Source organism: Shimia haliotis (genome assembly GCF_900114415.1).
Lineage (GTDB): Bacteria > Pseudomonadota > Alphaproteobacteria > Rhodobacterales > Rhodobacteraceae > Shimia > Shimia haliotis.
Map to the genome: position 1 here is coordinate 57,256 of NZ_FOSZ01000006.1, position 113,858 is coordinate 171,113.

General features: G+C 58.4%; 110 protein-coding genes and 1 tRNA gene (2 of these 111 only partly in view). 67 read left to right on the plus strand and 44 right to left on the minus strand.

What is annotated here, in order from left to right; all coding sequences use genetic code 11:
* Window positions 1-1,769 carry the 3' portion of a DNA translocase FtsK gene (locus tag BM069_RS14330; RefSeq protein WP_093324710.1) on the plus strand. Its footprint begins 1,177 nt before the window's first position, so only the last 1,769 of its 2,946 coding nucleotides appear in the window; the start codon falls outside the window, past its left edge; it ends in the stop codon at window positions 1,767-1,769.
* Window positions 1,770-1,856: 87 nt separating this feature from the next.
* Window positions 1,857-2,459: a LolA family protein gene (locus BM069_RS14335; protein ID WP_093324711.1), complete on the plus strand. Its 603-nt coding sequence runs from the start codon at window positions 1,857-1,859 to the stop codon at window positions 2,457-2,459.
* 18 nt (window positions 2,460-2,477) lie between these two features.
* On the opposite strand, the gene BM069_RS14340 is transcribed toward BM069_RS14335, so the two are convergent.
* Together BM069_RS14340 and BM069_RS14345 are read right to left on the minus strand one after the other, a co-directional pair.
* Window positions 2,478-3,065, minus strand: coding sequence for a transglycosylase SLT domain-containing protein (locus tag BM069_RS14340; protein ID WP_093324713.1), 588 nt, complete (start codon window positions 3,063-3,065; stop codon window positions 2,478-2,480).
* 81 nt (window positions 3,066-3,146) lie between these two features.
* Window positions 3,147-4,028 carry an AEC family transporter gene (locus BM069_RS14345; RefSeq protein ID WP_093324714.1) on the minus strand — a complete coding sequence of 294 codons (882 nt, stop codon included), beginning with the start codon at window positions 4,026-4,028 and terminating at the stop codon, window positions 3,147-3,149.
* A gap of 84 nt (window positions 4,029-4,112) precedes the next feature.
* Here BM069_RS14345 and hspQ point away from each other — a divergent pair, with 84 nt between their 5' ends.
* Window positions 4,113-4,439 carry a heat shock protein HspQ gene (gene hspQ / locus BM069_RS14350; RefSeq protein ID WP_093324716.1) on the plus strand — a complete coding sequence of 109 codons (327 nt, stop codon included), beginning with the start codon at window positions 4,113-4,115 and terminating at the stop codon, window positions 4,437-4,439.
* Between the two features lie 30 nt (window positions 4,440-4,469).
* On the opposite strand, the gene BM069_RS14355 is transcribed toward hspQ, so the two are convergent.
* The 4 genes from BM069_RS14355 to BM069_RS14370 all read right to left on the minus strand — a co-directional run bounded on the left by BM069_RS14355 (window position 4,470) and on the right by BM069_RS14370 (window position 7,347).
* Window positions 4,470-4,856 carry a rhodanese-like domain-containing protein gene (locus BM069_RS14355; RefSeq protein ID WP_093324717.1) on the minus strand — a complete coding sequence of 129 codons (387 nt, stop codon included), beginning with the start codon at window positions 4,854-4,856 and terminating at the stop codon, window positions 4,470-4,472.
* A gap of 1 nt (window position 4,857) precedes the next feature.
* The gene (locus BM069_RS14360; RefSeq protein ID WP_093324719.1) at window positions 4,858-6,435 is read right to left on the minus strand and encodes a gamma-glutamyltransferase family protein; all 1,578 of its coding nucleotides are present in this window, start codon (window positions 6,433-6,435) and stop codon (window positions 4,858-4,860) included.
* Between the two features lie 105 nt (window positions 6,436-6,540).
* Window positions 6,541-6,984 carry an ATP-binding protein gene (locus tag BM069_RS14365; protein ID WP_093324720.1) on the minus strand — a complete coding sequence of 148 codons (444 nt, stop codon included), beginning with the start codon at window positions 6,982-6,984 and terminating at the stop codon, window positions 6,541-6,543.
* Between the two features lie 33 nt (window positions 6,985-7,017).
* Window positions 7,018-7,347 carry an STAS domain-containing protein gene (locus BM069_RS14370; protein WP_093324722.1) on the minus strand — a complete coding sequence of 110 codons (330 nt, stop codon included), beginning with the start codon at window positions 7,345-7,347 and terminating at the stop codon, window positions 7,018-7,020.
* A gap of 181 nt (window positions 7,348-7,528) precedes the next feature.
* Here BM069_RS14370 and BM069_RS14375 point away from each other — a divergent pair, with 181 nt between their 5' ends.
* From BM069_RS14375 to rarD, 11 genes are all read left to right on the plus strand, one after another.
* Window positions 7,529-8,701, plus strand: a complete 1,173-nt coding sequence (locus tag BM069_RS14375) for an acetyl-CoA C-acyltransferase (RefSeq protein WP_093324723.1) — start codon at window positions 7,529-7,531, stop codon at window positions 8,699-8,701.
* A 60-nt stretch (window positions 8,702-8,761) separates the two neighbouring features.
* Window positions 8,762-9,805, plus strand: coding sequence for an alpha/beta hydrolase (locus BM069_RS14380; RefSeq protein WP_093324724.1), 1,044 nt, complete (start codon window positions 8,762-8,764; stop codon window positions 9,803-9,805).
* A 3-nt stretch (window positions 9,806-9,808) separates the two neighbouring features.
* Window positions 9,809-10,267 (plus strand): GAF domain-containing protein, encoded by a 459-nt coding sequence (locus BM069_RS14385; protein WP_093324967.1) that lies wholly within the window; start codon window positions 9,809-9,811, stop codon window positions 10,265-10,267.
* 166 nt (window positions 10,268-10,433) lie between these two features.
* A complete protein-coding gene (locus tag BM069_RS14390) occupies window positions 10,434-11,003 on the plus strand; it encodes a helix-turn-helix domain-containing protein (RefSeq protein ID WP_244503637.1) in 570 nt (189 codons plus the stop codon).
* A gap of 7 nt (window positions 11,004-11,010) precedes the next feature.
* Complete coding sequence (locus BM069_RS14395) at window positions 11,011-11,382, plus strand: GFA family protein (protein ID WP_244503631.1); 372 nt, start codon at window positions 11,011-11,013, stop codon at window positions 11,380-11,382.
* Window positions 11,382-11,573, plus strand: a complete 192-nt coding sequence (locus tag BM069_RS14400; RefSeq protein ID WP_093324726.1) for a hypothetical protein — start codon at window positions 11,382-11,384, stop codon at window positions 11,571-11,573. Before BM069_RS14395 ends, BM069_RS14400 begins: the two co-directional genes overlap by 1 nt.
* Window positions 11,574-11,584: 11 nt before the next feature.
* Window positions 11,585-14,035 carry a GcvT family protein gene (locus BM069_RS14405; protein ID WP_093324727.1) on the plus strand — a complete coding sequence of 817 codons (2,451 nt, stop codon included), beginning with the start codon at window positions 11,585-11,587 and terminating at the stop codon, window positions 14,033-14,035.
* Entirely contained in the window at window positions 14,032-14,934 is a 903-nt protein-coding gene (locus BM069_RS14410) for a homocysteine S-methyltransferase family protein (protein ID WP_093324729.1), read from the plus strand. Before BM069_RS14405 ends, BM069_RS14410 begins: the two co-directional genes overlap by 4 nt.
* 95 nt (window positions 14,935-15,029) lie before the next feature.
* The gene (locus BM069_RS14415) at window positions 15,030-17,480 is read left to right on the plus strand and encodes a GcvT family protein (protein ID WP_093324730.1); all 2,451 of its coding nucleotides are present in this window, start codon (window positions 15,030-15,032) and stop codon (window positions 17,478-17,480) included.
* A 92-nt stretch (window positions 17,481-17,572) separates the two neighbouring features.
* On the plus strand, window positions 17,573-18,496 hold the full coding sequence (locus tag BM069_RS14420) for a homocysteine S-methyltransferase family protein (RefSeq protein WP_093324731.1): 924 nt from the start codon (window positions 17,573-17,575) through the stop codon (window positions 18,494-18,496).
* A 104-nt stretch (window positions 18,497-18,600) separates the two neighbouring features.
* The gene (gene rarD, locus BM069_RS14425) at window positions 18,601-19,503 is read left to right on the plus strand and encodes an EamA family transporter RarD (protein WP_093324732.1); all 903 of its coding nucleotides are present in this window, start codon (window positions 18,601-18,603) and stop codon (window positions 19,501-19,503) included.
* Here rarD and BM069_RS14430 read toward each other — a convergent pair.
* Both BM069_RS14430 and BM069_RS14435 read right to left on the minus strand, forming a co-directional pair.
* On the minus strand, window positions 19,500-20,207 hold the full coding sequence (locus BM069_RS14430; protein ID WP_212611547.1) for an SGNH/GDSL hydrolase family protein: 708 nt from the start codon (window positions 20,205-20,207) through the stop codon (window positions 19,500-19,502). The two genes, rarD and BM069_RS14430, sit on opposite strands and share 4 nt — an antisense overlap.
* A gap of 4 nt (window positions 20,208-20,211) precedes the next feature.
* Window positions 20,212-20,622: a nuclear transport factor 2 family protein gene (locus tag BM069_RS14435; protein ID WP_093324733.1), complete on the minus strand. Its 411-nt coding sequence runs from the start codon at window positions 20,620-20,622 to the stop codon at window positions 20,212-20,214.
* Window positions 20,623-20,731: 109 nt separating this feature from the next.
* On the opposite strand from BM069_RS14435, the gene BM069_RS14440 reads away from it, so the two are divergent.
* On the plus strand, window positions 20,732-21,385 hold the full coding sequence (locus BM069_RS14440; protein WP_170846754.1) for an RluA family pseudouridine synthase: 654 nt from the start codon (window positions 20,732-20,734) through the stop codon (window positions 21,383-21,385).
* Window positions 21,386-21,457: 72 nt separating this feature from the next.
* On the plus strand, window positions 21,458-24,379 hold the full coding sequence (locus BM069_RS14445) for an error-prone DNA polymerase (RefSeq protein WP_093324734.1): 2,922 nt from the start codon (window positions 21,458-21,460) through the stop codon (window positions 24,377-24,379).
* 150 nt (window positions 24,380-24,529) lie between these two features.
* On the opposite strand, the gene BM069_RS14450 is transcribed toward BM069_RS14445, so the two are convergent.
* Entirely contained in the window at window positions 24,530-25,006 is a 477-nt protein-coding gene (locus BM069_RS14450) for a hypothetical protein (protein WP_093324735.1), read from the minus strand.
* Window positions 25,003-25,161 (minus strand): hemin uptake protein HemP, encoded by a 159-nt coding sequence (gene hemP / locus BM069_RS14455; RefSeq protein WP_093324737.1) that lies wholly within the window; start codon window positions 25,159-25,161, stop codon window positions 25,003-25,005. The genes BM069_RS14450 and hemP overlap by 4 nt, the downstream gene beginning before the upstream one ends.
* Window positions 25,162-25,373: 212 nt before the next feature.
* On the opposite strand from hemP, the gene BM069_RS14460 reads away from it, so the two are divergent.
* Window positions 25,374-25,688, plus strand: a complete 315-nt coding sequence (locus BM069_RS14460; RefSeq protein WP_093324738.1) for a hypothetical protein — start codon at window positions 25,374-25,376, stop codon at window positions 25,686-25,688.
* Window positions 25,689-25,838: 150 nt separating this feature from the next.
* Here the strand turns inward: BM069_RS14460 and BM069_RS14465 are convergent, their stop codons facing one another.
* Together BM069_RS14465 and BM069_RS14470 are read right to left on the minus strand one after the other, a co-directional pair.
* A complete protein-coding gene (locus tag BM069_RS14465; RefSeq protein ID WP_093324739.1) occupies window positions 25,839-27,155 on the minus strand; it encodes an ammonium transporter in 1,317 nt (438 codons plus the stop codon).
* Between the two features lie 25 nt (window positions 27,156-27,180).
* Window positions 27,181-27,519, minus strand: a complete 339-nt coding sequence (locus BM069_RS14470) for a P-II family nitrogen regulator (protein ID WP_058238401.1) — start codon at window positions 27,517-27,519, stop codon at window positions 27,181-27,183.
* A gap of 258 nt (window positions 27,520-27,777) precedes the next feature.
* On the opposite strand from BM069_RS14470, the gene BM069_RS14475 reads away from it, so the two are divergent.
* Entirely contained in the window at window positions 27,778-29,934 is a 2,157-nt protein-coding gene (locus tag BM069_RS14475) for a transglycosylase domain-containing protein (protein ID WP_093324741.1), read from the plus strand.
* A gap of 82 nt (window positions 29,935-30,016) precedes the next feature.
* Here the strand turns inward: BM069_RS14475 and BM069_RS14480 are convergent, their stop codons facing one another.
* Both BM069_RS14480 and BM069_RS14485 read right to left on the minus strand, forming a co-directional pair.
* Window positions 30,017-30,619 (minus strand): MlaC/ttg2D family ABC transporter substrate-binding protein, encoded by a 603-nt coding sequence (locus tag BM069_RS14480; RefSeq protein WP_093324742.1) that lies wholly within the window; start codon window positions 30,617-30,619, stop codon window positions 30,017-30,019.
* Complete coding sequence (locus BM069_RS14485) at window positions 30,606-31,289, minus strand: MlaA family lipoprotein (protein WP_244503632.1); 684 nt, start codon at window positions 31,287-31,289, stop codon at window positions 30,606-30,608. Before BM069_RS14485 ends, BM069_RS14480 begins: the two co-directional genes overlap by 14 nt.
* A 272-nt stretch (window positions 31,290-31,561) precedes the next feature.
* Here BM069_RS14485 and BM069_RS14490 point away from each other — a divergent pair, with 272 nt between their 5' ends.
* From BM069_RS14490 to BM069_RS14515, 6 genes are all read left to right on the plus strand, one after another.
* Window positions 31,562-33,295, plus strand: a complete 1,734-nt coding sequence (locus BM069_RS14490; protein WP_093324744.1) for a type I secretion system permease/ATPase — start codon at window positions 31,562-31,564, stop codon at window positions 33,293-33,295.
* Window positions 33,292-34,596 (plus strand): HlyD family type I secretion periplasmic adaptor subunit, encoded by a 1,305-nt coding sequence (locus BM069_RS14495; RefSeq protein ID WP_093324745.1) that lies wholly within the window; start codon window positions 33,292-33,294, stop codon window positions 34,594-34,596. Before BM069_RS14490 ends, BM069_RS14495 begins: the two co-directional genes overlap by 4 nt.
* A 114-nt stretch (window positions 34,597-34,710) precedes the next feature.
* Window positions 34,711-35,172, plus strand: coding sequence for a RidA family protein (locus BM069_RS14500; RefSeq protein ID WP_093324747.1), 462 nt, complete (start codon window positions 34,711-34,713; stop codon window positions 35,170-35,172).
* A gap of 10 nt (window positions 35,173-35,182) precedes the next feature.
* A complete protein-coding gene (locus tag BM069_RS14505) occupies window positions 35,183-35,953 on the plus strand; it encodes a glycerophosphodiester phosphodiesterase family protein (protein WP_093324748.1) in 771 nt (256 codons plus the stop codon).
* A gap of 64 nt (window positions 35,954-36,017) precedes the next feature.
* Window positions 36,018-37,205: a GNAT family N-acetyltransferase gene (locus tag BM069_RS14510; RefSeq protein ID WP_093324750.1), complete on the plus strand. Its 1,188-nt coding sequence runs from the start codon at window positions 36,018-36,020 to the stop codon at window positions 37,203-37,205.
* Window positions 37,202-37,504, plus strand: a complete 303-nt coding sequence (locus BM069_RS14515; RefSeq protein WP_093324752.1) for a 4a-hydroxytetrahydrobiopterin dehydratase — start codon at window positions 37,202-37,204, stop codon at window positions 37,502-37,504. The genes BM069_RS14510 and BM069_RS14515 overlap by 4 nt, the downstream gene beginning before the upstream one ends.
* Before the next feature lie 30 nt (window positions 37,505-37,534).
* Here the strand turns inward: BM069_RS14515 and BM069_RS14520 are convergent, their stop codons facing one another.
* Window positions 37,535-38,023, minus strand: a complete 489-nt coding sequence (locus BM069_RS14520; RefSeq protein WP_093324753.1) for a peroxiredoxin — start codon at window positions 38,021-38,023, stop codon at window positions 37,535-37,537.
* Between the two features lie 86 nt (window positions 38,024-38,109).
* On the opposite strand from BM069_RS14520, the gene BM069_RS14525 reads away from it, so the two are divergent.
* Window positions 38,110-39,318 (plus strand): NAD(P)/FAD-dependent oxidoreductase, encoded by a 1,209-nt coding sequence (locus BM069_RS14525; RefSeq protein ID WP_093324755.1) that lies wholly within the window; start codon window positions 38,110-38,112, stop codon window positions 39,316-39,318.
* A gap of 9 nt (window positions 39,319-39,327) precedes the next feature.
* Entirely contained in the window at window positions 39,328-39,891 is a 564-nt protein-coding gene (rsmD, locus tag BM069_RS14530; RefSeq protein WP_093324756.1) for a 16S rRNA (guanine(966)-N(2))-methyltransferase RsmD, read from the plus strand.
* A gap of 127 nt (window positions 39,892-40,018) precedes the next feature.
* Here the strand turns inward: rsmD and map are convergent, their stop codons facing one another.
* Both map and sfsA read right to left on the minus strand, forming a co-directional pair.
* Window positions 40,019-40,825: a type I methionyl aminopeptidase gene (map, locus tag BM069_RS14535; RefSeq protein WP_093324758.1), complete on the minus strand. Its 807-nt coding sequence runs from the start codon at window positions 40,823-40,825 to the stop codon at window positions 40,019-40,021.
* A 240-nt stretch (window positions 40,826-41,065) separates the two neighbouring features.
* Window positions 41,066-41,776, minus strand: coding sequence for a DNA/RNA nuclease SfsA (gene sfsA, locus BM069_RS14540; protein ID WP_093324759.1), 711 nt, complete (start codon window positions 41,774-41,776; stop codon window positions 41,066-41,068).
* 60 nt (window positions 41,777-41,836) lie between these two features.
* On the opposite strand from sfsA, the gene BM069_RS14545 reads away from it, so the two are divergent.
* Genes BM069_RS14545 through BM069_RS14560 form a run of 4 tightly spaced genes read left to right on the plus strand, consistent with a single transcriptional unit; the run spans window position 41,837 to window position 44,804 of the window.
* Window positions 41,837-42,556, plus strand: a complete 720-nt coding sequence (locus BM069_RS14545) for a competence/damage-inducible protein A (RefSeq protein ID WP_093324761.1) — start codon at window positions 41,837-41,839, stop codon at window positions 42,554-42,556.
* A complete protein-coding gene (locus BM069_RS14550) occupies window positions 42,553-43,281 on the plus strand; it encodes a GNAT family N-acetyltransferase (RefSeq protein WP_093324762.1) in 729 nt (242 codons plus the stop codon). The genes BM069_RS14545 and BM069_RS14550 overlap by 4 nt, the downstream gene beginning before the upstream one ends.
* A gap of 12 nt (window positions 43,282-43,293) precedes the next feature.
* Entirely contained in the window at window positions 43,294-43,866 is a 573-nt protein-coding gene (locus BM069_RS14555; protein WP_093324764.1) for a peroxidase-related enzyme, read from the plus strand.
* A complete protein-coding gene (locus BM069_RS14560) occupies window positions 43,866-44,804 on the plus strand; it encodes an OmpA family protein (protein ID WP_093324765.1) in 939 nt (312 codons plus the stop codon). The genes BM069_RS14555 and BM069_RS14560 overlap by 1 nt, the downstream gene beginning before the upstream one ends.
* A 105-nt stretch (window positions 44,805-44,909) precedes the next feature.
* Here the strand turns inward: BM069_RS14560 and BM069_RS14565 are convergent, their stop codons facing one another.
* The 5 genes from BM069_RS14565 to BM069_RS14585 all read right to left on the minus strand — a co-directional run bounded on the left by BM069_RS14565 (window position 44,910) and on the right by BM069_RS14585 (window position 51,260).
* Window positions 44,910-45,815, minus strand: a complete 906-nt coding sequence (locus BM069_RS14565) for a LysR family transcriptional regulator (RefSeq protein WP_093324975.1) — start codon at window positions 45,813-45,815, stop codon at window positions 44,910-44,912.
* Window positions 45,816-46,075: 260 nt separating this feature from the next.
* The gene (locus BM069_RS14570; protein ID WP_093324767.1) at window positions 46,076-47,458 is read right to left on the minus strand and encodes an APC family permease; all 1,383 of its coding nucleotides are present in this window, start codon (window positions 47,456-47,458) and stop codon (window positions 46,076-46,078) included.
* Between the two features lie 335 nt (window positions 47,459-47,793).
* Window positions 47,794-49,821, minus strand: coding sequence for an NADPH-dependent 2,4-dienoyl-CoA reductase (locus BM069_RS14575; protein WP_093324768.1), 2,028 nt, complete (start codon window positions 49,819-49,821; stop codon window positions 47,794-47,796).
* 267 nt (window positions 49,822-50,088) lie between these two features.
* Window positions 50,089-50,466: a hypothetical protein gene (locus BM069_RS14580; RefSeq protein WP_093324770.1), complete on the minus strand. Its 378-nt coding sequence runs from the start codon at window positions 50,464-50,466 to the stop codon at window positions 50,089-50,091.
* Between the two features lie 23 nt (window positions 50,467-50,489).
* Window positions 50,490-51,260, minus strand: coding sequence for a DUF6478 family protein (locus tag BM069_RS14585; RefSeq protein WP_170846755.1), 771 nt, complete (start codon window positions 51,258-51,260; stop codon window positions 50,490-50,492).
* 185 nt (window positions 51,261-51,445) lie between these two features.
* Between BM069_RS14585 and BM069_RS14590 the strand changes: the two genes are divergently transcribed.
* From BM069_RS14590 to BM069_RS14645, 12 genes are all read left to right on the plus strand, one after another.
* Window positions 51,446-52,327, plus strand: a complete 882-nt coding sequence (locus tag BM069_RS14590) for a CPBP family intramembrane glutamic endopeptidase (RefSeq protein WP_093324771.1) — start codon at window positions 51,446-51,448, stop codon at window positions 52,325-52,327.
* 60 nt (window positions 52,328-52,387) lie between these two features.
* Window positions 52,388-53,341, plus strand: coding sequence for an acetyl-CoA carboxylase, carboxyltransferase subunit beta (gene accD / locus BM069_RS14595; protein ID WP_093324773.1), 954 nt, complete (start codon window positions 52,388-52,390; stop codon window positions 53,339-53,341).
* Window positions 53,342-53,478: 137 nt separating this feature from the next.
* Window positions 53,479-54,753, plus strand: a complete 1,275-nt coding sequence (locus BM069_RS14600; protein WP_093324774.1) for a bifunctional folylpolyglutamate synthase/dihydrofolate synthase — start codon at window positions 53,479-53,481, stop codon at window positions 54,751-54,753.
* Window positions 54,754-55,060: 307 nt separating this feature from the next.
* Window positions 55,061-56,158 carry an NAD(P)/FAD-dependent oxidoreductase gene (locus BM069_RS14605; RefSeq protein WP_093324776.1) on the plus strand — a complete coding sequence of 366 codons (1,098 nt, stop codon included), beginning with the start codon at window positions 55,061-55,063 and terminating at the stop codon, window positions 56,156-56,158.
* Window positions 56,136-56,450, plus strand: a complete 315-nt coding sequence (locus BM069_RS14610) for a (2Fe-2S)-binding protein (protein WP_244503633.1) — start codon at window positions 56,136-56,138, stop codon at window positions 56,448-56,450. Before BM069_RS14605 ends, BM069_RS14610 begins: the two co-directional genes overlap by 23 nt.
* Entirely contained in the window at window positions 56,437-57,843 is a 1,407-nt protein-coding gene (locus BM069_RS14615) for an FAD/NAD(P)-dependent oxidoreductase (protein ID WP_093324777.1), read from the plus strand. The genes BM069_RS14610 and BM069_RS14615 overlap by 14 nt, the downstream gene beginning before the upstream one ends.
* The gene (locus tag BM069_RS14620) at window positions 57,833-58,471 is read left to right on the plus strand and encodes a trimeric intracellular cation channel family protein (protein WP_244503634.1); all 639 of its coding nucleotides are present in this window, start codon (window positions 57,833-57,835) and stop codon (window positions 58,469-58,471) included. The genes BM069_RS14615 and BM069_RS14620 overlap by 11 nt, the downstream gene beginning before the upstream one ends.
* Before the next feature lie 99 nt (window positions 58,472-58,570).
* Window positions 58,571-60,556 carry a CocE/NonD family hydrolase gene (locus BM069_RS14625; protein WP_093324779.1) on the plus strand — a complete coding sequence of 662 codons (1,986 nt, stop codon included), beginning with the start codon at window positions 58,571-58,573 and terminating at the stop codon, window positions 60,554-60,556.
* Window positions 60,557-60,846: 290 nt separating this feature from the next.
* On the plus strand, window positions 60,847-62,430 hold the full coding sequence (locus tag BM069_RS14630) for an ABC transporter substrate-binding protein (RefSeq protein WP_093324781.1): 1,584 nt from the start codon (window positions 60,847-60,849) through the stop codon (window positions 62,428-62,430).
* Between the two features lies 1 nt (window position 62,431).
* A complete protein-coding gene (locus tag BM069_RS14635; RefSeq protein ID WP_093324783.1) occupies window positions 62,432-63,388 on the plus strand; it encodes an ABC transporter permease in 957 nt (318 codons plus the stop codon).
* Between the two features lie 10 nt (window positions 63,389-63,398).
* A complete protein-coding gene (locus tag BM069_RS14640; protein ID WP_093324784.1) occupies window positions 63,399-64,214 on the plus strand; it encodes an ABC transporter permease in 816 nt (271 codons plus the stop codon).
* Window positions 64,211-65,848, plus strand: a complete 1,638-nt coding sequence (locus BM069_RS14645) for an ABC transporter ATP-binding protein (RefSeq protein ID WP_093324786.1) — start codon at window positions 64,211-64,213, stop codon at window positions 65,846-65,848. Before BM069_RS14640 ends, BM069_RS14645 begins: the two co-directional genes overlap by 4 nt.
* 54 nt (window positions 65,849-65,902) lie before the next feature.
* Here the strand turns inward: BM069_RS14645 and BM069_RS14650 are convergent, their stop codons facing one another.
* On the minus strand, window positions 65,903-66,670 hold the full coding sequence (locus BM069_RS14650) for an SDR family oxidoreductase (protein ID WP_093324788.1): 768 nt from the start codon (window positions 66,668-66,670) through the stop codon (window positions 65,903-65,905).
* 139 nt (window positions 66,671-66,809) lie between these two features.
* On the opposite strand from BM069_RS14650, the gene BM069_RS14655 reads away from it, so the two are divergent.
* The 7 genes from BM069_RS14655 to BM069_RS14685 all read left to right on the plus strand — a co-directional run bounded on the left by BM069_RS14655 (window position 66,810) and on the right by BM069_RS14685 (window position 70,119).
* Window positions 66,810-67,289, plus strand: coding sequence for a UPF0262 family protein (locus BM069_RS14655; protein WP_093324789.1), 480 nt, complete (start codon window positions 66,810-66,812; stop codon window positions 67,287-67,289).
* Between the two features lie 4 nt (window positions 67,290-67,293).
* The gene (locus BM069_RS14660; protein ID WP_425288684.1) at window positions 67,294-67,752 is read left to right on the plus strand and encodes an arsenate-mycothiol transferase ArsC; all 459 of its coding nucleotides are present in this window, start codon (window positions 67,294-67,296) and stop codon (window positions 67,750-67,752) included.
* Window positions 67,753-67,915: 163 nt separating this feature from the next.
* Window positions 67,916-68,134: a translation initiation factor IF-1 gene (gene infA, locus BM069_RS14665; RefSeq protein ID WP_007205486.1), complete on the plus strand. Its 219-nt coding sequence runs from the start codon at window positions 67,916-67,918 to the stop codon at window positions 68,132-68,134.
* A gap of 31 nt (window positions 68,135-68,165) precedes the next feature.
* Window positions 68,166-68,741 (plus strand): Maf family protein, encoded by a 576-nt coding sequence (locus BM069_RS14670; RefSeq protein ID WP_093324791.1) that lies wholly within the window; start codon window positions 68,166-68,168, stop codon window positions 68,739-68,741.
* A gap of 22 nt (window positions 68,742-68,763) precedes the next feature.
* Window positions 68,764-69,786 (plus strand): ribonuclease E/G, encoded by a 1,023-nt coding sequence (locus BM069_RS14675; RefSeq protein ID WP_093324793.1) that lies wholly within the window; start codon window positions 68,764-68,766, stop codon window positions 69,784-69,786.
* Window positions 69,783-69,965, plus strand: coding sequence for a DNA gyrase inhibitor YacG (locus tag BM069_RS14680; RefSeq protein ID WP_093324794.1), 183 nt, complete (start codon window positions 69,783-69,785; stop codon window positions 69,963-69,965). The genes BM069_RS14675 and BM069_RS14680 overlap by 4 nt, the downstream gene beginning before the upstream one ends.
* A 79-nt stretch (window positions 69,966-70,044) precedes the next feature.
* Window positions 70,045-70,119, plus strand: a tRNA-Phe gene (locus BM069_RS14685).
* Window positions 70,120-70,338: 219 nt separating this feature from the next.
* Here the strand turns inward: BM069_RS14685 and BM069_RS14690 are convergent.
* Complete coding sequence (locus BM069_RS14690) at window positions 70,339-71,574, minus strand: urate hydroxylase PuuD (RefSeq protein ID WP_093324796.1); 1,236 nt, start codon at window positions 71,572-71,574, stop codon at window positions 70,339-70,341.
* 101 nt (window positions 71,575-71,675) lie between these two features.
* On the opposite strand from BM069_RS14690, the gene BM069_RS14695 reads away from it, so the two are divergent.
* Window positions 71,676-72,593 (plus strand): LysR family transcriptional regulator, encoded by a 918-nt coding sequence (locus BM069_RS14695; RefSeq protein WP_093324797.1) that lies wholly within the window; start codon window positions 71,676-71,678, stop codon window positions 72,591-72,593.
* A 9-nt stretch (window positions 72,594-72,602) separates the two neighbouring features.
* Here BM069_RS14695 and uraH read toward each other — a convergent pair whose 3' ends face one another.
* On the minus strand, window positions 72,603-72,956 hold the full coding sequence (gene uraH, locus BM069_RS14700) for a hydroxyisourate hydrolase (RefSeq protein ID WP_093324799.1): 354 nt from the start codon (window positions 72,954-72,956) through the stop codon (window positions 72,603-72,605).
* Window positions 72,957-73,104: 148 nt separating this feature from the next.
* On the opposite strand from uraH, the gene puuE reads away from it, so the two are divergent.
* The 4 genes from puuE (at window position 73,105) to BM069_RS14720 (ending at window position 77,323) form a co-directional block, all read left to right on the plus strand.
* A complete protein-coding gene (gene puuE / locus BM069_RS14705; protein ID WP_093324800.1) occupies window positions 73,105-74,517 on the plus strand; it encodes an allantoinase PuuE in 1,413 nt (470 codons plus the stop codon).
* Window positions 74,514-75,002 carry an ureidoglycolate lyase gene (locus BM069_RS14710; protein WP_093324801.1) on the plus strand — a complete coding sequence of 163 codons (489 nt, stop codon included), beginning with the start codon at window positions 74,514-74,516 and terminating at the stop codon, window positions 75,000-75,002. The genes puuE and BM069_RS14710 overlap by 4 nt, the downstream gene beginning before the upstream one ends.
* Window positions 75,003-75,050: 48 nt before the next feature.
* The gene (locus tag BM069_RS14715) at window positions 75,051-76,475 is read left to right on the plus strand and encodes a uracil-xanthine permease family protein (protein WP_093324803.1); all 1,425 of its coding nucleotides are present in this window, start codon (window positions 75,051-75,053) and stop codon (window positions 76,473-76,475) included.
* 89 nt (window positions 76,476-76,564) lie between these two features.
* Window positions 76,565-77,323, plus strand: a complete 759-nt coding sequence (locus tag BM069_RS14720) for a sulfite exporter TauE/SafE family protein (protein WP_093324805.1) — start codon at window positions 76,565-76,567, stop codon at window positions 77,321-77,323.
* A 41-nt stretch (window positions 77,324-77,364) separates the two neighbouring features.
* Here the strand turns inward: BM069_RS14720 and guaD are convergent, their stop codons facing one another.
* From guaD to bhcA, 9 genes are all read right to left on the minus strand, one after another.
* Window positions 77,365-78,729: a guanine deaminase gene (gene guaD, locus BM069_RS14725; RefSeq protein ID WP_093324807.1), complete on the minus strand. Its 1,365-nt coding sequence runs from the start codon at window positions 78,727-78,729 to the stop codon at window positions 77,365-77,367.
* Window positions 78,730-78,823: 94 nt separating this feature from the next.
* On the minus strand, window positions 78,824-80,404 hold the full coding sequence (locus tag BM069_RS14730) for a xanthine/uracil/vitamin C permease (protein WP_093324982.1): 1,581 nt from the start codon (window positions 80,402-80,404) through the stop codon (window positions 78,824-78,826).
* Window positions 80,405-80,470: 66 nt separating this feature from the next.
* The gene (gene xdhC, locus BM069_RS14735) at window positions 80,471-81,322 is read right to left on the minus strand and encodes a xanthine dehydrogenase accessory protein XdhC (RefSeq protein WP_093324808.1); all 852 of its coding nucleotides are present in this window, start codon (window positions 81,320-81,322) and stop codon (window positions 80,471-80,473) included.
* An 11-nt stretch (window positions 81,323-81,333) separates the two neighbouring features.
* Entirely contained in the window at window positions 81,334-83,658 is a 2,325-nt protein-coding gene (gene xdhB / locus BM069_RS14740) for a xanthine dehydrogenase molybdopterin binding subunit (RefSeq protein ID WP_093324810.1), read from the minus strand.
* 11 nt (window positions 83,659-83,669) lie between these two features.
* Window positions 83,670-85,127 carry a xanthine dehydrogenase small subunit gene (xdhA, locus tag BM069_RS14745; RefSeq protein ID WP_093324812.1) on the minus strand — a complete coding sequence of 486 codons (1,458 nt, stop codon included), beginning with the start codon at window positions 85,125-85,127 and terminating at the stop codon, window positions 83,670-83,672.
* Window positions 85,128-85,592: 465 nt separating this feature from the next.
* Entirely contained in the window at window positions 85,593-86,558 is a 966-nt protein-coding gene (gene bhcD, locus BM069_RS14750) for an iminosuccinate reductase BhcD (RefSeq protein WP_093324813.1), read from the minus strand.
* A gap of 111 nt (window positions 86,559-86,669) precedes the next feature.
* On the minus strand, window positions 86,670-87,833 hold the full coding sequence (bhcC, locus tag BM069_RS14755) for a 3-hydroxy-D-aspartate aldolase BhcC (RefSeq protein ID WP_093324984.1): 1,164 nt from the start codon (window positions 87,831-87,833) through the stop codon (window positions 86,670-86,672).
* A gap of 53 nt (window positions 87,834-87,886) precedes the next feature.
* On the minus strand, window positions 87,887-88,843 hold the full coding sequence (bhcB, locus tag BM069_RS14760) for a beta-hydroxyaspartate dehydratase BhcB (protein ID WP_093324815.1): 957 nt from the start codon (window positions 88,841-88,843) through the stop codon (window positions 87,887-87,889).
* Between the two features lie 16 nt (window positions 88,844-88,859).
* The gene (gene bhcA / locus BM069_RS14765) at window positions 88,860-90,050 is read right to left on the minus strand and encodes an L-aspartate--glyoxylate aminotransferase BhcA (protein WP_093324817.1); all 1,191 of its coding nucleotides are present in this window, start codon (window positions 90,048-90,050) and stop codon (window positions 88,860-88,862) included.
* Between the two features lie 170 nt (window positions 90,051-90,220).
* Between bhcA and bhcR the strand changes: the two genes are divergently transcribed.
* The gene (gene bhcR / locus BM069_RS14770) at window positions 90,221-91,060 is read left to right on the plus strand and encodes an HTH-type transcriptional regulator BhcR (RefSeq protein WP_093324819.1); all 840 of its coding nucleotides are present in this window, start codon (window positions 90,221-90,223) and stop codon (window positions 91,058-91,060) included.
* Window positions 91,061-91,101: 41 nt separating this feature from the next.
* On the opposite strand, the gene BM069_RS14775 is transcribed toward bhcR, so the two are convergent.
* The 4 genes from BM069_RS14775 to BM069_RS14790 all read right to left on the minus strand — a co-directional run bounded on the left by BM069_RS14775 (window position 91,102) and on the right by BM069_RS14790 (window position 95,992).
* Window positions 91,102-92,091: a HupE/UreJ family protein gene (locus BM069_RS14775; RefSeq protein WP_093324820.1), complete on the minus strand. Its 990-nt coding sequence runs from the start codon at window positions 92,089-92,091 to the stop codon at window positions 91,102-91,104.
* The gene (locus BM069_RS14780) at window positions 92,088-92,918 is read right to left on the minus strand and encodes a peptidyl-prolyl cis-trans isomerase (RefSeq protein ID WP_093324822.1); all 831 of its coding nucleotides are present in this window, start codon (window positions 92,916-92,918) and stop codon (window positions 92,088-92,090) included. Before BM069_RS14780 ends, BM069_RS14775 begins: the two co-directional genes overlap by 4 nt.
* 157 nt (window positions 92,919-93,075) lie before the next feature.
* Window positions 93,076-94,998 (minus strand): DUF3604 domain-containing protein, encoded by a 1,923-nt coding sequence (locus BM069_RS14785; protein ID WP_093324823.1) that lies wholly within the window; start codon window positions 94,996-94,998, stop codon window positions 93,076-93,078.
* 310 nt (window positions 94,999-95,308) lie between these two features.
* Entirely contained in the window at window positions 95,309-95,992 is a 684-nt protein-coding gene (locus tag BM069_RS14790) for a GntR family transcriptional regulator (protein ID WP_093324825.1), read from the minus strand.
* A gap of 99 nt (window positions 95,993-96,091) precedes the next feature.
* On the opposite strand from BM069_RS14790, the gene BM069_RS14795 reads away from it, so the two are divergent.
* From BM069_RS14795 to BM069_RS14835, 9 genes are all read left to right on the plus strand, one after another.
* A complete protein-coding gene (locus tag BM069_RS14795) occupies window positions 96,092-96,694 on the plus strand; it encodes an amino acid synthesis family protein (protein WP_093324827.1) in 603 nt (200 codons plus the stop codon).
* The gene (locus BM069_RS14800) at window positions 96,666-97,478 is read left to right on the plus strand and encodes an alpha/beta fold hydrolase (RefSeq protein ID WP_093324828.1); all 813 of its coding nucleotides are present in this window, start codon (window positions 96,666-96,668) and stop codon (window positions 97,476-97,478) included. The genes BM069_RS14795 and BM069_RS14800 overlap by 29 nt, the downstream gene beginning before the upstream one ends.
* Entirely contained in the window at window positions 97,475-98,386 is a 912-nt protein-coding gene (locus BM069_RS20135; protein WP_093324829.1) for a flavin reductase family protein, read from the plus strand. The genes BM069_RS14800 and BM069_RS20135 overlap by 4 nt, the downstream gene beginning before the upstream one ends.
* 17 nt (window positions 98,387-98,403) lie before the next feature.
* Complete coding sequence (locus tag BM069_RS14810) at window positions 98,404-99,441, plus strand: LLM class flavin-dependent oxidoreductase (RefSeq protein WP_093324830.1); 1,038 nt, start codon at window positions 98,404-98,406, stop codon at window positions 99,439-99,441.
* Between the two features lie 10 nt (window positions 99,442-99,451).
* Window positions 99,452-100,918 carry an aldehyde dehydrogenase gene (locus BM069_RS14815; protein ID WP_093324832.1) on the plus strand — a complete coding sequence of 489 codons (1,467 nt, stop codon included), beginning with the start codon at window positions 99,452-99,454 and terminating at the stop codon, window positions 100,916-100,918.
* A 172-nt stretch (window positions 100,919-101,090) separates the two neighbouring features.
* Window positions 101,091-101,264, plus strand: a complete 174-nt coding sequence (locus BM069_RS14820; RefSeq protein WP_093324833.1) for a periplasmic nitrate reductase, NapE protein — start codon at window positions 101,091-101,093, stop codon at window positions 101,262-101,264.
* A 64-nt stretch (window positions 101,265-101,328) separates the two neighbouring features.
* Complete coding sequence (gene torC / locus BM069_RS14825; protein ID WP_093324835.1) at window positions 101,329-102,513, plus strand: pentaheme c-type cytochrome TorC; 1,185 nt, start codon at window positions 101,329-101,331, stop codon at window positions 102,511-102,513.
* A gap of 10 nt (window positions 102,514-102,523) precedes the next feature.
* Window positions 102,524-104,989: a trimethylamine-N-oxide reductase TorA gene (gene torA, locus BM069_RS14830; protein ID WP_093324836.1), complete on the plus strand. Its 2,466-nt coding sequence runs from the start codon at window positions 102,524-102,526 to the stop codon at window positions 104,987-104,989.
* Window positions 104,990-105,607, plus strand: coding sequence for a molecular chaperone TorD family protein (locus BM069_RS14835; RefSeq protein WP_093324838.1), 618 nt, complete (start codon window positions 104,990-104,992; stop codon window positions 105,605-105,607). It abuts the gene before it with no gap.
* 113 nt (window positions 105,608-105,720) lie between these two features.
* Here BM069_RS14835 and BM069_RS14840 read toward each other — a convergent pair whose 3' ends face one another.
* The 6 genes from BM069_RS14840 to BM069_RS14865 form a co-directional block, all read right to left on the minus strand.
* Complete coding sequence (locus tag BM069_RS14840) at window positions 105,721-106,719, minus strand: ABC transporter ATP-binding protein (RefSeq protein WP_093324839.1); 999 nt, start codon at window positions 106,717-106,719, stop codon at window positions 105,721-105,723.
* Window positions 106,716-107,750: a Gfo/Idh/MocA family protein gene (locus tag BM069_RS14845; RefSeq protein ID WP_093324842.1), complete on the minus strand. Its 1,035-nt coding sequence runs from the start codon at window positions 107,748-107,750 to the stop codon at window positions 106,716-106,718. Before BM069_RS14845 ends, BM069_RS14840 begins: the two co-directional genes overlap by 4 nt.
* Window positions 107,747-108,586 (minus strand): carbohydrate ABC transporter permease, encoded by an 840-nt coding sequence (locus tag BM069_RS14850; protein WP_093324843.1) that lies wholly within the window; start codon window positions 108,584-108,586, stop codon window positions 107,747-107,749. The genes BM069_RS14845 and BM069_RS14850 overlap by 4 nt, the downstream gene beginning before the upstream one ends.
* Before the next feature lie 10 nt (window positions 108,587-108,596).
* A complete protein-coding gene (locus BM069_RS14855; protein ID WP_093324845.1) occupies window positions 108,597-109,511 on the minus strand; it encodes a carbohydrate ABC transporter permease in 915 nt (304 codons plus the stop codon).
* Window positions 109,512-109,578: 67 nt separating this feature from the next.
* Complete coding sequence (locus BM069_RS14860; protein WP_093324846.1) at window positions 109,579-110,832, minus strand: ABC transporter substrate-binding protein; 1,254 nt, start codon at window positions 110,830-110,832, stop codon at window positions 109,579-109,581.
* A 28-nt stretch (window positions 110,833-110,860) separates the two neighbouring features.
* On the minus strand, window positions 110,861-111,748 hold the full coding sequence (locus BM069_RS14865; RefSeq protein ID WP_244503635.1) for an N-acetylmuramic acid 6-phosphate etherase: 888 nt from the start codon (window positions 111,746-111,748) through the stop codon (window positions 110,861-110,863).
* Window positions 111,749-111,897: 149 nt separating this feature from the next.
* Here BM069_RS14865 and BM069_RS14870 point away from each other — a divergent pair, with 149 nt between their 5' ends.
* The 3 genes in view from BM069_RS14870 to BM069_RS14880 are tightly spaced (at most 26 nt apart) and all read left to right on the plus strand, a layout consistent with a single transcriptional unit that may run on beyond the window.
* Window positions 111,898-112,785, plus strand: a complete 888-nt coding sequence (locus BM069_RS14870) for a glucosamine kinase nucleotide-binding domain-containing protein (RefSeq protein ID WP_093324985.1) — start codon at window positions 111,898-111,900, stop codon at window positions 112,783-112,785.
* A complete protein-coding gene (locus BM069_RS14875; protein WP_093324849.1) occupies window positions 112,772-113,527 on the plus strand; it encodes a GntR family transcriptional regulator in 756 nt (251 codons plus the stop codon). Before BM069_RS14870 ends, BM069_RS14875 begins: the two co-directional genes overlap by 14 nt.
* Window positions 113,528-113,553: 26 nt before the next feature.
* A protein-coding gene (locus BM069_RS14880) for an SIS domain-containing protein (RefSeq protein WP_093324851.1) crosses the window boundary here: on the plus strand, window positions 113,554-113,858 show its start. The gene runs 727 nt beyond the window's last position; the window shows 305 of its 1,032 coding nt (coding positions 1-305); it begins with the start codon at window positions 113,554-113,556; the stop codon falls past the right edge of the window.

The window sequence follows — 113,858 nt, forward strand, 5'->3', positions numbered from 1 at the left end:
TGCGCGCAGAACCGATTTTGTCGGCCAGCATGGCTGCTCCGACAGCAGTGGCACCGGTGCCGCCTGCGCCGGTCGCGGACGAGATTTTTGTTGAGGACGACCATTGGGAAGAACCGGTGGCCTATGAGCCGCAGGCGGTGCCGATCCCAGAGCCGAAGAAGGTTGTCCAGCCGCGCCAGAACAAACCGGTGCAGCCGTCAACACGGGCCAAGGCTGAAGCGCAGCCGTCGCTGGCGTTTGAAGAAAACCACATCGAGTACGAGCTTCCGCCGCTCAACCTCTTGGAAAATCCGATGACGATTTCGCGTCATCATCTTTCGGACGAAGCGTTGGAAGAAAACGCGCGGATGCTGGAAGTGGTGCTGGATGACTATGGCGTCAAAGGCGAGATTGTCTCTGTGCGCCCTGGTCCGGTTGTCACGATGTATGAGCTTGAGCCCGCTCCGGGTCTTAAGGCGAGCCGTGTGATTGGTCTGGCGGATGATATTGCGCGATCCATGAGTGCTTTGTCCGCGCGCGTGTCCACGGTGCCGGGGCGGTCTGTGATCGGGATCGAATTGCCCAATGAGAACCGCGAGAAAGTTGTACTGCGTGAAATCCTGAGCGCGCGTGATTTTGGCGACAGCAATATGAAGCTGCCGTTGGCGCTGGGCAAAGATATCGGCGGCGATCCGGTTGTTGCCAACCTTGCCAAGATGCCTCACCTGCTGATCGCCGGTACAACCGGCTCCGGTAAGTCGGTGGCGATCAACACGATGATCCTGTCGTTGCTATATCGCCTGACGCCGGAAGATTGCCGGTTGATCATGATCGATCCCAAGATGCTGGAACTGTCGGTCTATGATGGCATTCCGCACCTGCTGTCCCCTGTTGTGACGGACCCGAAAAAGGCGGTTGTCGCGCTGAAGTGGGTCGTGGGCGAGATGGAAGAGCGCTATCGCAAGATGTCCAAGATGGGCGTGCGCAACATCGACGGCTACAACAGCCGCGTTGCCGATGCGTTGGCGAAGGGCGAGACATTCTCGCGCACCGTGCAAACGGGCTTTGACGATGACACGGGCGAACCGGTGTTTGAGACCGAGGAAATGACCCCGGAGAAAATGCCCTATATCGTCGTGATTGTGGACGAGATGGCCGACCTGATGATGGTGGCTGGCAAAGAGATTGAGGCCTGTATTCAGCGTCTGGCACAGATGGCGCGGGCCTCGGGTATTCACCTGATTATGGCCACGCAGCGTCCGTCGGTGGATGTGATCACCGGCACCATCAAAGCGAACTTCCCGACGCGGATTTCGTTCCAAGTGACCAGCAAGATCGACAGCCGCACCATTCTTGGTGAGATGGGTGCTGAGCAACTGCTGGGCATGGGCGACATGCTTTATATGGCGGGCGGCGCAAAGATTACCCGTTGTCATGGTCCGTTCGTAAGCGATGAAGAGGTCGAAGAGATCGTGAACCACCTCAAGAGCTTTGGTCCGCCAAGCTATATCGGTGGTGTCGTTGAAGGGCCGGATGATGAAAAGGCCGGCAACATCGACGCGGTTCTGGGGTTGAACACCGGCGGCAACACCAATGGCGAAGATGCGCTTTATGATCAGGCGGTGGCGATTGTGATCAAGGATCGCAAATGTTCGACCTCCTATATCCAGCGCAAACTGGCGATCGGGTATAACAAGGCCGCCCGTTTGGTGGAGCAGATGGAAGACGAAGGATTGGTCAGCGCGGCCAACCATGTCGGAAAACGCGAGATTTTGGTGCCCGAGCAATAAAGCCCGCATAGGCAATGGGTTGCTGACACAGTATTGTGACCGCCGTCAGGGGCTGAAATCCTGGCGGCGGTCACTTAGTTTAAGGATATGAAAACGTTGAATAGCTTTGTCGCTCCCGCCGTTTTGGCCGCTTTGGTGGCTGTGCCTGCTCAGGCTGAGCAGATTTCGCTGAATGCCCTGTCGGAGTATCTCAACGGTATGTCGACAGTGCAGGCGGATTTTACCCAGATTTCTGACGATGGATCGGTGCAGACCGGCACGCTGTATATCAAGCGGCCCGGCAAAATGCGGTTCGAATACAACCCGCCGGAGAAGGCGCTTGTACTGACCTCCAACAATTCTGTGGCGATCTTTGACGGTCGGTCGAACCAGCCACCTGAGGTCTATCCTTTAAAACGCACGCCCTTGTCGATCATTCTGGCGAAGGATGTGAACCTTGGGCAGGCGAACATGGTGGTGGGTCATGACTTTGACGGCACCGCGACCATTGTCACGGCGCAAGATCCCGAAAACCCCGAGATCGGAAATATCCAATTGAAGTTTACGGCGGAACCGGTCGAGCTGCGGCAGTGGGTTATCAACGACAGCGCCGGTGGACAAACCACAGTTATCCTAGGCGACACAAAAGCCGACGTACCGCTTAGGAACCGGATTTTTGATATCGATCGGGAACGGCGCGGCGCGAACTAGAGTTCGCACCGCCTGCGATTACCAGACACGGGCACATTTGCGCAGTTGTTCACCGTAGCGGGCCGATCGCGCGTTTACGTCATCGGCGACGCGCAGCAGCCAAGATTTGTTCTTGTAGGTGCCGCGGGCGTAGCCGGTATGACCTTCGTGATAGTTCAGATACTGACCGCGGGCGTCTGAAAGGGCCACGCCGTTACGGTCGCGCGATTTGTTGAAATACCAGCCCATGAAATCGGACGCGTCGCGGATGTCGTCACGCTTGGCGCCGCGGTTGCGGGTCTCTTTGCGGTATTGGTCCCACGTGCCGTCCAGCGCCTGCGCATACCCGTAGGCCGAGGATTGGCGGCCCATTGGCAACACGCCCAGCACATATTTATGCGGTGTGCGGGCATTGGAGATGAATTTGCTCTCTTGGTAGAGAACAGCCATCTGCACGTTCACCGGTACACCCCATTTGCGCTGTGTTCTTTTGAACGCCTTGGCAAAGTGTTTCTTTTCCTTGAGAATCGAACATGCGTTCTCAAGGTTTCTTGGTGGCTTTTTGTCGCCGCCACCACAGGACGCCACAAAAAGGACGACCATCAACGCGATAAGGAACCTGCTCATCTGCCTCACGCTATGTTTGTTTGTTATTTTGCGATAGTTTACGCGATTTGGCGCGAGAGGTGAAATCACAATTAGGTCGGTTTAAAGAAGAAACCCGAGGATAAGCGGTAAACCGATCACACAGGTCAGGGTCGATACCATGACGTAGCCCGCGACTGCGTTGCTGTCGGCTTCGTATTTTTCTGCCAAAAGGTATGCGGTGACAGCCACGGGCGTGGCCAATTCCAAGACCAAAACACCAAAGATCGCGCCGGTCAGGCCAAATGCAGTGCCCACGGCCCACCCCACGGCGGTGCAGATTGCAAGTTTGACCACCGAGAGCCAAAGCGCCGTGGTGATCCGCCCTGGTGTGAGCCGAGCAACCGCAACGCCCAGAGTGATCAGCATAAGGGGAATCGCCATTTGCCCGATCAGATCAAGTGTGTTGGTCAGAAAACGTGGCGTTTCCCATCCCTGCCAGAGGAAAAGCGCCCCCAGAAGCGTCGCTGCAATCATCGGCTCCTTTAGGATTTTGCCACCAGACCCTTTGCCTGCGACCATCCAGATGCCAATGGTGAAGGACCAGATGGCGGAGACCGCGAGCATGACCACCGCCGCCTCAAGGCCGACCTGACCGAAGGCGAAAAAGCAAAGAGGAATGCCGAGATTGCCGGTGTTGCCAAAAATAAAGGGGGCCAGATAGGTGCGCATATCCAGTCCCGCGAGGCGCAAAATCACCCAGGCGGCGAGCCCAATGACAAAATATCCGAGGCTTCCTGCAACCGCGAGCGTGCCCAAAGTGGCCAGATCGGCCTCTGTTTTCATCAATGCGGTGAAGATCAGACAGGGTACCGCGAGCGTCATAGCCAAGCGCGTAACGAATTGAATTCTATATTCAAAACCCGCCTTCACCCAAGCGAATCCAACCCCGCCAACCAAGAAGACGGGGGCCACGATCTCAAGGACTGTTAAGATTGCGTTCACAGACTGTTTCCTCGCTGAAATGTGGCAAAAGTTGGACTTTTCCCTCTAGAAGGGTCTAACTTTAGGGGGTAGGGGCTTCAATACATGCTTAGAACACGCGCAAAATATTATCTCGGGCAAGTCGTCCGCCACCGCAAGCACCCCTTTCGGGGCGTTGTGTTTGATGTGGACCCCGAGTTTTCCAACACAGACGAATGGTATGAGAACATTCCGGAAGAGAGCCGGCCTGTAAAAGACCAGCCGTTTTACCACCTGCTGGCCGAGAATGATCAGAGCTACTATGTGGCTTATGTCTCCGAGCAGAACCTGATTGCGGACTATTCCGGTGAACCCGTCAGCCATCCCGACCTGCCAGAAATGTTTGGGCCGATGGAAGATGGCGTTTATCCGCTGCACTACAACATGAATTGATCGCCAATTGGTGAGGGATTTGAGGGCGCGTCAGTCGGATTCGATTGGCGCGCCTCGCTTTTTCCAACCTGAGAAGCCACCCTCCATCTCGGCCACGTTGGCGGCTCCCATGTCTTGCAGAGCTTTTGCCGAGAGTGCGCTGCGCCAAGCGCTTGCGCAAAAAAGAATCAGCGTTTTGTCGGTTGCCAGTGCGGGTTTGTGGTAAGGGCTTTCGGGGTCGAACCAGAATTCCAGCATGCCGCGCGGGGCGTGAAACGCGTCTTTGATCCGGCCTTCGCGCGCCAATTCGCGTGGATCGCGGATGTCGACCAAAAGCGCTTTGCCCTCGGCCACCATGGTTTCGGCCTCTTCCTGTAACAGGCTGGTGATTTGTTCTTTGGCTTGCGCCACGAGGGTATTTACCGGTGTGATTGCCATATCAGTATCCAATCGCCGCGCCGTCTTTGCGTGGGTCTGAGGCCCCGACGAGATACCCGTCGGGATGGATGCGGATCGCCTGTGCGCCTCCGAGTGGACCGACTGGGATTTCGACAGTGTGACCCAGATCGGCGAGTTCCTGACGCACCGCGTCCGAGTAGCCGCGTTCCACTTTGAGTACACCGTCTTCGGCGAAAGAGCGGGGCGCATCCAGAGCTTCCTGCGGGTCCAAACCGAAGTCTTCGATATTGGTGAGAACACGGGCGTGGCCGTTGGGTTGGTAGTGGCCGCCCATCACGCCAAAAGGCATTTCGATGCGACCGTTGCGGCGGGTCATGCCTGGGATGATGGTGTGCATCGGGCGCTTGTTGGGGCCAAGTTCGTTGGGGTGGCCGTCTTGCAGGGTGAAGCCGCCGCCGCGGTTCTGCATGAGGATGCCGAATTTCTCGGAGGCGATGCCAGAGCCAAAGGCGTGGAAGATCGAGTAGATCAGCGACACCGCCATGCGGTCTTTGTCGACCACGGTGATATAGACGGTGTCTTTGTGGACGGCCTCGGTGAGCTTGGCGGGATGGGCCATCGCTTTGGTCGGGTTGATCAGCGTCGCAAGTTTGGCAGCGGTGTCTTCGGACAGAAGGTGATCAAGCCGGCTTGTGGCGTTGGGGTCGGCGATGAAGCGGTCGCGCGCATCATAGGCCAGTTTGGCGGCTTCGGCTTCGATGTGAGCACGTTCGGCGCCAAAGGGATCCATGCCCGCAATGTCGAAGTGTTTGAGGATGTTGAGCAACAGGATCGCAATTGCCCCCTGACCGTTGGGCGGGTGCTCGATCAGTTCCACATCCTTGTACATACCGCTCACGGGGGACGTTTCGTTGCCAACACAGTTGGCGAAATCTTCCATCGTGTGAACACCGCCCAAAGCGTTGAGCGTGGCAACCATGTCTTCGGCGATTTCACCGGTGTAAAAGGCATCGCGGCCTTGTTTGGCGACGCGGCGCAGAACTTCGGCCTGACCCTGCGCTTTGAAAAGCTGGCCGGTGGCGTAAGCTTTGTCGCCGTTCATAAAATGCGTGCGGCCGTGCCCCTGCAGCGTGCGACCGTTGATATCCCAGTCAAACCCCGCGCGCGGCGCGACGGGCACGCCCGCGTCCGCGTAATGAATGGCAGGGGCCAAGCTGTCGGCGATGCCGAGCTTGCCGAATTTCTCCGACAGCTGGCAAAAACCGTCGATTGCACCGGGGATGGTGACGGCTTCCACGTCAAAGACTGGCACAGCGGTGTGCCCCATGTCGCGCAAGCGCGCGGCGGTGGTGGCGGCGGGCGCGCGGCCTGAGCCGTTGAAAGCGTGGACTTCATTGCTGTCTGGCGTCGAAACAAGTGCAAAGCAATCGCCGCCAATGCCAGTAGACTGCGGTTCGCAAATGCCGAGAAGGACAGCGCCTGCGATCGCGGCGTCCATTGCGGATCCGCCGGCCTTCAGAATGTCGAGCGCAGCCTGCGCCGCCAAAGGGTGTGATGTGGCGCACATGCCGTTGGAAGACATGACGGGCGAACGCCCGGGAAGTTGGAAGTCGCGCATGCAGCACCTTTGTATTGAAACGTGATGCGGCGAGATTGCGGTAGAATGAACGATTGTTCAAGTGGTGCGTCGCTCTGCGGAGCCGGTGACCCCGTCGGGCAATGATCAGGGTTTGTCGTCTGGCAGGGCAAAAGTCAGTACGTTCCAACCGTCCGCCGCGCGGTCGTAGTTGATGTCGCATGCGAGTGTGCGCACCATCATCCAGCCAAAGCCACCTTCGGGCAGGTCCATCAGTTCGGTTTCCACCTGTGGCGCATGGCCGGCTGGGATCTGGTCCTCGGGCATACGTGCTCCGTTGTCGCGCACCTTCAGGTGCCAACAGCATTTGTCATAGTTACCAGTCAGCGCGATCAAACCATCAGAACGACCCGCAAGGGCGTGTTCAACGACATTGTTGAGAACTTCGGCCAGAACAATTTCCAGCGTACCTGCGTTGCAGGCTTCCAACGGGCGTTCGGTCAGACGTGTGCGCAGTGTTTCCAGTGCGAGGCGCACCTCTTCGGGCGTGCCTTCAAGCTCGATATGGATGTCGGGATTTGTTGAGATCACGTCCCCGGTTTCCTTTGTCTGAGCTGATCGCCGTTACGACGCCAGCGCCACCTCCAAGGTTGGATGGATTGCGAAAACGGTATCCATACGGGTCAGCCGAAACACCTTGTCGACATTTTCGTTCAACCCCGAAAGATCCAGCCGGTGCTTGCTGCCAAGCTGTTTCATGGCGGCGACAATCGCGCCCAGCCCGCTGGAGTCAATAAAATCAACTTCGGATAAATCGAGGACAACCCGGCCGGTGGCCGACTCTGTTTCCTCCCGCATTCGGTCCTTGAATTGGATCGCGACGGACGCATCGATGCGTGCTTCGTGTACTGACACGATGAGCAGCGAGCCTTCCGTCTTGCTTGTTAGGTTCATAGGTTTCTCCCAGCAACAGGTGCCTGAAACCCAAAATACGCAATAAACCTTACCAAGTCGTGAGCGCGAACATGTTGCAGATGCAGCAAAGATACCGCAGGAACGTTGTAATATCCGTGCAAGGTTTGTGGTGCAGACAGTGCGCAATGAGGGGTAAATCACTGATTTATGGGAGAATTCGATGAAAAATGTGGTGATTGCAGGTGCAGCACGCACTCCGATGGGTGGATTTCAGGGCGCCTTTGACGGCGTTGAAGCGGCGGAGCTTGGCGGTGCGGCGATTCGCGCGGCTTTGGCGGATGCAAAAGCCGAGACCGTAGAAGAGGTGCTGATGGGCTGCGTTTTGCCCGCCGGTCAGGGCCAGGCTCCGGCGCGGCAGGCAGGGTTTAAGGGCGGTCTGGGTGAAGAAGTGCCCGCCACCACGCTGAACAAGATGTGCGGATCGGGAATGAAGGCCGCGATGATGGCGTTTGACGCTGTTGCACTGGGGGATCGGGACGTGATGATCGCGGGCGGCATGGAGAGCATGACAAACGCGCCCTATGTTTTGCCCAAGATGCGCGGCGGCGCGCGGATCGGTCATCAGGAAGTCAAGGACCATATGTTCCTTGATGGTCTGGAAGATGCCTATGACAAAGGCCGCCTGATGGGGGCCTTTGCCGAAGATTGCGCCGAGAGCTTTCAGTTTACCCGTGAAGCGCAGGATGAATATGCGCTGAAATCCCTGTCCAACGCTTTGGAGGCGCAGAAAACCGGTGCGTTTGACGGTGAGATTGCTCCTGTGACAATCGCCACCCGCAAAGGTGACGTGGTGGTTGGCAAAGACGAACAGCCCGGGAATGCACGACCCGAAAAGATCCCGCAGCTGAAACCGGCGTTTCGCAAAGACGGTACGGTGACACCGGCAAACGCGTCGTCGATCTCGGATGGCGCGGCGGCGTTGGTTGTGGCCTCGGAAGAGGCGGCCGCGGCGCAGGGATTGCAGGTGCGCGCGCGGATTTTGGGCCATGCGAGCCATGCGCAAGCACCGGGTTTGTTTACCACAGCGCCGGTGCCGGCGGCGCAGAAGCTGCTTGAGAAGATCGGTTGGACAAAAGACGACGTCGACCTCTGGGAGGTCAACGAGGCCTTTGCCGTGGTTCCGATGGCTTTCATGCATGAAATGGGGCTGAGCCGTGACATCGTGAATGTGAATGGCGGTGCCTGTGCGCTGGGCCATCCAATTGGTGCCTCCGGCGCGCGGATTATGGTGACTCTTTTGAATGCGCTGGAAAAGCGCAGGCTTAAACGCGGTGTGGCTGCAATTTGTATTGGCGGAGGCGAAGGCACTGCCATTGCGATTGAGCGCGTCTAACTGTTGAACGCGGCGCGCCTTCAGGGCAGCTTACTTGCGGGAAGCTGAGTGAGGTGCGTCGTGTCAAAGTTGAAAACCCTTTTCGGGCTGGTGAAGATTTTCCTGCCCGAACCTTTTGTGGAATGGCTGTACCGCGGCAAGCGCACTGTTGTCGCCGGACGCGTGATCGACGCCAAGGCACAGGCGGTTAGCGAAGCTATTGCGATGATGCGGGCCATCGACGACATGCCAACGGTGGCAGAAAGTCGTCAGCAGCTTTTGGACACCGCGCAAAAACTCGAAAAACCGGGCTCGGACAGTGTTGGTATGACTGACATCATGCTGCCCGGTGCAGATGGCGACCGGCGGGCGCGGGTGTATACGCCGGCCGGTGTGTCCACAAACGCAGTCGGCCCGACACTTTTGTACCTGCATGGCGGGGGTTGGGTGCAGGGCGCGATTGAAAGCCACGACGGGCTCTGTGCGCGATTGGCGGACTTGGCCGGCGTGCGCGTTGTTTCTTTCGACTATCGTCTAGCGCCGGAACACGTTTTTCCCGCGGCGGTGGACGATGTGTTTGCGTGTTACTTGGCCTTGGTGGAGGGGGACACCGAACTGGAGGTTGACCCCACGCAGCTTGTGGTCGGAGGCGATAGTGCCGGCGGGAACCTGACGGCAGTACTGATGCATGACCTTGCCAAGGCGTGTAAGCCGATGCCCAAAGCGCAGATGTTGATTTATCCGGCGGTGGACGCGCGGATGACGTCCCAATCCATGATGGACTTGAAGGATCAACCGCTGCTGCCTGCACCGCGGATCGCGTGGTATCTGGATTTGTACATTCCCAAAGCGCAGGACCGGTTGGATCCACGCATTTCTGCGATCTTTACCGACACCTATGCCAGCCAACCTGACGCGTTGATCGTCGCTGGCGGGCACGATCCCTTGTGGGATGATGCGCACCAATATGCCGAAAACCTGCGAGCTGCCGGCGTGCAGGTGGAACTTCTGGCCTTTCCGGGGCAGATCCATGCCTTCATGTCATTGACCAAGGTGATCCCGCAGGGCAATGAGGCGATACAAAAGACAGCCCAATGGCTGCGGGATGTGTTTGAAGGACGTTAGATGATGCGTGTGGACTATGCCGAATTGAAAAAGACCGTGTTGGCGTTGACCGAAGGGGAAACGGATGCGGTGGCCTTGATGGCGACGCTGGTTTGCGAGGTGCATCACGCGGACGACAGGTTTGACTGGACCGGCTTTTATCGCGTGGTTGGACCAGAGCTCTTGAAGATCGGCCCTTATCAGGGCGGGCATGGCTGTTTGGTGATCCCGTTTGCACGTGGTGTCTGTGGCGCGGCGGCGCGTACCGGAGAGGTGCAGCTTGTGGCGGACGTGGACGCGTTTGAAGGCCACATTGCTTGTGCGACATCGACCCGTTCTGAGCTGGTCCTGCCTGTGGTGAACGGGACCGGAGATTTGCTGGGCGTATTTGATTTGGACAGTGATCAGCCCGATGCCTTCACTCAGGATGACGCGGACGCTTTGGACGAATTGTTGACGATCGTTTTTGCGGAAGCGGCCTAGGGGGCTGCACCTCTGCGCAATAGGCGCATTTACCTCGGGATGTTTTGGGCCAGAGGAAACCTTGGCCAAAAATGTTCAGAGGTCGTGAAAAAGTTCTTGGAAATTTCACGAAGCTGACGCAACGTGAAATTTGAAGGAAGAATTTCACGAGGGAATCACGCACGTGTTGCACAAAGTGCCAAATGACACGGAAACGCTTGGGGCGGATGTACGTGCGTTGCGCAAGGCCCGCGGGCTCACTCTTGTGGAAATGGCTGAACAGTTGGGGCGGTCGGTTGGTTGGTTGTCGCAGGTGGAGCGCGACAAATCAGAGCCGACGATTTCCGATTTGCGGGCGATAGCCAAGGCTTTGGACGTGCCAATGTCGATGCTTTTCGGGCAGTCGTCAGCGCCAGCGCATGAGCAGGGATATGTCGTGCGTGCAGGCGCACGCCGGCCGATGGGCGGCTCGGAGGAGGGGCTTGTCGAAGAGTTGCTGTCCCCCGACCTGACCGATGATTTTGAAATGGTGCATTCCACTTTTGCGCCCCACTCCGCGATGCAGGACCCGGCGGAGCGCCCCACGCAGGAAGTCGGGTACGTGATGTCCGGACGGTTGGAGCTGCGCATTGGCGCGCAGTTGTTTTCCGTAGGGCCGGGCGACAGTTTCCGTATCCGAGGCGAGGAATACCACTGGTCCAACCCCTATGACGAAGCTTGCGTTGCGATCTGGGTGATCGCACCGCCGGTATATTGAGGAGGCTGTGATGAAGGGGTCATGCTTGTGTGGGGACATCACTTTTGAAACGGCGGCCAAGCCGGAAGGGGCATCGATGTGCCATTGCCGCCAGTGCCGCAAGATGGCCGGTGGTGTCTGGGCCTCGGCCTATGTCGCAGATCGCGATCTGACGATCACAGGGGCCGTGTCATGGTTTGAAGCCAGCGACACCGCCAAGCGCGGGATTTGCCCCAAGTGCGGCGCGTTCCTGTTTTGGAAGGCGCATGACGAGGACACAATCAGCTTTGCTCTTGGCGCGGTGGATGGGCCGACGGGGATCAAGATCGAGAAACATATTTTTGTAGCAGACAAAGGCGATTTCTATGAGATCGCCGATGGTTTGACCCAGAAGGACTGATGATGCTGGACACCTTTGCAAACATGGAAAGCGTCACGCACCGAACCTCCATGGCCGCGTCTTTGGTGGTGTCGATCATTGGCTTTTCGACCGACGTCGTGGCTGTGGTGATGAAACAAGTCACGGGCATTATTAACAAAATCGCTGCCGTTATCTTTGGCGAACTGGCAGTAAAATTCGTATTTGACTGAGGGAGATGGTCATGTCTGATTTTCCAACGAAGGCCCGCGTGGTCATCATCGGCGGCGGTGTTGTGGGCACCTCAAGCCTCTATCATCTGGCCAAGAAGGGCTGGACCGATTGTGTGCTGCTCGAAAAGAACGAGCTGACGGCGGGGTCGACGTGGCACGCGGCGGGCAATGTGCCGACGTTCTCCAACAGCTGGGCGATCATGAACATGCAGCGCTACTCCACCGAACTTTATGCGCGGTTGGGGGACGAGGTGGATTACCCGATGGGGTACCACCAGTCGGGCTCGATCCGTCTGGCGCACACCAAAGAGCGTAAGCAGGAATTTGAGCGCGCGATGTCGATGGCGCTCTATCAGGGCATCCCGATGGAGATGTGGACGCCCGAAGAAGCCAAAGAACGTTATCCGTTCCTTGAGACCCATGACCTTGAATGTGTTCTCTATGACCCGACCGATGGTGACATTGATCCGGCGCAGCTGACCCAAGCGTTGGCCAAAGGCGCGCGGGACATGGGCCAGAAAATCATCCGTTTCTGCCCGGCGACAGGCGTGACCCAAAAAGAAGACAAGACTTGGATCGTGCACACCGACAAGGGCGACATCGAATGTGACTATGTGGTCAACGCGGCCGGTTATTACGCGCAGCGCGTCGGTGAGTGGTTCAAGCCTTATGGCGGACGTTCGGTGCCGATGATGGTGATGAGCCACCAGTATCTGCTGACCGAAGAAATCCCAGAGGTTGAGGAATGGTCCAAGGCGCACGGTGGGGTGAAGCTGCCGCTGCTGCGCGACGTGGATATCTCTTACTACCTGCGTCAGGAAAAGCACGGTTACAACCTTGGCCCCTATGAGCCGAACTGTAAGGCGCATTGGGACACCGATGCCGACCCGATGCCTGATGATTTCTCCTTCCAGCTTTGGTCCGACGACCTCGACCGGATCGAAGACATTGTGACGGACGCGATGGAGCGTGTGCCGCTGATGGCGACCTCTGGCATCAGCCGTGTGATCAACGGCCCGATCCCTTATGCGCCCGATGGTCTTCCGCTGATTGGCCCGATGCCGGGTGTCGAGAATGCGTTCGAGAACTGCGTCTTTACCTTTGGCATTGCCCAAGGTGGTGGCGCGGGCAAGGTGCTTGCGGAATGGATCGTGGATGGCCACACCGAATGGGATATGTGGGCCGTCGATCCGCGCCGCTACACCGATTACACCGATCACGATTACTGCGTGAAGAAAGGCATGGAGGTGTACGGAAACGAATACGCCATGCATTTCCCGCATCACGAATGGCCCGCCGCCCGGGACAAAAAGCTCTCCCCCGTCCATGACCGGGTTGTCGCAGCTGGCGGAGTTATGGGGGCCTATAATGGCTGGGAGCGGGCGAATTGGTTTGCCAAAGACGGCGATGACACGTCGCTCGCTGCCACCCATACCTGGGGCAGAAGTGGCCCTTGGGAACAACGCGTGAAAGAAGAATGCGAGGCCGTGCGCGATCATTGTGGCGTGCTCGATCTGCCGGGGTTCTCCCGCTTCATGGTCCAAGGCCACGGCGCTGCGGAAACCCTGCGTGGGTTGGTGACGGGCGGTCTGCCCAAAGTGGGCCGGATGAACCTTGTATATATCTCGGACGATCGCGGTCGCATCCTGACCGAAATGTCCTGTATCCGCATGGGCGAGGATGCGTTCCTGATGATCACGGCGGCCACGGCGCAGTGGCATGACCGCGACATTCTGACGAAAGCGATGCCTGCAAGCGTGAGCGTCGAAGACGTGACCACCACGCGCGACACGCTGATTGTTACGGGGCCCAAGTCGCGCGAGATCCTGTCGGGTTTGACAGACGCGGATCTGGAAAGCGGCTGGTTGACCCACCAAAGCGCAACTGTGGGGGGGCAACCGGCGTATCTGATCCGAGTGTCCTTCGCTGGTGAACTCGGCTGGGAGGTGCATGCGCTCAATGAACACATGCCCGCGATCTATGACGCGATCCGCGAGGCCGGCGCGACGCCGTTTGGCATGTATGCGCTGAACTCGCTGCGCTTGGAAAAAGGCTACCGCGCGTGGAAGGGTGATCTGTCGACAGATTATTCCCTGCTCGAAGGCGGCCTAGGGCGCTTTGTCAAACTCGACAAGCCGCAGGATTTCCCTGGCAAAGCTGCGATCCAGAACGAGATGCAGCAAGGGGTGAAAAAGTCCTTTGTCACGTTGAAAGTTGAAGCCGGCGATGCGGACGCGCCTTACATGTCCTGCATCTGGAGCGGGGATCAGATCGTCGGCGAAACCACGTCTGGCGGCTGGGGTTATCGCGTGAATGCCTCGATTGCGCTGGGCATGGTGAAGGCGGAACTGGCGACACCGGGCACCGAGCTTGAGGTGGAAATCTACGGCGCGAAATACCGCGCCGTGGTGCAGGAAGATCAACCCATGTGGGATCCAGCCAACGAAAGGTTGCGTGCATGACATCGGTGATCCTCAAGGATGGCGGCACCGGACAGGAGCTTTTGGCGCGCTCTTCCATGCCGCCTCATCCCTTGTGGTCCTGCAAGGTGATGATGGAAGAGCCCGAAGTGGTGCAAGGCGTGCATGCGGACTACATCCGTGCCGGTGCGAGGCTGATCACGCTGAACACGTATTCGGTCACTCCGGAACGGCTGGCGCGCGAGGGCGAAGGCGGCAGGTTTGCGGAGATCCAGCGGCGGGCGATCGATTTGGTTCAAGCCGCACGTGATGAGGTGGGCGTCGAGGGCGTCCGCATCGCCGCCTGCCTGCCTCCGCTGCACGGGTCCTACAAACCCGACATGAGCAAAAGCCACGCTGATCTTTTACCGCTTTATAAAGAGATCGTGGCGGGGCAGGTCGAGGCAAGCGACGTGATCATCGCCGAGACGCTGTCCGGCATCGCCGAGGTCACGGCATCGGCACAAGCTGGTGTGGAAACCGGCCTGCCGACGTGGGTATTCATGACGCTGAGCGATGATGACAGCGGCACACTTCGCTCGGGCGAGGCACTTGGCGAAGCTTTGGCGGCACTTGAGGGCACGGGCATTGCCGGTGTCGGGCTCAATTGCTGCAAGCCTGAGGTGGTCAGCGCCAACCTGCCCAAAGTGCGGGCCGCAGGCCTTCCGACCGGCGCCTATGCCAATGGGTTCACCGGTATCGATGCCCTGGAGATTGGCGGCACGGTAGATGCCCTCCAAGCCCGCAAAGACCTGACACCGGCGGCTTATTCGGAGTTTGCCATGGGATGGGTCGAGCAAGGGCTGAGGCTGATTGGCGGCTGCTGCGAAGTCGGTCCCGCGCATATCGCGGCACTTTCAAAACAACTCACCGACGCCGGTTACGAGGTGACTGGCGCCTGACTTTTTCTGGCCGGAAATACCCCGGGGGTCCGGGTGCGGCGCCCCCGGCGGATCGCGTGGCGAAGCCACGTGAAAATAGACAAAGGACGTAGCTTATGGTTGATCTTCCAACGAAGGCCCGTGTGGTCATCATCGGCGGCGGTGTAGTGGGGTGCTCGGTCGCCTATCACCTTGCCAAACTGGGCTGGAAAGATGTTGTTCTGCTGGAACGCAAACAGCTGACCAGTGGCACCACATGGCACGCTGCGGGTCTGATTGCTCAATTGCGCGCAACCGCCAATATGACCAAGCTCGCCAAGTATTCCCAAGAGCTCTACGGCAATCTTGAGGCGGAAACCGGTGTGGCGACGGGCTTCAAACGTTGTGGCTCGATCACTGTGGCCCTCACCGAGGAGCGCCGTGAAGAGATCTATCGTCAGGCGGCCATGGCGCGGGCGTTCGGAGTTGAGGTCGAGGAGATTTCTCCTGCTGAGGTCAAAGCCCGCTATGAGCACCTCAACATCGAGGATGTGACCGCCGGGGTTTATCTGCCGCTGGATGGTCAGGGTGATCCGGCCAACATCGCTCTGGCGCTGGCCAAGGGCGCGCGACAGAACGGCGCTGTGGTCAAAGAGCGGGTGAAGGTCACCAATATCGCCAAGGATGGCCGTAAGGTGACGGGCGTTGATTGGGTCAGCGATGATGGGGCGGAACAGGGTCACATCGCCTGCGATATGATCGTGAACTGCGCGGGCATGTGGGGCCATGAGGTCGGTCGCATGGCGGGCGTGAACGTGCCGCTGCATGCCTGTGAGCACTTCTATATCGTGACCGAAGGCATCTCGGGCCTGACGCAAATGCCGGTGCTGCGGGTGCCGGACGAGTGCGCTTACTACAAGGAAGACGCTGGGAAAATCCTGCTTGGCGCTTTTGAACCCAACGCCAAACCATGGGCAATGAACGGCATTCCCGACAGTTTTGAATTTGACCAGCTGCCAGAGGATTTTGACCACTTTGAACCCATTCTAGAGGCGGCTGTGAACCGGATGCCGATGCTGGCGGAGGCGGGTATTCATACCTTCTTCAACGGCCCCGAAAGTTTCACGCCGGATGACGCCTACCACCTCGGCCTAGCGCCTGAGATGGACAACGTCTGGGTTGCGGCCGGTTTCAACTCGATCGGTATCCAGTCCGCGGGCGGTGCGGGTATGGCCTTGGCACAATGGATGGATGCGGGCGAAAAACCCTTTGATCTGGGTGACGTGGACATCAGCCGCATGCAGCCGTTCCAGGGCAACAAAACCTATCTGTTTGAGCGCTCCAAGGAAACGCTGGGCCTGCTGTATGCCGACCATTATCCCTATCGCCAGAAAGCCACCGCGCGTGGAGTGCGGCGCACGCCGTTCCATCACCAATTGTTGGAGCAGGGCGCGGTTATGGGCGAATTGGCGGGTTGGGAACGGGCCAACTGGTTTGCCAACGAAGGGCAAGAGCGGGAATACCAATACACGTGGAAGCGCCAGAACTGGTTTGAAAACTCCGCCGCTGAACATCGTGCCATCCGCGAGAATGTGGGCATGTATGACATGTCGTCCTTTGGCAAAATTCGCGTCGAGGGGCCGGATGCCGAGGCCTTTATGAACTACGTGGGGGGCGGCGACTATTCGGTGCCCAACGGCAAGATCGTCTACACCCAGTTCCTGAACCGCACAGGCGGAATCGAGGCGGATGTGACGGTCACGCGGATGACGGAAACGTCGTATCTGGTGGTGACACCTGCGGCGACGCGGTTGGCGGATCAGACGTGGATGGAACGCCAAAAAGGCAACTTTAACGTGGTGATCACCGATGTGACCGCGGGCGAAGGTGTGCTGGCGATCATGGGGCCGAATGCGCGGAAATTGCTGGAGAAAGTCTCGCCCGCCGATTTCACCAATGCGACCAACCCCTTTGGCTCCGCTCAGGAGATCGAGCTTGGCATGGGCCTCGCCCGCGCGCATCGCGTGACCTATGTGGGCGAACTCGGTTGGGAGATTTATGTCTCCTCCGACATGGCGGGCCATGCCTTTGAAACGCTGTGGGACGCCGGTCAGGATATGGGGCTGAAACTTTGCGGGATGCACATGATGGACAGCTGCCGGATCGAAAAGGGCTTCCGCCACTTTGGCCATGACATCACCTGCGAAGATCATGTGGTGGATGCCGGCCTTGGCTTTGCCGTGAAGACGGACAAGCCTGATTTCATTGGCCGTGAGGCGGTGATCGCGCGCAAGGAAAGCGGACCGCAGAACCGTCTGTTGCAGTTCAAGCTGACCGATCCGGAGCCCTTGTTGTTCCACAACGAACCGATCCTGCGGGATGGCGAATATGTCGGCTATCTCAGCTCGGGCAACTATGGTCACACTTTGGGTGGGGCGATGGGGCTTGGTTATGTGCCGTGCGCAGGTGAGAAGGCCGCAGAGGTGCTGGCGTCGACATACGAGATCGACGTGATGGGCACGCGGGTGAAGGCGGAGGTTTCGCTCAAGCCGATGTATGACCCCAAATCCGAACGGGTGAAGGTCTAAAAGCTTGCCCTGAAATCCACGCGGACTCGCTGCGGGTTTCAGGGAAGATTTTTGCACGCCCTAAAATGGCGCCGGTCTGTTAGGCTGGCGACATGGACCATTTTTTGCTGCCGCATGTAAGCGGCGAAGTGTTTCTTGCCTATACCGGATTTGAAACCGATCTTTTGTTCAACCATGGCGCAGAGCTGCCGGGATTTGCGTCCTATCCTTTGCTTAAAAGCGCGGACGGGCGGGCTTTGTTGCGGCAGAGCTATCAATCGTTGATGGATTTGGGTGCGCGCGCTGGCGTCGGCGTCATATTGGAAAGCACTACGTGGCTTGCCAATCGAGAGCGCGGGGCAGCGATTGGGTATTCTCCTGAAGCGTTGCGGTCTGCCAATATTGAGGCGATCGCCTTTATGCAGGCGCTTAGAGGCAGCGAGGCCAATGTGTTGCTAAGCGCAAATGTTGGTCCGCGGGCGGACGCTTATGCGCCGGATGAGCGGATGGAGATTGCGCAGGCTGCGCGCTACCACGCCGAGCAAATGGACGCGCTGTCACAGACCAAGGCAGATTTGGTTAGCGGCTATACGTTGTCTTATCCGGAGGAAGCGGCTGGCATAGCCTTGGCGGCCAAGAACGCCGGATTGCCGGTTGTGATTGCCTTTACTGTGGAAACCGACGGGCGGCTGCCGGTTGGGGTGACGCTGGAGACAGCCCTTGCAGCAGTGGATCAGGCGACAGAGGGCTATCCCGCCTACTACATGGTGAATTGCGCCCATCCCGAACATCTGCGTGGTGCTTTGGGTGGGCCGGTGTGTCGTGCGCGATTGCGTGGTGTTGTAGCGAATGCATCACGGTGCAGCCACGCCGAATTGGACAACGCCGAGGTATTGGACAGTGGAGACCCCGAGGAGTTTGGAGCCCAGATGGCGCAGATTGCCCGTGAGAATCCTCAGATCTCTGTGCTTGGCGGGTGTTGCGGCACCGACATGCGCCATCTTGGGCACATGCTTGCGGCCCTGAATGCAGGTTAGACATCCCGACCATCACAAATTGTGATGCCGCCCAGCACATCTTTGCGGCTTTTCATTGTGGGGCGGCCCCGCTACCAAAGTGTGTCGCATTGGAGGAGGCATCGATGTCGGCAGCATCTGACACACCGGAAGACAAAGACACGGCGCAGGGCTTTCTTTTTGCCTTGGCGGCTTATGTTTTTTGGGGCTTTCTCCCACTTTTCATGAAGATGGTGGCCCATATTTCACCGGTGGAAGTGGTGGCACATCGCGTGATCTGGTCCATCCCGATCGCAGGGGCGATTTTGCTGGTGATGCGCCGCACAGATGCGCTTGTGGCAGCTCTCAAAAGCCCGCGGACTTTGTTTATGGCCTGTGTCACGGCGACTTTGGTGTCGGTGAATTGGGGTGTGTATGTCTGGTCGATTGCCACGGACCACGCGCTTGATGCGGCGCTGGGGTATTACATCAACCCCTTGTTCAGCATCGCCTTGGCGGCGGTTTTGCTGGGTGAGAAACTTACACGACTTCAGTGGATTGCGGTTGGTCTGGCGGCTGCGGCTGTCGGTGTGCTTTGGTATGACGCCGGCACGCTGCCTTGGGCTGCCTTGACCCTGACCGTGTCTTGGGGGTTTTACGCATTTTTCAAGAAATCCCTGCCTGTTGGGCCGAACCAGGGCTTTCTGCTTGAGGTGTTGATCCTGAGCGTTCCGGCCACCGCATACCTTATTTGGCTGACGGCTCAGGGTCAGGGGCATTTCCTGAGTTCAGCTTATGACACGTGGTTGCTGTTGACCTGTGGTGTGGTCACGGCTGTGCCACTGATGCTCTATGCCAATGGCGCAAAACTGCTGCGACTCTCCACGATCGGCATCATGCAATACATTGCGCCGACCATGATTTTTCTGGTTGCCGTGATTATCTTCAAAGAACCGTTCGGGCAGGCCCGAATGATCGCTTTTCCGATGATCTGGGCGGCTTTGGTGGTCTATTCGATCCCGATGCTCAGAGAATTCCGGCGTCGTTAGAGGTTCGCGTAGATGTGCCCTGCGATGAGTTTTGCCCAAAGCGCGTAGGCGTCTTCTGACGGGTGATAGCCGTCAGAGGCCTGAAAGCGGGGCTCAAAGGGAATGTCGATTGGCAGATGGGTCAGGATCGGGTGCCTGGCCGCGAGATCGGCAAGGCCACGGTCCAGCCGTTTGGCCTGTTCTCCCAGTACCCATCGCAGAGGTTGGGGCAGTTCCGGATAGAGCCCCATAGGCGGCAATCCGGAGGCAACCATCAGGCGCGCGCCGTAGGTTGCGGACATCAGATCGGCCAGTTGTTTTTGCCGCGCGACCCATGTGCCCAGCGACGTCGCGCGGGTGACATCGTTCACGCCGAGTGCGGATACCACAACATCCACGGATTGCGGCATGAGGGTCTCGATGTGGTTGAGAGTTACCCACGTTGTGGCGCTGGTGGCGGCTTCAAGGCGCCAATGGACGCGATGTGTTTGCGACAGGTGATCGACCAATTGGCCGGAGAGCGCTTTGGCTTGGGTGGTCGCGCCAACGCCTGCGGCCGAACTGTCGCCGATGATCAGCAGTCGCATGGGTGGCCCGTCGCCCGCCGTGCCTGATCGGGCACCCGGAGGTTCAGGCAGCTGGTTGACCCGCCGCCGAACGCCAAGGCCCTGCGCCACCAGAAGTGGCACAAGGGGGATGCGGATGAGTTGGTCGAAAGCGGGCAAGACCCTAGCTCAGCGCGTCTTTGAACTTGAGAAACCGAGGGTCAGTCATGACGCGCTTGTTCATCGCTTCGCGCAGGGCACCGATGGTTTTGTAGGGGCGCATCACCACTTCGAAGTGTTGGATCTCGCCTGCATCGTTCAGGGTGATCAGGTCGACGCCCACACAATCAAAGTCTCCGACTTTGCACTGAAATTCCAGCGCCCAGTCGTTGCCGTCTCCCATGACGCGGCGATAGCGGAAGTCGGTGAACACCTGCCCCACGTGGCCAAGAACTGCGGCTGCGGCATCACGGCCGGTCCATGTGGCCCAATAGGTTGGCGGTTGGAAGGTCACATCTTCGGCCAGAAGGCCCTTGATGTCGTCCTCGTTGCCTTTGGCGACAACCTCTTGCATGCGTGTGATGGTCGGATGCATGTCTCTCTCCCTTGATGATCTAATCACTGTTCAGATTGCTGATGGCAGAGGCCATGGCAAGGCTGACGTTGGGTTGAGGCCGTGGCGTCAAAGGGCTATGGCAGGGCCTATGGTAGAGATCACACCCTATGACCCGCCGCAGGATCCGTTGGAGATTTTGCATGAGGACAGCGACATAATTGCGGTCAACAAGCCTTCTGGCCTGTTGTCGGTGCCTGGGCGCGGAGAGCATCTGGCGGATTGTCTGATCACGCGGGTGCAGGCGGCGTTTCCGCAGGCGTTGTTGGTGCATCGACTGGATCGGGATACGTCGGGTGTGATGGTCTTTGGACAAACCCCGCATGCGCAGCGCCATCTGTCGATGCAGTTTGAGCAACGCAAAACGCGCAAGACCTATGTGGCGCGTGTTTGGGGGCGGATGGAAGAGAAAACCGGAACTGTGGACTTGCCGTTGATTGTGGATTGGCCGAACCGGCCGTTGCAGATGGTCGATCACGAGAACGGCAAACCGGCGGTGACGGAGTATCGCGTGTTGAAAGCAACGGACGCCGAAAGCCGTGTGCGGCTTTTCCCCAAGACAGGGCGGAGCCATCAGTTGCGGGTGCATATGCTGGCGTTGGGGCATGTGATTTTGGGCGATCCTTTGTATGCCGAGGGTGCGGCGCGGGATTTTGACCGGCTGATGCTGCATTCCGAAGAGTTGCGGATCAATCACCCCGAGAGCGGTAAGGGCATGGGGTTTCGCGCGAAAGCGCCGTTCTGAGGTTTTGCTGTGACTTCGCATATCCTCATGACTCGCAATGAGAACAAAACGTGAATATAGTAGCGACTCACTATGGTTGCCGAGTTCTGCATCACCTCGAATTTCACATTTCTCACCGGAGCCTCGCATCCGGAGGAGTATATGCGGCGTGCGGCAATGGCCGGATTGGACGCGATTGCGATTGCTGATGTGAACAGCGTGGCGGGCATTGTCAGAGCTCATACCGAAGCGCGGGAAATTGCGCGTAAAGTGCGCGAACGGTCCCGTGTGGACGACGCAACGGGACTGATTGGTCCGCCATGCCCCGACCACATCCCCAAGCCACCAAGCGCGCCGATTTATGCCACGCCGCGTCTGATGCCTGCGGCGCGGCTGGAGTTCACCGATGCGCCGCCGCTCACGGCCATTCCCGAGAATCGGCAGGGATGGGCAAGTCTGTGTCGTATCCTGTCCAAAGGACGGCTGAGGGCGGAGAAAGGCAGTTGTCTCCTTACGTTGTCCGATCTCGTGGATTTTGCTGAGGGGCTGCAACTGATCCTGCATCCGGCGCAGCTGGGACTGGCGGGAGGCTGCGGCGCGAGCGGGTGGGAGCAGCATGTGCATCGGCTGACGCGCCGCTTTGCCGGCAAGATGCAGCTTGGTCTGACGCCTGCCTATGACGGCGAGGACGAGGCGCGGTTTGCGACCCGCAAGGCCGAGGCGGCGCGGATGAATATGCCGCTGGTGGCGACCTGCGCGCCGGTCATGCATCAGGGGCGGCGGCGGCGGTTGGCGGATGTTCTGAGCGCGGTGCGGCTGGGGTGTCGCGTGGATGCGCTGGGCAAGGGGGCGCAGGCCAATGGGGAGCGGCGAATGCGCTCTGCCAGCGAAATGACGCGGCTGTTTGAGGGGTACGAGGGCGCGCTCGCGCAGACCGAGCGGTTGCAGGAGATTTGCACCTTTTCGCTGGATGAATTGCGCTATGAATACCCCTCCGAGGTGGCACAGGGAGAAACCGCGGCGGAGCGGCTCAGGCGGTTGTCTTACGAGGGCCTGCGCTGGCGCTATCCGCATGGCGCACCGGAGAAAGTGCGCGCCATGCTGGAGCATGAGCTCGCGCTGATCACCAAGCTGAATTATGAGCCGTATTTCCTGACGGTGCGCGATGTGGTGGCCTTTGCCCGCAGTCGCGATATTCTCTGTCAGGGGCGGGGAAGTGCTGCGAATTCAGTGGTTTGTTATTGCCTTGGTGTGACCTCGGTCAGCCCTGAAATTGGCACGATGGTGTTTGAGCGCTTCGTGAGCGAGGCCCGTGATGAGCCGCCGGATATCGACGTCGACTTTGAGCACGAACGGCGCGAGGAGGTGATCCAGCACATCTATGAACGCTATGGCCGTCATCGGGCGGGGCTCTGTGCGACGGTGGTGCATTACCGTGGCAAGCGCGCGATCCGCGAAGTGGGCCGCGCGATGGGGCTGACGGAGGATACGATCAGCGCGCTCAGTTCGCAGCTTTGGGGGTTTTTCTCCACTGATGCGGTGCAGGATGAACGGATGCGGGAGATCGGGCTGGACCCGACCGATAGGAGGCTCGCGCAGACGATGGATCTGGTGCATGAAATCATCGGCTTTCCACGCCACCTGAGCCAGCATGTGGGTGGCTTCATCATGACCGAGGGGCGGCTGGATGAGTTGGTGCCGATCGAGAACGCTAGCATGGAGGACCGGACGGTCATTTGCTGGGACAAGGATGACATTGATTCACTGGGGATTTTGAAGGTCGATGTGCTGAGTCTCGGCATGTTGACCTGCATCCGCAAAGGCTTTGATTTGTTGGCGCGCCATCACGGGATGGACCTCGCGTTGGCGACGATTCCGCCTGAAGATCCAACAGTTTATGACATGCTGTGCAAGGCCGACAGCATTGGGGTGTTTCAGGTTGAAAGCCGTGCGCAGATGAACTTTCTGCCGCGCATGAAACCGCGCAATTTTTACGATCTGGTGATCGAGGTGGCGATCATACGACCTGGTCCCATTCAGGGGGATATGGTGCATCCCTATATCCGGCGTAGGAACGGCGAGGAGACTGTGACCTTTCCCTCGGATGAGTTGGGCGAGGTGTTGGGCAAGACGCTGGGCGTGCCTCTGTTTCAGGAACAGGCGATGCAGATCGCCATTATCGGGGCGGGGTTTAGCCCCGAGGAAGCGGACCGGTTGCGGCGCTCTTTGGCGACCTTCAAGAAGCACGGATCGGTGAGCGAATTTCACGACCGGTTCATGCGCGGGATGAAGAAAAACGGCTATGACGAAGAGTTCGCGGCGCGGTGTTTTTCCCAGATCGAGGGGTTCGGATCTTATGGGTTTCCCGAAAGTCATGCGGCGTCTTTTGCCTTGCTGGTCTATGCGTCGGCCTGGATCAAATGCCATCATCCCGGCATCTTTGCCTGTGCGTTGCTGAACAGCCAGCCGATGGGATTTTATGCGCCTGCCCAGATCGTTAGGGATGCGCGGGAGCATGGGGTTGAGGTGCGTGCGGTCGATATCAACGAGAGTTTCTGGGACAATGTGATGGAGCCGGACGGGCGCGGTGGGCTGGCGCTGCGGCTTGGGTTCCGGCAGGTGCGGCGACTGCGTGAAGAAGACGCGGCCTGGATCACGGCGGCGCGGGGAAACGGGTATCAGACGGTTGAGGATGTGTGGCGGCGGGCGGGCATCGGGCCGCATGTGTTGACGCGGTTGGCAGAGGCGGATGCCTTTGCGTCCTTGGGGCTAAAGCGGCGGGAGGCGTTGTGGGAGGCCAAGGCGATCCGGTCCGAAAAACCGCTGCCGTTGTTTGCGGGCGACATGGATGGTGAGGGCATTGTGGAGGCGGCGGCCATGTTGCCTGAGATGAGCATGGGGGAGCAGGTGGTGGAGGACTATGTGTCCATGCGGCTGACGCTTCGAAAGCACCCCGTGGCGCTGCTGAGGCACCTGTTGACGCCGGGGGAGCCGAATCAGGGGTTAACGGATTGAAATTTTGTGATTTTGTGGGGTCGGCATCACGTCGGTAAAACGTCGGTATTGCGTCGGTGCATTTTTGAGTTCGGACGTTTGTTACCCCTGCGGGCGTTGCTTTTGTCGGGGGGCGTGCCGCGCCCGCAGAGCAACGCGCGCAAAGGAAGACTAGTGGACCACCGCGCGCAGGGCGTGGGTTTGGGGCACATGGGCGGCCGCGCTGCGGACCATGGCGGACATGGCAAAGCTGAATTCTGTGACGAGACCGGCAAAGGCCTGTGCCATGTCGGGGCGCACAAGCAGAGCGGACAGAAGAGTGGCCTCTTCGTGCTCGTCGTTCATTGCATGGCTGATCAGAGCGGCAAACACAGCCTCGTCCGCGCCAAGGCAGTCGCAGGAGCAGGCGTGGCGGCAAAGAGGGCGGCGGCCGTATGTGCGGGCGCAGTCCAGCAGTTCTGAAAGGACTGCTTTGGCGTTGCGTCCTCGGGCCGGTCCCAGCGTCATGGCAAGATCGGCCGTCAATTGCGTGTCAGATCCCGCGTCGCGATTGCAGGCGCGCAGGCAGCGCACCGCCATGCGTTCAGCGGGGGCAAGGTCGGACAGCCAACCGACACGGCGGGCTCCGGGGTGCGGTCGGCGGCTCATTTTGTCAGGATCAATTTGCCGGCGCGGGTGATGCGCAGGGTATAGAGTTGATCGTTGAGCTGAATATGCGCCAATCCGTTGGATCCGGTCAGAATCTGGGCGTCATGCACAGGGGTGGCAGGAGTTTGGGCGGGGTTGGAAAATTGCATGGTCATGGAAGCCTCCTGAGGGTCACTTGTTGGCTTCCCGACAGGGCGGGTGGCTCGCTTCCGAGTAATCTGACAGAAATAGTCGGGATAATCAAGTTTGATAGTTGGAGTCAAAAATCGGTGATTTTCCGCCAGTTCTATGTGAGTTGACTAAAATTTTAGCGGATGGCCCCTACCTATGCGTCAGAGCAGATTCGAAACGGCAACGGAATGGGGCCATGGCACAAATGATGAACCCTGCAATTGAAAGGGCGCTGACGCAGGCGGCGCAGATGACAGATCACTCAACATCCGCGGGCGCAGGGCAGCCCTTGGCATTTTTGACGCGTCCCAGTGATGCGGTGATCGACCGGATTATGAATGAAACGCAGGCCAAGCCGCTGGCGCTTGGGCTGAAGCAGCAGCTGACTCAGGCGATGGCGCGATTGCGCGGGCTGATTGAGCCGGAAGAGCGCCGCGCGCAGATGCGTTTGGTCGCGGATTTGCAGACCCGATTGGGTTTGGAAATGAACGTGATGCAGAAATACGGGTGAGCCTCTGCAATTTCAGAGATCACGGGACGGCGACACCCTCGGGCAGGAACGCCCGGGGGTGTTGTCTTTTGCCGGAAGGCGGGCTTTGGCACAAAGAAAAACCCCGAGCGCTACAGCCCGGGGTTTCTTGTTTGAGTATGTCGCCAAGGCTTAGCCGTTGGTGAAATCCGGATAGGCTTCCATGCCGAGTTCGGACATGTCCAGACCGTTGATCTCGTCTTCTTCGCTGACGCGGATGCCCATGACAGCTTTGAGGATCAGCCAGAGGATCAGGGAAGCGACGAAGGTGAAGGCGCCGTAAGCCACGATGCCGGTCAGCTGTGCGCCGATGGTGGCTGAGCCGGAGAAGGCCACGGCGATCGTGCCCCAGATGCCAGCCACGAGGTGTACCGGAATGGCACCAACAACGTCGTCGATCTTGAGCTTGTCGAGCAGCGGCACGGTGAAGACCACGATGACACCACCGACACCACCAATCAGCAGCGAGCCGAAGAGCGAAGGTGCGAGAGGTTCAGCGGTGATGGACACGAGGCCAGCCAGAGCGCCGTTCAGGATCATGGTCAGGTCCGGCTTTTTGTAGAGAACCTGTGTGAGGATCAGAGCGGCAACAGCACCCGCGGCTGCGGCCATGTTGGTGTTGGCGAAGATGCGCGATACGTCGGTCACGTCACCCACGGTGCCCATTGCGAGCTGCGAGCCGCCGTTGAAGCCGAACCAGCCAAGCCACAGGATGAATGTCCCCAGAGTGGCGAGTGCGAGGTTGGAGCCGGGCATCGGGATGGTGCGGCCGTTTTTGTATTTGCCGATACGCGGGCCGAGCACGAGGGCACCGGCGAGCGCTGCCCAGCCACCTACGGAGTGTACAATGGTGGAGCCTGCGAAGTCGGAGAAGCCGCGTTCAGACAACCAGCCGCCGCCCCACTGCCAGGAGCCGGAGATCGGGTAGAGGATGCCGGTCAGGACAACCACAAAGGCGAGGAAGGGCCACAGTTTGATGCGTTCGGCCAAAGCACCCGACACGATGGACGCGGTTGCGGCTACAAACATCAGCTGGAAGAAGAAGTCGGAGCCGACAGAGGCGTAGTCAAGCGCTGCATCGGTGGCTGCGAGGCCCACAGGCTCCAGCACGGTCGGCACGAAGTTGAACGCGATGAAGCCGTTGAAATCACCCGGATACATCAGGTTGAAGCCCACCAGCCAATACATGATGGCCGCGATGGAGAAGAGCGCCATGTTCTTGGTCAGCTGCATGGTCACGTTCTTGGAACGTACGAGGCCTGCTTCGAGCATGGCAAAGCCAGCTGCCATCCAGAATACCAAGAAGCCGCCCATCAGGAACAGCAGGGTGGTCATGATGTAGGGGCCGATTTCGTTGAAGTCGGGCGCGGCCGCGGCTTCGTCAGCAAAGCCCAGGCTCGGCAGCGCGATCAGCGCGGCGGGCAAGGCATATTTCGTAAAGGTTTTCATCTGTGTATTCCTTCCTTGCGACGCCTTAGATGGCGTCTGCATCCGTTTCGCCGGTGCGCACGCGAATGGCTTGCTGCACGTCCAGCACAAAGATTTTGCCGTCGCCGATCTTGCCGGTCTGAGCGGTTTTCGTGATGGTCTCGACAACCTGGTCGGCCATGTTGGCAGCAACCACGAGTTCGAGTTTGACCTTTGGCACGAAGTTCACGGCGTATTCCGCGCCGCGGTAGATTTCTGTGTGGCCAGATTGAGAGCCGAAGCCTTTGATTTCAGTGACCATCATGCCGCGAACACCGATATCGGTCAGCGCCTCGCGGACCTCCTCCAGTTTGAACGGCTTGATCGTTGCAATAATCAGTTTCACCTTGTTCCCCTTTGTCGTGAGCAGGGGCGCCCCCTGCGACTTTGCAGGTGCAGAAAAACCCGTCGTGGTGCTGAAAACGAAGGCTTGAGTGGAATTTCGCGGGCTTTTTCGAGTCTGGGCGCCTAAAATTTCACCGGATGGGAGGGCTTGCTCAAAAAATAATCGGCATCAGGACGATTTTGGCGCGGGGTACGGCTCTACAATGGTCGGTCGATCGGCTAAGCTGGGCAAAAATACGGTGGCGAGCAGGGCTACAGAATGAGTGATTCAGGTCGTAAGAAACCGCCATTGGTGGCGGAAAAGCGGTATGGCAAGGGGCCAGCCAAGAAAGCTGCGCCGAAACGCAAGGCTGCCCCCAAGAAGACCGCACGCAAGCGCGCCGCGCCGAAACGGGCCGCCAAAAAGCGCAATCCTATTGTTGCATTCTTTCTGAACATCATTGGTTGGATCTGGCGTGTGATCTGGGCGTTCACGTGGCGGATCGGTTTGGTGGTCGGGATCGTGATCGGTTTGGCTGTCAGTTATTTCTATATGACATTGCCGGAGGTTGAGGATTTGCTCGACGGTCGGGCCCGCGGCTCTGTGACTTTGCTGGACCGCGACGATCAGGTTTTTGCGTGGCGCGGCGATCAGTTCGGCGGCGCGGTCACGGCGGAGACCATTTCGGAACATCTGAAGAATGCCGTGGTGGCGACCGAAGACAAACGGTTTTACCGGCACATCGGAGTGAGCCCACGCGGTGTGGCGAGCGCGATCCGGATCAACGTGCAAGAGGGGCGCAGCCCGCTGTCGGGTCATGGTGGATCGACGATCACCCAGCAAACCGCGAAACTGTTGTGTCTGGGCGTGCCGTTTGATGCGGATATTTGGGAAACCGAGGCCGCATATGTGCGCGATTGTCGCCAGAGTTCGCTTTGGCGAAAGATCAAAGAAGCCATCTATGCGATGGCGATGGAGACCAAATACACCAAAGATGAAATCCTGTCGGTCTATCTGAACCGCGCCTATATGGGTGGCGGTGCTTACGGGGCGGAAGCCGCTACGCAGCGCTATTTCGGCAAGCCGGCGGCCAATGCCAATCCGGCGGAAAGTGCCATGCTGGCGGGGCTTTTGACAAAGCCTTCGACATTGGCGCCGACAGCAAACCTGAAGCGGTCGCAGGATCGTGCGGCGACGGTGTTGCGGCTGATGAACGAGCAGCGGTATCTGACGGATGAGGAAACCGCCTATTGGCAGAACAATCCGGCGACGTTGTCGGATGCGGCGGCGGAAAGTGCCGGCGGGTATTTTGCCGATTGGGTGATGTCGACGGGGCCTGAGTTTTTCACGCGCAACACAACCGAGGATGTGATCCTGAAGACGACCTTTGACGGGCGGATTCAGCAGGCAGCCGAGGACGGGTTGGCTTGGGTGTTTGAGAATAAGGTGCGCGAGGGGTCCAAGGCGCAGGCGGCTGTGGTTGTGATGAGCGCGGACGGTGCGGTGCGGGCGATGGTTGGCGGACGGGAAACCAAAGTGTCCGGTGCGTTTAACCGCGCGGTGCAGGCCAAACGCCAAACCGGCAGTGCATTCAAACCCTTTGTCTATGCCACGGCGCTGGAGCGGGGTGGGCATTATGATGACCGTGTGTTGGATGAACCTTATTGCCAGACCATCCCCGGATCGGGCGAATGGTGCCCCAAGAACTATACCGGCAAATACTATGGCGAAGTGACCCTGGCCTTTGCGCTGCAGAATTCGCTCAACATTCCTGCGGTGAAGGTCAGCGAGAAAGCCGGGCGCGAAAATGTGCGCACGGTTGCCGAGATGTTCGGGATCGAAAGCGATCTGGCGGCGGGGCCTGCTTTGGCTTTGGGTGCATCCGAAAGCTCTCTGGTTGAAATGACGGGCGCCTACGCCGGCATTCTCAACGGTGGCTCTTCGGTGACGCCTTATGGATTGGTGGAACTGCGCCTTTTGGGGGATGACGAGCCGCTGATGGGCACAGGCGGCGGCATTGGCGAGCGGGTGATTTCAGACGCCGCGTCGCGCGAATTGGTTTGGATGATGGAAAAAGTCGTGAGCGAAGGCACCGGCGGGCGGGCGAAGATCGACGGCTGGCAGGTGGCGGGCAAAACCGGCACCACACAGGCCGCGCGAGATGCATGGTTCATCGGGTTCACCAATGAATATGTCGCGGGGGTCTGGATGGGCTATGACGACAACACGCCGTTGACGGGTGTCACTGGGGGCGGTTTGCCGGCGGAAATTTTCCGCGAGACCATGACGCGGGTGCATGAGGGGATCGAGCCGCGGCCTTTGCCCGCCTTTGTGCCCAAGCCCCAGCAACGCGCGCCACAGACACGCCAGCGACAGGGCCAGAACCTTGAGGGCGTAGTGAACGGGATCCTGCGGGATATCTTTGGCGGAAACTGAGCGGGCCGGGTGCCGCAAGATCAAAAAGCAAAAGGGCGCGTCCGGTCGGGCGCGCCGTTTGCATTTGTCTTGTGCGCGGTGACTAGCCTGCCTTTTTTAACTCCGCGATCAAAGCGTTGATGTCGCCTTTGTTTTTGTCGAGCATCGCGCCGATCTCGGCTTTTTCGGACAGTCGCAGGGAGATGCCCTCGATGATCATGTCAAAAAACTTGCTGCTGCCGGATTTGTCGGACACCAGAAAGTTGACTTCGAACGGGGCCTGACCACGCAAACGCGCGGTGCCTTTGACCTCGTGGAAGCTTTTGACTTTGCGCACACCGTTGACCTCGATCTGTCCGCCGACAAATTCGTTGAACCGTTTGCCGTATTTGCGGGCGATGTAGCCTTGAAATGCCTTGGTATAGGCGCGGGACTGGCTGCTGGTGAGGCGGCGGGCATCGGGGCCGAGCGCGGAGCGGGCGATGATGTTCACATCGGCATATTTGGAGAAGATCTTTTCGAAATCGCGGATCATTGAATTCAGCGGCTTGCCGGAAGCAATGACCTTGTTGATGTCGGCCACGGCGCGATCCACCAGCGATTTTGCCTGTGCATCGGTCAGAGCGAGCGCGGGCGTCGCAAGGACAGCCAGCGAGGCTGCGGCGGATGCAAGAAAGCCGCGGCGGGAAACCTTAGAAATCGTCATAGGGGTCGTCATAGGGATCAAAACCTTCTTCACCTTCACCGGGGACAGAATCAATTCCAAGTTGGAATCGGCGATTCTGCAAATAAAGAATCCGTGCCTGCGCGTAGCTGTCGGCGCTGTCATAAAGCAGGCTGTCGACTGTTTCCTGATAGTCGTAACGCGTGCCCATGGCATTCACCACATAGGCGGCGGGGCTGAGATAGCTGGTGGGTTCCTTCAGCACGACGAAGAACGGGTCAAAGAAAATATCGACCACAACACCCACCGTATCGCGTGAGGTGGATGGTCCGAGGAACGGCAGTTCGACATAGGGGCCTTCCTCAGCGCCCCAGACATGCAGGGTTTCGCCAAAGTCGGTGTCATGACGTTTCATGCCAAAGAGCGAGGCCACGTCCACAAAGCCGCCAAAACCAACAACAGTGTTGATCACAAAGCGCGCGGCGCTGTTTCCGGCGCCCGCCAGATTGCCCTGAAACGTGTTGTTGAGCACATCGTTGGGCAGAGATAGGTGGTCGCTAAAGTCGCCAACGCGGTCACGGATTTCCGGCGGCACCACATTGCCGTAGCCGGAAGAGGCCGGAGACAGCAGCGCGCGGTCTATGGCCTTGTTGAACTCGTGTGTGCCGCGGTTGTTTTGCTCGTGTGGGTCATAAATCAGCCCCCTTTGCACGCTATTTGCGCCGCCACAGGCCGACAAAAGCAACGCCGCGCAGAGAGCCGCTGGCCGAATTATCGTTGTAAAACTGAGCTTAACGCGCGATGACACCGTAGTATTTCTCAATTAGTAACTGATTGTGAGACATTTAGTAGAACGAATGGCTGACCTGAATGGCACGGAAAGAATCTGTTGTGCCTGTGGCCGAATGGAAACAGTAACGGCTCCTTGGGTAGAATTGCCACAGTTTTGTGGTCGCTGAAAGAGAGAAGACGCAGGATTAACACATGAGCGCCAGATCGCCGCATAACGGATTGGAAGAACTGCGTGCCGCACGGGCAGAAAGCCGGTCGCTTTATTGGGCCGTCGGGTTATTCAGTGTGTTTGTAAACCTGCTGATGCTGACGGGGCCTCTGTTTATGTTGCAGGTCTATGATCGCGTGCTGGGCAGTCAATCCGAAGAAACGTTGTTTGCGATGGCGCTTTTGGCGACGTTTTTGTTTGCCATGATGGGCATTCTGGATTTCGTGCGGGGCCGTGTGATGGCGCGGGTCGGGGCGCGGTTCCAATCGCGCATGGACCGGCGTGTGTTTGACGCGGCGATGCGGCGGTCGGCCTTGGGCAGCTCGCAAAATGCACAGACCGGATTGAACGACTTGGAATCGGTTCAGCGGCTGATGACCTCGCCGGTTCTGATGGGTTTTTTCGACATGCCGTGGACCCCGATTTTCCTTGTGGGGATTTCGCTTTTCCATCCGTGGCTGGGGCTTTTGGCGACTGTGGGTGGCGGTATTCTGATTGCCGCGACGGTGATCAACCAGCTGACGACGCGCAAAGTGTCCGCCGATATGGCGATTTCAGGTCACACGGCCAACCGGATGTCTTCGCAGATGCAGTCCGAGGCGGAGATGGTCGTGGCACTGGGCATGCGCAAGGCAGCCTTTGACCGCTGGGAGACAGCGCGCGACAAGTCGTTGCTGTCGACGCTGGCGGCGTCGGATCGTGGGGGCGGATTTACGTCTGTGACCAAGACATTCCGCCTGTTTTTGCAATCGGCCATGTTGGGTCTCGGGGCCTATCTCGCGCTGAAAGGCGAGGTCACACCGGGAGCGATGATCGCGGGCTCGATCCTGTTGGGCCGTGCCTTGGCTCCGGTGGAGCAGGCAGTGAACCAATGGCAGGTGGTGCAAGCCGCGCGGCGCGGGTGGACCAACCTTGCGCAGTTGCTGAGTGAGGTGCCACCAGAGCCGACGCGCACGAAATTGCCAGTGCCTGCGGCGCGGCTTGAGGTGCAGCAATTGACTGTTTTGCCGCCCGGAGAGACACAAGCGACTCTGCGAATGGTGAGTTTTGACCTCAAGCCAGGACAGGCGGTTGGCGTGATTGGCGCGTCCGGTGCGGGCAAATCGACCTTGGCGCGGGCCTTGACCGGTGTGTGGCGCGCGGCGGGCGGCAAGGTGCGCCTCGATGGTGCGGCGCTTGAGCAATACGACCCGACCGAGTTGGGCCAATACATCGGATATTTGCCTCAGAGGGTAGAACTGTTTGACGGCAGTATCGCAGAGAACATCGCACGTTTGGCGGCTGAACCGGACCCGGAAAAGGTGGTCGCGGCGGCCAAAAAGGCGGATGCGCATGAGATGATCCTGAAGTTGCCGGATGGGTATGACACGCAGGTTGCCGCGCATGGCGGGCGGCTGTCGGGCGGACAGATGCAGCGGATCGGTCTGGCGCGGGCGATGTATGGTGATCCTGTTTTTATGGTGCTGGATGAGCCGAATTCAAATTTGGACAACGAAGGCTCCAATGCGCTCAATAATGCGATCCGCTCGGCCAAGGCCGACGGGCGCAGTGTTCTGATTATGGCGCACCGCCCTGCGGCGATCAAAGAATGTGATCTTCTGCTGATGCTGGAAGATGGCCACAAGCGCGCCTTTGGGCCGCGGGATGAGGTGATGCGCGAAGTGTTGAAAAACTATCAGGACGTGCAAGGCAGCGCCGGTCCGGGAGGTGTGCAATGAGCCAACGGCATGAGTTTTCCGTCCGTGGGCCGTTGGTCTTTGGCGTTTTGGCGTTGACCGTTTTGCTTGGCGGGTTCGGGGTCTGGTCGGTGGCGACGGAGATTTCGGGCGCGATCATCGCATCTGGTCGGGTCGAAGTGGATCGCAACCGGCAGGTGGTTCAACACATCGACGGCGGAATTGTCACCGAGATCAACGTGGATGAGGGCGATCTGGTGGAGGCGGATCAGTTGTTGATTCGGCTCGACGATACGTTGCTGCGGTCGGATCTGTCGGTTGTTGAAGGCCAGCTTTGGGAAATGATGGCGCGGCGCGGACGCCTTGAGGCGGAGAGGGATGGCAGCGACGCGATTTCTTTTGAAGCGGATCTGCTGGAGGCGGAACAGGCCAGCAGCGATGTCGCCGGTGTGGTTAACGGTCAACGCAATCTTTTTGAGGCGCGGCGGGACACCTTGCGGCAAGCGACAGAGCAGTTGGACAAACAGGTGGTGCAAATCCGCAACCAGATGGACGGGTTGGGCGCACAGACCGAGGCGTTGAGCGTTCAGTTGGGACTTATCCAAAAGGAATTGGCGGACCAGCAGCAATTGTTTGACAAGGGGCTGGCGCAGGCGGCTCGGGTGCTGGCCTTGCAGCGAGAAGAAGCCGGTTTGGCGGGACAGGTCGGTGAGTTGACCGCGACCCGCGCACAAGCAGAGGTGCGGATCACGGAGATCGACATCGAGAAGCTCAAACTTGAGACCGCGCGCCGTGAGGAGGCGATTTCTACCCTGCGCGATCTGCGCTATCGCGAGTTGGAGTTGATCGAAAAACGCCGGAATATTCTGGCGCGACTGAACCGGTTGGACATCCGTTCCCCCGTTGCCGGAGTGGTCTACGGATTGCAGGTCTTTGCGCTTCAGTCGGTGATCCGGCCCGCAGATCCGGTATTGTTTGTCGTGCCGCAGGACCGTCCGTTGGTGGTGGCGGCGCAGGTGCCGACGATCCATGTGGATCAGGTGTTTCCGGGACAGGATGTGACGCTGCGGTTCTCGGCCTTTGACCAGCGCACGACGCCGGAACTACTCGGGCGGGTGACGCAGATTTCGGCAGATGCTTTTCAAGATGATGCGACGGGCGTGTCGTTCTATCGGGCGGAAATCGAGCTTGCTGAAGGCGAAGAGGAGAAGTTGCCGACAGAGGTGGCTTTGATACCGGGCATGCCGGTGGATGCTTATCTGAAAACGCAGGACCGGACGCCGTTGGCCTATCTTATCAAACCGCTTTCGGACTATTTCGTGAAGGCCTTCCGCGAGAGTTGATCGCTGGATTGCACCCTGCCAGTGCGTGGGGTGCGCGTCGTTTGATTTTTCGCACTTTCCAATTGAGGCCGGCGGCAGTAGCGTCGCGGCGACTATCAAATGGGAGCGAAACCAATGAGCGAACTTGAAACACGTCTTGCGGAGCTGGGTGTGAAACTGCCCGATGTTGCGGCGCCCGCGGCAAACTATGTGCCTTTTGTGCAGGTCGGTGACATCGTTTATATCTCTGGCCAGATTTCGCAGAATGCAGACGGTCTGATCCTTGGCAAGTTGGGTCAGGACATGGACACCGAAGCCGGTGCGGCGGCTGCACGGACCTGTGCGATCGGTCTTCTGGCCGCGGTCAAAGCGGCATGTGGCGGCGATCTGGATCGTCTGGTGCGCGTTGTTAAGCTGACCGGCTTTGTCAACTCGACCGGCGACTTCACCGAACAGCCCAAAGTGATCAACGGCGCGTCCGATTTCCTTGTCGAAGCGCTCGGCGATAAGGGCCGTCATTCGCGGTCTGCGGTTTCCGCCGGTGCGCTGCCGCTGGGTGTGGCCGTGGAGATCGAAGGTATCTTCCAGATCAAGTAAGGCCTGCGATATGAGCAAACTGGACCCCCGTTTTGTCAGCACGCCTTTGGCGCATCGGGCCTTGCACGATGTGACGGACGGGCGTCCGGAAAACAGCCGCGCGGCGATCCGCGCGGCGATCGACTATGGCTATGGCATCGAGATTGACCTGCAACTGTCGTCTGATGGCGTTGCCATGTGTTTTCACGACTATCAGTTGGAGCGGCTGGCCGATGCCAAAGGGGCGGTGCGGCAACGCACGGCAGCGGAGCTTGGCGAGATACCGCTTTTGGGCGGGGCGGAAGGCATTCCGACGTTTGCCGAGGTTTTGAAGCTGGTCGCAGGGCGCGTTCCTCTGCTCGTTGAGATCAAAGATCAGGACGGGATCATGGGCCCCAATGTCGGCCCGTTGGAAGAGGCCGCCGCGCGGGATGTGGCCGGATACGACGGCCCGTTGGCATTCATGTCGTTCAACCCGCACAGCGTGGCCAAGATGGCCGAATTTGCACCGGATGTGCCAAGAGGTATCGTGACGGACGGATATTCCGAAGACGACTGGCTGCTTTTGAAGCCCGAAGTGCGGGACCATTTGCGCGAGGTGCCGGATTATGACCGCGTCGGGGCCAGCTTTATCAGCCATCAGGCCAGTGATTTGGGCCGTGATCGTGTGGCTGCTCTGAAAGCAGGTGGCGCGCATGTGTTTTGCTGGACCATCAGGTCGCCCGAGCAGGAAGCCGAGGCCCGCAGGGTTGCCGAAAACGTGACCTTTGAGGGCTACCTCGCGGCAAAGTCAGCTACATGATCCATCCGCGTGCTTGAAGCGGGCGTATGACTTGCCAGATAGTAACAGGGCAGGGAGGGCGCTGATGGACGGCGGACAGATCGAAATCGAATTACATACGTCGTTGGCGTCGATCCCGCTCGAGATGTGGGACGCCTGCGCGTGCCCTGAGGCGGCAAACGGTGGCCGCCCAAATGATCCGTTCACCACGCACCGGTTTCTCAGCGCGCTTGAAGAGAGCGGATCGGTGGGGCCGGGAACAGGATGGCAGCCGCGGTATCTGACGGCCAAGTCCGAGGGGCATTTGATCGCGGTGGCGCCGCTATATGCCAAGTCGCATTCACAGGGCGAATATGTGTTCGACCACAACTGGGCCCATGCCTATGAGACCGCTGGCGGGCGGTATTACCCGAAATTGCAGGTCGCGGTGCCGTTTTCGCCGGTTACTGGCCGGCGGTTTCTGACGCGGCCAGGGTTTGAGGCAGCAGGACAGGCGGCGCTTGTGCAGGGCATGGTGCAGGTGGCGGCGGACAATGAATTGTCGGGTGCGCATATTACCTTTTGCAGCGCGTCGGAGGCCGAAGCGGGGCGCGAAATGGGGTTGCTGCACCGCACGGGGCAGCAGTTTCATTGGGTGAATGACGCGTATGCGGATTTTGGCGGTTTTTTAGACGCGTTGAGTTCACGCAAGCGCAAGAACATCCGCAAAGAACGGGCACAGGCGCAGGGGTTCGGAGGCGAGATTGTTGCCGTCACTGGCGAAGACATTCAGCCCGCCCATTGGGACGCGATGTGGCGGTTCTATCAGGACACGGGTGCCCGCAAATGGGGCTCGCCTTACCTGACGCGCGGGTTCTTTGATATTGCGCATGACGCCCTGAGGGACGACATTCTCATGGTGTTCGCGGTGCGGGCCGGCGTGCCGATTGCCGGTGCGATGAACATGATCGGGCGAGACACGCTTTATGGTCGGTACTGGGGCTGTGTCGAACATCACGCCTGTTTGCATTTCGAACTGTGCTATTATCAGGCGATAGATTTTGCGATTGCCAATGGATTGGGGACGGTAGAGGCAGGCGCGCAGGGTGAACATAAGCTCGCGCGGGGGTATCTGCCGGTCGAGACCCATTCGCTGCACTGGATCAGGGATGCGGGATTTCGCGAGGCGGTTGCGAATTATCTGGAGGCGGAGCGGGCAGCGGTGAGCGAAGAGATTGAAGTGCTGACCGGTTGGGGTCCGTTTCGCAATGAACCACAGGAGGATCACGAATGACGGAAGTGTTGAGTGCTGCCGCGCGGGATGCGGTTCTGGGGCCGTTGTTTGAGAGCGGCTGGGAAATGGTCGACGGGCGCGACGCGATCCACAAGACGTTTCAGTTTGGCAATTTTGTTGAGGCGTTTGGCTGGATGACGCAGGCGGCGTTATGGGCGGAGAAGTGGAACCACCATCCGGAATGGAGCAATGTCTACAAGACCGTCGAAGTGGTTCTAAGCACGCATGATGTTGGCGGGGTGTCCTCGCTGGATGCCAAGCTGGCGCGCAAGATGGATGTGCTGGCCGGTCAGGGGTAGGTGCGCGGTAGGCCCGCGCACCTGAATGATTCAGATTTGCGCCAAAAGCGTTTCACCGGCGGAAATTTCGCAGGTTCCTGGCGCCTCTTCTTCGTTCAGAACTTTGAGGACACCATCTTCGACGAGCGCGGAGTAGCGGCGGGAGCGGTTCACGAAGCCAATTGCCGGTGCATTGAATTCAAGCCCCATGGCCACAGTCAGATCACCAACCGGATCTGCCAGCATGGTGACGCCAGCCTCGGATGCGCCGTGGGCTTTGTCCCATGCGTCCATTACAAAGGGGTCGTTGACCGACAAGCAGATGATTTCGTCCACGCCCTTGGCTTTGAAGTCGCCCACGGTACGCATGAAGCTGGGCAGGTGGGCGGTCGAGCAAGTTCCGGTGAAGGCACCAGGTAGGCCGAAGATCACCACTTTGCGCCCCTTGGTCAGGTGCTCCAGTGCGACCGGCTCAGGTCCGGATTCGCCAATTGTCATGAGGCTGCCCGCAGGCAGATTTTCACCGATTGAAATCGTCATGGTTGTCTGTCTCTCTCATTGCGTTTCCCTGAGACCGCGATATAGGCTCCCCTTCGGTTGGCGCAAATCAATTCGAGGAGAGTGACGTGACGCATGTTGTTGTGATCGGGGCCGGACAGGCCGGATCGTCTTGTGTTGCCAAGCTGCGCAACGGGGGCTTTGAGGGTGACATCACGTTGATCGGGGCCGAGCCAGTGCCGCCGTATCAGCGCCCGCCCCTGTCCAAGAAATACCTGCTCGGCGAGATGGAATTGGAGCGCTTGTTCCTACGGCCTGAGAGTTTTTACGCGGACCAGAATATAGCCCTGCGCATGGGCACCGAAGTGACCGGCATTGATGCGGGCGCAAAGACAGTCGCGATCGGCGACGAGCGTCTGAGCTATGACCATCTGGTTCTGACCACAGGGTCGGTGCCGCACCGGCTGCCTGCTGCGATTGGTGGCGATCTGGATGGCGTCTATCTGGTGCGCGATCTGGCGGACGCCGATGCGATGGCGCCGGAGTTTGCCGAAGGCAAAAGCGTGTTGATCGTGGGGGGCGGCTATATCGGGCTTGAGGCGGCGGCGGTTGCGGCCTCCAAGGGACTGAAGGTCACGCTGGTCGAGATGGCGGACCGGATTTTGCAACGTGTTGCGGCGCCGGAGACCAGCGATTACTTCCGTGATCTGCATGGCGGGCATGGCGTTGAGATTGTCGAAGGCGTTGGGCTGGACCATCTGACTGGAGAGGGCCGTGTGTCGGGTGCCGTTTTGACCGACGGACGCGCCTTGGACGTGGATTTTGTCATCGTCGGGGTTGGTATTGCACCGGCAACGGCGTTGGCGGAGATGGCAGGTGTGACGCTTGAGAACGGCATCGCCACGGATGCGCAGGGCCGCACCTCGGATGCCGCGATCTGGGCGGCGGGTGATTGCGCGTCTTTCCCGTATCAGGGTGAGCGCATCCGTCTGGAAAGCGTGCCCAATGCGATTGATCAGGCCGAAGTGGTGGCTGAGAACATTATGGGGGCGGGCAAAGATTATGTTGCCAAGCCATGGTTCTGGTCGGATCAGTATGATGTGAAGTTGCAGATTGCCGGTCTGAACACCGGATATGACAGTGTTGTGCGCCGTGATGGCGATGGTGGTTCGGTGTCGTTCTGGTATTACCGCGGCGAAAGGTTGCTGGCGGTGGATGCGATGAATGCACCGCGCGATTATATGATCGGCAAGCGGCTGATTGAGGGGGGCAAATCCCCGGCGCCAAGCGCTATTGCCGACCCTGAGACCGACATGAAAGCGCTGATGCGCATGTAAGGAGCCGCGATGCGGATCATTGCCGGAGAGTTTCGCGGCATTGCCTTGGCCAGCGTGGGCAAGGGCGACGCGGGGGCGCATTTGCGGCCCACCACGGACCGCGTGCGCGAGAGTTTGTTCAACGTTTTGCAGGGCGGCAAGTTTGGCGATCCGATAGACGGCGCGCGGGCGCTTGATCTGTTTGCAGGCACCGGCGCTTTGGGGCTTGAGGCCCTGTCGCGCGGGGCCGAGCAGGTGTGTTTTGTCGATGACGGACGCAAATCAGGCCAGCTGATCCGCGAGAACATCCGCATCACGCGCACCAAGGATCGCACGCGGGTTGTGGCGGCGGATGCGACGCGTTTGCCCGCCAATGGCGAGGCGCCGTTTGACCTGATTTTTCTGGACCCTCCCTATGGCAAGGCGCTGGGCGAAAAGGCCTTGGCGGCGGCTGTCAAAGGCGGTTGGGTTGCGGACAATGCGTTGATTGTCTGGGAGGAAAGCGGCCCGCAGCAGGCTCCGATCGGGTTCGATCTGTTGGATCAGCGGCGCTATGGCGACACGCATGTGACCTTTCTGGAGCCGTCTGAGTGAGGCGGATTTGATCATTTTGGACTGTGAAAGCGTGCTGGTGGGCAGCAGGCCAGCCCCGCCGAGATTGGCTCGGAGCCGCGGTTTTTTACATGAAACAGGTGGCTGCAGCGCTTGGGTTGACGCCGGTTCAGCCGTAGGTCGGGTGGAATTTTCCGCTGGGTGAAAGCGTGAAGATTTCGAACCCGTCCGCCGTCACACCGATGGAGTGCTCAAATTGCGCCGACAGGGACTTGTCCCGCGTCACGGCTGTCCAGTCGTCTGCGAGCACTTTGGTTTCCGGACGGCCCAGATTGATCATCGGCTCGATGGTGAAGAACATGCCTTCCTCCAGCACGGCACCGGTGCCCGGACGGCCGTAGTGCAGCACGTTGGGCGGACTGTGAAAGACCTGACCGAGACCGTGACCGCAGAAGTCGCGCACCACGGACATGCGGTGACCTTCGGCATAGGTTTGGATCGCGTGTCCGATGTCGCCAAAGGTGTTGCCTGGTTTTACGGCTTCGATGCCCTTCATCAGGCTGTCGTGCGTCACCTGAATGAGACGCTCGGCCTTGCGGTTCAGCTTGCCTGCCACATACATGCGGCTGCTGTCGCCAAACCAGCCATCGACAATGACGGTCACGTCGATGTTGAGAATGTCGCCATCCTTGAGTTTCTTGTCACCCGGAATGCCATGACACACCACATGGTTTACGGAGATGCAGCTGGCGTGTTCATAGCCGCGATAGCCGATGGTCGCGGATTTGGCGCCGGCGTTGTCGACCATCTCTTCAATCAGACGATCGATTTCGCCAGTGGTCTGGCCGGGGAACACGTGCTCGGCGATGTCATCCAGAATACGCGCGGTGAGCGCACCGGCGGCGTACATGCCGGCGCTGTCTGATGGGTCGTGGATGCGGATGCCGTCCTTGGTTTGGCGGGCCTTGCCGATCATGTGTTCTGCTCCGAGAAAACCTGTGTTGGGGGGCTATTTAAGCGCTTGCGACGCAAAGAACCAGAGGGGAGCGTGTTTTGGGGGCTTTGCCCCCGCCGCGAGCGGGCTCGCGCCTCCCCCAAGGTGTTTTTGGCAATAGGAAGAGGCGGGGCGCTTTGAGGCTCAAACCGGCAGGTTTGAGCGTAGCCCAACGCATTTTGGCGCAGCTTGCTGTGACATCAATGGGGCGGGAGCGCGTGATTAGGGCTTGCGCGTGAACGGCAGGGGATCGCCGACGGTGATCGCTTCGGGCGTGATGTTGCAGCCAATCGCCATGACCTCGACCCCTGCAGCAATGGCCGCATCAAAGGCGGCGGCGTAGGTGGGGTCGATGTCGTCGGCGAGCGTGACCCGTTCGGCGTCGGTGCGCTGCACGAGGTAGAGCATTATGGCGCGGTGGCCCTCGGCGACCATGTTTTGCAGCTCTGTCAGGTGTTTGGTCCCGCGCGCTGTGACGCTGTCGGGGAATTCGGCGAGGCCCTCTTGGCGGGACAGAGTCACGGATTTGACCTCGACGTAGAGGTCCGGTTTGCCCTCGGCTGTGAGCAGGAAGTCGATGCGGCTGTTTTCGCCGTATTTCACTTCGGGGCGGACCATCGGGTAGTCGGCGAGTGCCGCGACTTTGTGTGCGAGCAGTGCCGACTTCAGGGCGCGGTTGGGCACGGATGTGTCGACGCCGGTAAAGTGGCCGTTTTCGTGATCTACCAGGCGCCAGCCGAATTTCAGCTTTTTCTTGGGGTCATCATTGGGCTCCAGCCAGATTTTCATGCCCGGTTCCTTAAGCCCCAGCATCGAGCCCGGATTGGCGCAATGGGCGGTGATCTCGGTGCCATCCTCAAGGCGGGCATCCGCAAGGAAGCGTTTGTAGCGGCGGATCAGCACGGCGGGCACGAGGGGGGTGGAAAATCGCATGGCCTCAGACGTATAGATGAGCTGACCCTCTGGCAAGCGATGGAAACGGGAGTGAGCGCGATGGCAAATCCGACGGCGGCGATGTTGGTGATTGGCGATGAAATCCTGTCGGGGCGCACGCGGGATGCCAATATGCATTTTCTTGCGGGCGAGTTGACCAAACAGGGCATCACACTGGCCGAAGTACGGATTGTGGCGGATGAGGCGCCCCAGATTGTGGCGGCCTTGCGGGCGCTGAGCGGTGCCTATGATACGGTGTTTACCTCTGGCGGGATTGGCCCGACCCATGACGACATCACAGCGGATTGTGTGGCCGAAGCGTTTGGTCAGAGCATTGATGTGCGTGCGGATGCGGCGGCGCTTTTGCAGGCGCACTATGACGCCAGTGGGCAGGAGTTCAATGCCGCGCGCCAGCGCATGGCGCGTATTCCCGAGCACGCCACGTTGATCGACAATCCGGTGTCGGTGGCGCCGGGGTTTACGGTGGAAAACGTGCATGTGATGGCGGGGGTGCCGTCGGTGTTTCAGGCCATGGTGGCGAGCGTTTTGCCGACGTTGACTGGCGGGGCACCTTTGTTGAGCCAGAGTTTGCGCATTGATCGTGGCGAAGGCGACATTGCGGGACCTCTGGCAGAATTGGCGGCAGAGTTTGATGACCTGTCGATCGGGTCGTATCCGTTTCAGAAAAACGGGGCCTATGGGGCCAATATCGTCATTCGCGGCACCGATGGTGCTCGGGTGGACGCGGCGATCACCAAACTTGCGGGGATATTTGCATGAGCCTGCCGGACATTCAGACGCTTTATGAAGTCTGTGAGGCCACATGGCCGCCCGCCGAGATTAGTGCAGTTGGTCCTGTCACCATTCGCAACGGGCAGGGCGGCGGCAAACGGGTGAGTGCGGCGACGGTGGATGGTGCTTTTGCTGAGGCGGATCTGGAAACGGCGGAAGCGGCAATGCTGGCCTTGGGTCAATCGCGGTTGTTCATGATCAAAGAGGGTGATGACGTTCTTGATGCCGCGCTTGCGGCGCGGGGTTATGAGGTGGTGGATCCGGTGAATGTCTATGCTGCGAATGCGGCGGACATTGCGACCGAACGTCCGCCGCGCACGGCGGCGATCCCCGGCTGGGAGCCGCTCAGGATCATGGAAGAAATCTGGGCCAAAGGTGGCATCGGTTCTGCGCGGATTGATGTCATGAAGCGGGCGCAAGGTGCGAAAACGGGTTTTGTGTCGCGGTGGAATGATCAACCTGCGGGCACGTCGTTTATGGCGATGCACAATGGCATCGGCATGGTTCATGCGGTGGAAATCCTGCCGCATCAGCGCCGTCAGGGAGTCGGTCGCTTTCTGATGCGGCGCGCAGCCTTTTGGGTTCTGGAGCAGGGCGGGCATACTTTGTCTGTCATCTGTACGCAGGATAATGCAGGCGCGAACGGGCTCTACGCTTCCCTCGGCATGACGGTTGTGGGACAGTATCACTATAGACAAAAGAACACCGATTGAGGGGGAGAATTCATGTCAGCAGATCGCAAGCCAACCGCATTGGACATTCCGATGGCGGACCCGCTGCCGCCGGAAACGCAGCGCTATTTCGAGATTTGTCAGGAAAAGCTGGGCATGGTGCCCAACGTTCTGCAGGCCTATGCGATCCATGTTGAAAAGTTGAATGCCTTCACGGCTCTCTACAATGATCTGATGCTGGGCGAGAGCGGACTGAGCAAGCTTGAGCGCGAGATGATCGCCGTGGCGGTGAGTTCAATCAACAAGTGTTTTTATTGCCTTGTCGCCCATGGTGCAGCGGTGCGGCAGCTGTCGGGTGATCCGATGCTGGGTGAGATGATGGTGATGAACTGGCGGGTGGCCGATCTGGATGCGCGCCAGACAGCGATGCTGATGTTTTCCGAGAAGATGACCATGGCGAGCTACACGATTGTGGAAGCTGACCGGCAGGGCCTGCGTGATGTCGGATTCAGCGAACGCGACATCTGGGACATCGCCAATGTGGCAGGGTTTTATAACATGTCCAACCGCGTGGCTTCGGCCACGGACATGCGCCCGAACGATGAATATCACGCGCTGGCACGGTGATGCGCGCCGCCGTCATAGGTCTTGCGCTTTGCGCTGGCTTGCCTGTGGCGGCATTTGAACCGGAATTGCCGGATGGCGCTCAAATGCTGGCCAATGAGGCGAAGGAACAGCGTGTGTATGCGTTGCCGACCGGTGCCTTTGAGGCAGGCGGATTGCCGGTCGATCGGGTAACGGGGGAAGTGCGACGGCGCAGTTGGCGGATTGCCAGCGGGTTTGACAGCACGGCCAGCGTGGCATCCAAGCTGGCGGCGCAATTGTCAGAGCAAGACTTTGACATCGTGTTTTCCTGCGATGCCGAAGCCTGTGGCGGGTTTGATTTCCGGTTTGAGACCGAGGTTCTGCTGCCGCCGGATATGTTTGTTGATCTGTCCGATTTTGTGTTTCTGTCGGCGATGAAGCCAACAGATGTGGGGTTGGAGGCTGTGGGGGTTCTGGTCAGCCGCACGGCGGAAGCCGGCATGGTGCAGGTGATTGATGTTGGCCCCTCTGAGGCCGTGATCCGGCAGCGACCGCAGTTGCGGCCCGCATCAGAGGCTGGCGCCGAAAGTGTACCGGTAGCGCCCGCCGATCTGACAGCTTTTGAGCAGGCCGGTTACCAGACCCTCAGGGATTTGGAGTTTGAAACCGGATCCTCCCGTCTTGGCGCAGGGCCATTTGCGTCGTTGCAGGCCTTGGCGGCGTTTTTGAAGGCTGACGGAGCGCGACGTGTGGCGCTGGTCGGGCACACGGATGCCGTTGGCGGATTGGACGTCAACACTGACCTGTCGCGCAAAAGAGCCGCTGCCGTGATGCTGCGTCTAATCGAGGCGCATGGTGTGGACGCGGGGCAGCTTGATGCACACGGCGTGGGATTTCTCGCGCCTGTGGCGTCGAACCTGACAGAGGCAGGACGGGCCGCAAATCGGCGTGTTGAAGCGGTGCTTTTGAACACCCAATAATTGCGCACTGTAAGCTCAAAGTGCATGTTTTTCACAAAAAAAGACCCGGGTCATGCAGAACCCGGGTCGCAGGATGCTCTCTTTACGAAAGCCAGGGAAAAGGTGTTACCAGGCGCTTGGGCCTTTTTCAGCAAACGCGTGCACGAGGAAGTCGATAAAGGCGCGCACTTTGGGCTGGGTGAAGCGGCCGGGTGGATAGACCGCATAGATGCCTTGGGTTTCCATCGGCAGATCGGGGATCGCGTCCTCGACCAGACCTTGCTCCAGCGCATCGGCATAAAGGAAGCTCGGCAGGTAGGCGATGCCGAGACCGGCCACAGCTGCGTTCAACAGGGATTGCCCGTCATTTACCGAAAGCCAGCCGGCGGTGCGGACCTGACGTTTTTCACCGGAAGGTGCAGTCAGTTTCCAGACAGCGCCGTTGGACTGGCTGGAATAGTGCAGGAGTTTGTGGTCGTTCAGATCGTCGATCTTCTCGGGGCGGCCATATTTCTCGAAATAGGCGGGCGACGCGATCATGCGTTTGGTGGTGTCAGTCAACTTGCGGGCGCGCAGGGTGCTGTCTTCCAGCTCTCCAATGCGGATCGCCATGTCGAACCCTTCGGAAATCAGTTCTACGTAGCGGTTGTTGAGCACCATGTTGACGGTGATTTCGGGGAATTCGCTGAGGAATTCGCCCAGAACCGGCGACAGGTGGTTCACACCGAAGTCTGTCGCGACCGAAATGCGCAGCAGCCCGGAAGGTGCAGACTGCATAGAGGTGACAAGGGCGTCGGCCTCTCCTGCGTCATTGAGCACGCGGCGGGCGCGGTCGTAGTAGGCCAGACCGATCTCGGTCGGGCTTACACGGCGTGTTGTGCGATTCAAAAGGCGTGCTCCAAGGCGTGCCTCGAGGCTTGAGACGTGTTTGGATACGGCCGATTTCGAGATGCCCATCTTCTTGGCTGCATCCGTAAATCCGCCCTGATCCACCACGGTGGCAAAAGCTTCCATTTCCGTCAGGCGATCCATCTGCTCGTCCTCTTGTTCATCCTTGGACACAATGAATGGCGGTGAAATCAGGCAGGATGAGGGCAAAGGGCAGACAATATCTGGATTTTGTTAGGGATCGTTTGCAGCAAGGAAACAGAGAAACAGTCGCGTGCGGCGCGGAAACGGTGTGGGGAGCGCTCAACGCCATAGTGAAAAACGGGAAAGAGCCCCCCTGTTGCGGGGCTCTTCCCAGGAGTGTTGCCAGCCTGTCCAATGGCAGACTGCCATTTGGCGGTGCCTTATGCAGCAGCGACGGATTTGTGGTCGGCGGCCTCACGGTGTTCGCTTTTGGCCTTGGCGATGAGGAACTCTCCACCGATCATTGCAATCAGAAGACCGGTGCCGACGGTGTAGAAGTATTCCATGTCCATCGGGAAGCCAGGTACCCAGAAGAAGAACACCAGACCACACAGAAGGATAAGGGTAGGTACTACCGAACAAAAGATCGCAACTGGCGTGCCACCTGGAATGGTGTAGCCGCGCACAGTCTCTTTGTCGGACAGACGCAGTTTCAGGAAAGCTGGGAACATCATGACATAAGATGCCAGCAGACCGATCGCGCCAAGCGAGAAGACGTTCCAGAAGAGGTCTTCGTTGCCGGTGACACCTACCATCACCAGATAGGCGACCATGGTGGCTGTTCCCATCCAGGCGTTGGCCCAGGAAGCGGTGGTTGGCATGCCTGTCTTTTGGGAAACGCCCTCAAACATTTTTGGCATAAGGCCCTGTTTGGCGGAGTAGACAACAGTCTGGTTCACGCCCATCGCCCAGGTCACAACGTTGGAAACCAGTGTATAGAGCACCATAATGCCGACCACGTAGACAAGGATCTGCGCGCCTCCGGATGTGCCAAACACCAGTTCGAACGCGTCGATCACACCCGAGCTGTCGGAGATTTCGGCCAGCGGAATGACCGCAAGGATGCCGAGGGACGCCAGCAGGTAAAAGAAAGTGATCAGAATACCGCCAAGCACAGTGGCCTTGGGGATGTCGCGTTCGGGGTCTTTGAATGTCGAAGCCGCACCGGCGATGATTTCAAAGCCCATCACGTTGAAGATGATAACGGGTAGGTAAGTGCCGCCGTCGGCAAAGGAAGGCAAGGTGTCCCAGATGGTAAAGGGGTTTGCGAAGCCGTTGGTGAAGCCAACGTAAAGACCACCCACACCAAGAATGAGCATGATCGCGGATTTGAAGATCGCGCCGAGGGAGGCGATCCACGTCAAGCGTTCGACATCAAAGGTGGCGATATAGGATGTCAGCCAAGTCATCGCGGTGGCGAAGATTGCGATCGCGAAAGAGCTGAGTTCAATGCCGATCAACTGTGCTGAGATGATCGCGAACATATAATAGACAGCCGGAACCCAGAGGGAATAGTTCACCCAGTAGAGCCAGGAGGTACGGGCTGCGGCGTCGCGACCGAATGCGCGGTGCACCCAATCTACGATGGCGCCCTCGTCTTTGTAAGTTGTCCCAAGTTCGGCTGTGACCAATCCATAGGGTAAGAAGAACACGAAGAAGAACAAAAGCCACCATCCGATGGCTGAAGGGCCAATCATGGCGGATGCTGCGACCGTATCGATCACAAGGATCGAGCTTACGGCGACCAGCAAAATGCCAGTCATGCTTACTGATTTTTTCTCTGACACAGGAGAATCCTTTCCGACTCTGCGAATAGGCGCGAGGGTAAGGTGGTGCAACAGAGGCTCAAATGTTGCTACCCGCCAAAGGTTTGCGGTTTGCGACCAAAGGAAAAAGTCGTCTAAAGTACGAGAGTCATGGCCGGCATTTTTTGATTTCAATCAATGACTAAGCGGCGGATTTGTGGCTTGCAGGGAGGCTCGTTTGGGTGCCGGATGTCGTTTGGCCAAACGATTGTTACAGGCAGGCGGAATTAGCAACGCCCGCCACTCTGGTCGGAGACCGAACCGGAGTGGCGGGCGCTAAATTGTCGGGTGTCTTAGAGGGCTGCGGCGAGGCGGGTGCCTTGGTTGATCGCGCGTTTGGCGTCGAGCTCTGCGGCCACATCAGCGCCGCCGATCACATGACAGGTCACGCCTTCCGACTCCAACGCGTCAGCCAGCGAGCGATCGCTGATCTGTCCGGCGCAGATCACCACGTTGTCCACATCCAGCACACGCGGGTTTTCACGGGCTTCGCCAAAGGAGATGTGCAGACCGTCGTCGTCGATCTTTTCGTAGTTCACACCGCCAAGCATCTCGACGTTCTTCATCTTGAGAGCTGCGCGGTGAATCCAGCCGGTGGTTTTGCCCAGACCTTTGCCAAGGGCTTTGGCCTTGCGCTGCATCAGGACGACCTCGCGCGCTGCGGCATGGGGTTGCGGGCCTTCGGGTGCCAGACCGCCGCGGTGCGTTTCGGGGTCGGTGACGCCCCACTCGACCATCCACGCGGGCAGGTTTTCGGTCAGGCTTTCGCCTTCGTGTACGAGGAACTCGGAGACATCAAAACCGATGCCACCTGCGCCGATGACCGCGACTTTCTTGCCGACAGGTTTCTTGTCGCGCAGCACGTCGAGGTAGGACAGCACCTCGGGGCGGTCCTGACCGGGAATGCCCGGATCACGCGGTACGATGCCGGTGGCGATGATGACTTCGTCATAGCCGGCAAGGTTGTTCGCGGTGGCCTCGGTGTTGAGTTTCACCTCGATGCCAAGGTCGGCGATCATCACCTCGTACCAATCCACGAGGCCCCAGAATTCTTCCTTGCCGGGGATCTGTTTGGCCACGTTGAGCTGGCCGCCAAGTTTGTCGGCGCGGTCGATAAGCGTGACCTTGTGGCCGCGCTGGGCGGCGGTCATCGCGGCGGACAGGCCCGCGGGGCCAGCACCGATGACGGCGATGGATTTGATGTCGTCTGCGGCCAGAATAGGCAGATCTGTTTCATGACAGGCGCGCGGGTTCACAAGGCACGACGTCAGCTTGCCGCCGAATGTGTGATCAAGGCAGGCTTGGTTACAGCCAATACATGGTGCGATCTGGTTGCCCTTGCCCTCAGCCGCTTTGTTCACAAAGTCGGCGTCGGCAAGGAAGGGGCGCGCCATGGAGATCATGTCGGCGCAGCCTTCGGCCAAAACCTCTTCTGCCACTTCGGGCGTGTTGATGCGGTTGGAGGTGATCACCGGAATGCCAACTTTGCCCATCAGTTTTTTCGTGACCCATGCAAAGGCACGGCGCGGCACGGAGGTGGCGATGGTCGGCACGCGGGCCTCGTGCCAGCCGATGCCGGTGTTGATGATGGTCGCGCCAGCTTTCTCGATTTCCTGTGCGAGCTGCACCACTTCTTCGTGGGTGGAGCCGTTGGGCACGAGATCGATCATCGACAGCCGATAGATGATGATAAAGTCCTCGCCCACAGCCTCGCGACAGCGGCGCACGACTTCGATCGGCAGGCGGATGCGGTTTTCGTAAGAGCCGCCCCAGCGATCGGTGCGTTTGTTGGTGTGGGTGACGATGAACTGGTTGAGGAAGTAGCCTTCCGAGCCCATGATCTCGACACCGTCATAACCAGCTTCGCGGGCGCGCACGGTGGCTGTGATAAAGTCCTGAATTTGTTTCTCGATGCCCTCTTCGTCCAGCTCTTTGGGTGGGAAGGGAGAGATCGGGGATTTGATCGCAGAGGCTGACACACATTCGGGGCCATAGGCATAGCGGCCTGCGTGCAGGATTTGCATGGCGATCTTGCCGCCACCCTCGTGGACGCGGTCGGTGATGATTTTGTGGTTGGCGATGTCCTGATCGTTGAACAGGCCCGCCGCGCCGGGGAAGACGCCGCCTTCTTTGGAGGGGGCCATGCCGCCGGTGACAATCAGGCCAACGCCGCCGCGGGCGCGCTCGCCGTAGAATTCTGCCACACGGTTCCAGTCTTTGGTTTCTTCAAGGCCGGTGTGCATCGAGCCCATCAGAACGCGGTTCTTCAGCGTGGTAAAACCAAGGTCGAGCGGGGCCAGCATATGCGGGTATTGGGTCATGGATGTCTCCTCAGAATCCTGTGCCGCGCCAGACAGCGGGCAGAGATTTTGCCGTTTACCAAAACGTAAAGCAGGTCGCCTGTCACCTGCAACGCCGCGTCATGAGACCCAGCGTCACGACGGGAAACCGCCGCATATTCCGAATCGCGGCTAACCTGCTGGTTCTCAGCCGGAAACCGCTGTCGGCGTTACGTCGGTATCGTGTCGGTATTGCGTCGGTGCCAAAATTGCGCCCACCCGTGGTTAAGGTTGCGCGCGTTGCTCGCCCTACATGGTTTCGACGCAATGGCGGCGGAAGGCGCGTTTGAGCATGTCCAGCTCGGCACGCAAAAGGTCAATCTCGGCGCGCAGGTCGTCGGCCAGCGCTTCGCCTGCGATGAAGGTGATCTTGTCCAGACGGTCGCCGGTGGTGGCGTTTTCGATCAGGATCGTGTGGGTGCCGTCCGACAGCGCTTCGGTTGGCAGCGGAATGTGCAGCGCCCATGTGCCATCGTCGGTGGCGGCTTTCAGCGAGACACCGGTGACGGGCCGTTCGAGATAGGTCACTTCGACCGAGGGTTCGGGGCCAGCGCCGTCTTCATAGCTTAGAACGCCTTCCCATGTGCCTTCAAACAGCCGCGTCTTGGTCAGGATCAGTTGGGTCATAATTGCGGACTCCTTGGTCTGTCTCAGAATTCCGCGCGGGGGCGGCGGCTGAAGGTCAGATCCCGCAGGATCACCTGATTCATTTCGGGGCCTTCAAAAATCAGGTCGATCCACATTTTCTCGACCCGCTTTTCGTTCAGGTTGGAATAGGCCAAGTCAAATTCGACGCGGATGTCTTCGGCCTGAAGTGGCAGTTCGCGCACGATCTGTTCGGTGTTGGGGCCGTGCCGGATGTTGAGGCGGGCAAAGATTTCCAGCGGCTTTTCCATTTCGACAATCGTGTCCATGCGGATCACGTGATTGCGGCGCAGGCCATCGACCGCTTCGGGGGGCATATCGACGACGAGCGACAGGAAGGAGCCGTCAAAGCGGAAAACGTCCATGCGCAGGCCAAAGGGGGCGAGGTCTTTTTCGGAGGTGTTGCGAAGCTGGCGCAGGGTGAGTTCTGAGATGCGGCAGTCGTGAAACAGCGTGACCTCGTCGCCCAGCGTTTCTTTGTTTTCAACAGCGGCGCGGCCTTTGACGGGGATAGGTTCGCGCCAGACGGCCGGCCGCCATGACCAGTCCGTGCCATGCGGCTTTGGAAAGCTGTTTGAGCCGATGATCGGCAGAGCAAGGCGGCTTTCGGCGACGGAAATCAGCGTGTCCAGATGCATCCGCAGGCCGCGGGCGCGACGGCGTTGACGCCGCAGGAGGGGCAGGTCGGTCTGCGCTGCTTTGCGCGCGTTACGCGCCCAGTAGCGGGACTGGCCCCATTGCAAGATACGTTCGATGAAACCGCCTGTGCGCGCCATGCTGTTGCGTGTGTCCCCAATTGTTTCCGGTGGCGAAACAATGCGCCCTCCGTTTTTTACTGTGTACCCAAATGGTTGGCCTGAGACAAACCTGCATTGTGCTTAAACCGCTTAAAGACGAGAAAAAATTCGCAGGATGTGGCTTGGCTGTATGCAGGGCGGGCATGATCGCCTAGGGATAAAGCATGAATTCCTATGCTGCCTATGAGGCTCTTGTGGCCCCTGCCCGGGCCCGTCGAGGGCTGTTGCGACTGAGTGCCGGACTGGTGCTTGTTGCCATTCTTTATATGGCGTTTTTGATGGTCTGGACGGTGCTGGCCGCCAGTGTTTTGCCTGTTGAAGGCGACATCGTGACGATCCTTCAGGGCGAAACCCTGTGGAACATGGTCGTGGTCATGAGCGGCTTTGGCACCATGATATTGGCGCTGTATATGGTTTTGAACGTGCTGCACAAACGCGATCTGGCCAGTTTGATCGGCCCGCGCCGCGTGGCATGGGCACAGGGTTGGCGCGTGGGCAAATTGTGCCTCGTGCTGATGGTGGTGATCTTTCTGATCCCGTTTCCCGGGGATGGAGAATTGACGCAAGCGATGCCGGTGTCGCGCTGGATCGCCATTTTGCCGCTGTCTCTTGTTTTGTTGGCCATTCAATGTGGCGCGGAAGAATTGGTGTTCCGTGGCTATTTTCAAAGCCAGTTGGCCGCCGAGAGCCGGTCACCTTTGGTCTGGATGCTGGTGCCAAGCCTTCTGTTTGGCTGGCTGCATTATGCGCCCGAACTTTATGGCGAAGCGGCGGTCTGGATTGCCGTTTGGGCCGTGGTTTTTGGCCTGTTAATGGCCGATATCACAGCGCGGGCAGGCACCTTGGGGCCGGCCATCGTCATTCACATGATCAACAACTTCATGTCTCTTAGTATCGCTGGCTTTGCGGACGACCTTGGCGGGATGGCTCTATTTCACCTGCCATTTGCGCCAAATGACACCGAAGTGATGATGGCGTTGATACCTTTGGAGTTCCTGAGCATGGTGTGTGTGTGGCTGACAGCCCGGATTGCTTTGCGACGCTGATTGCATTTCGGCGCAGGGCGTCCTATTTCATGCCGCAACGTTATCAGAGGGCCTGATTGCATGAACTGGATCACCAACTACGTCCGTCCGCGGATCAACTCGATTTTCTCGCGCCGCGAGACGCCGGACAATCTTTGGACCAAATGTGACGATTGCGGCACGATGCTGTTTCATCGTGAGCTGTCGGGCAACCAGAACGTCTGTACGCAATGTGGCCACCACATGCACATCACGCCACGCGCACGATTTGAGGCGCTGTTTGACGGTGGCGTCTTTGTCGAAGTCGACGTACCTGCGCCTGTGACAGATCCGCTGCAATTCAAAGACCAGAAGAAATATCCCGAGCGCATGAAAGCCGCACAGAAGAAAACCGGCGAATCCGAAGCGATGCTGGTGGCCGAAGGCGACATAAGCCGTACGCCAATCGTGGCGGCGGCGCAGGATTTCTCGTTCATGGGCGGCTCTATGGGCATGTATGTGGGCAACGCGATCATCGCGGCGGCCGAGCGTGCTGTTGAGCTGAAGCGTCCGTTGATCCTGTTCTCTGCTGCTGGTGGTGCGCGGATGCAGGAAGGCATTCTGTCTCTGATGCAGATGCCGCGCACGACTGTGGCTGTGCAGATGCTCAAGGAAGCGGGTCTGCCGTATATCGTTGTGCTGACCCACCCGACGACCGGTGGTGTGACCGCGTCTTATGCGATGCTGGGCGATGTGCATATTTCCGAGCCCAACGCGTTGATTTGTTTTGCTGGCCCTCGGGTGATTGAGCAGACCATCCGCGAGAAGCTGCCTGAGGGGTTCCAGCGCGCGGAGTATCTGCTGGATCACGGCATGCTGGATCGAGTGATCGAACGTCCGAAGATGAAGGACGAGTTGGTCACGATCACGCGGATGCTGATGGGGTTGCCGCCTGCGGTGATGGGTGATCTGCCTGCTCCGTCGCCGGAAGAGCTGGCGGCTGAGGCGGATGCTCCGGAGGCGGAAGCTGCGGACAAGGCTGAAGAAAAGAAATAAGGGCGGCGCCTGACTTTGGATGGGCGTTTTCGGACCTTTCTTTTCTCTCGGCTTGTGCTCAAAGGCACTCAACGAAGATTTTCTTAGACGCGCACATGCGCTGCCCGTGCCGCGCATGCGTGAAAGGGAGAGGGTAAATGACCCAGTCCAATTCCGACGCCATTCTCGCGCGCATGTTGGCGCTGCATCCCAAGATCATTGATCTGACGCTGGATCGTATGTGGCGGTTGCTTGGTGCCTTGGGCCATCCGGAGCGGGACTTGCCGCCGGTGATCCACTTGGCGGGCACCAATGGCAAAGGCAGCACGCAGGCGATGATCCGCGCGGGACTGGAAGGCGCTGGCAAATCGGTGCATGCCTACACCAGCCCGCATCTGGCGCGGTTTCATGAGCGTATCCGGCTGGCAGGCAACCTGATCGACGAGGCGCATCTGACCGAGGTGCTGGACGAGTGTTGGGAAGCCAACAACCGCGAGAACATCACCTATTTTGAGATCACCACCTGCGCGGCGCTGCTGGCGTTTGCCCGCACCAAAGCGGATTTCACGTTGCTGGAGGTTGGCCTTGGCGGGCGGCTGGATGCGACCAATGTGATTGACGCGCCCAAGCTCACGGTGATCACGCCGATCAGCAAGGACCACGAGCAGTTTCTGGGCGACACAGTCGCCAAGATTGCCGCGGAAAAGGCGGGCATCATTAAGCGCGGCGTGCCGGTGATTGTCGGGCCGCAACCGGACGAGGCGATGGATGTGATCGAAGCCACAGCAGCGCGTTTGGGCGCGCCGTTGATTGCTTATGGTCAGCACTGGCATGTGTACGAAGAACGTGGGCGACTGGTGTTTCAGGATGAGACTGGACTGGTTGATTTGCCGTTGCCAGCGTTGCCTGGTGCGCACCAGATCCAGAATGCGGGGGCGGCGATTGCGGCGCTCAGGCATCTGGGCTGTGATGAGGCCGCCTGTGAGGCGGCGGTGCGGGATGTGTTTTGGCCGGCGCGGATGCAGCGGTTGAAGACGGGGCCGCTGGTTGACGCTGCGCCGGAGGCCGAGCTGTGGCTGGATGGCGGGCATAATGCGGCGGCAGGGCAAGCCTTGGGTGCGCATTTGGCGACCTTGCCGGAACGGCCAACGCATCTGATTTGCGGCATGCTGAACACCAAAGACGTGGGTGGCTATATGGCACCCTTGGCGGCGCGGGCGGCAAGTTTGCATGCGGTGTCGATCCCGGGTGAGGCGGCGACGCTGAGTGCGGCTGAAACAGCAGAGGCGGCGCGGGAGGCCGGAATGCGGGCCTTTGAGGCCGAGAGTGTGGAAGCCGCGCTTGCGGCGGTTGTCGCGACAGACCCAAACGCGCGGGTGCTGATTTGCGGGTCGCTTTATCTTGCGGGGCATATTTTGCGATCCAACGGCTGAAATCGGCGGTGCGATTCGAAATTCCCTGACAGTTTGATTCGTTTTAGCGAATCACCCCGTTGACTGATTCGAATCACCACAGCTATAGTCCCTGCAACGCCGGTCATTCCAAATCACCACAACACATACGGAAGACCGCAGACTTATCGGGACAGGCAGGCAGGCAAAAAACGGGGGGCATTTGGCCCCCCTAACAATTTTGGCCGTGGTTCGATGAGATCTCTTGCGACTTAAAAGCTGTGGTCTTGGCCTGACTCAATCACTCCTCTAGGCTTTGGTGCAGAGGTCATTTGCGCAGGAGCGCCGCATGGACGCGGAGTTTGCCATTGTCGGAGGCGGAATAGTCGGTTTGTCCGTGGCCTTGGGGCTTTTGGATGCCGGACGCAGCGTGGTTGTCCTTGATGGAGGCGCCGCCGATCCGAAGGCAAGTCGCGGGAATTTCGGCCTCGTTTGGTTGCAAGGCAAAGGGGTGGCGCAGCCGCGGTATGCCCGATGGAGCAAAGAGAGCGCGGATTTGTGGCCTGCTTTTGCGGCCATGTTGCAGGATGTGAGCGGCATTGATGTCGGTTTGCGCCAGACCGGCGGGCTGGATCTGCATTTTGATGAAGAAACCCTCGCGCAGGCTGTGGCCGAAAACGAGTGCCTCAAGGCGGAGTTGGGGTCGGATTACCCTTATGAGGTGCTGCGCCCTGACACGCTTCGGGTAGAGGAACCTGAAATCGGGCCACGGGTTGTTGGCGCGATTTTGCATCACGGCGATGGGGATGTGGATCCTTTGGCGTTGCTGGCGGCACTTTCTGCGGCGGTGCGTGCGCGTGGTGGGCGTGTTGTCACGGGTGCGAAGGTTGATGCCATTCATCCTAAGGCCGAGGGGTTTCACCTACACGGGGATGGTGTGGATTTGCGCGCTGAAAAGCTGGTGCTGGCGGCAGGGCTGGGCTCTGCGGTTTTGGGACCGAAATTGGGATTTGTTGCGCCGTTGAAACCGGAACGCGGCCAGCTTTTGATCACCGAAAAGCTGCCGCCTATGATCCGGCGCCCCTCTCTTATTGCGCGGCAGGACCGCGCGGGAGGAATCCAGATCGGGGCGACAAATGAGGACGTGGGCATGGACCGACGGGTGACGCTGGATGGCATGGCGCGTTTGGCGGCGGATGCGGTGGCGGCTTATCCTGTGTTGGAGCACGCGCAATTGTTGCGCGCTTGGGGTGCCTTGCGGGTTATGGCACCGGACGGATTGCCGATCTATCAGGAAAGCCCCACCCATCGCGGGGCGTTTTTGGTGAGCTGTCACAGCGGCGTGACGCTGGCGGCGGCGCATGCGATGCGCCTGCCTGCTTGGATTTTGCAGCGCGCGGATGCGCCGGAACTGGAGGTGTTCGGTGAAACCCGGTTTGCGGTTTAAATCGGTGGTGCCAGAAGGACCACGGGTTGCCGTTACCTTTGACGGTGAGGCGCTGATGTTGCCGGAAGGGGCCAATCTGGCGACCGCCTTGATGGCGGCGGGCATCGGGAGTTTCCGGCAGACACCCTTTCAAGGCGTGGCGCGTGCGCCGTTTTGCATGATGGGCGTCTGTTTTGATTGCCTGTTGGAAATTGATGGCGTGGCGCAGCAATCCTGCTTGATCGAGGTGCGCGCGGGCATGGACATCCGTCCAGCGCGACAACAGCGGGAGGGGCCATATGAATCGCTTTGATCTTGCGGTTGTTGGTGCTGGCCCTGCGGGGATGGCTGCCGCGCGCGAAGCTGCGGAAGCGGGGCTGTGCGTTGCCCTTGTGGATGAGCAACCCCGTGTCGGGGGGCAGATTTACCGCAATGTGGAGCGCGTAGAGGCGCCGTTGGCAGCGGTTTTGGGCAAGGAGTTCATGTCTGGTGCTGGTCTGGCCAAGGACGTGCAGCACGCAGGCATCACCCATTTGGCGGGTTTCTCGGTTCTGGCCTTTGAGAAAGGAAAACTGGCGCTGGGCGCAGCATCCGGTGCGATGCGCATTGAGGCGCGGGAGGTGCTTTTGGCGACGGGGGCCATCGAGCGCCCAATGCCAATGCCGGGCTGGACGTTGCCGGGTGTGATGGGGGCAGGGGCCGCGCAGGTGATGCTGAAGCAGTCCGGACTTGCGGTTGAGAACGCGGTGTTGGTCGGGTCCGGTCCGTTGTTGCATCTGGTGGCGGTGCAGTTGACGCGCGCGGGTGCGCCGCCCCGTGCGATAGTGGAGACACGGCGGCGCGGGGATGCGCGGCGGGCTGTGATGAAATGGCGACTGGCCTTGCGCGCTATGCCCTATATCAAGCGCAGCCTTGCGAATTTGACCGAGCTGCGCAACGCGGGTGTGCGCCGGTACATGGGCAGTCGTGATGTGGCGCTTTTGGGTGAGCGACGGGTTGAGTCGGTGGTTTTTGCGAGTGGCGGTCGGCGGCGTGAAGTGCCCTGCGACGTGGCCCTACTACATCACGGGGTGATCCCGCATGTGCAGGCCAGCCGCGCGGCGGGCGTGTCGCATATCTGGAGCGAAAGCCAGATGGCCTATGTGCCCGAGTGCGACATCTGGGGCAGAACGGACGCGCCGCATGTTTGGGTTGCGGGTGACGGAGCTTGGATTGGCGGTGCGCGTGTGGCCGAGTTGTCGGGCCGCATCGCCGCCCTAGGGATTGCCCATGACCTCGGATATGTGCGCAGCGTGGAACGTGACCGGCGGATGGCGGCGTGGTTTGAGGAACGGGAGTTCGAGCTGAGCCTGCGGCCTCTGATTGATCGGGCGTTTCCACCTTATGAGGCGGCTTTGACGCCGGAGGACTCAGTTGCCGTATGCCGGTGTGAAGAAGTCACGGCGGGGCAGGTGCGCGCCGCGGTGGCAGCGGGGGCGACAAATGTAGGCGATGCCAAGGTTATGACGCGCGTCGGCATGGGCCGGTGTCAGGGGCGGATGTGTTTTCCTTCGGTCGCGCGGATTGTTGCAGAGGCGCGGGATGTGCCGGTGGTGGATGCGGGTCAGTTGAGCGCCCGCCCGCCGATCAAGCCTGTGACGCTTGGCGCGCTGGCGCAGATGCACTACGGGGCGGGCGCGAAAGAAGGTGACGCGCATGATGATTGATCAACTCCTGTCGGTGATGTTCGGCCTGACAGTGGTGGCGACGGCTGTGATGGCAGCGTCGGCGGCCATTCAGGGCGCGCGTTTGAACCTCGACCTGTTCGGCGCGACGGTGATTGCCGTGACCACCGCTGTGGGCGGCGGCACAGTGCGCGATATGCTTTTGGGCCGGATGCCGGTCTTTTGGATCACGGATTTGACCTATCTTTACACCGCCGTGCCGGTGGCGATTGTGATGTTTTTTGTGGCGACCAAGCTGCCTGCGGGCAACGGCAAACGGTTGCGGTTGTTGATGCAGTTGGATGCGGTTGGGCTGGCCCTGTTCACATTGGTCGGGGTGCGCGTGGCGCAGCAGATGGACACCCATGCGGCGATTGCTGTGGTGATTGGTGTGATCACCGGAACAGTGGGCGGCATGATCCGCGACGTTCTGTGCAACGTCACGCCCTCGGTTTTGAAAGAGGACCTATACGCCACGATTTCGCTGTTGGGCGGTGCGCTCTACCTGATTCTGGAGCGTCAGTTTGGCGAAGTCTGGGCGATTGGCGTTTGTTTTCCGGCGATGCTGATTGTGCGGTTGATCGTGATTGCGCGTATGGACATGAAAGCCGAAAGCGCGCTGGACAGCTGAGCGCGCACGCATCGAAAACGGTCTGAAGTCGCAATTCTCCTTTAAAATTCCGCCGCCCGCAGCAAAGGTGGCAGGAAGAGCCGATGGGAGGGCGATTTCATGCAGCATGTCACTAGGTTTCCGTTCGAGGTTGAAGAGCTGCCTCACGTGTTGATCCCGATGCGGGACGGGGTGCAGTTGTCGGCGCGTATCTGGCGGCCTAAGGGGGCAGGGCCGGTGCCTGCTATTCTGGAGTACCTCCCCTATCGCAAGCGCGACACCACGGCGGAGCGCGATGCGCTGACGCATCCTTATATGGCGGGGCATGGATATGCCTGCGTGCGGGTGGATATTCGCGGCACTGGCGACAGCGAGGGGCTGTTTGACGATGAATATTCCGAACAGGAGCTTGCGGATGGGGTGGCGGTGATCAACTGGCTCGCCGCTCAGGAGTGGTGTTCGGGCAGCGTTGGGATGGTCGGCATCAGTTGGGGTGGGTTCAACGGATTGCAGATCGCAGCCTTGCAGCCGGAGGCCTTGAAGGCGGTGGTGTCGATTTGTTCCACAGTGGACCGGTATGCCGATGACATTCATTTCAAAGGCGGCGTCATGTTGGGGGAAAATCCCGCGTGGGCAGCGACTGTGCTGGGCTGGTTTGCCCTGCCCCCTGATCCTGAAATCATGGGCGAAGGCTGGAAAGACCATTGGCAAAAGCGGTTGGAAGAAACCCCGTTTCTGGCCGGCCGTTGGGCGGAGAGACAGCTTCGCGACGGGTACTGGAAACATGGCTCGGTCTGTGAGGATTACAGCGCGATCAAGGCGGCGGTGCTGACTGTGGGTGGTTGGCATGACGGTTATCGCAACACGATGGCGCATCTGGTGGAGAATCTGGATGCGCCGGTCAAAGGGCTTATCGGGCCGTGGAATCACAAGTACCCGCATTTCGGAATGCCCGGGCCGCAGATTGATTTTCTTGGTGAAATGCTACGGTGGTGGGATCGTTGGCTGAAAGACATCGACAACGGTGCCGACGATCTGCCGGACATGCGGGCGTGGGTGATGGATGGCGTGCCGCCGCAAGTGAGTTACGAACACCGCCCCGGGCGTTGGGTCGCACTGTCGGATTGGAAGGCGCGGCCAGCGCCACAGATGTGGCACTTCAACGGAGCAGGTTTGGCAAAGGAGGCCGGCGCGGTTGAACGTGAAGCACACACCCATCTGGCGTGCGGGCAGGGGGCTGGCGAGTATTTCCCCTTCGGGTTTGGTCCGGGCGAGTTGCCGGACGACCAGCGTGTCGATGATGCGCTGAGCCTGTGTTTTGACAGCGCACCGATGGCGGCGGGATGTGACATTCTCGGCGCTCCGACGCTTCGGATGCGGCTGGCGAGTGATCAACCGCGCGCGCAGGTGGCGGTTCGGCTGTGCGATGTTGCGCCCGATGGAAGCAGCGCATTGATTTGTCACGGGTTTTTGAACCTACGCCACCGCGCTGGGCACGAAGCCGCCGTGGATATGCCGGTGGGCGAGATGGTTGATGTCGAGGTGGTGTTGGACCAGTGCGGGTATCGGGTGCCGGCCGGGCATCGGCTACGGGTTGCGGTTTCGACCAGTTATTGGCCGTTTGTCTGGCCGGAGCCAAAACCGGTGACGTTGAGCGTGACACAGGGGGCTTTGGCATTGCCGGTGCTGCCGGAGGGCATGGGAGAAGGCTGGGTCTTTGACGCGCCGAAAGCCGCGCCAAAGCGTGAAACGCTTCTGTTGAGCGAAGGTCACGAGGCCAAGCGGTTGGTCCGCGATGCCACAGATCGCAGTCTGACGCTGGAGATTGGCAGTGATACAGGTGTCGAGGAAGATGTGACCACAGGGCTGCGCCATCAGGTGATCCATCAGGAGGAATTCGCGATCCGGGAGGACGATGCGGCCTCGGCGCGGGCGCGGTTTGAGTGGGAACGCACAATGGCGCGCGGGGACTGGTCTGTGACTGTGCGAGGCGTTGTGGAGATGCGCGGCCTTGCGGAGTGTTTTGACGTCTCAGCGAGTTTGCAGGTTGACGACGGCGGCGAGGGATTCTCGAAAGATTGGCAGCAGAAGGTGCCGCGACTCTAGGTACTTAGGTTAGAAATGCTGTCGTATTTTCGGGGCGTGGTCCCGCAGATTCCCGTCAAACGGGCAAAACGCAAATTTACGCGGTGTTAGGGTCGCCAAAGACGAAAAGCGACACTACTGTCGGAATTGGAGCATGATGCGCCGGTTTTAGGGGAACAGGCGGGAGGCGAGGAACACGGCTGTTTGAACGTGGCGAAAAACTTGACGGATCATTTAAGTTTTTTCTTGCCTTGGAGCGCTTGCGAGCCGCAGCATGCTCAAAAAACAAGAATTCAATAGGGAGTATAACTATGAACGATCAACTGAAGTATCTTACGCGCCGCGCCGCGTCGGGCCTGATGACCCGCCGCGAGTTTGTCGGTCGCGCGGGTGCGCTGGGTGTGTCCGCAGTGGCGGCAACCACGATGCTGTCCTCTGCTGTCAAAGCAGCTGGTCCGGTCAAAGGCGGTACACTGCGGATGGGTCTGCAGGGTGGCTCGACCACCGATAGCCTCGATCCGGCGCTGTCCACGAACCAAGTGTCGCTGATGCTGATCCGCCTTTGGGGCGAGCCGCTGGTTGAATTGACCGACGACGGTGGCCTTCAGGGCAAAGTGGCTGAAAGCTTTGAAGCTTCGGCGGATGCGAAAACCTGGACCTTCACCGTGCGTCAGGGCCTCACCTTCTCCAACGGTCAGGAAGTGACCGCGGCGGATGTGGCTGAAACTCTGGACCGTCACTCGGGTGAAGACACCAAATCCGGTGCGCTGGGTCTGCTGCGCGACATCGCGAATGTACGCACCGACGGTCGCAACGTGATCATCGAACTGAACAACGCCAACGCTGACCTGCCGTATCTGATGGCGGACTATCACCTGGTTATCCAGCCTGGTGGCGGTAAAAGCGCGCCAGACGCAGCGATCGGCACCGGTCCTTATGTCCTTAAGGATGTGGATATGGGTGTGCGCATTGTTGCAGAGAAAAACCCGAACTATTGGGGTGATCTTGGCAACGCTGAAACCATCGAACTAGTTGTTATCAACGACAACACTGCTCGTGTTGCTGCGCTGCAGTCCGGTCAGGTTGACCTGATCGACCGCGTTCCGCCGCGTACCGCCGGTCTGGTAAGCCGCGCACCGGGCGTGACTGTCGCCTCGACCGCAGGTCCGGGCCACTATGTGTTCATCGCACATGTCAACACAGCTCCGTTTGACAATCAGGACCTGATGCTGGCGCTGAAGTACGGTATGAACCGTCAGGAACTGGTCGACAAAGTTCTGTTTGGCTACGGCTCTGTAGGCAACGACAGCCCGATCAACGCGTCTTATCCGCTCTATACCGAGTTTGAGCAGCGCGAGTATGATCCCGACAAAGCGGCGCATCACTTCAAAAAGTCCGGCCATGACGGCCCGGTTCTGCTGCGCACATCGGACAACTCTTTCCCGGGTGCTCCGGATGCTGCGGCACTGTTCCAGCAGTCTCTGGCCGGCGCGGGTATTGAGCTTGAAATCAAGCGCGAGCCCAATGATGGCTATTGGTCCGAAGTGTGGAACAACAAGCCGTTCTGCACCAGCTACTGGGGCGGTCGTCCGACTCAGGACCAGATGTTCACCACGGCTTATCTGTCCTCCGCGGACTGGAACGACACCCGTTTCAACAACGAACAGTTTGACCAGCTGCTGATTGCGGCACGGGCTGAACTGGACACCGGCAAGCGCACCCAGATGTATGCCGACATGGGCACGATTCTGCGGGACGAAGGCGGTCTGATCTGCCCGATGTTCAACGACTTTGTTGACGCCTATACCGACAAACTGGGCGGTTGGGTCGAGAACGTGAACGGGTTCGCTCTGATGAACAGCTACGCTCCGCTGCGCATGTGGGTTAACGCCTGATATGCCCCTTCTTGTAAGACTACTGGTCCAGCGCATTGCGCTGGGCCTGCTTCTCCTCTTCCTCGTCTCGATTCTGATCTTTGCCGGCACGATCATTTTGCCGGGTGACGTGGCGCAATCCATCCTTGGACAGTCGGCGACTCCTGAAGCACTTGCCAATTTGCGGCGAGAGCTCGGGCTGAATGATCCGCCTGTGACCCGCTATTTCCATTGGCTTGGCGGTGTTCTGCAAGGTGATCTTGGAACCGCGCTCACATCGGGACAGGACATTGCGACAGCCATTGGCAAACGCCTTGGCAACACGCTTTTCCTTGCATTCTGGGCGGCTTTGATCTCCGTGCCTCTTGCGATTTTGCTTGGCCTGATTGCCGTGCGCTATCGTGAACGTTGGCCCGACAAAGTGATTTCTGCGGTCACACTGGCATCCATCTCGGTGCCGGAATTCCTGATTGCCTATGTGGCGATCTTCTTTTTCTCGGTGCGTTTGCGCTGGGCTCCGTCGGTCACGACGATCAACGACTCCATGACCCTTGGAGAGAAACTGCACACGATCTCTATTCCTGTGGCCGTTCTGACGGTTGTGGTTCTGGCGCATATGATGCGCATGACCCGCGCGGCCATTCTGAACGTGATGCAGTCGGCCTATATCGAAACCGCAGAGCTGAAGGGCATGCGGATGTTCAATATCATCTGGAAGCACGCCTTCCCGAACTCGGTCGCGCCAATTGTGAACGTTGTGATGCTGAACATGGCCTATCTGGTTGTGGGTGTTGTGGTGATCGAGGTGGTCTTTACCTATCCGGGTATGGGGCAATACCTCGTGGATCACGTTTCCAAACGCGATATTCCGGTGGTGCAGGCCTGTGGTCTGATCTTTGCCGCGGTTTACATCGGTCTGAACATGATCGCGGACATTGTGTCCATCATCAGCAACCCGCGTTTGCGGCATCCGAAATAGGGGACACGTTATGAGAATACCCATAGCTGCCCTGATCGGGCTTATCTTCACCTTCGCTTACTTCTTTGTGGCGATATTTGCGCCTTGGATTGCACCATACGGCATGGCCGAAGTGGTCAGCCGTGATGTCTGGCTGCCGCCGTCTTCCGAGTTCTTGCTGGGCACTGACAACCTTGGTCGTGATCTTTTGAGCCGGATGATCTATGGCGGGCGTACAACGATCTTTATCGCCACCGCGGCGACGATCCTCAGCTTCACCACAGGTTCTGTTCTCGGCTTTCTGGCCGCCGTTCTTGGTGGTTGGGCAGATCAGGCGATGAGCCGGTTTGTTGACCTGATCATGTCGATCCCGTCGCTGATCTTTGCTCTGGTGGTTCTGTCTGTAACCCCAGTGACCATTCCGATCCTGATCCTTGTCATGGGCTTTCTGGACAGCACGCGGGTTTTCCGTCTGGCACGTGCCGTGGCGGTGGACATCAACGTGATGGACTATGTTGAAGCCGCAAAACTGCGCGGTGAGGGGCGTGCGTGGATCATCTTCCGTGAAATCCTGCCGAACGCCCTGTCGCCTCTGGTGGCGGAAATGGGCCTGCGCTTTATCTTCATGGTGCTGTTTGTTTCGACACTGTCGTTCCTTGGCCTTGGCGTGCAACCGCCAGAAGCTGACTGGGGTGGCATCGTGAAAGAAAACGCGGACGGCATCGTCTATGGTATCGGCGCCGCGCTTTATCCGGCGGTGGCCATTGCGACGCTCGCGATCTCCGTAAACCTCGTGGCGGATTGGGTTCTCAACCGCACCACATCGCTGAAAGGGGGCCGCGGATGAGCGACAAGCTTCTCAAAGTCAAAGACCTCAAGATCGGCGCGACGGTGTATCCTCCTGGCGAAAAGCCGCATGACATCGAAATCGTGCATGGCGTGAGCTTTGAGGTGGAAAAGGGCAAAGTGCTGGGCCTTATCGGTGAATCCGGTGCAGGTAAGTCGACGATTGGCCTATCGGCGATGGCATACGGCCGTGGCGGTGTAAAAATCACCGGCGGTGAGGTTTGGGTCAACGGGCGTGATATCCTGAAATCCAATCTGGGCGACATCCGTGCGTTGCGTGGTGGTGAAGTCACCTATGTTAGCCAATCTGCGGCGGCGTCTTTCAACCCTGCCAAGCAGATTATGGATCAGGTGACGGAAGCCTCCATCCTGCAAGGCAAGTTTTCCAAGAAAGAGGCAGAGGCGCGCGCGGTGGAGTTGTTCCGCAAGCTTGGCCTGCCCGATCCGGAAAACATCGGCAACCGCTATCCGCATCAGGTGTCTGGCGGTCAGTTGCAGCGCTGTATGACGGCGCTGGCGCTGTGTCCCGAGCCCGATCTGGTGGTGTTTGACGAGCCGACCACGGCCCTTGATGTGACAACTCAGATTGATGTTCTGATGGCGATCAAAGAAGCGATCCGCGACACCGGTGTTGCGGCGCTTTATATCACCCATGACCTCGCTGTGGTGGCGCAGGTGAGCGACGATATTCTCGTGCTCAAGATGGGCGATATGGTCGAATACGGTTCTGTGGATCAGATCATCAACAACCCGCAGGAAGAGTATACGCAGGCGCTTGTGTCTGTCCGGTCGATCAACCACGAGGAAAAAGAACCGACATCGGAGCCTGTGTTGCGCGTGCAGAATGTCACCGCGCGCTACAAAGGCACGAACTTTGATGTTTTGAAAAACATCAACGTCGAGTTGCATCCCGGTCAGACGTTGGCTGTTGTTGGCGAAAGTGGCTCGGGCAAGTCGACGCTTGCGCGGGTGATCACAGGCTTGTTGCCGCCAAGTCAGGGGCGCATCCATTTTGCGGGGCGTGATCTGTCTGCGGATCTGGCCGGGCGTTCCAGTGAAGATCTGCGGGAATTGCAGATGATCTATCAGATGGCCGACACGGCGATGAATCCGCGTCAGACCGTGGGAACCATCATCGGACGGCCGCTGGAGCTGTATTTCGGTCTGAAGGGCGAGGAGAAGCGCAAGCGGATCATCGAGCTTTTGGATGAAATCGAGATGGGGGTCGAGTTTATTGATCGCTATCCGGCAGAATTGTCTGGCGGCCAAAAGCAGCGTGTGTGCATCGCGCGGGCGCTGGCGGCGAAGCCGAAGTTGATCATTTGTGACGAGGTGACGTCGGCGCTGGATCCTCTGGTGGCGGATGGCATTCTTAAGCTGCTTCTGGAGCTTCAGAAGATTGAAGATGTGGCCTTTTTGTTCATCACTCACGATCTGGCGACGGTGAAGGCGATCGCAGATAGCATCGCAGTCATGTTCCAAGGTGAGGTTGTGCGCTATGGCGGCAAGACGGACGTTCTGAGTCCGCCGTTTGACGACTACACCGACCTGCTGTTGAGCTCTGTGCCGGAGATGAAACTCGGCTGGCTGGAAGAGGTTATTGCCAATCGCAAGATGGAGAGCGCGGGCAACTAGGCCTGTGCGCTAGGAGATTTGAGGAGGCCGGCCCTGTGGGGTCGGCCTTTTTCGTTAGTAGTGGCTGGTGTAGCCGCCATCTACAGCCCAAACCTGACCAGTGACATAGCTGGCGGCGGGGGCGGCGAGAAAGAGGATGGCGGGGGCGAGTTCGCGGGGGTCTCCCCAACGACCCAGCGCGGAGGATGCCTGAAGTCTCTCGGCAATGGCGGGATCTTGGGCAGCGGCGGCATTCGGAGCGGTTTTGAAAAAGCCGGGCGCAACGGCGTTCACGTTGATGCCTTGCGGGGCAAGCTCGGCGGCCAGCGCCTTGGTCATACCGTTGATCGCCGCTTTGGCCGCGGTATAGGCCGCGTCGCCGGGTTGGGCGATCAGACCGGCAATTGAGGAGATATTGACGATCCGGCCATAGCCTTTGGCGGCCATTTGTGCGGCGGCCTGCTGACATAGCCGGAAGGGCGAAACAAGGTCCACATCCATCAGGCGTTGCAGGTCTGCGCGCGTGAACTCCTGCGCCATGCGGCGGTCGCGCATGCCGACGTTGTTCACAAGGATAGACAGCCCACCGGCCTCCGCCAAAGCCGAGAAGGCTGCGGTTGTTGCGGTGTCGTCGGCCACGTCAAACGGCAATGCGGAGGCCGAACGGCCGTGGGCGCGGATGTCCTGTGCCACCTCTTCGCAGCGTTCGCTGTTCCGTCCGTTGATCCAGACATGAGCGCCGGCCTGAGCCAGCAACTCGGCGGCGGCGCGGCCAAGGCCGTCAGAGCTTCCGGTGATCAGGGCGTTCTGGCCAGTGAGGTCGAAGATGGGCAAATCGGGCATGGGTGTCTCTGGGTTATGGCTTTGTTGAGATTGCGCCACGGGGCGGCAGTGTCAACCGGCATAGTCGTGTGACGGGATTGCGACAGCGGTGGCTCTGAGGTACCAATGCTGCATTGCAATATCTTCCAGCGAGACAGCCATGTCCTATATCGCCCGCATCGACATCGATGACAGCAACCTGCCGCCTCCGACGCCTGAGATTGATCAGGAGCGTAAGGTGGCGGTGTTTGATCTGCTGGAGGAGAACTCTTTTGACCTGCCGCGACGGGAGGGCCGTGAGGTTCCCGATGGGCCCTATGCGCTTGATTTGTCTATCCGCGATAAACGGTTGGTGTTTGATGTTGCGGTCAACGAGGGTGACAAGGCAGCAGAGTTTCATCTGAGCCTGTCCCCGTTCCGGCAAGTGGTCAAAGACTATTGGGCGATTTGCGAGAGCTACTTTGATGCGGTGAAAAACCTGCCGCCAAGTCAAATCGAGACCATCGATATGGCGCGGCGTGGTATCCACAACGAAGGCGCGCGGGTGTTGCAGGAACGGCTTGAAGGCAAGGCTGAAATTGACACCGACACGGCGCGGCGGTTGTTTACGCTGATTTGCGTATTGCATTTCGGGGGCTGAGCGTTTGGCGGAGGAGACCCCCATTCAGACGTTGCCGCAATCGATCCTGTTCTGTTGTGATCAGAATTCCGTGCGCTCTCCGATGGCGGAGGGCATCATGAAGAAGCTTTATGGCACGGATGTCTATGTACAGTCGGCGGGCATTCATTCCGATCTCGAGATCGACGGTTTTGCGATTGCGGTCTGTGAAGAGATCGGTGTCGAGTTGTCCCGTCACCAGTCGCGCAGCTTTGACGAGATGGAAAAGCGGGGTGATCAGCTGTCGTCTTTTGATTTGGTTGTCGCCTTGACGCCCGCCAGCAAGGCAGAGGCGGAGCGGCTGACGCAGTATTATCACATGGAGCTTGAGTTTTGGCCCATTGCCGATCCGACAGGGGCTGGTGACGGGCGCGAGGCACGGCTTGAGGCCTATCGTGCCTCGCGGGATGATATCGTGACCCAACTTAAGTCTCGCTGGGGCTAGCGAGGAAATTCTTCTGTGAAGAATTGCGTACTCTTCGGCAGAACCTTGCGTGACGGGCATGTCACAATTGCGCCTAGGTGCTGAGAATCCCCTTGTATATGGGGCGGTTTGGTCCCATTTAGGGGCAGCCCGCGCCAAGCGGGTGCAATGTATAGGAGAAAACATGGCCAAGGAAGAACTGCTCGAATTTCCCGGCGTCGTGAAGGAACTCCTGCCCAATGCGACATTTCGGGTCGAGCTGGAAAACGGCCATGAAATCATCGCACACACGGCAGGCAAGATGCGTAAGAACCGCATCCGTGTTCTGGCTGGCGACAAAGTGCAGGTGGAAATGACCCCCTATGATCTGACCAAAGGTCGGATCAACTACCGCTTCAAGTAAGCGCTCCGCGCGGGCGAAAGCGAGGCTTAGGATGAAATTGATCCTCGGCTCCGGCAGCCCGCGCCGCCGGGAATTGCTGGCGCAATTGGGTGTAGTGGCGGATGATATCCGCCCGCCCGACATCAACGAAGACCCCCACAAAGGTGAACTGCCCCGGCCCTATTGCCGGCGCATCGCTTACGAGAAAGCGCTGGCTGTTAAGGCTGCGCCGGATGACATTGTGCTGTGTGCCGATACCACAGTGGCATTGGGGCGCCGCATCATGGGTAAGCCACGCGATGCCGGTGAAGCTGCTGAGTTCCTGATGGCTCTTTCGGGGCGTCGCCACCGCGTTGTGACCGCCGTTGCTGTGCGGCGTGGCGATCAGATGTGGCAAAAGGACGTGGAAAGCTCCGTCAAGATGAAGCGGCTTTCCAACGTCGAACTCAACGCTTATCTGGCCACAGGCGACTGGGACGGCAAAGCGGGTGGTTACGCCATTCAAGGCCCCGCAGGTGCTTTCATCCCATGGATTTCCGGCTCGTTTACCGCCATTGTGGGCCTGCCCGTGGCAGAGACCGCCAACCTGCTGCAAGCGGCAGGCTACCCGCTTTATTCCGCGGACTGACAACGCAAAGAAAGGGACGCCGATGGAAGGACGTCAGATCATTCTCGACCATATCAATGGGCGCGAGGCCGCTGCCTTGATGGTGGATGGACAGCTTGATGACCTGTTGATTGACGGCGATGCGCCGCGTCCCGGTACGATCTATCGCGCTGTGGCAGATCGGCCCGTCAAAGGGCAGGGGGGCATGTTCCTCAAGACCCCTGATGGCAACGTGTTCCTGCGGCAGGTAAAAGGGCTGGCGCCTGGCGATGTGATGCTGGTGCAGGTCACGGGCTATGCCGAACCTGGCAAGGCAATTCCGGTCACGCAGAAGGTGCTGTTCAAAAGCCGCTATGTGATCGTCACACCGGATGCTCCGGGCATCAACGTCAGCCGCTCGATCCGCGAAGACGACGAACGCGACCGCATTCTGGAGATCGCGCATGACGTGGGCGGTGAAGCCGGTATGGGACTGATCCTGCGCTCTGCCTGTGAAGGAGAGAGCCGCGAGGATATCGCCGAGGACATCGCAAATATGCTTGATCTGGCGGATCAGGTTTTGGCGGATGCGGAGGGACCTGCAGAGAAGTTGATTGATGGTGACGGGCCGCATGTGGCGGCGTGGCGCGATTGGTCCGAGCCTGCGGATGTTGTCACCGAAGCGGGCAGTTTTGACACACACGGAGTGCTCGACGCGCTGGAAGATGTGCAGGGCATTCGTGTGCGGCTTGAGGGCGGTGCCAGCCTGTTTGTCGAGCCGACGCGGGCCTTGGTGGCGGTGGATGTGAACACCGGTGGCGATACCTCGCCTGCGGCGGGCACGAAGGCGAATTTTGCTGCCGCAAGGGCGCTGCCGCGCGCGCTGCGTTTGCGCGGGCTTGGCGGGCAGGTGGTGCTTGATCTGGCGCCGATGTCAAAGAAAGACCGTCGTGGTTTTGAAGGGGCGCTGCGGGCGGCATTCAAACGTGACACGATCGATACGACTCTGGTGGGGTGGACCCCGCTTGGACACTATGAATTGCAACGCAAAAAGGCCCGTCCGTCCCTTCAGGAGGTGCTGAAGTGAGCTGCCCGATCTGCAAGAAAGACACGGTTCAAAGCTATCGCCCGTTCTGTTCCAAACGCTGTGCGGACATCGATCTGGGCAAGTGGTTTGGTGGAGGTTACGCAGTGCCGTCACAGGATCCCGAGGAAGCAATCGAGGCGCTGGAAGAGATGGAAAAGCAGGCATCTCGTCTGCACTGAATATTTTTCGAGAATCCCTCTGGACAGCCCCCCTTGGCTGACATAGAAGGCCTGCACCCAAGGCGTTCAGCCTTCCCGTGCCCGGGTAGCTCAGGGGTAGAGCAGTGGATTGAAAATCCTCGTGTCGGTGGTTCGATTCCGCCCCCGGGCACCATTTTTCCAAAAGCTAGATGTCCAAATATCGGACCCGCGGCTAATGCGGTCCTTATGAGATGTCACCGTTTGAGAAAAGATGCCAACGTGCCAAAAAAGACCCGCCTGAGAGGCGGGCTAGGTGGTTTGGGGACTGTGAGTTCAAAAGCCGCCATTCACGTCGTGAAGGCTTAGTTGTGGAACGAAGCCGATGAGATGTGGGCCTTCGTTTGAGTGGAAATCAATTCTGGTTCCGGACTTCCCTGACCCAAGCGACAATCAGATCGCGTGACTCGCGGTCCATGTCGATGGCGTTTGGGGGCGGCATCGCATGGGACAGGCCGGCCTGCAGATAGATTTGGTCGGCATGGCGGGCAACGTCTGCCTCTGTTTCCAGCACAATACCTTTCGGCGGCCAGTGCATACCTTCCCACGACGGCTCGCGTGCATGACACATCGAGCAATTGCCCGTCACGGCATAATACGCATCTTCGAACCCCTCCGCAGAGGCATATTTTTCCTCATACGGAGTCATCTGGCGGGCTTCGGATTCTTCATAGGTCTCGCCGGTTCTTGCAGTGGACAACCATGCGATCACGATCATCAGCAATGCTGTGGCAAGCCACGTCCAGTTGGGGCCTTTGCCGGTCTTGTGCATGGTGTTGAAGTAGTGGCGGATCGTTACGCCGGTCAGGAAAATAAGGCTGGCGATGATCCACGAGTATTCGGTGGCGAAGGCCAGCGGATAGTGGTTGGACAGCATAAGGAACACGACCGGCAACGTCAGGTAGTTGTTGTGAGTTGAGCGAACCTTGGCGATCTTGCCGTACTTGGCGTCCGGCGTGCGGCCGGCCTTCAGGTCCGCGACCACAATGCGCTGGTTAGGCATGATCTGAAAGAAAACATTGGCGGTCATGATGGTCGCGGTGAACGCGCCAAGGTGCAGCAGGGCGGCACGGCCTGTGAAAATCTGGTTGTAGCCCCACGACATGAACACAAGAATTGCGAACAACAAAAGCATCAGGACGGTGGGCTGTTCGCTCAGCTTGGATTTGCACATGGCGTCATACGCCAGCCAGCCAATGGTGAGGGAGCCACCGCTGATCAAAATGCCCTGCCAAAGCGCGAGATCTGCCTTGGTGGGATCAAGCAGGAAGAGTTCCCCGCCCACCCAGTAGACGATCATCAGCAGCGCGGCGCCGGAAAGCCATGTCGAGTAGCTTTGCCATTTGTGCCACGTGAGGTGCTCGGGCATTTCAGCCGGTGCCACGAGGTATTTGACGGTGTGATAGAAGCCACCGCCGTGGACTTCCCATTCTTCGCCAAAGGCGCCGTCGGGCAGGTGGTCAGCCGGTTTCAGCATCAGATCGAGTGCGATGAAATAAAATGATGCCCCGATCCAGGCCATCGCGGTTATGACGTGGAGCCATCGCACGGAGAATGCGATCCAGTCCCACAAAATTGCCATATCGTACATGGCTGTCCTCCCCAAAAGTCGAATTTAGAAACACTCTATTCGACACTGGTTTCTTCTGGTATTGCAGTCAAACACCAAGCAGTATCAAAAAAAACGAAACAATGTCATACATTGATAATATCAGAACTTTTGTGCGTGTGTATGAACTCGGGAGCATGTCTGCGGCTGGGCGGGATCTGCGTGTGTCGCCGGCGGTGACGTCTTCGCGAATTTCGCAGCTTGAGGAGCATTTGGGTGTCAGGCTGTTTCAGCGCACCACCCGCAGTCTAACCCCAACAGAGCAAGGACGGTCGTTTTATCGGGGCGCAACGGAGATACTCGAGGCGATCGAGCGCGCGGAAGGGCAGATTATCAACAGCACTGAAAACCTGAGAGGCTCGCTTTATGTGGCGGCCCCGCTAGGGGTTGGCCGAAGGCTGATTGCCCCGCTGGTGCCTGAATTCTTGAAAGAATATCCCGAAGTCAACGTGCGTCTGCGCCTGACGGACCGGAATGTTGATCTGACCACCGAAGGGCTCGACCTTTCGTTTTTTCTGGGGCAGCCGGCCGATAGCACCCTTCGCATTCGCAAAATTGCGGATGTGGAAAGAGTCCTGTGTGCGGCCCCCAGTTATATCGAAGCCAAAGGCATGCCGCAGACCGGAGAAGATCTGGTGTCAGGTGGGCATGAGTGCCTGAACCTGAGGTTTCCGGGAGCGACAGAATTCCAGTGGCTCTTGTCCACCAAAGAAGGTGACAAGCGGTTCCGTGTGTCAGGACGATATGAGTCCGACGATGGCGATGTGTTGACTGACTGGGCGTTGGCCGGACACGGCATTGCGATGAAGCCGATCTTTGAAGTCGCAGATCACCTGAGTTCAGGTGCGTTGTGTCCGGTGGCGGTCGAGACCCCGCCCAAGCCCATCCAAATGGCGTGCTTGTTCACCCATCGGCGCATGCAGGATCCCAAAACGCGCCTGTTCATGGAGTTTATGATTGAGAGGGTCGGAAAAACAATCCGCGCGCCTCTCAAACCATAGGCGTCTTTTTTAACTGCCGCGATATGTCCCGTATCCGAAGGGGGACAGCAGCAATGGTACGTGATAGTGCGACTCGTCAGACATGCCGAACCGGATTGGCACGATGTCGAGAAAACGCGGATCTTCTTTGGGCACGCCACAGGCATCAAGATATGCGCCCGCGTGGAACAGAAGTTCATATTCACCTGTTGCGAACTCGCTGGCTGGCAGGATTTGCTCATCCGTGCGTCCGTCGCTGTTGGTGGTGAGCGTCTTGAGTTTGGTGCGGGTGTCCCCGTTCAGCCGATACAGTTCAATCTTAAGCCCCTCGGCAGGGCAGCCGCGTGCTGTGTCCAAGACGTGAGTGGTGAGATAGCCAGACATCTATTTGCCTCCTAGTTATTTCCGATTGTTCTAGTCCGGTTGCCCGATCCGGAGCAAAGCCAGAGTCACAGAAGGCTCTTGTTAGCAATTTTTGAAAATAAAAGTGCATTATTTGGTTTATTAAGGGTCAAAACCAGAGGAACGAACATTGCAACGCTATCCACGAGATCTTTCCGGCTATGGGGCGAACCCGCCTAAGGCAAACTGGCCCGGCGGCGCCAAAATCGCCGTTCAGATTGTTTTGAACTATGAAGAAGGTGGAGAGAACAATATCTTGCATGGCGATGCTGCCTCGGAAGCGTTTTTGTCCGAAATCACGGGTGCGCAGCCTTGGCAGGGCCAGCGGCACTGGAACATGGAGTCCATCTATGAATACGGCGCGCGCGCCGGTTTCTGGCGTGTTCACCAACTCCTGAAAGACACGCCGATTACGGTTTACGGGGTGGCGACAGCATTGGCGCGGGCGCCGCAACAAGTTGCGGCGATGAAATCTGCGGGTTGGGAAATTGCCAGCCACGGTTTCAAGTGGATCGAGCACAAAGACATGTCGGTGGAAGAGGAGCGCGACCATACGCGCGAAGCCATCCGCCTGCATACAGAAGTCACCGGCACACCGCCGCGGGGCTGGTACACAGGTCGCTGCTCAATGAACACAATTGATCTGGCCGCGGAGGAAGGTGAGCTTGCCTATATCGCGGACAGCTATGCGGATGATCTTCCGTATTGGGTCAAAGCGGGCGGCAAGGATCAGTTGATTGTGCCTTATACGATGGATTGCAACGACATGCGGTTTGCCATTCAGGCGGGTTACACCAATGGCGACCAATTCGAGAGTTACCTGAAAGACAGCTTTGACATGTTGTATGCCGAAGGCGAGGCAGGAGCGCCCAAAATGCTGTCGATCGGGTTGCACTGTCGCCTGATCGGGCGGCCCGGACGCGCCGCCGCTTTGCTGCGCGTTTTGAACTATTACCGCGAACACGAAGGCGTTTGGTTCGCAACACGCGAACAGATCGCCGACCATTGGATGAAAGAGAACCCGCCAATGCACATCAACCGCCCCTCCGAAATGGACAAACAGACGTTTGTCTCTGAATTTGGTGGTATTTTCGAGCACAGCCCGTGGATTGCCGAGGGCGCGTTTGATCTGGAACTGGGACCGACCCACGACAACGCCTTGGGCGTTCATAGCGCGTTGGCGCGCGTGTTCCGCTCCTCCAGCGAAGAGCAGCGCCTTGGCGTTTTGGTGGCACACCCCGACCTTGCCGGCAAGTTGGCCGAGGCGAAACGTTTGACGGCAGAATCCACAGCAGAGCAGGCCTCTGTGGGGCTGGATGCGCTGACCGATGAAGAACGGGCGATGTTCACTGAGTTGAACACAGCCTATGTCGCCAAGTTTGGTTTTCCTTTCATCATTGCTGTGCGTGACAACACCAAGGCCACGATCACAGAGGCGTTCAAGCGCCGGATCAACAATGATCGCGACGCGGAGTTTGCAGAAGCCTGCCGTCAGGTTGAGCGCATCGCGGAGCTGCGCCTTCTGGAGAAATTTGATCAATGAGCCAACGGATTGTCACCCGTCCGCTTACGGCTGAGGCATTTGCGCCCTTCGGTGATGTGATCGACGTGTCCGGTGAGCCGGACAAGATGATCAATCAAGGCATGTGCGGCCGCCATCATGACAAAGCCATATTGGATTTTTCCGACGGCAAAGCAGGCATCAGCGTGTTTAACGCCCAAGCCCGAGAACTGCCGATGCGGCTGGATATGGTCGAACGCCATCCGGATGGAAGTCAGGCGTTTTTACCGTTGAGCAGAGAGCCTTTTCTGGTGGTGGTTGCGCCTGACGAAAATGGCCGACCAGGCACCCCTTTGGCCTTTGTGACCGCGCCTGGGCAGGGTGTGAACTATCATAGGAATGTCTGGCACGCGGTCTGCGCGCCACTGTCGGAACAGGGACAGTTTGCGGTTGTTGACCGGATTGGCGACGGCCCGAACCTCGAGGAGTATTGGTTCGAAGAGGACATCACGATTCAAGAACAATAAAGAGTCGGTAAAGAAGCCGGCGAACGCATCCATAGGGAGGGAAACACCATGGCTGATGCATCAATCGGAACCCCGGAACAGCTCAGGGATCCAAATTACACACCGCCGATAGCCAAGGCGATACCATTGGGGCTGCAGCACGTTCTTGCGATGTTTGTGTCCAATGTTACTCCGGCGATTATCATTTGCGGCGCCGCGGGATTTGGGTTTGGGTCCAACAGCCCCGATTTTCCGCAGATGATCTATATGATCCAGATGTCGATGTTCTTTGCTGGCATCGCGACTTTGCTGCAAACCATCGGTGTGGGGCCGGTGGGCGCGCGTTTGCCGATCGTGCAGGGCACGTCGTTTGCATTCATTCCGATCATGATCCCGCTGGTTGCAGGCAAAGGGGTTGATGCGATTGCTGTTCTGATGGGCGGTATCGTCGTTGGCGGCTTGTTCCACACAATTCTCGGACTGTTCATTGGCAAGATCCGGTTCGCGCTTCCGCCCTTGGTCACAGGACTTGTGGTCACGATGATCGGTCTCGCATTGGTGAAGGTCGGCATTCAGTACGCGGCCGGCGGTGTTCCTGCTATCGGCAAGCCCGAGTATGGGTCGCTGATGAACTGGACCATGGCGTTGATCGTGATTTTCGTCACGCTCGGGCTGAAGTTTTACGCCCGCGGAATGCTTTCGGTATCCGCCGTTCTGATCGGTTTGATTGTTGGCTATATCTTTGCGTTTGCAATGGGCGAAGTGAACCTTGGCAACGTTGGCCGTGCGGCGTCGTTTGCCCTGCCAAACCCGTTCCACTTTGGTATCGAGTTTTCGGTGGCTGCCATCATCGGCTTCTGCCTGATGTCTTTCGTGTCGGCGGTTGAAACCGTAGGCGACGTTTCGGGGATCACCAAAGGTGGTGCCGGTCGCGAAGCCACCGACAAGGAAATTAAGGGCGCAACCTTTGCTGACGGTGTTGGCACTGCGATTTCTGGCCTGTTTGGCGCTTTGCCGAACACTTCGTTCAGCCAAAACGTGGGCCTGATTGCGATGACAGGCGTTATGAGCCGTACGGTTGTGACCATCGGCGCGATCTTCTTGATCCTTGCCGGCTTGGTGCCGAAAATTGGCGCAATTATCTCGTCCATTCCGATCGAAGTTCTGGGCGGCGGCGTGATTGTCATGTTCGGCATGGTGGCCTCGGCGGGCATCTCGATGTTGTCGGATGTGCACTGGAACCGTCGCAACATGGTGATCTTTGCGATTTCCCTGTCGCTGGGTCTGGGCCTGCAACTTGAGCCAGGTGCATTGCAGCACTTGCCGGGCACACTTAAAGTGCTGGCCACTTCGGGCATCTTGCCCGCAGCGCTGATTGCCATCGTGCTCAACCTGATCCTGCCGGAAGAACTGTCCGATGAGGCCACTGAGGAGGTTTCCGGTGGTCTCGCCGGTCATGGCGAAGGCTCGCTTCCCAAGGACGACCACGTCTAAGGAAACGTCACATTGACACCTGCCTCGTGCAGGCGTGAAAACAGCGGCGGCGTGAACATCACGCCGCCGTTCCCAATTGAGAGACTGACATGACAGCAATTGAAGTGTTCGTTCTGGCCATCGCCGGTTTCGGCGCAGGGGTCGTGAACACCATCGCGGGAGGCGGAACCTTTTTGACGTTCCCGGCCCTTGTTTGGGCAGGTGTTCCGCCGGTTGCCGCAAACGCAACAAGCGCGGTTTCGGTGTTTCCCGGCTATCTTGGCGGGGCTGTCGGTTTCCTGTCGGAGCTCAAGACGTTGTCGCGCGCGCAGATGATCCGGCTGACGATCATCACTCTTGCCGGAGGGCTAGCGGGCTCATTGCTTTTGCTGGTGTCCTCGAATGAAGCGTTTTCGCTTGTTGTTCCGTTTTTGCTGTTTTTTGCCACCACGGCTTTCTTGTTGGGACCGAAATTGCGGAACTGGGCTGCTGGCAGGACGCGCTTACTTAGGCCGGAAGGGGCTGTGGGCCTGTTTCTGGTGAGTGTCTATGGCGGCTATTTCAATGGGGGGCTCGGGATCGTTTTGCTCGCGCTTTTTGCCATGTGGGGTTGGCGTGATTTGCATCTTATGAATGGCGTAAAGAACGGGTTGTCCTTTGCTTTGTCCGCCATTTCGGTCGCCACCTTTGCGGTGGCCGGATTGGTTGTGTGGCCGATGGCCGTCCTAATGATGGTTTTTGCCGTGTTGGGCGGGTACAGCGGTGCCTGGGTGGCCAAGGCAGTTCCGGCCTCGGTTGTCAAAGCCATGGTCGTGGTCATCGGCTACGGCATGAGCGCGATTTTCTTTGTGCGGCTTTTCGGCGGCTGACCTCATGCTGTGACGCAAAGATCAGCCGCTTTGTGTACGCTTTATGCGGTTTCGGAAACGAGGCGGCGTGTGGCACCTTCGGCAAGCGCAGTTTTACCGCTGGTGTGTTTCATCGCCTTGCCTGCAACATAGGTTTCTGCGATCGCACGGTCATCTCCGAGCATTTGCAGCACAAACAACTCTTCGGACAGTGTTTCGGCGCACTGCATGCGCAGGTCCATTGCGGGGGTCGCCCGTGAATTCAGAACCACGATGTCCGCGTCTGTCCCAACCTCAAGCGTGCCAATCCTGTCCGCCAGTCCAAGCACTTCGGCATTGCCGCGGGTGATCCAGTGGAAGGCTTGCAGGGGGTGCAGCTTCTGGTTTTGCAGCTGGAGAACCTTGTAACCCTCGTTCAGCGTCTGAAGCATTGAGTAACTGGTGCCCGCCCCGATGTCGGTGGCGATGGCGTTTTGGATGTTTTTTGACCTGAGGCCCGCATCGTCAAACAGGCCGCTGCCAAGGAAAAGGTTTGAGGTGGGGCAAAATACGGGTTTGGCCTGTGTTTCCGCCAGCACTTCGATTTCGCGCGGTTGCAGATGGATTGAGTGACCCAGAAGCGTTTTTGGCGTGAGAAGCCCGTAGGATTCATAAACCCCGAGATAGTCGGGCGCTTGGGGGTAAAGTTCTGCGGTAAAGGCAATCTCGTCGTGGTTTTCGGAGAGGTGCGTTTGCACAAAACACTCGGGGTGCTCGGCGACCAGCGCGCCGGCCATCTCCATCTGCTCCGGTGTCGAGGTGATCGCAAAGCGGGGCGTAATGGCATAGTGTGCGCGCCCCTTGCCGTGCCATTTATCTATCAGTGCTTTGCTGTTGTCATAACCGGAGACCGGCGTGTCCGTCAGGGCGTCGGGGGCATTTCTATCCATCATGACTTTGCCGCCGATCATGCACATGTTCCGGCGCGCGGCTTCGGAGAAATAGGCGTCCACTGAGGCCGTATGGACCGAACAGAAGGAAACCGCTGTGGTCGTGCCATGAGACAGAAGCAGGTCATAAAAGTGGCCCGCCATCGCCTCGCAATGCACGGGGGATTCAAAGCGGGTTTCTTCGGGAAAGGTGTAGTTGTTCAACCAGTCCAGAAGCTGGGATCCCCATGAGGCAATGACCTGAACCTGCGGGAAATGCACATGGGTGTCGATAAAACCGGCCATGAGCAAGTTGGGTCGATGGTCAGTGACGGCGGCGTCAGTGGCTTTGGCGGCCACATCGCAGTAAGCACCCACCGCTTTGATTTTGCCATCCTTCATCAAGATCGCGCCGTCCTCGATATACCGGTAGGCGGCGGTGTCGGCTTCGCCTTCGGGGCGGGAGTGGAAATCAAGTACGCGCCCGCGCAAAAGCGTGTATTTCTCTGTCGGTGTCATGGTGGCATCCGGTTCTGAACGTAAGAGGGATTGGCGCGGGCCGCCGAAGGGAAACATTGAGGCGGCCCGCGTTGGTGGTTTGAAAGGCGGAGTACTATTCGGCGGGTGCCGGTGCCTCTTCCACCACCGCGTTTTCGTTCACCAACTCATCCTCTTTGTGAAACAGAGGGTAGATGTAGAGGAACGCAGCAGAGATCAGGTAGCCGGCAGTGACACCGGACAATTCGGGCCAGTGCAGGCTTGCGCCATGAATGATGCCGAGCGCGGACATGACCGCTGCGGCCAGAGCAAAGCCGCCCGCGTTGCGGAAGCGTCCGTCGATCACGCTGGCAACAATTGCGCCCCAGATCAGGCCTGTGAGAATGGCCCCCTGTGACAGCGCCAGATGTCCTTTGAAATGCGCACCTTGTTGCAGCAAAGCAGCGGTCAGAGCCTCGTCGCCGAGTTGAGGAAGACCGGCAACACCCACGGCGCCCAGAGCGCCCATGAGCGCCCCCCATTTGATCATCAGGAACGCAGACACATGCGGCATCATGGCAAATGTCACCGCGGCCATGTGATCGGTTTTGACGGAATGCGCGGTGTTGGTGATCAGGCTGAGAGCCACAAATACCAGCACAGGCGCGGCGGCGGCCACAGGGATCAGGTTGTTGAGGAAGGCAAGCAGGCCAAAGAACGCAGCGACCGGAATAACAACCCCGACGCCAATGATGTAGCCGGCGTGCGCACCCATGCGTTTGTAGGCAGGGTGGCCGATATAGGCGGTGGTCGGAAACGGCGAACCAAACAATGCGCCCACCATGGTGCCCAGACCGTCGGTGATCTGACAGGTTGCAACGGGATAGTGATCGCCAGCCGCTTCGGCGCTTTCCACGTTGTTCATGGTTTCAATGAAGTTGTAGATTTGGACCGGTACCAGAACGAGGAACAACTCGGGGTTGGCAAACAGGTGTTGGATGCCAGCAAAGAGATCCCCAAAGTAGGGAAGCGGCGGGTAGAAACCGACACCTTCGGCGCTGAATTTGGCTTCGCCCATGCCCAATGCAACCACTGTCCCGATGATCAGGGCCAGCAGTCCTGCCGGAATGTTGTAAGGCAGACGGAACCGACCGACGAGCCCCCATAGGATGATGATCATCGACGCAAAGCCGATAAACGGGTTTTCAAACACGGTCGCGAGTGGCACCGTTCCGATGAATACGAGCGCGATGCCGCAGAGCGTGCCGAGCATCCCAGCCCGCGGTGTGACCCGCTTGAGCCAAGGGCCGATCACGGCGCCAAATGCAGCGACAATGCCACCCATAAAGCCGGCACCGATCCCGACTTGCCACGCCAGAATTGGATCGTTGGTTGACCAGTAGATTGGGCCGATGACGCCAAAGAGGTAGACGAACATGACGGGTGTCGAAATGCCGTAGGGCAGGGCGGTCACGTCGCGACCATGTTGCGCAGCGGCGCGTTTGGCGAGGCCGACATAGACCGCGATGCCTGCCAAAATTGCGACGGCGGCGCCAGGTACGATCCGCCCGTAGACGATGTCGGCGGGCATGTTGAAAACGAACTGACAGATGCCTGCCAGAACCATCAGGTTGATCAGGTTGTCAGTGAACAGCGCCCAGAATGCGCTGAAGTCGCTGCGGTGAAACAGCTTGTAGGTATAGCTACCATCCCTCATTGGGACCTCCATTTTTTTGACCGGACGGTCGCGGTTTCTCCTCGAACCGCGGTCGACCGGCGTTTCTCACTGTGCCGCGATATGCGAAACAGCGCCCCGAAGTTGGGGAATTGCGGCAGTTTCAGAGGTCAGTGCAGTGATCACTTCGGCCGCGACCAGCGCGGCGATCACTGCGGGCCGTTTGTCACGGCTGCCGCCTGCCCCGATGGGACAGATTAGGGGTGCAATGGACAGGCCATCGCAAAACTCGTTGCTCCAGGAGCGAAATTTGGCACGTTTGGTTTTGGACCCGATGAGGCCGACATAGGCAGCATCACCGCGTTGCAAGGCAGCGGAAGTCAGCAAGAAATCCAGACCATGATCATGCGTGAGTACGATAAAGGCGCTGCCTTCGGGTGCGTTCATGATGTCGATTTCCGGTATCACGCTCAGGCGTTTTTCGACCGCAGCCTGCGATTGACGCAACTCGTCTTCGCGTTGGTCAATCAGCACGGTTCTGACCGGCAAATGCTGCAGTTGGTCGGTCAGAGCCCGCCCGACATGCCCGCTGCCGAGAATGTAAACACTGGGGCTGTTTGCTGCTTCTGCCGCAGCGTCGGCGTGGGCGATGGTTTTGTCTGATGGGCTCATGCGGGAGATCAGCACCTCGACCCGTCCGCCGCAACACTGGCCGATCTCCGGTCCCAGCGGTATGTCGAGGTGCTCTGACAGGTTGCCCTTTGCCAGAAGGTCACGCGCAGCATTGATGACGATATGTTCGAGTTGGCCACCGCCGATGGTTCCCCAAAGGCCGTCATCACGGACAAACATTTCGGTCCCCGTAGTGCGGGGGGACGACCCTCGCACTCTGGTCAGCCGCACGAGTGCAACCGCGCCAGGCGCGTTCAGGAAATCCAGAAAGGTGTCGGCGTTGTCCATAGCCCGCAGCCTCAGCCTTTGGCCTTGAGGTGGGTCATGGCCATCAGTACCCGCTCTGGCGTTGCGGGGGCTTCCAGACGCGGACATTCGCTGTAGTTGGCGACGCTGGCGACGGCCATCGAAAGGGCCTCAAACACCGAAATACCAAGCATAAACGGGGGTTCTCCAACGGCTTTGGACCTCTTGATCGTCATTTCCCGGTTGTCGGACCAATCCGCGAGATTGACGTTGAAGACCCGCGGGCGATCGCTGGCCAGTGGAATTTTGTAAGTCGACGGGGCATGCGTGCGCAGACGGCCTTCGTCATCCCACCACAGCTCTTCGGTGGTCAGCCAGCCCATGCCCTGAACGAAAGCACCCTCTACTTGGCCTTTGTCCAAAACCGGATTCAGGGAGCGGCCAACGTCATGCAGGATGTCTGTTCGCTCTACGCGGTATTCGCCGGTCAGCGTGTCGACCGAAACCTCGGAGCAGGAGGCGCCATAGGCGTAGTAGTAAAACGGGCGACCTTTACCAGCCTCGCGATCCCAATGGATTTTGGGCGTTTTATAAAAGCCGGCTGCGGAGAGCTGGACCCGCGCCATGTAGGCTTCTTTGATGAAAGCATCAAAGGGGATGAGATCTTCACCGATTTGCACATGGTTGGGGAGGAAATACACGTCGGTTTCGGCAACGTTGCGGCTTTCGGCCGCGAATTTCACCAAGCGTTCCTTGATTTGCTGTGCCGCATCCAAAGCGGCCATCCCGTTGAGGTCAGATCCAGAGGACGCTGCTGTTGCGGAGGTGTTGGGCACTTTTTCCGTGGTGGTTTTGGTGATTTTGATTCGCTCAAAATCCACCTGAAAGGCGTCCGCGACGATTTGGGCGACTTTGGTGTTCAACCCCTGTCCCATCTCGGTGCCGCCATGATTGAGGTGGATCGAGCCGTCGTTATAGACATGGATCAGAGCGCCGGCCTGATTGTACCAAGTGGCGGTGAACGAGATGCCGAATTTGACGGGCGTCAGCGCCAGCCCCCGCCGGACAATGCCACCTTTGGCGTTTTCTTCGAGAATGGCTTGGCGCCGCGCCTGATAGTCGGCGCTGTCTTCGAGTTCTTCGACAATGCGCGCGATGACGTTGTCTTCGACTTCCTGATGATAGGGAGTCAGATTTCGACCGTCGGTGGCATCGCCATAAAAGTTCGCCTTGCGCACCTCCAGAGGGTCTTTGCCCAACGCATAGGCGATCTCTTCGATCATGCGCTCGGCGGCGACCACGCCTTGCGGTCCGCCAAAACCACGGAAGGCTGTGTTGGAAACCGTATGAGTTTTTTGCGGGCGCGATGTCAGTCGCACGTTCGGATAGAAGTAGGCGTTGTCGGCGTGAAACAGGGCGCGATCGGTGACGGGGCCTGACAAATCCGATGAATAGCCGCAACGGGCAGCAAATTGGCTTTGCACGGCTTCGATGCGCCCGTCCCCGTCAAACCCCAAATCGTAGTCGATCACAAAGTCATGCCGCTTGCCTGTTGCGGTCATGTCCTGATCGCGGTCGGGGCGGATTTTTACGGGGCGGCCAAGTTTTTTGGCGCCTACGGCGGCCACGGCGCAAAACAGGTTCATCTGACTTTCTTTGCCGCCAAAACCGCCGCCCATGCGACGGACATTTACAACCACGGCATTTGACGGAACACCAAGCACATGCGCGACCATATGCTGTGCCTCGCTCGGGTGCTGTGTCGAGCAATGGACAATCACATCGTCGTCCTCGCCCGGGATGGCAAAGGCTATGTGCCCTTCCAGATACATGTGGTCCTGCCCGCCCACCATCATCTGGGCCTGAATGCGGTGTTTGGCACCTGCAAGCGCAGTGTCGACATCGCCGCGCTCCAGCTTCAGCGGATCTGTGATCAAAGGCAGACCGGCCTGCTCTGCGCTGACGGGATCGAGGGCATGGGGCAGCACGTCGTAGGTGATGTCAGCAAGTTCCGCAGCACGCCGCGCGGCATCGCGGCTCTCAGCGATCACAGCAAAGAGCGGCTGGCCGTGAAATTCGACCTTGTCTGTCGGGAAGACAGGTTCGTCATTCTTGCCGGTTGGGCTGATGTCGTTGACGCCGGGTATGTCTGTGGCGGTCAGGACATCCACCACACCAGCGGCCGCGCGCACGGGCGACAAATCCATGTCTAGGATGCGGGCATGGGTGACGGTGGACACGCCAAGATATGCGTGCAGCGTTCCGATGGGTTCCGCGATGTCGTCGGTATACTCGGCGCGCCCTTGCACTTGTTTGATCGCGCTGTCGTGCTTGACGTTCTGATGCACCGCGCCGCTGACGTATGAGCTGTCTTTCATCGTCGGTCTCCTTATGCCGTCGCCAATTGGGCGTTGGTGCTGTTGTCCGCGTCCAGAAAGAAGCGACGCATTAGATTGGCAGCCACCTGACTGCGGTACTCAGCAGAGGCGCGCCAATCTGTAAGTGGGGTAAAATCCTTGCTGAGGGCCGCCGCGGCGTCTTCGAAAGCCTGTTCGCCCCATTTGGCTCCGACTAGGGCCGCTTCTGCGGTTGCGGCGCGTTTGGGCGTGGCGGCCATGCCGCCAAATGCCACGCGCGCGTCGGTGATTTTGTCGTCTTCAACGGTCACGCTTATGCCGCAAGCCACCGAGGAAATGTCCTCGTCCCTGCGTTTGGATATCTTGTAGGCCGCATCCCTTTGGCCGCGGCGGGGGCGGGGAATGCGAATGCTGGCGACAAAGTCACCGGCTTCGCGGTCCTGTTTTCCGTAGTCGATAAAAAACTCTTCAATCGGCAAGGTTCGCTGCCCGTCGCTTTTCTGCAACGTGACTTCGGCACCCAGGGCGATCAGAACCGGTGGTGTGTCCCCGATAGGCGAGCCGTTGGCAACGTTGCCGCCGATTGTTCCCATGTTGCGGACCTGCCAGCCGGCAATGCGGTTCCAATAGTCCGTCAGGTGCGGGAAGACCTCTGTGATGTGGGTTTGGCTTTCGCTGTAGGTGACGCCTGCGCCGATGGTCAGCGCGTCATCGGAAAGGGTCACGTTTTTCAGTTCTTCCAGATGATTTATGAAGACAACCGGCGAAATCGGGCGCATGAATTTTGAGACCCAAAGACCGACGTCTGTTGAGCCTGCGACGATTGTTGCCTGCGGCTCATCCGCCAGAACCTGCGCCAGATCGGCGACGTCATGGGGAACAATCGCGCGATCGTCCTCTGGGCCGATTTCGATGCGGCGGGTTGGCTGAAGTGCCGCGAGGCGGGCAGTCACATCTGCGCGCTCCTGATTGAGAACGTCGTTGGCCAGTGTGCCATATTCATTCACCGCAAGAGCGGCTTGAACTATCGGCTCATATCCGGTGCAGCGGCACAAATTGCCCTGAACTGCGGTTTCCACCTGTTCAACTGTAGGTTTGGGATTGGCCATCCACAGCGCATAGAGCGACATCACAAAGCCAGGTGTGCAGAAGCCGCATTGGCTGCCGTGAAAGTCGACCATTGCCTGTTGCACGGGATGCAGACGGCCGTTCGGGCCGACAAGATGTTCGATGGTGACGATGTGGCACCCGTTCAGCGACGGCAGAAACCGGATGCAGGCATTGATGGTTTCATAGTGCAGCCGGCCGTTGTGCAGGCGCCCCACCAAAACGGTGCAGGCTCCGCAGTCTCCCTCGGCACAACCTTCCTTGGTGCCGGTCATGCGGCGGTCAATGCGCAGAAAATCGAGCAAGGTGGTTGTGGCCTTGGCATCGGTAACGGTTGTTTCCGCGCCATTGAGCAGAAAGCGGATTTCGTTCTGATGAGCCATGAGACCTCCCGTTTCACTTCGGGGCTGTCCGAAGCTTGTGCATTGTATTGCGTCCGCATTCCCATCAAAACGGCGGCCTTTGCGAAATCTTTTCAATGAAACGTAGATAATGAAGTCACCGGTTTCCCTTGCGTTCAACGATTTAGGGCCATGGCAGACAAGCCGCCGAAACAGGGATTCTCGCTTGCATGTATTTCGATGGCCTGTTGCGCTTGGGGGGAAGGTCAGGCTCACTGAGCGACGGGTGGAGCTGCGGTTTTGGGATACAAATTGCACAAAGCCGCAGGCTTGTGACCTGCGGCTTTGTGTTCTCGGTATCTTTTCCCCGTTTGGGGCATTCTGTTCTGCGGGCGGGCGAAAACCTTCGCACGGCCGCCCGTAATTTGCGTCGGATCCGGCGGAGATTTGCAGGATCAGTACGGGGTTTTCAGGCGGTCGTTGGCCAAGATACCCCTTTGGTCACAATCAGAAATCGACTTCGATGGCGATGCCTTTTTCGACCGCCAGATCGACAACCGATGCCGCCACGGCAAGGTCTTGCAGGCCCACACCGGTGCCGTCGAACAAGGTGATCTGATCGTCTGACGTCCGTCCGGCAATCGTGCCGTTGATAACCGCGCCGAGTTGCGCGACGTCGGTTTCCTTGATCAAGCCCTGAGCAACGGCGTGTTGGGCTTCGCCGATCGAAATCGACTGCGCAACTTCGTCGGTGAACACATCCGCTTTGACCAAAAGCGCGGCCTCGACCTCTTGTTTGCCTTTGGTATCGGTTCCCATGCAGGCAATGTGGGTGCCCTCGGAGATATGTTCGGCCATCACGGAGGGCGCGAAAGCCGAAGTGATGGAAATGATGACGTCAGCCTCGGTGAGCCCCGGAAGATCAACCGCTTCAAACGGCAGGCCGGCTTCGTTTGCAACTTTTTCGATGTTGGGCAGCATCTCGGGGTGATAATTCCAGCCAATGACCTTTTCGAAATTGCGCTGCTCAAGCGCCGCGCGCAGTTGAAAAGTGGCCTGATGTCCAGCGCCAACCATGCCGATGACTTTGGAATCCGAGCGCGCCAGATGTTTGATCGACACCGAAGACGCCGCAGCAGTGCGCAGGGCAGTCAACAGGTTGCCGCCAACCATTGCCTTGGCTTTGCCGGTGTCCGGATCAAACAGAAAAACTGTGGACTGGTGGTTGATGAGGCCGCGCTTTTCAAGGTTGTTGGGCCAATAGCCACCGGCCTTTAACCCAAGCGTCAGACCAGCTTGGTCAAATCCGCCTTTAAAGCCATAGAGCGCGTCTTCGTGGCCGATGGCTTCGCGGACAACAGGGAAGTTATAAGCATCACCCGACGCCATGGCGGCGAAGACTTTCTCAACAGCGTCAAACGCTGCATCACGGGTCATCAGGTCGGCGATTTCGCGTTCAGGAACAATCAGCATATCTGTCTCACTTTGGTTGGGTGCGCCCGTGTGCTCAGGTGAAAAGGAAGCGCAGCACACGGGCGACAATCCGGCGCGGTGAACCGCCGGAATATCTATTCAATGGGCTGATCAGAAGGCGCGGCCGCGGGCTGACACCGGCCAAACGCATTCAACTTTGCCGTTGCGCACGCCAACGTACCAGTCGTGTACATTGGCCGTCGGATCACAGTGGCCGGGGACCAATTTCAGTTTGTCGTTCACTTTCAGCGCGCCGTTCGGATCCATGACCACGCCATGCTCGTCGGAACATTTGATGTATTCGACATCATTGCGCCCAAAGATCACCGGCAGACCCGAGTCCACAGATTGCGCTTTGAGGCCCGCGTCGACGATGGCCTTGTCAGCCTTTGCGTGGCTCATCACGGACGTCAGGATGAAGAAAGCGTTTTCCCATTCGCCTTGGTCAATGCGGTTGCCGTCCTTGTCGAGGATTCGGCCATAGTCCGCGTCCATAAAGGCGTAGGAACCACACTGAAGTTCGTTGTACACGCCGGAGTTGGATTCAAAATAGTAGGATCCTGTACCGCCGCCCGAAACCAGTTCACAGTCGATGCCCACTGCCTTCAGCCCGTCAACTGCGTCCTGAACCATCGCGATGGCGACATCCAGTTTTTCCTTGCGGGCCTCGTAGCTGTCCATGTGCTGCATCGCGCCTTGATACGCCTGAATTCCCGAGAATTTCAGATTCTGTGCAGCTTCGACGGCCTGAGCGATTTCGACGACGGCGGAGGTGGTGGTCACACCACAACGACCCGCGCCACAGTCGATTTCAATGAACACTTCCAACTCGGTGCCATGCTTCACCGCCGCGGCCGACAGATCGGCGACATTGGCAAGATCGTCCACGCACACAATTGTGCGGCTGCCCAGTTTCGGCAGGCGGGCGAGGCGGTCAATTTTGGCAGGGTCGCGCACCTGATTGGACACCAGAACGTCCTTGATGCCGCCGCGCGCAAACACTTCGGCTTCGGACACCTTCTGACAACACACACCAACGGCACCGCCCAGCTCTTCTTGCAGCTTGGCCACATCGACGGATTTGTGCATCTTGCCATGCACGCGATGGCGCATGCCGTGATCCTTGGCGTAGTCGCCCATTTTCTTGATGTTGCGTTCGAGCGCATCCAGATCAAGCACCAGCGCCGGTGTCTGAATGTCGGCTTCGTTCATGCCGGGCTTGGCGGGAATGTCATAGCCCACTTCGAAATCGTCGAGGTTGCTCAGGTCTTTCATTTTCATGCTTCTCCGTCGGAAAATTCCCCACTTTGGATTGTGGGATGTGAGGGTTAGGTGCTGGCCAGCCAGGGCAACTTGTCGAGATCGACGTTTCCGCCAGTGACAATCAGGCCTACGCGCTTGCCTTGGAACGCGTCGGGGTTTTTTAAGACTGTCGCCATCGGCACGGCGCTTGAGGGTTCCATGACAATGCGCAGGTGTTTCCAGATCAGTTTCATCGCGTCGATGATTTCCTGTTCCGATGCCGTGTATATTTCGCTGACGTGGTTGGACACAAAGTGCCATGTCAGGTCTTTGAGCGGCACAAGAAGGCCGTCGGCAACGGTTTTGGGCGCATCGTCCGCGATGATGTGACCGGCCTTGAAGCTGCGATAGGCATCATCAGCCTGTTCAGGTTCTGCCGCGATAACCTGTGTTTCCGGTGCCAGCGTCGACAGGGTCAGGCAGGTGCCAGAAATCATGCCGCCGCCACCGATTGGGGCGACCACAGCGTCCAGCCCGTCAACTTGCTCGACGAATTCTCTGGAGCAGGTGCCTTGGCCCGCAATCACGCGTGGATCGTTGTAAGGGTGGACAAAATCGCCACCTGTTTCGGCCTGCACTTTGGCAAAAGTTTCCTCACGCGATGAGGTGGAAGGTTCACACTCTGTGATTTTTCCGCCGTAGCGTCGCACGGTGTCCTTTTTGGCCTGTGGCGCGGTGCGCGGCATGACCACGTTGCACGGGATGCCACGTTTCATGGCGGCATAACTCAGGCAGGATGCGTGGTTGCCGGAGGAGTGTGTTGCCACACCCTTGGCGGCCTGCGCATCGTCCAGTCCGAAAACGGCATTGGATGCGCCCCGTACCTTGAAGGCACCTGGTTCCTGAAAGTTCTCGCATTTGAAGAACAATTTGGCACCGGTCAGTTCATTCAGGTAATCCGAAGTCCGGACCGGCGTTCGGCGAATGAAGGGTTTGATCCGCCCATGCGCGCTTAGCATGTCGTCATAGGTGGGGATATACATTGGTACCCTCCCTCTCTTATGCGGCGTCTTTTTGGGACACGGCTGAATGGCCGCGATAGTAGTCCTGCGCGGCGGCGACACCGGACCCCAATTTGATGTCGAGCCCGAGATCGGCCATGCACATTTCGGCGGTTGCGATGCCGGCAAGGGCCATCACATCTGTCAGGCTGCCGAGGTGTCCGATGCGGAATACTTTGCCGGCGACCTCTCCAAGGCCAACACCGAAGGCGACGCCGTATTTGCTGGCCGCGTGTGTCACGATGTCGGTGGCGTTGAACCCGTCGGGGGTGCGAATGGCGCTAACCGTGTCGGAGTAGACCGACGGATCAGCTGCGCAGAGATCCAATCCCCATGCGCCGACCGCGGCACGAACGCCCTCGGCAATGCGATGGTGGCGGGCAAAGACGTTTTCCAGCCCTTCGTTCAGCAACATTGTGCAGGCTTCGTTCAAGCCGTTCAGCAAACCGACAGCTGGCGTGTAGGGGTAGGCGTTGTTGGCATAGCCTGCGGTCATGTCGTTGATGTCAAAGAAGGTGCGCGGCAGCGTGGCCGATTTGGTCGCCGCGATGGCTTTCGGGCTAAAGCCGACAATCGCCAGACCGGCGGTCAGCATAAAGCCTTTTTGCGAACCGGTGACGGCGACATCCACGCCCCATTCGTCCATCCGGAAGTCCATTGATGCGATGGAGGACACACCGTCCACAAAAAGCATCGCGGGGTGGCCTGCGGCATCCAGGGCACGGCGTACGGCTGCGATGTCGGATTTCACGCCAGTGGCGGTTTCATTGTGGGTCGCCAGAACGGCTTTGATCTGGTGCTGTGTGTCCGCTGTCAGGATTTCCTCATAGCGATCAGCAGGCAGACCCTCGCCCCACGGGGTTTCAACAATTTGCACATCAAGGCCATGCCGCTCGCACATGTCGATCCAGCGGTGGCTGAACATCCCGTTGCGCGCAGCGAGAATTTTGTCCCCCGCGGACAGGCAGTTGGTCAGGGCAGTTTCCCAGCCTCCGGTGCCGGTGGAGGGAAAGATGAAAACTTCGGCATCGACGCTTTTCAAAATTTCGCGCACGCCTTTGCGTGCCGGATGGAGAATTTGGCCGAACAGAGGGGATCGGTGGTCAATCGTGGGCATGTCGCAAGCCTTGCGAAGGCTTTCGGGGATGTTCGTCGGTCCGGGGATGAAAACGGGATTCTGAAAGCTCATGGATGGTCTCCTTGCGTCGTTGGCAAAGACCTAAAGCAGTGAGGGCATGCAACGCCATTTTTTAGGTTTTTTCGAAGGATGGCAGGTGAGGTCGTAAAAAGTGTTTCTTGTCAGGGGGTTGAATTTTTCATATCGTGAATTGATCTTTCACTATTGAGAATAGGGTATTTATGGATTTTCCAAAAAATGAGCCGGCGAGCCCCCGTAAGACCCGAGGAAGACCGCGCGGGTGGGATGACAAGACCGCTCAAAACACGATCAAATCGCTTGATCGTGCGATGCAAGTTTTTGAGTACCTGAGTGAAGAACAGGGCAAAGCGTTGTCACAGCTTGCCGAGGAAATGGGTCAGGCTCCGGCCACGGTTTATCGTGTGCTTGTCACTTTGGAGGGGCGCGGTCTGGTTGAGTTCGACCGCTATGAGCAGGTTTGGCACATCGGCCCGCGAGCGTTTGTCATTGGTGCGCGGTTTTTGCGCCGGACCAGTCTGGTGGACCGCGCGAGGCCGATTATGCGGCGCCTTATGGAAGAAACCGGAGAAACAGCCAATTTGGGCGTGGAGCGCGAGGGCGCTGTGCTCTTTTTGAGTCAGGTGGAAACACACGCCAGTATTCGGGCGTTTTTTCCCCCTGGAACGTTGTCACAGATGCACGCCTCAGGAATTGGGAAGGCGCTTTTGGCGCATATGGACGCCGGTAGGCTGGATCGGGTGTTTTCCTCCGACGTGCCAAAGAAATTTACCGAGTTCACAATAACCGACTTGTCAGACCTGCAAACCGATTTGGCGGGCATTCGGGATCGCGGATATTCCGTGGACAATGAGGAAAAAAACCTCGGAATGCGATGTATCGCGGCACCGGTGTTTGACCAGAACCGCGAGGCAGTTGCGGGAATTTCGGTTTCCGGTCCGACAAGTCGGGTTAGCCCGGAGGAAGTCGAAAGACTTAGCCGCCCTGTTGTCGACGCGGCTCATGCACTGACGGCAGCGATTGGCGGGGAGGTCGTTGCCTAGCTGATATGATCACCTGCATTTGGCGAGATCGATGAGACACTTCAAAAGCCGCTAATGCGCTCAATAAGCCAATACATTGACACCGACCCGATGCCATAGGCGGCCATTACTGTTGCCTTTTGGCCAATTGGAAGGGCGACCAAACGCCATAGTGCAATAAGAAGTGCCAACGCTCCGATAAAGATCAGTTGTCCGGCTTCGACCCCAAGGTTGAAAGCGAGAAGGGCTGCTGGGATGTCGTTGGAAGGCAAACCGATGTCAGACAAAGCGCCTGCAAAACCCAACCCATGCAAAAGCCCGAAACCGAAACACACAATCCATGGATTCTGTTGTGACAGTCGGACGCGGCCATCTGTGCCCTTGGCAATTTCCATCGCAAGGAAAACGATAGAGAGGGCAATAATCGCCTCAACCGGTGGGCCCGGAACATTCAGGACACCAAAGGTCGCCAGCGCCAAAGTTATTGAGTGCGCAAGTGTAAACGCCGTTACTGCCCCCACCAATCTCCAAGGATCGCGGACCAGAATGAACAATGCGAAGACAAACAGCAGGTGGTCCCAGCCTTCAAGAATATGTTCAAATCCCAAGGCAAAATAGGCGACAAAAACGGACCATGTTGTCTGCTCGGTAGGGATGGTTTGCACGGCGGCATCTGGGGTGAAACGCAGGGTCGTGGGGTCAGCGTTTAGGGGATGCAAACGCACCAAAACGTCGTTTTCTTGCGCCTCAAGACCCGAAATCGCAATGGATTGCCCTGCAATGCCCAGACGGCACTCGGCAACCCAAGAGGAAATCCATGCCCTGTTGTCAAAAACCGGGGCTGGCCCACGCGCCGGAGTGCAGCCTTCCGGCAAAACCGCATCGATGGCCATTGGTTGACCATTCACATCGGGTTTTCGCCAATGTACGTTCCACTGTTCTGACGCGATTTGGCGGATTTCAAGGTATCCGGGATCAAGCGCATGGGCGCTCGCGTTTCCGGTCGGCCACGCGAACAGCAAGGTAATGAGGACCCAGATTACAGCTTTCATTTGCCTTGGCCCGCGAAATCGTAAACCACTATTTCATAGCCATCGGCCAGCGCTTCATATTGCGCCAGTGCCAGATCTTCGCCCGTGGCGCGGCGCCAATCTCGCAACACTGAACTGTAAATGTCCGCCAAGGGTGGCACGCGGCTGGGTTCGCTTTCAATCACCTGTACCAGATGGACGCCGTAGCCCGATGGAACCGGTCCCGACCACGGACCTTGTTCGAGCGTGATGAGACCGTTGGAAAACCCAACTCCGTAGATCGAGTCGATGGCGCGTGGCGTGGTCAGGGGCATTGACGCGGGCAACAGGGCCGACCCGGGCAAATCGGAAATGTCTTGCCCTGCACGCAATGTCACCAGTGCCTTTTCAATGTCGGGCTCGCTTGGGGCTTCACCCAGAAAGACCTGATTGAAGGCCACTTTTTGCGGTGTCGCGTAGCGTTCAGCGTTTTGCTGGAGGAAAGCCTCTAGGTCTTCATCCTTTGGTGTGACCGACGTGGCAATGGCTTCTGTGAGAAAATCCATTTTTTGGCTCAGCCGAGACCTGATCACCGTATCGCTGCGATCCAGACCAAGCTTTCTCGCTTCTCTGACCAGAATTTCCTCACGAATGGACGCGTCCACCAGCGTTTCCATCTCAGCAAGACTGGGCTCACGTTTCCACCTTGCTTTGAACCCAGCAGACAGCTGCGCAATGTCGTTTTCGTCGATGGAAATTGTATCAGTGGTTTCGACGGTCTCGTTTTCCGGCGCAACGATGTGGAACCAAATGAAAATAGCCGCCCCAATCAAGAAGAAATGGAACAGAGGTTCTTTGAGTAGTCGCATGAAGGCTCCTGCGGGAAGCGAATTTTGGTTCAATGTGGTGATGCTGGCATCAGTCCACTGGGCTTTGCAAGAAAATCAACATTTGCATGTTCGTGCAGAGTAAAAAATGGACCGAGGTAGGATTGCTTCCTCGGTCCCGCTAGCCGTGAACGGCCGGTTATTCTGCCGGAGTGTACCAGATCGGGGATGAATACGCGCGTTCCTGATGCGTCAGCACTGCGTCTTCCGGCAAGTCGGTGCCGAACCGAAGCTTGTCGTACAAAATCCAACGCGGAGTGGGGATTTCGAGCGCACGCACGTAGTAGAACGCGCGGTCATTCGGATCGAAATCAGGATCAGACCAGACCTTTACAAGTTCTGCAGTGCCAATCGTGTTGGTCCAGCTGGCAGTTTCCACATCAACAGTGTTTCCAACCGCTGGGACCTTGCCGTTCTGATCCGCGACACGGTCGTCTGACCACGCCACGTCATAGACCTTTTCCTGCATGGCGCCGTCGGAATCCAACCATCCCTTTACAACCTGTACGCGGTCCAGATTGGCACCAACCGGATCGCGCAGAGCAGCAATCAGGAAGGAAGGCGCACCGTCCCCCTCACGAGGCCGCAGATCGGAGCCCATTGGAACGCCTTTGGTGTAGCCCACATCTGCTATGAAGCGTGTCTCAACATCCGCGTCGCTGAAATCCCAGCCACCGAAGAACCGCAGTCCAATCCGAGGTCCGGTGGTCGCATATGTTTCACGTCGTTTGAACGCATCGAAGATCGCTGCACGCGTATTGTCGGTGGCCCAGACTGCTGTGTATCCGGAAGCAACCAGAAGATCGCCGGGGATTTCGCCGTTTTCATTGGCGATGAAAGGATGCTTGATCCTTGAGGCCGAAGGTTCAACGCTGACGGATTTGCCAAAAAAGTTGTCCTCTTCGGCAGTGGCCAAAGACGTGTGGCTATCGGTCGCCCCGCCCATCCCGAACTTGTATGGATTGACGCCGAATTTCTCTTCCAGCATCAAGCCGCGTTTCAACGCTTCCCGGGCGTATTCGCCTGCAAGCATATCTTCCGTCTTCAACTCGGTGATGTCGAGGTTGCCGACGTCCCAGTTTTCATAGTCGGCGAACTCGTCGTCGGGGCTTAGGAAGGGGTGCGCTTCGCCATCGCCCTTGATTTGTGTGACCTCATAATGGGGTTCCCATTTTGCACGGGCAGCGACGTAATCCTCGTCGACCTTCCCACCGTGATACGTGTCTTCTGTCGGGAACATCCAACCGTTGGACAGGTTGCCGTTGTGCGCAAAGGCAACGGCGCGGCCGCCTGTTTTTTCCTGATACTCTTCAAGCCATGAATAAAGAGCTTTTGGATCGGTATCGCCGAAAGGCGGCTGAGTTACCGGAGGCACCATCTGAAGCGCCCTGATTGGGCCGTCACGCAGCATAACGTTGCGATGCAGATTGAAGCCCTTGGGAACAGAGGTCCACTCAAACCCGATGAAGGCTGTGAAGGTGCCAGGATCGTTGTGTTCCTCCGCAGCCATCACAATTTGCTCCCAAGTGAAAGCGAATGCATCCGCGCCGGGGCTGTAGGACTTCAGAAGGATTTCCGGTAGCGTCATTTGCGAGAAATTGGTGATGATGTCGAAGGCCGCTTTGCCGGCTTCTTCGCCGCCTGCGATGTAGCCCTCATACCATTCCAAACCTTTGGGGTCCGCAAGAATGCCTGGCTTTCCGGCCTGAAGGTCCGGCGCAAATCCCATCAGATCCGTGTGATCTGTGAGGACCATCCAATCCAAGGGACGGGCCAGTCTGACGGGGTGGCCGGTGGACGAAATGACCTGCTCACCTTTTGCAAAGCGCCAAGCATCATCCGGCAGCAGAGTGTTGCCAAAGGCTCCGGCGTCTAGCGACAGACCTGTGTGAAGATGCGAGTCTCCCCAAAGCGGGCGTTCAGGAAAGTTCCGGTTCGCATACGGAGAGAAAGTTTGATCAGTGAACAAGCCCTCAACGGCTTCTTCGCTTGGGACCGCGTCGGCAAGGACATGCGCTGGCGCCGCTCCCAGTAAAACAAAGCATACCAAAGTACGAAACATCGTGTCCTCCTAGATCAAATTGGTCGGGTGTTTGCACACAACAAAAATTTTAAGAAACAATACTCTTGCTTCTTCATATCACGTATTTTCCCAGTTTGGCTGAATTATTCGGATCGGGGCAATGTCGCGTCGGCGATGTCAGCAGAACCAGGTGCAAAAGCCCGATCGAAAATGACGCGTTTGGTTTGGTCTCGGGCTGTGGATTTTGATGCCAAGAGCACTGTTCCAAGCGGCCCTTTGACACGTTCTGTATTGTGAAGTTTCTCTGACCGTCAGCGTCGTTCTTTGGTTTCGGGCTCGAAAGGCGCCCTTATGTTTGGTCGCTCAGGAACCTCTGGGCGGTGCGGGACGCGTCGGCGATGTGGCTTTGCACGGCCTGTCGCGCTGCGTCAGGATCGCCGCCGAGGATGGCGTCGTGGATGGCGGTCATGTGGCTCATGCCTGATCGTTCCCGATCCCGCGCAGCGATGGTCAGGGCGCGCAGGCGGCTGATGCGCCCGTTCAGGCGCTGGACTACATCCCATGCAATGTCGTGGCCTGCCTCCTGAAAGATCAACTGATAGAAATGAGTGGTGGCCCGCAATAGAGCGCCCCATTCTGTGTCGTTCATTTTCGCCCCGACCTCATTGAGAGCAGGGGTTAGCACCTTGGCGAAATCGGTGTGACGGCAGGTCGCGCAAGCCGCCGCTGCGGAAGCTTCCAGAAGCAAGCGAATGTCATAAATCTGACGGGCCTGATCCCAGTTCAGCGTGGCGACAATCGGCCCTTTATTGGGGATGATTTCCACCAGACCTTCGGCTTCCAGATAGCGAATGGTTTCCCGGATCACGGTTCGGCTTACGCCGAGCTGTTCACAGAGCGGGCGCTCAACGAGCCGGTCGCCCGGGGCAAAATGGCCGTCGATAATCGCCTCACGCATTCTCTCCTGCACGATATCGCGCAGGGTTTGCGGGTTCTTTTCGATCTTTGGCAACAGGGATTTTTCCGTGGTCATATCAAGGCGGATAGCAGGTCCGCGGGCAGGCAACAACTTTTATTGACTTATGGTATACCATCATACCAAAGTGCGGTGAAGCTCACGTCAGGAATCGCTATGCCCGCAGAAATTCGCAAAACACTTGTTCATGTTGAAAACACCCTGATCGAAGGGGGGCGGGTCGCAGAGACTCCCTTGACCCTGATTGCCGCGATGGCGGTTATCCGAAACCCGTGGGCTGGTCGCGGGTTTGTCGAGGATCTGACGCCGGACATCCGTGATTGTGCGCCGGGTCTCGGTGCTTTGCTGACAGAGATGATCCTCGATGCCGCCGGTGGCGGCGACCGCGTTGAGGGATACGGGAAGTCTGCTATCGTCGGGTTGGGCGGCGAGGTGGAGCATGCCTCGGCCCTCATTCATACGCTGCATTTTGGCAACCATTACCGCAACGCGGTCGGGGCAAAATCCTATTTGTCGTTTTGCAACACGCGTGGGCCAGCCAATGCGCCCTTGATGATCCCGTTGATGGATAAAAATGACGGGGGGCGCCGGTCCCACTATTTGACCATCCAGACCTCCGTCGCGGATGCGCCGGCGGCGGATGAAATTCTTATTGCGCTTGGCGCGTCGATTGGCGGACGCCCGCATCACCGGATCGGTGACAGGTACCAAGATCTCAAGGAGTTGGGCCATGACGCTGACAACCCTGCCGCTGTCTAGAACAGGAGGCACGGTTGCCCTGCGCGAGGCGGGCGCAGGTGAGCCGTTGGTTCTTGTTCACGGGGTCGGAATGCAATCCGCGGCTTGGGCGCCCCAGATTGAGGCGTTGAGCCAGACGCATCGGGTGATTGCGGTGGATTTGCCAGGTCATGGTCGCAGTAGCCCTTTGCCGGCCAACAGCGGATTGCCCGCGTTTGTGGCATGGTTGAATGACGTCACAACCACTTTAGCCTTGGGGCCGGTCAATCTGGCGGGCCATTCGATGGGGGCTTTGATTGCGGTCGGATTTGCGAGCACCTATCCGGACGCTACAAAACGGGTTGCTTTGCTAAATGGCGTGTTTCGGCGTGATGCCAGCGCGCGCGCCGCAGTTGAGGCCCGTGCGGCGGAAATACAGGCGGGCGCCATGGACCTTAAGACGCCGCTGGATCGCTGGTTTGGGGATACGGCGACTGATCGGGCAGCCCGAACAAAGGTTGCGGGTTGGCTGAGCGGGGTTGAACGGTCAGGCTATGGCACCGCCTATGCGGCATTTGCGGCGGGTGATCGGACTTATGCCGATCAAATGGGTGACATCCGATGTCCGTTTCTGGCCATCACAGGCGAGGATGATCCCAATTCTACACCAGCCATGTCCCGCGCAATGGCGCAGGCGGCGTGCCAAGGCGAGGCCGTTGTTGTTTCCGGTCATCGGCACATGGTGAATCTTACCGCGCCGGACGTGGTGACAGAACACTTGAAGGCGTGGTTGGCGCGACCGGCAGATCAGAAAGTGACATCATGACAGACATTGATCCTCGCGCCCTGCGCACGGCCTTTGGCGCCTTTATGACCGGTGTTACCGTTGTGACGGCAAAAGACGGTGACAATGCCCCACTCGGGTTCACCGCAAATTCTTTTACGTCGGTTTCACTGAACCCGCCCTTGGTGCTTGTCTGCCTTGCAAACAGCTCAAGCAACTATGACGCGTTGGTGGCTGCGGAGGGATTTGCTGTGAATGTGCTGTCGGAGACCCAAATGGATGTGTCCAACACCTTTGCGCGGCCAGCTGAGGACAGGTTTGCCGATGTCGGTTGGCGGGATGGCCCGCAAGGCGCACCGATTTTGGACGGGGTGAGCGCTTGGTTTGATTGTCGGATGCACAAGGTCACGGAGGCCGGAGACCATGTGATCCTGATCGGCGAAGTTTGCGCCTTTGACAGCACGGCGGCGCCGGGATTGGGGTATGTGCGCGGCGCTTATGTCACGCCGTCCATGGCGGCCCAAGCCGCGTCACAGGCCACCGATCTTGCGGTAACGGCGCTGATTGAACACGAGGGGCATGTGCTTTTGGTGGATGACACGCAGGGGGGTATGATGTTGCCGGAAACACTGGCCACCTCTGGCGAGGGCGCGTCGGCGGCGGTAGCGCGGCTTTTGCAGGCGACCTGTCCAAGCGCCAAGGCGGGCTTTGTCTATTCGGTCTATGAAGACCCCAAACGCGGGCGTCAGCACATTGCGTTTTTGTGTCAGGCGGCGGAGCCTGAGGCGATGAAAGGGACGTTTGTGCCACTCAGCCGACACGCGCTGGATGACATATCCGATCCGGCAATGTTGACTATGCTCGAACGATTTTCGGCTGAATCCGCAGTTGGGGAATTCGGCATTTACTATGGCGATCAAAGCCGCGGCGAAGTCCGCGCGATTGTGTGACTGGAGGCTAGGCACCCATGCGTTTTTCACTTTTTGTACATATGGAAAGAACCTCTGCAGAGCAGGATCAAAATCAACTTTATCGTGATTTTATCGCGTTATCCAAAATTGCCGATGAAGGCGGAATGCACGCCGTTTGGACAGGCGAGCATCACGGGATGGATTTCACCATTGCGCCCAATCCGTTTCTGAATTTGGTGGATTTGGCGCGGCAAACCAAGAATGTCCGGCTTGGCACCGGCACAATTATCGCGCCCTTCTGGCACCCGATCCGGTTGGCTGGTGAGGCCGCCATGACAGACATGATTGTCGACGGGCGTCTCGAACTTGGCATCGCGCGCGGGGCATATTCTTATGAATATGAACGCATGGTGCCGGGCATGGATGCTTGGGATGCGGGGCTGCGGATGCGCGAACTTGTGCCTGCGGTTCAGGGCCTTTGGAAAGGGGATTACGCGCAGGACGGCACCTATCACAGTTTCCCCGCAACGACAGCTTCGCCAAAGCCGGTGCAAGAGAACGGGCCGCCGATCTGGATCGCGGCGCGCGATCCCAACAGCCATGAATTTGCGGTTTCCAGCGGTTGCAACGTACAAGTCACGCCCTTGTGGCAGGGGGATGAGGAAATCACCCGACTGATGCAGACTTTTGAAGCAGCCTGTGCCAAATTTCCGGAGCAGAAGAAGCCGGAGATCATGCTGCTCAATCACACCTACATTGCAGCTGATGAGGCGGATGTTCAGCGCGCCGCGGAAGAAATCAACCGGTTCTATTGTTATTTCGGCGCGTGGTTCAAAAACGAGAGATCAGTGTCACAAGGGCTGATTGACCCGCTGACGGAAGATGAAATCGCCGGACATCCATTTTACACACCCGAGGCCATGATCCGCGACAACGTGATTGCCACAGCGGATAATGCGATCGAGCGGATAAAGGCCTACGAAGCGCTGGGTTATGACGAATATTCGCTCTGGATTGACAGCGGTATGAGTTTTGAGCGCAAAAAGGCGTCGCTTGAACGGTTTATCAACGACGTGATGCCGGCTTTTGCCTGAGGAGACGCCAATGGACCATTTTCAACATTATATCGGCGGAGCTTTTTCGGACGGCGCGGCCAGATTTGATAGCGTTGATCCGGCCACAGGGCAGGTTTGGGCGACGATGCCGGAGGCGCGCGCAGAAGATGTAAACGCCGCGGTTGATGCTGCTGAGGCGGCATTTTATTGCGCTGAATGGGCATCCATGACAGCCACAGCGCGCGGCAAACTTCTTTATCGACTGGCCGATCTTTTGGCGGATAACGCAGCGCGCCTCGCTGAGTTGGAAACCCGGGACACCGGCAAGATTATCCGCGAAACCTCCGCGCAGATTGCCTATGTGGCAGAGTATTATCGCTATTATGCAGGGCTGGCGGACAAGATCGAAGGCGCGCACCTGCCGATCGACAAGCCGGACATGGACGTCTGGCTGCGGCGTGAACCAATCGGTGTGGTTGCGGCTGTTGTGCCATGGAATTCGCAATTGTTCCTCTCGGCGGTGAAGATCGGACCGGCGCTGGCTGCGGGATGTACCATGGTTGTGAAGGCGTCCGAGGAGGGGCCGGCCCCGATGCTGGAGTTTGCCCGCATTTTTGATCAGGCGGGCTTTCCGCCCGGCGTTCTCAATGTGATCACAGGATTTGGGCCCGAGTGCGGATCGGTTTTGACACGCCATCCCAAAATTGATCATGTCGCCTTTACCGGTGGGCCCGAAACCGCACGCCATGTGGTGCGCAACTCGGCTGAAAATCTGGCGTCAACATCGTTGGAGTTGGGCGGAAAATCTCCGTTTATTGTTTTCGAAGACGCCGACATAGAAAGTGCTGTGAACGCGCAGATTTCCGGTATTTTCGCCGCTTCCGGACAGAGTTGCGTCGCCGGTTCCAGGTTGGTTGTCTCAAACAAGATCAAGTCGGCATTCCTTGCGCGTCTAAAAGAAAAAGCCCAAGTGATTGCGATTGGTGCGCCGGATGATATGGCCACAGAGGTCGGACCGCTTTGCACCAAAAGGCAATGCGAAACCGCGCAGGATCTGGTCGATGCTTCTGTGGCTGTCGGTGCCGAGCTGGTTGTTGGCGGGCAGGCCTTGGATCGCGAGGGCTTTTATTTCCCTCCGACCATTCTGGATTGTTCAAACGCGCCGGATGCACCTTGTTTGACCAATGAGTTTTTTGGTCCGGTGTTGTCGGTCACTGGGTTTGACACAGAGGCGGAAGCCCTCGCCATTGCCAATGATACAGCGTTTGGTTTGGCCTCCGGCGTGTTCACCAAAGATCTGACACGCGCGCATCGCATGATCCGCGGAATTCGGGCGGGAATTGTCTGGGTCAATACCTATCGTGCCGTTAGCCCGATTGCGCCCTTTGGCGGGCATGGTCTGTCTGGGCACGGGCGCGAGGGCGGCATGCAGGCCGCCTTGGACTATACCAAGGTCAAGGCCGTTTGGCTGCGCACCAGCGACGATCCTATCCCTGATCCGTTTGTCATGCGTTGAGGGCGGGTTCTCTTTGGTAGTGGCACGGGAACAGGCAACGAATCGGGTTCACCTGAAAAAATATTGAGATGCCTCAAAGCCGAGCCTAACACATTGCATTGCTTGACGGACCGCGCGCGCTTCGGGCAGACTAAACAAAACATTTTAATATAGCTTTAGAAGGAGCATTCTGATGACAGACAGTTCCGAGGGCCAACAGCCAGCCTCCCGTCGGCGAGAGTGGATGGCATTCCTGTTTCTTACCTTGATCGTTTTACCGGCACTCGCGGTCGCGTTTGTCGGGGGTTATGGCTTTGTTGTGTGGATGTCCCACGTGATCAATGGCCCGCCGACCGCTGGGTACTGATCGCTTTTTCGCGGTCCACCATTCAACAATTTGAGAATTGAACCACCAAATTTGGAGCAGCTCCATGGGTATAGTAGGCGCAGCAAAGGGATTTTGGAGAACACTGCGGAAGCCACCCGCCACGATCAGCCTTGGCGTGCTGTCGGTCGGTGGCTTCATAACCGGTATCGTGTTCTGGGGCGGCTTCAACACAGCGTTGGAAGTCACTAACACAGAGGCGTTCTGTATCAGCTGTCACGAGATGCGTGACAACGTGTATCAAGAGCTTCAGGAAACGGTGCATTGGGAAAACCGCACAGGCGTCAGGGCGACCTGTCCGGATTGTCATGTTCCGCACGAGTGGACCAACAAAATTGCTCGAAAAATGCAGGCCAGCAAGGAAGTGTGGGGCGCCGTGTTCGGCACGATCAACACACGCGAAAAATTTCTCGCCAAACGTGAAGAGCTTGCGCGCCATGAATGGGCACGTCTTTCTGCAAATGGGTCGCTCGAGTGCCGGAATTGTCACGACTATGACAGCATGGACTGGGACAAAATGTCAGATGAAGCTGTGTTTTACATGCGTCCGGCGGCGGAACTCAATACAGGCTGTATTGAATGCCACAAGGGCATCGCGCACCACCTGCCAGAACGCTCCGCGGATTCAAGCCCGGTTGTTGCCGCATTGGAAGGACGTGCCGCAACAAGCCTGAGCGACGGTCAGGACTATTTTGCCTATCGGCCTGTCACGGTGTTTGCCGGCGAGGATATGGCGGAACCTGCTGGCCAGTTGAACCTTGCTGCGCGCATCGAGGTTCTGGAAACCAAAGGCGACAAAGTGCATTTCGAGATGAAGGCGTGGCGCAAGGACAAGGGTTACGGGCGCGTTCTGTATGATGATTTCGGCCTGAATGCGCGAGTCGCCGTTCTTGAGAAAGAGGCCGCGCAGAACGCGGAACTCGTTCAGGCAGGCACACCGCGCAACGACGACAACACCGGTTTGGATTGGAGCCAAGTCACGGTCAAGCTCTGGGCAGCAGCCGACGGGTTTGTGGCTGACGACGAACAATTGTGGGATGTCGCGGCGGAAAGCTACTCCAGTTCTTGCAGCAGCTGTCACGCGCAACCCGATCCGGATCACTTCTCGACCAATGCGTGGCCGGCGCTGTTTGCCGGTATGGTCGGATTTACCAATATGGATGCAACCGAACAGGAGTTGGTTCTGACCTATTTGCAGAACCATTCGTCTGACAACAGCGAGTCGCACTAAGGAGGCCACCATGACCACACGTCGTAATGTTCTAAAAGGTCTGGTCGCGGGTGGCGCGGCTACGCTGATGGGCCAAAGCCTGTTTGCAAAAGCTGCGCAAGCCGCCACCAGCAGTCAAGGCACCTGGCATGTGACCGGTTCACACTGGGGCGCCATTCGTGCCTTGGTGAAGGGCGGCAAAGTCACCGATGTGCAGCCTTTGGAAGATGATCCTTATCCCACTGATATGATCAAGGGCATCAAAGGCATCATCTATAGCCCGTCGCGGATCAAATACCCGATGGCGCGCGCCGATTGGCTCGACAATCGGGAAAATGCCGATCGCACAACCCGCGGCGACAACCGCTATGTGCGCATCACGTGGGACGAAGCGCTGGATCTGTTTTACGAAGAACTGGAGCGGGTGCAGACCACGCACGGGCCTTCGGGGTTGTTTGCTGGCGCGACCGGATGGCGTCAGACAGGGCTGTTTCATACCTGCATCAACCACATGAACCGCGCGGTTTCCATGCACGGGAACTATGTACGCAAGGTGGGAGACTATTCCACCGGTGCAGGTCAAACGATCCTGCCATATGTGATTGGTTCCACCGAAGTCTACGCGCAGGGGACATCGTGGCCTGTGATTTTGGAAAACGCGGACACTGTGGTTCTTTGGGCAAGTGATCCGCTTAAGAACCTTCAGGTCGGCTGGACCTGCGAAACCCATGAATCGCTGCCTTATCTGGATGAGTTGCGCGACAAGGTGGCCGCGGGCGAAATCCGTGTGATCAGCGTGGATCCGGTGCGTTCCAAGACCCAGAAACACCTGAATTCCGAGCATCTTTATGTGAACCCGATGACGGACGTGGCCTTCATGCTGGCCATTGCCCACACGCTTTATACCGAAGACCTGCACGACAAAGAGTTCCTCGATATCTATTCGCTCGGGTTTGACCAGTTCATCAGTTATGTCATGGGCGAAGGCGAGGATGCCACGGTCAAGACGCCTGAGTGGGCGGCCGAAATCTGTGGTGTGCCGGCCGAGGAAATCCGGTCGTTCGCCCGCCTGTTGGCATCAGGGCGCACACAGTTCCTCTTTGGGTGGTCGCTGCAACGCCAGCAACATGGTGAGCAGCCTTATTGGATGGGCACGATCCTTGCGTCGATGTTGGGTCAGATCGGCTTGCCCGGTGGTGGTGTAAGCTATTCGCACCACTACAGTGGTGTCGGTGTGCCGCAGACCGGTGCGAATATGCCGGGCGCGTTCCCGCTGAACTTGGATCTGGGCAAAACACCAAAACACGACCTCCACAATTACAAAGGGGCGAGCAATGTCATCCCTGTGGCGCGTTGGGTCGATATGCTGCTCAATCCTGGCGACAAAATTCAATACAATGGTCATGAGGTGACATATCCGGATGTGCGGATGGCGGTCTTTACCGGCTGTAACCCGTTCCACCATCATCAGGACCGGAACAAAATGCGCAAAGCATTCCGGCAACTTGAGACCGTTGTGGCGATAGATTTTGCATGGACGGCGACCTGTCGTCATGCCGATCTTGTCCTGCCTGCCTGCACGCAGTTCGAGCGCAACGATATGGACACCTACGGGGCCTATTCCAACACGGGCGTTGTCGCGATGCGCAAGCTTGTGGATCCGCTCTATCAGTCCAAAACCGACTATGAAATTTTCACGGGGCTGACTGATCGCTTCGGGCGTGCCGAGGAATACACCCGTGGCATGACCGAAATGCAATGGCTGCGCCAGATGTATGACACAACCAAAGCGGCCAATGACGGGCGTTTTGAGATGCCGGATTTTGACCAGTTCTGGGAAGACGGCATGGTGCGGTTCCAGCGGGGCGAAAACTGGGTACGCCACGCAGCGTTCCGCGAAGACCCCGAGATCAATGCGCTGGGCACGCCGTCAGGATTTATCGAAATCTCCAGCCGGACCATCGAGAAATTTGGCTATGATGATTGCGGCGCCCATCCCAAGTGGATGGAGAAGGCCGAACGTTCCCACGGGGGGCCGAATTCGGACAGGTTCCCGATCTGGCTGCAAAGCTGCCACCCAGACCAACGCCTGCATTCGCAGATGTGTGAAAGCGATGAATATCGCGCCACCTATGCGGTCCAGGGTCGCGAGCCGGTGTACATTAGCCCTGAAGACGCTGCCAATCGCGGGATCAATGACGGCGATATCGTGCGCGTGTTTAACGACCGTGGACAACTATTGGCTGGCGCGCGTGTGTCTGAAGATTATCCGCAGGGTGTAGTGCGTATCCATGAAGGTGCTTGGTACGGACCAGTGGACGCCAGCATCGGTGCGCTGGATACCTATGGGGATCCCAACACCGTGACGATGGATGTGGGTGCTTCGAAACTGTCACAAGCCACCTCGGCGAACACTTGTCTCGTGGAGATCGAAAAGTTCGAAGGTGTGGCGCCGCCGGTGACATCCTTTGGTGGACCGATCGAGGAATCCCTCTGAATGAAAGATGGGATTGAAGACGAGATCGCCTTGGGTCATCCCGAGGTCTGCCGTTGGTTGGCGCAGTTGTTTCTGTTTGAAGTAACGGCGGATCAGATGGCGGCGTATCAAAGCGGCGCAGCTGAACCGTTTCTCGACTGTATGGCGTCGGTGTGTGAAATCACCGAAGGCCGTGCGGCTTTTGAGGCGGCAATTGTAGGGTGGGGCGATCTCGAAACCCCGCTGCGCACGGTCGCGGCAGATTACGCAGCGCTGTTTCTGTTGGGAGAGAAAGCCAACGCGCAACCCTATGCCAGCCTGTTTTCTGAAGGGACCGGACAGGTTTTTGGAGCGGCCCATGATCGCATGGTTGCGCGGCTTTCGTCGCAGGGATTGGGGCTTTCGGCCCCGACAAATGAACCGGCGGATCATATCTCGTTTTTGCTGGAATACCTGTCGGTGCTGCTTGGATCGCCAAAATCCGGTCAAGAAACGCCTGCGGATTTCCTGAATGCAGAGATCCTGCCGTGGTTTGATCGGTGGGCCCAAGCTGCGTCGCGTGTGCCGGTCCGCAGTCGGTTTTACCCCGAATTGATATCCCTTTCTCAGCGCTATTTGGCGGCGTTGGCAAAGGAGTGAGCCGCAGCCGGTTGCGACTTTCCAGCTCGCCTCGGATCAGGGCAACAAAACAATGGCGGCGTGTCTTGGACACGCCGCCATATTCTTTTGGGGAACTTGCTCAAAAGGCTGTGTCAGGACGTGATGCGCCCGCCTGAGGCGTCAAACCTGTATCGCCGGTCCTCCGGCGCTGTCAGCGACAGGGCTTCGCCCTGCTTGACCGGAAATTGCCCGAACATGCGCACGGTGATCGTGTGCCCGTCCATTTCGGCCACAACGTTGGTGTCGCCGCCCAGTTCCTCAACATGCCGCACTGTCGCTTTCAGCGGACCGCTGCCGCTGGCCTTCAGGTCTTCGGGGCGGATGCCGATTGTGTGGGATCCGTCTTCGCCAAGAACACTTGCAGGCAGGAAATTCATTGCCGGTGATCCAAGGAAGCCAGCAACAAATTTGTTGGCGGGGTTGTTATAAAGCTCCATCGGAGAGCCGACCTGTTCGACGCGGCCATCGCGCAGCACGACAATCTTGTCCGCCAAGGTCATGGCCTCGGTCTGATCATGGGTCACATAGATCATCGAGGCGCTGAGTTGCGCATGAAGGTTGGCAATTTCGATGCGGGTGTTCATGCGCAGGGCCGCGTCAAGGTTCGAGAGTGGTTCGTCAAAAAGGAAAAGGCGCGGATGGCGCACGATTGCCCGCCCAATCGCAACCCGTTGCCGTTGACCACCTGACAGCTCAGACGGGTAGCGCTCAAGATAGTCCTCAAGGTTGAGCATCCGGCTGGCTTCGCTGACACGCTCTTCGATCACCTCTTTGGGCTGTTTCTCCTGCTTGAGCGCCAGTGTCATGTTCTTGCGCACGTTCAGGTGCGGATAAAGCGCGTAGGACTGGAACACCATCGCGATGCCGCGCTTGGAGGGCGGTGTGGTGTTGACCAGATCATCCCCGATGCGGACCTCGCCGGAACTGGCGTCCTCCAGCCCCGCGATGACCCGGAGCAAAGTGGATTTGCCGCAACCCGAGGGGCCGACGAAGACCACGAATTCGCCGTCCTCGATGTCGATGTTGATGTCTTTCAGGACGTGAACGTCACCAAAGGACTTGTTCACGTTTCTCAGAGTCAGCGCCGTCATTGGGTCGCCTCCTTCAGATTTACGGGTTTTCCGGTTCGAACGCTTTCATCGGCGGCCAGACATATGGCCAGAGATTGCACCGCGTCTTGCATGTGGCGAGTGAGGTCGATGTCTTCAGCGACGGCACGCAGCATATAGGCCTGTTCAGCATCACAAAGTTCCTGATGCCCTGGTTCATCGGGCAAATTGATCAGGGTGTCGCCATCGCGGCGGTGAACCAACAGGCCGCCAACTTTGGTGTGACCGTCCACATCCGAACTGCCTGCTTTGTCAGCTTCGGTGATCGACACGGACCCATTGGGCGAAATCACGTCTTTCACAAAAAACGCAGTTTCCGACATCATCGGCCCCCATCCGGCCTCGTACCAACCGACGGAGCCGTCATCGAACGTCACCTGAAACTGGCCATAGTTGTACATGTCCTCGGCGATTTCGTCCGAAAGCCGTAGCCCCATACCGTTCACGCTCACCGGCTTGGCGTCGGTGATCTGGCACCACATATCCACGTAATGCACGCCGCAATCCACGATGGGGGCAGTGGTCTGCATCAGAGCCTTGTGGGTGTCCCATTCCGCCCCTTTGCTTTGTTGGTTGAGGTTCATGCGAAAGACGTAAGGCCCGCCCAAAGCACGCGCCTCTTTGATCAGGCGCACCCAAGACGGGTGATGGCGCAGGATATAGCCGACCACCAGTTTGCGGCCCAGACGCGTGGCGGTGTCCACAACACGCTGCGCATCTTCAACGGTTGTCGCAAGCGGCTTTTCAACGAACACATGCGCGCCTGCTTCCATCGCCGCGACAGCATAATCCGCGTGGCTGTCCGAATAGGTCGCGATCACCACAAGGTCGGGCTTGGTGTCAGCCAATGCCGCGTGAAAATCGGTGAACACCGGATAACTCGCCAGATCGGCATGCGCCACGGCACCGGATCGGTTCACCAGACCGACAATTTCGGCACCCTCGTGGTGGTGGTGGGCCAATGCGTGGCTGAGGCCCATATTGCCCAATCCTGCAATCAACACTCGGGTCATTTGACGGCTCCTGAGGTGATGCCGCGGATCAGCTGGCGCGAGAAGATCACGTAAAGGATCAGCACCGGAATGATGGCCATCGACAGGGCTGATAGAACCGCGTTCCAGTTGGTTACGAACTGCCCGATAAAGACCTGGCTGCCGAGCGTCAGGGTTTTGACTTCTTCGGCAGGGGCAAGGATCAGCGGAAACCAGAGGTCGTTCCAGATCGGGATCATGTTGAACACCGCGACCGTCGCCATGGCCGGGCGCACAAGAGGCAGCGCCAGTTTGAAGAAGATTGCGTATTCCGAAAGTCCGTCGATACGGCCCGCGTTCTTGAGGTCATCTGACACGTTGCGCATGAACTCGGACAGGATGAACACCGCCAGCGGCAATCCTTGCGCCGTGTAAACAAGGATCAGCGCCCAAAGTGTGTTCACAAGGCCGGTGGCCACCATCATTTCAAGGATTGCAACGGTGCCGATGCGGATCGGGATCATGATGCCAAGCGCCAGATAGAGCCCCATCAAAGTGTTGCCCTTGAACCGATACTCGCTGAGCGCGAAGGCAGCCATCGCGCCAAATAGCAGCACGAAGAACAGCGAGGCCACCGTGACAATGAAACTGTTCTGGAAGTAGAGGAAGAAATCCCCCTGCTTCAGCACGGTTTCATAGCCGATTAGTGAGAAGCTTTCGGAGTTTGGCAAGGCCAGCGGTTCGCGGAAGATGGCTTTGCGGGTTTTGAAGCTGTTGATCAGGATCACAAACACGGGGAACAGCGCGATCAGTGTATAAAGGATCAATGCGCCATGCATCAGCGTGGTGTTGAGCGGGTTGGAACGAGCTTTGTTCATTGATCCGTCCTCACATCTGATACCGACGCATGCGCGTCTGGATGCCAAAGAGATAGATGCAAACCCCGACCAGAATGATCGCAAACATGGCGCCGGCGATGGCGGAGCCCATGTGCGGGTCGCCTAGTTGCAGCTGGAAGCCGAAGAAGGTGCGATACATGAAGGTGCCAAGGATATCGGTTGAGAAATCCGGCCCAGCGAGCGCGCCTTGGGTGGTGTAGATCAGGTCAAAGGCGTTGAAATTGCCCACAAATGTCAGGATCGAGATGATGCCGATCGAGGGCAGAATGAGCGGAAGCTTGATCTTCCAGAAAGCTGCAAAGCCGGTGATGCCGTCAATTTCCCCTGCTTCGAGAATTTCTTCAGGAATGGTCAGGAGGGCGGCATAGATCAGCATCATCGGGATGCCGACGAACTGCCAGACAGATACAAGCGCAAGGGTGGTCAGAGCGTATTCTTCTTTTCCGAGCCACGGGGCAAAAAGCGACTTGAGGCCCACCATATCAAGCATATCGGGCGCGATGCCCCAAATAGGGGACAGGATCAGTTTCCATGCAAAGCCGACGATCACGAAAGACAGGATCGTGGGGATGAAGATGGCAGAACGATAAAGCGCGGCAAAGCGCAGTCGCGGGTGGCTGAGGATCGCGGCAAGGGCAACGCCGATGGGGTTTTGCACCAGCATGTGAACGATGAAGAACCAGAAATTATTTCCAAGCGCATTCCAGAATTGCTCGGACCAGATCGGGTCAAAAAACAGAGTCCGGAAGTTCTCCATCCCCACAAAAATACGCTCTTGGTCGATCCGGCTATAAAGCGCGAGCCGCAGAGTGTTGAAGAGCGGAAAGATCATTACCGCGGTGTAAACCAGCACTGCAGGGGCCAGAAACACGACGATGTGCCATCTGATGCGTCGGGGTTGCATAAGAGAGATACTCCTTAGGATACCGGGCGGCACAGGGCCGCCCGGAGGTCAGCAACAGCAGGGAGACTTACTGTTGCGGGGCATACCAGCTGGCAAGACCTTCTTGCAGCTTGGCGCCCAGTGCTTCGGGGGTTTCTGTGCCTTTGATTGCAGCCACAGACGCGCCCCAGGTGTCATTTTCCAAGTTCGGCGTGCCGCGCGACAGGATCTGATAAGTGGAGCGGATGGTGCTTTCACACTCGCCACGCCAGCTTACAAATTCTTTCGCCAGCGGGTCTTCGATCTCGACCGGTGCGTTGGACAACGGATAGAAGCCCGGCAGTGCGTTGGCGAAGATTGTTGCGAATTCGGTGCTTCCGACCCACGCAAGGAAGGTACGTGCGGCCTCTGCGTTCGGGCTCGCGGCGTTCATGCCGATGCCGATGTCGGTGTGGTCAGAGATGTAGCAGGTGTCGCCTGCGTTCATGACCGGCGGCTTGAAGGCGCCCATCTCAAAGTCGGCGAGGTTGTTGAAGCCCGAAACTTCCCAGCTGCCTGCCGGATAAACTGCTGCGCGGCCCAGTGTGAACAGGTTCTGGCTGTCGGGATAGGTCTGTGCTTCGTAGCCGTCGCCCAGATAGTCGGCCCATTTGGCCAGCGTGGCATAAGGTGCAACCCACTGTTCGTCGGTCAGCTTCTGCTCACCTGCAATCAACGCACGGCGGCCTTCTTCACCCTTCCAGTAGTTCGGACCGATGTTGTTGTAGCCCATCGTCGCGGCTTCCCACTGGTCGTTGGTGCCCATCGCCATCGGGATATAGTTGCCGTCCGCCTTGAAGGCTTCCAGTGCGGCAAAGAACTCGGCTTCGGTTGTCGGCGCCTCAAGGCCCAGTTCGGCAAAGGCGTCTTTGTTGTAGATAAAGCCGTGGATCACCGATGCCATCGGAACGCAGAAGCTGGCGGAGCCGTCGTCGGTCTGCCACGCGGATTTTGCCACGTCGGAGAAGTTGCCCATGGCGTCCATGTCGCTCAGATCGCTCAGGTGGCCCGCGTCATAGAGCGCCAGTGATGCGTCAAACGGGCGACAGGTGATCAGGTCACCGGCGGAGCCTGCTTCCAGTTTGGAGTTCAGGATTGCGTTGTACTCGGCGGGGGCCGACGGGGTGAATTTCACTTTGATGCCGGGGTTGGCGGCTTCGAACGCGGGAATAATCTGTTCCTGCCAAAGCGCTAGGTCGTCGTTGCGCCAGCTTTCGATCGTCAGCGTGACGTCGTCGGCATATGCCGTCGTGGCAACCAGCGCGGTGCTGGCCAGTGCCATCTTTAGGATGTTGCGTGTCATGGTGTCCTCCCAGGGTTGGTTTTTTGATTTAGGTCAGTTGGTTGAGCGCTTTGCGCAGATTGCCGTCCGCCTCCTCCAAAAGGCGGAGGGCAGTGGATGGTAGATCTACGCCTGAGGCGCAAAGAACGGCGGCTTTGACGTCGCCGTTCGTGGCTTGCAGGGCACTTGCAGCGACTTCGTCGGCGCTGCCCGCAATGGTTTTTACAATGGTCTTCGCGCGTTCTCGCAGCTTGATGTTGTCTGCACGCAGATTGACCATCATCCCGTCATGCACATGGCCAAGTTTTACAGCCATGAGCGTCGACATCATATTGAGAGCGATCTTCTGAGCGGTTCCGGCGCCCATCCGTGTAGAGCCCGAAAGCACCTCCGGCGGGGTTTCCAGGCAAATCGCAATATCTGATTCAAGAAGTAAAGCCGAGCCGGAATTGTTGGCAATCCCGATCACCGTCGCCCCCGCCCTTTGAGCGATTTCTTGCGCGGCAAGGGTATAAGGCGTTGTTCCGCTTGCCGAAACTGCAATCACGGTGTCTTTCGTGCCAAGATCCGCGAGGGCATTCGCCAAAGCGTCTGTGGCGTCTTCCGTGTCACCTGGCATGTCTGCCGATTGTGGAATGCCGCCAGCCATATGAATGCGAATTTGTTTGCTGGGAATGCCAAAAGTGCCGCCCAATTCCATCGCATCGGCTGCAGCCATCAGCCCCGAGGAGCCAGCTGCAACATAATGCAATGTTCCGCCTGTCTTGATTGTTGCGGCCATGGCTTCGCTGCCAGCGGCAATGTCTCTGCTTGCAGGAAGAGTGGCTCGTGCGGCCTCAGCCTGTGCCTCGGCCAGAATCTCGGCAATCTCAGTCAGCGGGCGTGCGTCCAGCCCAGCTGCGCTTGCATGGATTTGCTCTGTGACCTTGGCAGACACGTGATTCCCCCTTTGATTGCGGTTGAGAATACCTTTTAGATACCATTTGTCTACCATTTTGTTTCGGGTTCGCCAATTCTGCCTGAAAACTGCGAATTGGGATGGTTTTTGGGTTCACAGATCGCAATAGGTATTATATAGGTATGCATATGATGAAATCGCATACCACTCCGGTTCTGGCCATAGATGGCGGCGGCACGCGCTGCCGTATCGCCTTACGTGGCGTAGGAAATTTCACGCGCGTTGAGACTGGTTCCGCCAATGTATCCACCAATTTTGAGGCGGCGATTCGGGAAATCCTTTCTGGTTTGACGCAACTCGCGAAGGAATCGGGCGTGGCGATGCAAAGGCTTTGTTCAATTCCCGCCTATGCGGGGTTGGCCGGTGTGACCGGCGCAGCCATTGCAGGCCGCGTCGCGGCCGCTTTGCCGCTGCAACACATCAGGGTTGAGGATGACCGGCCCTCCGCTCTGCGTGGGGCCGTCGGAGCAGGGGATGGCTTTGTGGCGCATTGCGGCACTGGGTCATTTGTCGCTGCGCGGGTAGATGGAATTGTAAGGCTGGCAGGTGGCTGGGGATCCGTGTTGGGGGATCCGTCTTCGGCACAATGGGTCGGGCGGCAAGCTCTGGCGCGGACATTGGTCATTGCAGATGGATTGGCGGATGTCTCTGAATTGTCGGCGTCCATGATGGACAGGTTTGGCGGGACGGCAGGCATTGTGGCTTTTGCTGCGTCGGCGTCGCCCGCGGAATTTGGCGAGTTGGCTCCGGCGGTTTCAAAGGCGGCTGCAAATGGTGACACGCTGGCGTTGTCCGTCATGCAGGATGCTGCTTTCGAAATGGCTGAAACGCTGCGAAAAATGGGTTGGCGAGACGGTTTTCCGATCTGCCTGACAGGAGGCATCGGTCCAATTTATGCAGGGTATTTGCCTGCGGATATGCGGGCCTGCCTGACCCCCAAGCAGGGTGAGCCGATGGATGGGGCATTGTCGCTGGCCGAAGATTTCAGCAGGGAGGTTGCCGATGGAGGTCACTGACTTTCTTCAGCCAAAAGAATGGCTTGGGCGCACGTCCGGCCCGCGTTACGTGCAGCTCCGTCACCGTTTGGAGGAGGGGATTTCCTCTGGTGTTCTGCCGCCAAACAGCTCCCTTCCACCAGAGCGGGAAATTGCGGAAATCACGGAGTTGTCCCGTGTGACTGTGCGCAAGGCCATTCAGGAATTGGTCAAACAAGGCGCGATTGAACAGCGTCAGGGGTCGGGCTCGTTTGTGCGTGCGCCGGTAGAGAAGGTGGAGCAATCGCTTTCTCATCTTACGTCCTTCACCGAGGACATGAAGCGCCGCGGCAAGGATACCACATCCAAGTGGTTGGAGAGAGGCGTCTTTATGCCCTCACCGGACGAAGTCGTTGCCCTTGGGCTTGCGGCGGGAGACTCGGTTTCGCGGATTTATCGACTGCGCGAAGCGGGAGGGCAGCCGATGGCGCTTGAGCGCGCGTCGTTGCCGCTGGATATCCTGCCGAACCCGACCGAAGTCACCACCTCTCTTTATGCTGTACTGGAGCGCAACGGCATGCGTCCGGTACGGGCTGTGCAAAAAATCTCTGCCATCAATCTTGAACCTTTGGAGGCGGAATTGCTTGGGGTTGCGGAGGGCACCGCCGGTCTGTCGATCCAGCGCACCTCTTATCTTGAAAGCGGCCGCGTGGCCGAATTGACCCGATCTTTGTATCGCGGGGACGCCTACGATTTCGTGGCGGAACTGCGCCTCTCCTCCTGACCCTTTTTCTGCGAAAGGCTGCCAAAATGTCTGCTGATACCGCGACCCGCATGAAGCGTGAAATTCTGGAAATTCCGGAGGCTGTAGAGCGTCTGTTAAACGTCGGTAAAACGTCGGTGCAAACCACGGCCGCAGAAATTCGTGAAAGGGATCCGCTGTTTTTGTTGTCGGTGGCGCGCGGGTCATCCGATCACGCGGCCAGCTTCATGAAGTACGCGAGCGAGTTGTTGCTTGGATTGCCGATGGCCTCCGTCGGGCCGTCGATCAAGTCCATCTATGGCGTGGACGTGGCAGGCGAGGGGGCTCTGTGCATATCGGTGTCGCAGTCCGG

Bases quoted from the DNA above. Each gene is read 5' to 3' on its own strand.
- BM069_RS14335 (WP_093324711.1), top strand. From the start codon at position 1,857: ATGAAAACGTTGAATAGCTTTGTCGCTCCCGCCGTTTTGGCCGCTTTG.
- BM069_RS14340 (WP_093324713.1), bottom strand. From the start codon at position 3,065: ATGAGCAGGTTCCTTATCGCGTTGATGGTCGTCCTTTTTGTGGCGTCC.
- hspQ (WP_093324716.1), top strand. From the start codon at position 4,113: ATGCTTAGAACACGCGCAAAATATTATCTCGGGCAAGTCGTCCGCCAC.
- BM069_RS14355 (WP_093324717.1), bottom strand. From the start codon at position 4,856: ATGGCAATCACACCGGTAAATACCCTCGTGGCGCAAGCCAAAGAACAA.
- BM069_RS14360 (WP_093324719.1), bottom strand. From the start codon at position 6,435: ATGCGCGACTTCCAACTTCCCGGGCGTTCGCCCGTCATGTCTTCCAAC.
- BM069_RS14370 (WP_093324722.1), bottom strand. From the start codon at position 7,347: ATGAACCTAACAAGCAAGACGGAAGGCTCGCTGCTCATCGTGTCAGTA.
- BM069_RS14375 (WP_093324723.1), top strand. From the start codon at position 7,529: ATGAAAAATGTGGTGATTGCAGGTGCAGCACGCACTCCGATGGGTGGA.
- BM069_RS14385 (WP_093324967.1), top strand. From the start codon at position 9,809: ATGCGTGTGGACTATGCCGAATTGAAAAAGACCGTGTTGGCGTTGACC.
- BM069_RS14400 (WP_093324726.1), top strand. From the start codon at position 11,382: ATGATGCTGGACACCTTTGCAAACATGGAAAGCGTCACGCACCGAACC.
- BM069_RS14405 (WP_093324727.1), top strand. From the start codon at position 11,585: ATGTCTGATTTTCCAACGAAGGCCCGCGTGGTCATCATCGGCGGCGGT.
- BM069_RS14410 (WP_093324729.1), top strand. From the start codon at position 14,032: ATGACATCGGTGATCCTCAAGGATGGCGGCACCGGACAGGAGCTTTTG.
- BM069_RS14415 (WP_093324730.1), top strand. From the start codon at position 15,030: ATGGTTGATCTTCCAACGAAGGCCCGTGTGGTCATCATCGGCGGCGGT.
- BM069_RS14420 (WP_093324731.1), top strand. From the start codon at position 17,573: ATGGACCATTTTTTGCTGCCGCATGTAAGCGGCGAAGTGTTTCTTGCC.
- rarD (WP_093324732.1), top strand. From the start codon at position 18,601: ATGTCGGCAGCATCTGACACACCGGAAGACAAAGACACGGCGCAGGGC.
- BM069_RS14435 (WP_093324733.1), bottom strand. From the start codon at position 20,622: ATGCATCCGACCATCACACGCATGCAAGAGGTTGTCGCCAAAGGCAAC.
- BM069_RS14440 (WP_170846754.1), top strand. From the start codon at position 20,732: ATGGTAGAGATCACACCCTATGACCCGCCGCAGGATCCGTTGGAGATT.
- BM069_RS14445 (WP_093324734.1), top strand. From the start codon at position 21,458: ATGGTTGCCGAGTTCTGCATCACCTCGAATTTCACATTTCTCACCGGA.
- BM069_RS14450 (WP_093324735.1), bottom strand. From the start codon at position 25,006: ATGAGCCGCCGACCGCACCCCGGAGCCCGCCGTGTCGGTTGGCTGTCC.
- hemP (WP_093324737.1), bottom strand. From the start codon at position 25,161: ATGACCATGCAATTTTCCAACCCCGCCCAAACTCCTGCCACCCCTGTG.
- BM069_RS14460 (WP_093324738.1), top strand. From the start codon at position 25,374: ATGGCACAAATGATGAACCCTGCAATTGAAAGGGCGCTGACGCAGGCG.
- BM069_RS14465 (WP_093324739.1), bottom strand. From the start codon at position 27,155: ATGAAAACCTTTACGAAATATGCCTTGCCCGCCGCGCTGATCGCGCTG.
- BM069_RS14475 (WP_093324741.1), top strand. From the start codon at position 27,778: ATGAGTGATTCAGGTCGTAAGAAACCGCCATTGGTGGCGGAAAAGCGG.
- BM069_RS14480 (WP_093324742.1), bottom strand. From the start codon at position 30,619: ATGACGATTTCTAAGGTTTCCCGCCGCGGCTTTCTTGCATCCGCCGCA.
- BM069_RS14490 (WP_093324744.1), top strand. From the start codon at position 31,562: ATGAGCGCCAGATCGCCGCATAACGGATTGGAAGAACTGCGTGCCGCA.
- BM069_RS14495 (WP_093324745.1), top strand. From the start codon at position 33,292: ATGAGCCAACGGCATGAGTTTTCCGTCCGTGGGCCGTTGGTCTTTGGC.
- BM069_RS14500 (WP_093324747.1), top strand. From the start codon at position 34,711: ATGAGCGAACTTGAAACACGTCTTGCGGAGCTGGGTGTGAAACTGCCC.
- BM069_RS14505 (WP_093324748.1), top strand. From the start codon at position 35,183: ATGAGCAAACTGGACCCCCGTTTTGTCAGCACGCCTTTGGCGCATCGG.
- BM069_RS14510 (WP_093324750.1), top strand. From the start codon at position 36,018: ATGGACGGCGGACAGATCGAAATCGAATTACATACGTCGTTGGCGTCG.
- BM069_RS14515 (WP_093324752.1), top strand. From the start codon at position 37,202: ATGACGGAAGTGTTGAGTGCTGCCGCGCGGGATGCGGTTCTGGGGCCG.
- BM069_RS14520 (WP_093324753.1), bottom strand. From the start codon at position 38,023: ATGACGATTTCAATCGGTGAAAATCTGCCTGCGGGCAGCCTCATGACA.
- rsmD (WP_093324756.1), top strand. From the start codon at position 39,328: ATGCGGATCATTGCCGGAGAGTTTCGCGGCATTGCCTTGGCCAGCGTG.
- map (WP_093324758.1), bottom strand. From the start codon at position 40,825: ATGATCGGCAAGGCCCGCCAAACCAAGGACGGCATCCGCATCCACGAC.
- sfsA (WP_093324759.1), bottom strand. From the start codon at position 41,776: ATGCGATTTTCCACCCCCCTCGTGCCCGCCGTGCTGATCCGCCGCTAC.
- BM069_RS14545 (WP_093324761.1), top strand. From the start codon at position 41,837: ATGGCAAATCCGACGGCGGCGATGTTGGTGATTGGCGATGAAATCCTG.
- BM069_RS14550 (WP_093324762.1), top strand. From the start codon at position 42,553: ATGAGCCTGCCGGACATTCAGACGCTTTATGAAGTCTGTGAGGCCACA.
- BM069_RS14555 (WP_093324764.1), top strand. From the start codon at position 43,294: ATGTCAGCAGATCGCAAGCCAACCGCATTGGACATTCCGATGGCGGAC.
- BM069_RS14560 (WP_093324765.1), top strand. From the start codon at position 43,866: ATGCGCGCCGCCGTCATAGGTCTTGCGCTTTGCGCTGGCTTGCCTGTG.
- BM069_RS14565 (WP_093324975.1), bottom strand. From the start codon at position 45,815: ATGGATCGCCTGACGGAAATGGAAGCTTTTGCCACCGTGGTGGATCAG.
- BM069_RS14570 (WP_093324767.1), bottom strand. From the start codon at position 47,458: ATGACTGGCATTTTGCTGGTCGCCGTAAGCTCGATCCTTGTGATCGAT.
- BM069_RS14575 (WP_093324768.1), bottom strand. From the start codon at position 49,821: ATGACCCAATACCCGCATATGCTGGCCCCGCTCGACCTTGGTTTTACC.
- BM069_RS14580 (WP_093324770.1), bottom strand. From the start codon at position 50,466: ATGACCCAACTGATCCTGACCAAGACGCGGCTGTTTGAAGGCACATGG.
- BM069_RS14585 (WP_170846755.1), bottom strand. From the start codon at position 51,260: ATGGCGCGCACAGGCGGTTTCATCGAACGTATCTTGCAATGGGGCCAG.
- BM069_RS14590 (WP_093324771.1), top strand. From the start codon at position 51,446: ATGAATTCCTATGCTGCCTATGAGGCTCTTGTGGCCCCTGCCCGGGCC.
- accD (WP_093324773.1), top strand. From the start codon at position 52,388: ATGAACTGGATCACCAACTACGTCCGTCCGCGGATCAACTCGATTTTC.
- BM069_RS14600 (WP_093324774.1), top strand. From the start codon at position 53,479: ATGACCCAGTCCAATTCCGACGCCATTCTCGCGCGCATGTTGGCGCTG.
- BM069_RS14605 (WP_093324776.1), top strand. From the start codon at position 55,061: ATGGACGCGGAGTTTGCCATTGTCGGAGGCGGAATAGTCGGTTTGTCC.
- BM069_RS14615 (WP_093324777.1), top strand. From the start codon at position 56,437: ATGAATCGCTTTGATCTTGCGGTTGTTGGTGCTGGCCCTGCGGGGATG.
- BM069_RS14620 (WP_244503634.1), top strand. From the start codon at position 57,833: ATGATGATTGATCAACTCCTGTCGGTGATGTTCGGCCTGACAGTGGTG.
- BM069_RS14625 (WP_093324779.1), top strand. From the start codon at position 58,571: ATGCAGCATGTCACTAGGTTTCCGTTCGAGGTTGAAGAGCTGCCTCAC.
- BM069_RS14630 (WP_093324781.1), top strand. From the start codon at position 60,847: ATGAACGATCAACTGAAGTATCTTACGCGCCGCGCCGCGTCGGGCCTG.
- BM069_RS14635 (WP_093324783.1), top strand. From the start codon at position 62,432: ATGCCCCTTCTTGTAAGACTACTGGTCCAGCGCATTGCGCTGGGCCTG.
- BM069_RS14640 (WP_093324784.1), top strand. From the start codon at position 63,399: ATGAGAATACCCATAGCTGCCCTGATCGGGCTTATCTTCACCTTCGCT.
- BM069_RS14645 (WP_093324786.1), top strand. From the start codon at position 64,211: ATGAGCGACAAGCTTCTCAAAGTCAAAGACCTCAAGATCGGCGCGACG.
- BM069_RS14650 (WP_093324788.1), bottom strand. From the start codon at position 66,670: ATGCCCGATTTGCCCATCTTCGACCTCACTGGCCAGAACGCCCTGATC.
- BM069_RS14655 (WP_093324789.1), top strand. From the start codon at position 66,810: ATGTCCTATATCGCCCGCATCGACATCGATGACAGCAACCTGCCGCCT.
- infA (WP_007205486.1), top strand. From the start codon at position 67,916: ATGGCCAAGGAAGAACTGCTCGAATTTCCCGGCGTCGTGAAGGAACTC.
- BM069_RS14670 (WP_093324791.1), top strand. From the start codon at position 68,166: ATGAAATTGATCCTCGGCTCCGGCAGCCCGCGCCGCCGGGAATTGCTG.
- BM069_RS14675 (WP_093324793.1), top strand. From the start codon at position 68,764: ATGGAAGGACGTCAGATCATTCTCGACCATATCAATGGGCGCGAGGCC.
- BM069_RS14690 (WP_093324796.1), bottom strand. From the start codon at position 71,574: ATGTACGATATGGCAATTTTGTGGGACTGGATCGCATTCTCCGTGCGA.
- BM069_RS14695 (WP_093324797.1), top strand. From the start codon at position 71,676: ATGTCATACATTGATAATATCAGAACTTTTGTGCGTGTGTATGAACTC.
- uraH (WP_093324799.1), bottom strand. From the start codon at position 72,956: ATGTCTGGCTATCTCACCACTCACGTCTTGGACACAGCACGCGGCTGC.
- BM069_RS14710 (WP_093324801.1), top strand. From the start codon at position 74,514: ATGAGCCAACGGATTGTCACCCGTCCGCTTACGGCTGAGGCATTTGCG.
- BM069_RS14715 (WP_093324803.1), top strand. From the start codon at position 75,051: ATGGCTGATGCATCAATCGGAACCCCGGAACAGCTCAGGGATCCAAAT.
- BM069_RS14720 (WP_093324805.1), top strand. From the start codon at position 76,565: ATGACAGCAATTGAAGTGTTCGTTCTGGCCATCGCCGGTTTCGGCGCA.
- guaD (WP_093324807.1), bottom strand. From the start codon at position 78,729: ATGACACCGACAGAGAAATACACGCTTTTGCGCGGGCGCGTACTTGAT.
- BM069_RS14730 (WP_093324982.1), bottom strand. From the start codon at position 80,404: ATGAGGGATGGTAGCTATACCTACAAGCTGTTTCACCGCAGCGACTTC.
- xdhC (WP_093324808.1), bottom strand. From the start codon at position 81,322: ATGGACAACGCCGACACCTTTCTGGATTTCCTGAACGCGCCTGGCGCG.
- xdhB (WP_093324810.1), bottom strand. From the start codon at position 83,658: ATGAAAGACAGCTCATACGTCAGCGGCGCGGTGCATCAGAACGTCAAG.
- xdhA (WP_093324812.1), bottom strand. From the start codon at position 85,127: ATGGCTCATCAGAACGAAATCCGCTTTCTGCTCAATGGCGCGGAAACA.
- bhcD (WP_093324813.1), bottom strand. From the start codon at position 86,558: ATGCTGATTGTTCCTGAACGCGAAATCGCCGACCTGATGACCCGTGAT.
- bhcC (WP_093324984.1), bottom strand. From the start codon at position 87,833: ATGAAAGACCTGAGCAACCTCGACGATTTCGAAGTGGGCTATGACATT.
- bhcB (WP_093324815.1), bottom strand. From the start codon at position 88,843: ATGTATATCCCCACCTATGACGACATGCTAAGCGCGCATGGGCGGATC.
- bhcA (WP_093324817.1), bottom strand. From the start codon at position 90,050: ATGAGCTTTCAGAATCCCGTTTTCATCCCCGGACCGACGAACATCCCC.
- bhcR (WP_093324819.1), top strand. From the start codon at position 90,221: ATGGATTTTCCAAAAAATGAGCCGGCGAGCCCCCGTAAGACCCGAGGA.
- BM069_RS14775 (WP_093324820.1), bottom strand. From the start codon at position 92,091: ATGAAAGCTGTAATCTGGGTCCTCATTACCTTGCTGTTCGCGTGGCCG.
- BM069_RS14780 (WP_093324822.1), bottom strand. From the start codon at position 92,918: ATGCGACTACTCAAAGAACCTCTGTTCCATTTCTTCTTGATTGGGGCG.
- BM069_RS14785 (WP_093324823.1), bottom strand. From the start codon at position 94,998: ATGTTTCGTACTTTGGTATGCTTTGTTTTACTGGGAGCGGCGCCAGCG.
- BM069_RS14790 (WP_093324825.1), bottom strand. From the start codon at position 95,992: ATGACCACGGAAAAATCCCTGTTGCCAAAGATCGAAAAGAACCCGCAA.
- BM069_RS14795 (WP_093324827.1), top strand. From the start codon at position 96,092: ATGCCCGCAGAAATTCGCAAAACACTTGTTCATGTTGAAAACACCCTG.
- BM069_RS14800 (WP_093324828.1), top strand. From the start codon at position 96,666: ATGACGCTGACAACCCTGCCGCTGTCTAGAACAGGAGGCACGGTTGCC.
- BM069_RS20135 (WP_093324829.1), top strand. From the start codon at position 97,475: ATGACAGACATTGATCCTCGCGCCCTGCGCACGGCCTTTGGCGCCTTT.
- BM069_RS14810 (WP_093324830.1), top strand. From the start codon at position 98,404: ATGCGTTTTTCACTTTTTGTACATATGGAAAGAACCTCTGCAGAGCAG.
- BM069_RS14815 (WP_093324832.1), top strand. From the start codon at position 99,452: ATGGACCATTTTCAACATTATATCGGCGGAGCTTTTTCGGACGGCGCG.
- BM069_RS14820 (WP_093324833.1), top strand. From the start codon at position 101,091: ATGACAGACAGTTCCGAGGGCCAACAGCCAGCCTCCCGTCGGCGAGAG.
- torC (WP_093324835.1), top strand. From the start codon at position 101,329: ATGGGTATAGTAGGCGCAGCAAAGGGATTTTGGAGAACACTGCGGAAG.
- torA (WP_093324836.1), top strand. From the start codon at position 102,524: ATGACCACACGTCGTAATGTTCTAAAAGGTCTGGTCGCGGGTGGCGCG.
- BM069_RS14835 (WP_093324838.1), top strand. From the start codon at position 104,990: ATGAAAGATGGGATTGAAGACGAGATCGCCTTGGGTCATCCCGAGGTC.
- BM069_RS14840 (WP_093324839.1), bottom strand. From the start codon at position 106,719: ATGACGGCGCTGACTCTGAGAAACGTGAACAAGTCCTTTGGTGACGTT.
- BM069_RS14845 (WP_093324842.1), bottom strand. From the start codon at position 107,750: ATGACCCGAGTGTTGATTGCAGGATTGGGCAATATGGGCCTCAGCCAC.
- BM069_RS14850 (WP_093324843.1), bottom strand. From the start codon at position 108,586: ATGAACAAAGCTCGTTCCAACCCGCTCAACACCACGCTGATGCATGGC.
- BM069_RS14855 (WP_093324845.1), bottom strand. From the start codon at position 109,511: ATGCAACCCCGACGCATCAGATGGCACATCGTCGTGTTTCTGGCCCCT.
- BM069_RS14860 (WP_093324846.1), bottom strand. From the start codon at position 110,832: ATGACACGCAACATCCTAAAGATGGCACTGGCCAGCACCGCGCTGGTT.
- BM069_RS14870 (WP_093324985.1), top strand. From the start codon at position 111,898: ATGATGAAATCGCATACCACTCCGGTTCTGGCCATAGATGGCGGCGGC.
- BM069_RS14875 (WP_093324849.1), top strand. From the start codon at position 112,772: ATGGAGGTCACTGACTTTCTTCAGCCAAAAGAATGGCTTGGGCGCACG.